Below are 115,343 nucleotides of genomic sequence, written 5' to 3' on the forward strand. Positions count from 1 at the left end.
AAGTTGCTCATAGTTGCTGCCAACTTCTCCATAGCGATCGTCAAAATGGGCAAGCACAACAGCTTGACTACTCTTGTCAATGCCTTGTTGCTTTATTGCGCTTAAACCTTGTTTCATCTCTTCTTCCAGTTTTTGTAAGGCTACTACTGGGTCTTGATCGTAGGTGCGTAAAAAGCCTTTGCGTTGTGCAGGAGTCATAAATCGAATTTCTGACTCAAAGGAGTCCCATTTATCCCCTTTAAATAGTCTCTCAAAAAACCAAGTTCTATTTTCTCGCGTTAAAGCTTCTTTTGTCGTAAAAATCTTAATCAGATCTTCGCGCTTTAATTCATCTATATTATTGATTACCTGATCGTTTCCAGTCTTATTATCTTCTGGCTTTTGATCTTCCACCTTCCCAGTTAATCCACTATTATCTTCAACCTTATTGTCTTGGACATTAGGACTAGTCAAAGGATCAAATATTTTTACATCAGAAGCTATACTTCTTAGGAACATTCGGTCTTTACTATTTAATCCAATCGGTGACATCATATTGTGTCCAGGAATATATCGAATAGCCTTTTGAAACTCACTATTCGGCTTTTTGATTTGCTCAATGTCTTCAGGCGTAGCAGTTTCTTTCCATTTCAAGATATCAGCTAATATTTTTTGTCCACTCAATCCCGTCTTGATCCCAAAGTTTTTAGTGACTCTTTGACGGATCATCGCCGCAAGATAGCGATCTCTTTGGAGAGAAATAGCTTGATTTAGTTTTTGATCTTTTTCGATCTGTTCTTGTGAGGGCTGAGAGTTTTCATCCCTCTTTACCCCTGATTTTTGATCTTCCAATATACTTAGATTTTCTCTTTGCTTTAACCTCTCGTAGGTTCGCTTATATTCACACTTTCTCTTAATATCTGACTCTAGAGTTTGCCATACACTTATCCATTCAGTCGCAGATGCTTTTTCAGAGAGATAAACTAAACGTTCATCATCGGATGGTGAACCATCTACCATTCCCAGAACCAACCAAATTTGCGATTTTAAAGGCACACGCCCATTGTTATCTAAAATACTAATCAAATAATCAGCACTTTTTTCTTGAGGCTTCCCTTTAAAGTGTTCATTGATTAATACTTTTAAGTCATCCCCTGTTGTTTTATTAAACTCTTCTACTAATGTTGGATCTTTACCTTCGATAAAAAGTGCAATTTGTTTAAAGGCATCTTTTTCGCTCATGCCCGTAGTAAACGCTTCGATAATGCGCTGAACGCGATCGCTAGTTCCCATATCTAGCAAATTCTTAGCTTCATCGTAAGACCCTAAGCTTTTCAGCTTTTCTTCTCCCAGCATTTTTTGATCTTTACCTTGAAACCATCTCGTCTTTTTGAGTTTGACATTTAATTTTCTTTGAATGGTTTGATCTGGGCTTTTACTTACTACGCTGCCACTGTTTTGTTGGACAACATGGGTCAACTCATGGGCAATTAACTCCTGACCACCGCGACTGCTTGGGTCATAAGCCCCCTGCCGAAAAAATACATCATTCCCCTTTGTAAAAGCTTTCGCCTGAATAGATTTGTTTAGTTGATCTGACTGCGAATCTGTATGCACTTTTACATCTCTAAAGTCTGCTCCCATCGCTTGCCCCATTTTTGTTTGCAGATTGGGATCTAGAGACTGACCGCTACCTCGCGCACTTTGAATTGATGATTCTAAGTCAGTTGATGCTTCCCCACCGCCAAGATTTTCATGTCTTTGTCCTAAGGACTGCATTTGTAATTCTTCTTCACCTTTTATCGCCTCATTGCGTTGGACAGATTGCTCCTGTGGCGATGAATTTATCTGCTGTACAACCTTAGTCGCTGTCAGATCTGCTTCTTTTTCATACTTATCATTTGGCTCACCGATGTTTAGCTTTGCTTGGATTGCCAATTTCTGGGATCGGATAGCTTTAAGGCGATTCTCTGGCTTTTTCTGAATTGGTGCAGATGAAGTGTCGTCCCCTCTTACATTCATTAACTTTGACAATAAATCTTCTGACGAAATCAACTTGGTCTGAATTACATTGCTATCAAGGATTTCGTGATCTTCCGATATATCTGATTGAGATGGAGCAAAGGGTCTAGTTGACAGATTTACAGTAATTGGATTTAAAAAAGTATCAGATTCTGAATATCTTCTTTTCTTAGTGCGTCTCATATTTTTACCATCTGAACCTGCCTGAAAAAATTTCTAGCTTTTATGTTTACCAGTAACAATAATGCAGATTCTTCCCTTCTCCACTAAGAATTATACCCTTCAACATTTTGCGATAAACGTAAATTTTTAAAATGTTCTGATACTTAGGGCAACCGCACACGTTTCTTAACAAACTAGTAAGCATTTTTAACAAGGAGAAAAAGGTAGAAACGAGAGAATAGAGAATATTTAGAATGAGCAGCCCAAAATGCTAGATACAGTCAACCCCATCGGATTAATCGAAACCCACTTTGGGAACTTGCAAGATCCCAGAGCAGCACACGGTATCCTGCATAAGCTGCTCGACATATTGATAATCACGATTTGTGCAGTGATCTGTGGAGCTGATAATTTCATCGCAATCGCCGAATATGGCAAAGAGAAAGAAGAATGGTTAAAGACATTTTTGGAATTAGCCAACGGCATACCATCAGTAGATACATTCGAGAGATTATTTGCGAGACTAAAGCCAGAAGAATTGCAAAAAAGCTTTATTAGTTGGATGGAAGCAGTCCATAAATCAACCGATGGAGAATTGATTAACATAGATGGCAAAACTCTGAGAGGGGCAAAGGGATCAGGAAATTCACGTAGTCTGATTCATATGGTGAGTGTGTGGTCAGCATCACAACATTTGGTATTGGGACAGAAAAAAGTAGACGAGAAATCCAATGAAATAACAGCGATTCCATCATTGCTAAAAATGTTAGCGATACGAGGTTCAGTGGTGAGCATAGATGCAATGGGATGTCAGACCGAAATCGCGAAAACAATCATCGAAGAGGGAGCAGATTATGTGTTAGCGCTGAAAGGCAATCAAGGTAATCTCCATAAAGATGTGCGTGAACTATTTACCTCTGCACGAGAACAGAACTTCAAAAATATTGAACATCAGTTCTATGAAACGGTTGAGAAAGGACATGGGCGCATTGAAACCCGTCGCTATTGGACAATGGGTAATACCGAATACTTAATTGGTGCGGAGAAATGGATAGGTTTGAAAAGTATTGGTATGGTTGAATCAGATCGAATTATAAATGGAACTATTTCTACTGAACAGCGATACTATCTGCTTAGTCTTGAGAGTGATGTCCACAGATTTTCCCAATCTGTCAGAAATCACTGGAGTATTGAAAATCGACTACATTGGATTCTCGATGTTGGCTTTAATGAGGATGCTTCTCAATCCTGTCGAGGCTATATTGCCGAAAACTTAGCTGTTATACGTCATATCAGTTTAAATTTGTTGTCAAGAGATAAAACTAGTAAGGTCGGGGTCAAGACTAAACGTCTTAAAGCTGGCTGGAACAATAACTATCTTAAGGATGTCCTAAGTGCCTTAAACATAGTCGCTGTCTAAATCTCGTTAATTGTTAAGAAACGTGTGCGGTTGCCCTATTCTGATACTTTGATTTGTAGACAAAATTACACAAATATATTATCTCAAACGTATTTTACGCACCAAAGTTTAATAGGATCGATAATAAGTTAAGTATTTGTAAAGAATTAAAAATAACACCGTATGTTATCAGCCTACCGTGACCATGTTGCCGAACGTGCAGCTCAAGGAATTCCCCCTTTGCCTCTCAATGCTCAGCAAGCCTCAGTCTTGTGTGAGCTATTGCAAAATCCTCCCGCAGGCGAAGAAGAGTTTTTACTAGCGTTACTACGCGATCGCATTCCCCCTGGTGTCGATCAAGCTGCCTATGTCAAAGCAGGATGGCTAACAGCGATCGCTAAGGGTGAATTGCGATCACCCCTAGTATCCCCTAGCTATGCGGTGGAACTGCTCGGCACGATGGTCGGTGGCTATAACGTGCAGACCTTAATTGATTTGCTCACCAATGATGACTTAGGCGACTTAGCGGCAACGGCTCTCAAAAAGACCCTGCTCGTATTTGATGCCTTTAATCAAGTTTTAGAATTATCGCAAACTAATGCCAGAGCCAAAGCCGTCATCGATTCATGGGCTGCTGCCGAATGGTTTACCAGTCGCCCCGCCTTGCCTGACACTGTGACCGTAACCGTATTTAAAGTCACAGGCGAAATCAATACCGATGACTTTTCTCCCGCATCCCAAGCCTTCTCGCGTCCCGACATTCCTCTCCATGCGCTCTGCATGTTGGAGTCGCGCATTCCCGATGGTTTAAAAACCATTGCCGAACTCAAGCAAAAGGGGCATCCCGTCGCTTTTGTTGGTGATGTCGTTGGCACAGGCTCCTCCCGCAAATCCGCGATTAACTCGGTGCTGTGGCACATCGGCAACGACATTCCTTTCATTCCCAATAAGCGATCGGGCGGCGTAATTTTAGGAAGTACGATCGCGCCGATCTTCTTTAACACTGCCGAAGATGCAGGAGCCTTACCCATCCAATGTGATGTCACCAAATTGGAAACTGGCGATGTGATTACCATTCATACTCGTGAAGGTAAAATCACGAACGCCGCAGGGGAAACTCTTTCTACTTTCAGCCTCACCCCCGACACGATCGCCGATGAAGTTCGCGCAGGTGGTAGAATTCCCCTCCTAATCGGTCGTAGCCTCACCGCTAGAACCCGTCAGGCTCTGGGACTTCCCGCCAGCGATGTGTTCATCCTTCCCGCCACTCCCGCCGACACAGGCAAAGGCTACACCCTCGCGCAAAAAATGGTCGGCAAAGCTTGCGGTGTCGCTGGTGTGCGTCCCTACACTTCCTGCGAACCCTTAATGACCACCGTAGGTTCCCAAGACACAACAGGTCCCATGACTCGCGATGAGTTGCAAGAACTCGCTTGCTTAGGATTTAGCGCTGACTTGGTAATGCAGAGCTTCTGCCATACTGCCGCCTATCCCAAACCCACCGACATCAAAACCCATAAGGAACTTCCCGACTTCTTCTCCAATCGTGGCGGCGTAGCGCTACGTCCCAACGATGGCATTATCCATTCTTGGTTAAATAGAATGCTCCTGCCCGATACCGTTGGTACTGGTGGCGATTCCCATACCCGTTTCCCCTTGGGCATCTCCTTCCCCGCAGGTTCTGGACTCGTTGCCTTCGCTGCTGCCCTTGGTATCATGCCCCTTGATATGCCTGAATCGGTCTTAGTTCGCTTTAAAGGCGAATTGCAACCAGGGGTAACATTGCGCGATATCGTGAATGCGATTCCCTACGTTGCCATTCAACGCGGCTTACTCACTGTTGAGAAGAAGAACAAAAAGAATGTCTTCGCAGGTCGGATTATGGAAATCGAAGGATTGCCAAATCTCAAAGTGGAACAAGCCTTTGAACTCACCGATGCCACTGCCGAGCGTTCCTGCTCTGGTAGCACGATCAAACTCAGTACGGAGACCGTTGCCGAATACTTGCGATCGAATATCGCTCTCATGAAGAACATGATCGCTCGCGGCTATAGCGATGCTAAGACCCTCTTGCGCCGTATCGCCAAAATGGAAGAATGGCTTGCCAATCCTGTATTGATGGAAGCTGATCCCGATGCGGAATATGCAGAAATCATCGAGATCGATCTCAATGAAATCAAGGAGCCAATTGTCGCCGCACCTAACGATCCTGACAATGTGAAGTTGCTCTCAGAAGTAGCAGGCGATCGCGTGGATGAAGTGTTTATTGGTTCCTGCATGACCAATATCGGACATTACCGCGCCGCCGCTAAGGTTCTCGAAAAAGAAGCCGCCGTGAAAGCGCGTCTCTGGGTTGCACCACCTACCCGCATGGATGAGTTCCAACTCAAAGAGGAAGGAATCTACAGCACCTTTGGTGTCGCTGGAGCCAGAACCGAAGTCCCTGGATGCTCTCTCTGCATGGGCAATCAAGCCCGTGTTGCTGATGGCGCGACTGTGTTCTCCACTTCCACCCGCAACTTCAATAATCGCATGGGCAAAGATGCTCAAGTCTATCTCGGTTCCGCCGAACTCGCGGCAGTCTGTGCCTTACTAGGTAAGATTCCGACTGTGGAAGAATATCAAGCGATCGTCACTAAGAAAATTGATCCTTTTGCCAGTGACCTCTATCGCTATCTCAACTTCGATCAGATCGCCAATTTTGAAGATCAAGGTCGGGTGATTGCCCTAGAAGATATGCCTCGCATTGAGGATATTTTGGGTATGCCTGTGGCTGCGAAGTAGTTAGTTGATTTGCGTATAATGGGGGTGGATGAATTAGTTCACCCTCATTTTTTAGATTTAGAGCTATGCCAGCCAAAGACATTTATCACGATGCAGTAAAAAATGCCCTCATCAAAGATGGCTGGGTGATCACGGCTGACCCTTATTTGATTCGATATAAGGATGTTGATTTGTTCGCTGACTTAGCTGCCGAAAAGCCAATCGCTGCCGAACGGCAAGGCAAAAAGATTGTGGTTGAGGTTAAAAGTTTTTTAAGTCCGTCACCAATGCGAGATTTTGAATTAGCATTGGGGCAGTACATTCTCTATCGAAATTTAATCCAGTTAACTGCCCCTGAATATGCTCTTTATCTAGCCATCAAGGAAAGCAGTTATCAAAACTTTTTTCTAAGGGATTCAATTCAAGACCTGATACGCATAGATTCAATTAAGTTATTAGTTGTGAATACAATGCAGGAGGAAATCTTACAATGGATAGATTAGACAAGTATCGTGATGTTATCAAAAAGATTTTGACTGAATATCATAGCTGGGCTACTAACTCTGATATTAGAGACAGAGAGAGTTGTCTAGTTTTTGATGAGGTTCACGATCAATATTTTTGGTTTTTAATGGGTTGGCAAGACAAGAGAAAATATAGAAACATTCAGGTACATATCCGTATTAAAAATCAAAAGATTTATATTGAGGATGATTGGACTGAGGAGGGAATTGCAAATGAGTTGCTAACAGAAGGTATCCCTAAGTCTGATATTGTTTTGGCTTTTCATGATCCTGAGACTAGGAAGTTAACTGAGTTTGCTGTAGCTTAGTGATCGCTGGTTAGTTTTATTTTTGAGGTGGCGATCACTGTTTATGGGATGGATAGGCGATCGCCTATTCATTTCACAGATAAAATCGCTTGATTGTTGATAGATTTATGAGTGTAGCGATCACTTATTTATTTCATAGGTTATAAAATCAATAAGTGTATAATAAACGAATATTTCGGCATATTGAATTTTTAGTGCGTATGTCTTTTGTTAATCTTGACGAAATCTGGAAATTTATTAATGGCGACTTTAATAACATTGGAGTTGACAAAAGCGTAGTATTTTGGCAGATAATAAAAACTCGCCAATTCAGCCGTTGTAAGAATCTTTGCCATCTGAGTCACTCTATAGAGGTAAATATTTGCTCTATCAGAGTCTGATCTGACAAGTGATTAATCATGAGAGGTATTCAGCGTAGAGGAAGGAAAAGTCGGACAAATCAGGTTCTGAAAAATCTGACTCTGTTGGCTATCGCAACCGCGTCACACATATTATGAAAAATACAAAGCACCATAATAAATAGAGGAATGAAGCAATGAGCGAAATTTATAGGGGCACATTTCAAGAGTTAAAGCCAAAGTTGCTTGATTCTTTCAGCGATGAGCTACACGAGGACGACAGGTATGATGCCTTAACGTTAATCCGTTCCGAACTCGACGTGACCGAACCTATTCAAGAAGAAGCAGAATACAGGTCGATCAACAGGGATCTCCTTAGCTCAGATTATTATGCCATTCATAATGACGATTTGAAGTTTTTGAAGGAATGTAGTGTTGTTGCGGCAGCAATCTACGCTGGCATGCCTAATCCAGTCGGAATTGCTGGAGGTCTCACAGCCTTTCTTTTTCGCTACCGAAAAAAGCGCGTGAAGCTCACAATGCAGGAAGGCGTTGTCTTGAAAACTCTTGCCAAAGCTCCATCCATCGGCTGGACTATTGATGAGCTGATCGAAAATAAACCGTTACTTAGGCTTGTTCCGATGCCTGATGTAGCAGCTATTTTAGAAAACCTCAAATCCGTCACCAAGGGCGACAACACAACTACCGCACTCGTGGCTCAGAATGGAAACCGATGGAGGGCTATTGATGTCTGAGTCCCAAGTACCTCGCGAAAATGGAAGGCGCATAGCCGTCCTCTGTGGAGTTGACGAAGTACCTAAATCTACATTCCCGAAACTTGGTCGTGTGTCAGAAGAAATAGATGAACTCAAGAAACTGCTAACCACCGAACTCCACCCAAATTTACGGTTTGAGTTACACAAAGGAGAAACCTATTCAGGAGAGGAACTCACAAGGGCTGGGTTGATAAAACTAATCAGAGGTCTAAAAGACTATGACAACACCGAATGCATTTTTTTTTACCTAGCTGGTCATGGTTTTCCAAATCAAGATGTAGCCGACACCGAATTTTTAACCTACGATGCTTGGCCACTTGAAAGCAATCTGGGAGTACATCTCAGGCATCTACGAGGCTTGCTAAATCAACTCCCGGCAAAAAATAATATAGCAGTCCTTGACTTTTGCTATTCTGGTGCCATTTCCACCGAAAATTTGGACACCTTGTCCATCATTGCGTCGAGCCAAAGTGATCAGGTCGCTGATGCTGGGGGAAAGTCGCCGTCCTTCACCAGATGTCTGATTAATGCCATAAAAGAAGCCCAACCAAACCCGAAGGGTTTTGTTACATGGAATCAAATCGCACATTATGCAAGGACTGCGCACAAAGAAAAAAGCAACGTTGCGATAGCAAAGTATGATCCTGGTACTATTGGCGACTACCTGTTCAATTACCGTCCAGGAACTCCAGAATCTTCTATTCAAGAGAGTGAGATTAGAATTCAGGAAGCAAAGAAAAATTACAAAGATAAAGTTCGGAACTGTTATAGCCAAATTCGATTGCTGGGTGGAGGAGAGATAAGCGTTGAACGGCTTTATGTACCTGTGCGGGTAATAAATCAATTATCTCGAGACAATAAAGATTCTAGCTCGATGCAGCGTAAATTTGATTTTAAGAATGATCGCTACGGATTAGGAAAGCGAAAAAATCAATACTTTAAGGAAGGAATTGATATTGCCAAAATCAAACCCAAACTTGCAGTTTTTGGAAAACCTGGATCTGGTAAAACCACGTTTCTGAGAAATTTAGCTGTAGACTGGTGCAAAGATAAGTTCTTCCCAGAACTAGTTGCTGTTTTAATAGAACTACGTAAGATAAAAGTCTCAGATGATAATTGGAATTTAATTCAAGAAATAGATAAGGAGCTACAATTAGAGAACTGGGATGAATTTGATCTGTTAAAAAAAGATATTAGAAACTTAAAAGAAAATATAGACCACCTAGAAGAACAGATTCGGATATGTAATAAAGATATTAAGAATAATAATAAAAAGCTAGAGGAACTGGACTTAAATAAAGACGAAAAAAGAAAAATCGATAAAGAATCACAAAAAATAAACCAGGCTATACAGACGAAACGCAAGATTAAAGAGGCTTCATCAGAAAAAATGGGGGCTTTAAAAATAAAATTGAAAGCACAACCGTTAGAAATATTGTTGCGCGGTAGGCTTCTCCTTCTAATAGATGGATTGGATGAGGTTAGCACGATTGAGCTCAGAAGAAATGTTGTCAATCAGCTTAGAGAATTTCATAATTCTAACAATCGTTTAATTTTTACCTGTCGCACGCAAATTGAAGAAGTGGAAGCGGTTCTTGCTGATTTCACCCTAGTTGAAGTAGTAGATTTTGATTATGAACAGGCCCAAAAATTTGTAATAAATTGGCTTACGGCGAAAGATTATTCTCCTGAAGAGGCAAAAAAGCGATGGGTAAGAATTGATCAAGCTATTCAAAAAAATCCTGACCTGAAGGAAATGACAGTAATTCCTATATTACTGAGCTTGATGTGTTTGTACGTAGACAAATTTGACAACGAAGAAGAAGACATTGAAATCTTTAAAAATCGAGAAATACTCTATGAAAAGGGAATTAACCTACTGTTAGACGACTGGAATAATGAAAAAAAAATTCATGAATGGCAAATTGGCAGTAAGACATATCACAAGCTAAAGCTAAATGAAAAAAGAGAATTATTACAGGAACTTGCAGCTCATAAGTTCGAGAATCCGAATAACTTTGTGCTATTTGAGCAACCAGAAATCACAGACCAGATAGTCCAATGCCTGAATATGAAGGAGGCTGAAGGACTTCAGCCAACTGAACAAGCTCTTCAGGTTTTGAAAGCAATTGAAGCTCATCATGGGTTGTTAATTGAAAGGGCTGAGGAATTATGGTCTTTTTCTCACCTTACCTTTCAGGAACACTTTACTGTTCAATGGCTTATCAATCTCAGACCTGAAAAACTGGCTGAAAAAATTGCGGATCAAAACTGGAGAGATACGATGAAAGGACTTATCAAATCCCAGCAACCTGCAGATCGTCTTGTGAATTTGATTAGGAAGTCTATAGATCTCATTATTTCAAGAGATTCTGACCTAGCCCAGTACTTAAGTTGGGTTTCTAAGAAGGCAAGGGCTATAGAAGGGACGATTCAGGAAAAATATAAACCTGCCGCTATTCGTGCATTCTATTTTTCTCGTGATCTTCACTTCGCAGATTCCCTATTAGAAGCAATCGACTCTGAATTCAAACGTAATTTCAATCGTAACTACTCAAACAATTTTCAATTTGACATCGACGCAGAACTCTATAAAGCCCTTAGGTGGGCAAAGGATATCTGTGAAAATAGTCATCTAGCTCCGATAAATACTCGTCATCTTATAGGCGCATTATCTCTAAATAATGCTCGCACACGTGCCTATGATTCTAACCCTAAGCGAGATTTGTCTCACAGTTTTGATCTTGGCTTTGACTCTAGGCTAGAAAATGATTTGGAGCAACTCCGAAGAGAAATTCCTGATTTTACCTCTGACCCGCAAGAACTTCAAAGTTGGTGGTTAGATCAAGGTAATCAATGGCTTGAACAACTATGGAATACAATGAAAACTCATCGCGATATTCCTTACACCCAAAAACCTCTTAACGATCAGCAAAAGAAAACACTAGAAGACTATTATAATGCTCATCATTTCTTGTTTGATTTAATAAAAATTGATGGATCAGTTAGCGAAAAGTGCTTATGTGAGATTGAATATGCTCTGTTTTTGCCTTGTGAAGAACAAAAACAACAGTAGAGTAGAAAAGATAGCACTGATTTCGTAAGATAATGTAATATCATCTGCCCCTATAGCTAAGCAATTAATTCACTATAGTAGAACGATAGATCCCCCCACGGCACTAATTATGTCACGGAACCAAGTTTCTAGTTAGGGCTTTCTGAAAAAGCAATAAAAGCATACAAGCAATGGTTTTCAAGGAGATCGAAAACTCATAAGATACAAGGAAAAGTAAGGTAAATCAGACATCAAAAAGTTTGAGCAAGTCCAGGAAAAATGTCATCAAGATTTACACACTCATAATTGACGTTTGTGATAATTGCCGTAATAGCTACTATTTAGCCGATATCCTTCGTGCTGTCCATGCAGTTGCAACTGGAAAAAGCTCTCCTGAGAGAACTGAGCAAATTCCAGTCACTCGCCTAAAATCAGCTTAAATAATTAGGACGGTCGCCATATTTTGCTTTTGGTGAATAGGCGATCCCTGTTTAGTTGATTAATTTTTAGAGAGGCGATCACTGTTTATGGTGATGGATAGGCGATCGCTGTTTGATTTATTTTTAGAGTGGTGATCGCTGTTTATGGGATGGATAGGCGATCGCTGGTTGATTTATTTTTTAGAGGGGCGATCGCTGGTTGTGCGAGATTGAATAGGCGATCGCTGATTGATTTTTTGCGAGAAATGCTTTCTAGTTGTGTGAAATTGAGTAATTAGGTAAAATTCAGTATAAAATCTTACTTATAACTGTTTTTATGTCCTATTAACTTATCTATGCAATATCCAGACCCTAAAAATCCTCATCCAATGGCAGGATTTCCACAAGTTTGCTTTATTCAAAACACAGTTAATAACCCAAATATTATCATTGGTGACTACACCTATTACGACGATCCCGAAGACTCAGAAAACTTTGAACGTAATGTTCTGTATCATTTTCCCTTCATTGGTGACAAGCTAATTATCGGTAAATTTTGCGCGATCGCGCGTGGCGTAAAATTCATCATGAACGGTGCAAATCATAGTATGTCGGGCATCTCCACCTATCCATTTCAAATTTTTTGGAACGAATGGAAACCCCAAAATCTAGAATTTCCCTACAAAGGCGATACGGTGATTGGGAATGATGTTTGGATTGGCTATGAAGCGGTGATTATGGCAGGAGTTAAAATTGGTGATGGCGCGATTATTGCCTCCAAATCTGTGGTTACGAAAGATGTGCCTCCCTATGCGATCGTTGGTGGCAATCCTGCGACAGTCATCCGTCAGAGATTTGATGATCAGGCGATCGCCCAGCTACTGGAAATCGCATGGTGGAATTGGGATATGGAGAAGATCACTAGAAATCTGGATCGAATTGTAAGTGCGGATATCGTGGCTTTGCAAAATTGCATTTGAGTTAGGAATTACTAAGAATCTATCTCAATGCCGATTGCGATCGCTTAGAAATCATAGCTCTCAGTAATTGCGATCGCTGATTGTTAATGCGATCAGGTATGACTTCACACAAAATCTGGAGTGATTTTCCCAATGACACATTCTGCGCCAATTAGTCTTTGCCAGCTTTCCGCCAAAGACCTAGCACTTATGGAGGAATTATTGGTTATCTTTGGAGAAGCTTTTGATGAAGTTGATACCTATAGCGCATCTCGTCCGAGTGAGGAATATCTCAAGCGTTTGCTAAGTAGCGATTATTTCATCGCCCTTGCAGCTTTAAAAAATGGAGCAGTAGTTGGAGGTCTCACCGCTTACGAACTACAAAAATTTGAGCAAGAGCGTAGTGAAATTTATATTTACGATCTGGCTGTTGCAGCAGATCATCGACGAGAAGGAATTGCCACAGCATTAATTCAGGAATTAAAGAAGATTGCGGTAGCACGAGCAGCCTACGTTATTTTCGTACAGGCAGACATCGGCGATGATCCTGCGATCGCACTCTATACAAAGCTTGGTATTCGTGAAGATGTACTTCATTTTGACATTGCTGTTGACGATAATAGCGATCACCTTGAGGAGATGGATTGTTAATGCGATCTTGTTTGACTTAATAAAACACCAATAAAAAAGCGCCCCAAGGGGCGCTTTTTTATTGATTACGAAGTAGCTAGTGTGCGACGCTTCGTGACCATCCGATATGCCTCGATGATATCGCCCTCCTTCCATGCTGAGAACTTAGCGAGTGAGACACCGCACTCAAATCCAGAGGCGACTTCCTTCGCATCATCCTTAACCCGTCGGAGTGATTCCAATACGGCTGAATGTACGACCTCATTGCCACGCTTAACGCGGACATTACAGTTACGGAGCAGCTTACCATTCTGGACATAACAACCAGCCACAGCTCCCTTACCGATTGTAAAGATGGCGCGGACTTCAGCTTGACCAAGGTATTCCTCAACCATTTCAGGATCAAGTAAGCCTTCCATTGCATCTTGGATGTCTTCCAAGAGCTTGTAAATGACGTTGTAATCACGGAAGTCAACACCGAGATCGTCAGCCGCTTGTCTTGCACCCGGAGCCATCGTGGTATTAAAGCCTAATACTACCGCCGAGCTAGCTGCCGCCAAACTGATATCGTTTTCAGTGATTTCCCCAGGGGCAGAGAGGAGAATACGGAGTTGGACTTCACGCTGAGGCAATTGGGCAAGTGCGCCAAGAATTGCTTCGAGCGAACCCTGTACGTCTGCCTTGAGAATAATATTGAGTTCCTTGAGATCGCCTTCTTTGACCTTTTCGGACAAAGTACCAAGGGTGACACGACGGGAAGCCATTGCTTGAATCAAGCGAGTTTGGCGCTGATCCATCGTGCGTTGATCGGCGATCGCACGGGCTTGTTTTTCGTCGAGATAGACTTCAAACTCATCACCCGCCGCAGGTACATCACCCAAACCGAGGACTTCCACCGCAAAGGATGGTGAAGCTTTACCAACTCTTGCGCCGCGATCATCAACCATTGCCCGTACCTTACCAAAGGCAGCACCCGCAACGAAGATATCACCAACGCGCAATGTACCGTTTTGAACAAGCAATGTTGCCACGGGTCCTTTTGCCTTGTCGAGGTGAGCTTCGATAACTGTTCCCTTCGCCGTACGGTTGGGGTTAGCTTGGAGATCTTCGACTTCAGCAACTAGCAAGATCATTTCCAGCAAGGTATCGAGGTTCTCGCGACGGATAGCGCTGACGGGAACCATAATCGTATCGCCACCCCATTCCTCGGCAACGAGGGAGTACTCGGTGAGTTCTTGACGAATGCGATCGGGCTGAGCTTCGATCTTGTCAACCTTGTTAATAGCAACGACGATCGGTACTTTTGCAGCACGGGCATGGCTAATCGCTTCGATGGTTTGAGGTTGAACACCATCATCGGCTGCAACCACAAGCACGGCGATGTCTGTAACCTTCGTACCTCGCGCACGCATGGCGGTAAAGGCTTCGTGACCAGGGGTGTCAAGGAAGACAATTTGTTGTTTCTCGCCATTATGCTCAACATCAACGTGGTATGCACCGATATGCTGTGTAATACCGCCTGCTTCCCCTTGAGCCACCTTACTCTTGCGGATGGCATCGAGCAATGTAGTTTTACCGTGGTCAACATGTCCCATGATCGTGACTACGGGAGGACGACGCTCTAGTTTATCAAGGTCGCCAATGTCGATCATTTCCGTCTTCAGCGCTAGCTCAACGACTTCAGGATCATGGACTTCATAGCCCAATTCTGTCGCGACCATCTTCGCAGTCCCAACATCAAGGGTCTGGTTGATATTCGCCATGATCCCCTTCATGAACAGGGTACGAATGACCTCAGTTTCAGAAAGTACTAAGCGCTTGGCAAGTACTGCTACGGTCATGCCCTCTTCGATTTCCACTGATGTGGGTTTTTCGGGAATGACTTCGACTTGTTGATGACGGCGATCGCGACTTGGTGCAGATTTTTTAGACTTTTGCGTAGGCTTGATATCTGCTGCCATGGTTGGCTTGGCTGGTACTGTCGCTGCTTTAGGACGGGCAGTAGGACGAGCCAAAGATAGACTGATCTGGGCTAAATCATTAGCACTATCTAGATCAGAGCCATCATCATCATCATCATCAAAATCGCGTAAATAGCGCTTGGGCTTATTCAAACGATTTTTTTCTTTTAGCTCTAGTAAATCCTTTTCTTCTTCTTCTTTAGATTTACCTTTGCGTTTGTTTGCCTTGTTAGGCAGAGTTGGCTTCTCTAGCAACTCAGGCAATACAGGCGCAAATCCTCCCACCGTATCAGCCTTTTTGCCACTCTTGTCGGCAATGACGGGCTTTTCGGGCGCACGCATCAAGGTGGGCATGGGTGGGCGCAAATTGTGCGGTGGCTCTGTTGGAGCAGTGATCCCTCGTTCGATTAGTACTGAGTCTTTGACTAATTTGGGTACACGGCTTTGGGGTCTACCGCCAGCAGGGGCAGGTGGCTCAACGGGGCGATTGAGTTTGGGTCTTTCAGGTCTATTTGTTTTGACTGCTTCTTGCTTAGGTGCATCTCCTGCATCATTCCCACCCTTGTCAGTCTTGATATGCTCGGATCTGCCCTGATTACCTTTAGCAACCACTCTTGTATCTTCTGAAGGCTTAGCTGCGGGGGGCTTCGGTGCAACGATCGCTTTGGGGGCGATCGCTACAGGGGGCTTGGGACGTTCTGGCGCAACGGGCTTGGTTAATTTAACCTGTGGTGGTGGTGAAACACTCATCAAAGATTGTTTAGGGGTGAGGGGGCGCTCTGCCTTGTCTGCTTGTGGACGCTCTACCCTTGGAGTTTCCTTGCGTGCTGCATGATCCTTGGGAGCATGATCTTTATGGGGTTGCTCTTTAGGTACAGTGACGCGCATCGTTTCATCAACAGGGGCTTTTACAGAATTGGTCACAACAGTTTTGTCGGCTTTGTCAGTTTTGTCAGACTTGTCAGAAGATTTCGGCGGAACTGGTGGCGTGATTAATTCTGGTTTTGACTCTAGTGGCAATGGCGACTGAGTCTCTTTGGTGACTTGGGGACTTTCTGGTGTGGTCAATGCTGTTTCTGATGTCAATTCGATTTTGGATGCAGGTGTGGTTTCGGAAATGGCTAGTTCACTGTCTGAGACAAGAGGACGGCTAGGAGGCTTAATTAATGATGAAGCAGGGGGCATGGGCAACGGAGGGTTAACAGCAGTTTTAGCAGGAGTTGCTGGGCTAGGCTCAGCGATCGCAGGTGGGTTAAGAGGAGGTGTAGCTCCTACATTAGCAGAGACAGGCGGAGAGTTGAGCCGAATTGTGGGTTTGCTGACGACAAGAATTTGTTGCTTGGCAATCCGCGCTTCGGATTCTTTGTGTTTTGCCGTAGCAGCAGCTTTCTTTTCCGCAGCTTTGGGATCGGCAGTTTTGGGATGGGGTTGAGGGGCTTTGGTGCGTACCAACTCCGCCTCTGATTCGGTAATCGTACTGCTATGACTTTTGACAACTATATTTAACTGCTCGCATACGGCGATAACATCTTTAGTGTCAAGGTCTAGCTCTCGTGAGAGTTCATACAGTCGAACTCGATTGCTTATACTCATTGCTTACTCTGCCCTGCGTAACTGTTGTACACGGTGAATTGAATTTACATAGAAGTTGCTTCCTATCTTTTGCTAGGTTGAATTACATTGACTGAATTACATTGACCATAGTTAATCTTAGAAGCGCCTAGCTATCCCTGCTAAGCAGGCTAGCCCTAATAGATTTTAAGTTGTTTCAATTTTGAGTTGAAACTACTATAGCTATTATTACTCATGAAACCTAGTAATATGAGGAAGTTAGAAAACTTCGCCCACAAACTTTGGCAAAATCCCACTTAGTTTACTAGCACTTGTACGTTAACTCTACAGCAATTCTCATGATGAAAATTAGTTTTGATGAAAGTCCTTTTTAGGAAGTACTTTTAGCAAAATTAATTTAGGGATTTGGATCGCTACAGACTAAACCAAACACCAAAATTCCCTGCATATTGTTTACACTACTTTACCTCACTGTGGTTTTGCCACAGTTTGATATAGCAATTCTAAAGGGTTTGTGGAAGCGCACCCCTTAGGGGTGCGCTTCCACAAACCCCAAAATCTGCAAATGATTTAGGACTGCTATATATAGGAGAAAACTAAAAGCTAATCTCAGTCGGTTTTTGCGGTTTTCAATTTCCTATGGCAAATTAAAAACCGCGATAAGATAGGATCGGATAATCTCGCAGTGTTTTGAACCGCAGTGTTTTGATTCTATGACCAACGTACCTGTCTCTCGCATTCGTAATTTTTCAATCATTGCTCATATCGATCATGGTAAGTCTACGCTTGCCGATCGCTTGTTGCAATTTACAGGCACTGTCGCAGATCGAGACATGAAAGCGCAGTTTCTCGACAACATGGACTTGGAGCGTGAGCGGGGGATCACCATTAAATTGCAGGCTGCAAGGATGCGTTATGAGGCTCTTAATGGTGAGGAATATACAATTAATTTGATTGATACCCCTGGACATGTGGACTTTTCCTATGAGGTATCGCGGAGTTTAGCGGCTTGTGAGGGGGCTTTACTGGTAGTGGATGCGTCACAGGGGGTGGAAGCGCAAACTTTGGCGAATGTGTACTTGGCTCTAGAAAATAATCTGGAAATTGTACCTGTTCTTAACAAAATTGATCTGCCGGGGGCAGATCCTGAGCGCATTGCCAATGAAATTGAGGAGTTAATTGGTCTAGATTGCGTGGATGCGATCCATGCTTCGGCGAAACAGGGGATCGGTATTCGTGAGATTTTAGAAGCGATCGTCTCTAAAGTGCCAGCACCAAAAGATACGGTCGATCAACCCTTACGGGCCTTGATTTTTGATAGTTATTACGATGCCTATCGGGGTGTAATTGTTTATTTTCGGGTCATGGATGGCACGGTCAAAAAGGGCGATCGCATTAAATTCATGGCATCAGGTCAGGAATATGTAATCGATGAGTTGGGCGTATTAGCACCGAGCCAGATCCAAGTGGATGAACTGCACGCTGGTGAAGTAGGATATTTGGCAGCGGCGATTAAAACCGTTGCCCATGCGCGGGTTGGTGACACGATTACTTCGGCGATCGATTCTGCTCCTGAGCCTTTCCCCGGCTATGAAGAAGCAAAGCCAATGGTATTTTGCGGCATGTTTCCCACCGATGCTGATCAGTTTGAGGAATTACGGGAAGCCCTCACCAAACTGAAACTCAATGATGCGGCTTTGAATTATGAGCCAGAAACATCTAATGCAATGGGCTTTGGCTTCCGTTGCGGATTTTTGGGGATGCTGCATATGGAAATTGTGCAGGAGCGACTGGAACGGGAATATAACCTTGATCTGATCGTGACTGCGCCATCGGTGGTTTATCGAGTGACGACCAACAACGATGAAATCTTGATGGTGGACAATCCTAGCGAATTACCACCACCTAATTCTCGGAAGTCGATCGAGGAGCCTTATGTCAAGTTAGAGATCATGACTCCGCAAATCTACATTGGTACCTTGATGGATCTTTGTGTAGCCAGACGCGGTGTATTTGTCGATACTAAGTACATCACCACGGAACGAGCCACTTTGATTTATGAGCTACCCTTAGCTGAGATGGTTACGGATTTCTTCGATCAAATGAAGTCGCGCACTAAGGGCTATGCCAGCATGGAATATCAAGTGATTGGCTATCGTCCTAACGATCTGGTGCTAGTTGATATCTTGGTAAATGAAGAACCTGTCGATGCCTTGGCATGTATCGTCCATCGCGACAAAGCCTATAACGTCGGTCGGGCGCTGGTTTCTAAACTGAGAGAGCTGATTCCTAAGCAACAGTTCCAGATTCCGATTCAGGCGGCGATCGGTTCTAAGATTCTTGCCCGTGAAAATATTTCGGCATTGCGTAAAAACGTGTTGAGTAAGTGCTATGGCGGTGATATTTCACGAAAGAAGAAATTGCTAGAGAAGCAAAAGAAAGGTAAAAAGCGGATGAAGTCAATTGGTACTGTGGAAGTTCCCCAAGCCGCATTCATGGCAATTTTACAGTTGAACGGAGATTAATAAGAGCGGCGCTTTGTGCCGCCTTTTATTTAGAGCTTAGATTACAGAGAAATTTTTGAAAGCGCGGCGAAGCCGCGCTTTCAAAAATTTCTCTGGTTTTCAAGTCAGCGCAAAACGCTATAAATTCTGATTAAACAAGGCGGCGCTTTGCGCCGCCTTGTTTGTTTAGAGATTTAGATTAACTTCTGAATGAATTATGGGAATAGTCATAATAGGGGAGACAGAAAAATATCATCTTAAAGGGCTTCTTTAACTAAACATCTATTTAAATGATTGAGACATGGCTATGTTGTACGCATCAAAAGTTGTCACAACGGCGAAAACTGACGATCGCGAAGGTTTTCTCGGTTCACTAGAGCAATCAACCCTACCACTGCAAAATGTCGGCGGTGTGAGCTTACTACTGGTGTTGCTATGGGTGGCGATCGGGGCAACTGCCTATAATTACTGGCAACTACGCAAAACTCGGCAACAACTCAAAATCGAGAAATTAAAAACCGATGAACTTGCCAAAAAGATCAAACTGGCTCTACATACCATTGATGAACATGAGCGCAATCCTGATTTGATTCATTCTCGCGAATTTAATTTGGATTACCTCAGCATGAGGATGGAGGAACCCTACTTTTGTGACATTATTTTGGCGCAGATTAAAGTCAATTTACGCCAAAAGGTTGCTCCTGCCTTGATGCCAACGGAGGAAGATGGGGGACAGGTGCGAAAAATTGATGTGATTTTTGATGTGTCCTACCAACCTGAACATCATGATGATTCACAACTTCGAGTTCTCTTTCGTATCCATGTCAAGCTATCAAAAATCCCTGCCCATGGTTCTCAAAGTATTCTGAAGGAGTTGGCGGCAGGGCTGGAAAATTTTGTATCTGCTTCAGAGGCAAATCGGAATTGGCAGCCTACTATTCAAGGTAGGTTAGCGGTAATTAGTTGGGATCAAACCGCTAAGCCAACTCCCGTATTAGTCATTGAGCAAACTAATGAAGGTACGAATGTATTAATGCGGAATAAGCGTCTTGCCAATTCCAAAATATAGCTGTAGACGTTCCAAGAGAGTTGCGCCGCAACTCTCTTGAGTTTTGTTTTTATTTATGAAGCGATCGCATAGCTACCGAGAATTTTGAGATTTTCAGTCACATTTCGCAGCTCATCTAAGGCTTCATGGAAATTAGGTGTATCTACCGCCGCTTCGACATCGATAAAGAATATATATTCGCCCAGCGATCGCTTAGTGGGACGTGACTCGATGCGGCTTAAGTTAATTTGGCGATCGGCGAATACTAGTAAGGGTTTAACCAATGCTCCGGGCATATTGCGCTTGAGGCTAAATGCTAAAGAAGAATGTGTCCCTTGGGTCGTGGTGGCAGTACGCCCCAGCACCAGAAAGCGCGTGAAATTATCAGGCTGATCGTTAATCGGGAATTCTAGAATTGGTAAGTTGTAAATTTCGGCGGCGCGTTCTGAAGCGATTGCGGCGGCAGTGATATCTTCAGCAACAGTATGTAAACCTTCGGTAGTGGAATCTGTGGCGATCTGCTGCACTGTTGGTAAATATTGATCAAGCCATTGTTGGCACTGTGCTAAGCCTTGGGGATGGGAATAGACGGTTTTAACATCTGTGAGATTTTCTGCACGGGTAATCAAGGCATGGGCGATCGGTAGCACGATCGCCTGCTGGATTTGTAAAGATTCTGACTGCCAGAGACTATCAAGGGTCATGGTTACGCCGCCTTGGATCGAGTTCTCGATTGGTACAACTGCAATATCCACTTCACCATGCTCAGCCGCCTTAATTGCTTGGGAAATGGTGGGATAGGGACACATTCTGGAAGGATCATGTTCTAGGTCAGGATAGTTCAGTTGCAAATACCGCAGGGCTGCCATCTCTGTATATGTGCCTGCGGGACCAAGATAAGCGATCGTTGTCATGATAAATCCAAAAAATATAGAGGAGACACATTGTGTCTCCTCTATATTTTTATAGCTAATCAGTTGTTTTTGCTAGTTAAAACTTTACCGAAGCGGTTTTCTTTTCGGGTAGCTGGGTGTATTCCGCCACAATCTTGCGAAACTCTTCACCGTCAAGGGTTTCCACATCAAGGAGAATATCGACTAGGCGATCGCACAAATCACGATTTTCCTCGATCAGTTTTTTGGCGGTTTCGTAGCAGGTTTGGGCAATTTGGCGAATTTGCCGATCAATGCGATCGCCTAACTTCACCGAATAATCGCTTTGGGGCATAAAGTTACGTCCTAGGAAAACTTCGCCACTTTCAGATTCGAGCGCTCCTAAGCCTAAGTCCGACATCCCAAATTGAGTCACCATCAGTCTTGCGAGTCGAGCAACCTGTTGGAAATCACCCGATGCACCTGTGGTAATTTCGGCATCACCAAAGACCACTTCTTCAGCAGCACGCCCACCGAGCATCATGGTGATCGTGTCAATGATTTGCGATCGCGATTCGAGACCATATTCCTCATCGGGTACACCCTTGGCAAAGCCACCGATACCGCCAGAACGAGGCACGATCGTAATCTTATCGAGCAATGATGCATTCTTGAGTAGAGTCATTACCAAGGCGTGACCAACTTCGTGATAGGCAACCAAACGCTTTTTGGCGCTATCGAGCATTGGTTTCATACTTAAACCGATGGTAATCCGATCAATCGCATCGGCAATTTCCAATTCGCCGATCGCATCTTTATAGCGTCGTGCCGTTAGGATTGCTGCCTCATTCAATAGGTTTGCCAAATCTGCCCCTGCAAATCCGGGAGTTAAACGGGCGATCGATTCGAGGGAAACATTTTCGTCGAGCTTTTTATTACGAGCATGGACTTTAAGGATTTCTTGACGACCTTTATAGTCGGGATAATCCACCGTAATTTGGCGATCGAAACGACCAGGGCGGAGCAATGCGCTATCTAAGACATCAGGACGATTGGTTGCAGCAACGACAATTACGCCTGTGTTGCCTTGGAATCCATCCATTTCCGTGAGCATTTGGTTGAGGGTTTGCTCACGCTCATCATTGCCGCCGCCGATACCAGCCCCACGCTGACGACCGACCGCATCAATTTCATCGATGAAAATAATGCAAGGGGCGTTGTCTTTTGCTTTTTGGAATAAGTCACGGACGCGGGATGCGCCGACACCGACAAACATTTCTACAAACTCAGATCCCGATAGAGAGAAGAATGGTACGCCCGCTTCCCCTGCGATCGCTTTAGCCAAAAGAGTCTTACCAGTTCCGGGTGGGCCAATCAGCAATACACCCTTAGGGATTTTTGCGCCGACAGCCGTAAAGCGATCGGGCTGTTTAAGAAATGTAACAACTTCCTGCAATTCTTCTTTAGCAGTATCAATTCCTGCAACATCTTCAAACAAAATCCCCGTTTTTGCTTCAGGAGAGAATCGCGCCTTCGTTTTCCCAAAACTTAAGGTTTGACCAGGCCCTCCGGGGGCATTGCTAAGGCGGCGCAGTACCATTAGCAAGATGAAAATCAATAGCAACGGCACAAAAAATGTACTCGCCAGTTGCCAGAGTAATGTTGGCTGCTGAGGTGTTCTTACCGCGATATCGACGTTGTTTTCCCGCAATGCCTTCATTAATTCGGTATTGCCATCACGAGCGATCAAGTCAACCCGAACTTTGCGACCATCTTTCAAAACCGCTTCTGCGGCTAAGCCGTTACTTTCGATATCGATCTTTTGGACTCGATTTTCTTTAACATTTGAAAGTAGTTCGGTATAGCTAATGGTTGCAGCAGTTTCCCCCTCTGCGCGAACAGAGTTAGGAACAGCGGCGATCGCCACGCTTTGTAAAATTGCGAAACTTACGACCGTCGTTTTGACACGCCGCCAAAAGGTTGAACCAGAGATTGCCGAAAAGATTTTTTTTCCAGAAGACATCACGCCCTGTTGCTCCTTATAACCCCGTCGATGCGGTAATCGGTTGATTTATTATTTATCTAGTCTAGTGCATTAGCTAAAAACCTGTCATAAAGTCAGAGCGACACTTCGCATTGCCCTCACATATCGGGCTAGTGACATGCAGGAAAGTTAAGATCAGCTACTTTAGATGGTCGCAATTAAATATAAAACCCTAAAAGCTGTGGCGCACGCTGCGCGTGCGCCACAGCTTTTGGTTCTAGTTTTTAATAGGAAAAATAATGAATTGGACTGTCGCCCAAATAAAGTGGATTATGCTCATATCGGGGGTACTGACTTGTACGATGTTTTATGCTGTGATCGCTCCGCAAGCAGCTCTACGTTCTTTCTTTGGCGATGGTTTAGAGGGACAGCTTGCGGAAATTATTGTCCGTAATTGGGGTGCTTTGATTACGCTTGTGGGTGCAATTCAAATTTATGGAGCATTTAAGGAAAACAGTCGCACCTTGATTGTGGTGATCTCCACGATTAGCAAGTTAGTTTTCGTGAGTTTAGTAATGGTTTACGGTAGACAATATCTAGATAAGGCAGGAATTGCTGTTGTGATTGATGTATCCGTAGTCATTTTATTTATTGTTTATCTGATTGGCGATCGCCTCAAAAACAATAAATTGTACAAATTGTAAAGAGAATCAGGAATATTCCTCATAAAAGCGATCGCACTTTTCCAGCAAGCGAGTTACATAGAGCCGTGTCCCCGACAACTCTGGACTGGGATAGCTAAGTGTACAACCCAAGAATTGGATTGGCGGCGCTCCGCGCCGCCAATCCAATTCTTGGGTTGTATGTCCTAAGACAAGTGACTGTAGATATATGTTAAGAAGCGTAGCGATTTTCGCAAAAGATCGATTTACTTCATATTCTCTATAACGCTGTGAGACAATTGCATTAAAATACACGCAAGTAACGCTTTGCATCTTTAGCATATTTATCCCTATCCATGAACGCCACAAAAAATATTCAGCCATTTTCTGCCGATGATTTTGCCAATGCTCTCGCCGAACACAATTACGAATTTGCCGTGGGGCAAACTGTGAGGGGCAAGGTAGTTTCCGTCGAAAGTAGTGGCATTTATGTCGATATTGGCGCTAAATCTTTAGGTTTTCTGCCCATTGAAGAAGCAACTCTGAGTGGTTCTTCGCGCTCTGGTGATGCTTTCCCTATCGGTAACGAGTACGAATTTCTGATTATCAGTAATCAGAATGCTGATGGTGAAGTGAAGCTATCGGTGCGCCGTCTATTATTCAAGCAAGCTTGGCAAACTCTGAAGGATTACCAAACCGAGTCGAAGGTATTCGAGACTAAGGTGATTGGTACTAATAGTGGTGGTGTGATTGTTGATGCCGTTGGTTTGCGTGGTTTTGTACCGCGATCGCACCTTACTGATGCTACGGATCTGGCTAAGCTAGTTGGCAAAAAGATCCCTGTAATGGTGCTAGATGCTGATGAAACTCGTAAAAAGCTAGTACTATCAAACCGTCAAGCTGCTAAACTTGCCGCGATCGGACAACTCGCGAAAGGACAGCTAATTAGTGGCAAGGTAAGCAATATTCGTCCTTTTGGCGCATTTGTGGAGTTTGCTGGTGTATCTGGCTTGCTGCATGTCAAGGAAATGAGCCAAAAGCCTGTGAGTGATCCCACCCGCGTCTTTCAAATCAATGACATCATTAAAGCGGTAATTGTCGATATTGATGAATCTCGCGATCGCATTGCCCTGTCCACCAAGCTCCTCGAACTCCACGCAGGCGAGATGCTTGATAACTCCGCACAGGTATTTGCCGAAGCTGAGGAGCGCCTCGAAAAAAATATCAGCAAGCTCTGGGAAGCGTAGATCTCCGAAAATAGAGATACTACTTCGTGCTATCTCTATTTTCTCCCGTGAACTTCTATAATTGTTTTGGCAACAGTAAGTAATCTTTGAGCCTAATATATTAATAGTCATTAAAATATTTAAAATCAGCCCTCAAACTCAAATTTATGGAAACTAATTTTCTTGGTCTTCTAGCTACTGTCCTAGCAGTATTTGTACCTACCGTCTTCTTGCTGACCCTGTATATCCAAACAGCCAGCCGTGAAGAAGGTCAAGCAAATAAATAAAAAACAGAAAAAACAAAAAGCACAGCCCTAGGGCTGTGCTTTTTGTTTTGGTTAATGCATTATTGCCAATCACTGCATTTACGGTGCGATCGCCCAACATCACCTATAAAATCATCGTATTACTAGGATTTACTCACATTAGGCTATAAATAGATCATCAAAGCTAAATTTTCTAAGATTTGCCTAGCATGAGTAATTGCCTCTGTCTTGCTTGCGATCGCGCTAACCCTTTAACCACAAAATTCTGCACCCAATGCGGCGCTAAGTTACAAATTCAAGAGCGTTACCGCGCTTTGAAAGTAATTGGACAGGGTGGTTTTGGTAAGACTTTCTTGACTCAGGATGAGGGCAAGCCATCGCAGCCCCGTTGTGTGATTAAGCAATTTATTTATGAGGATCCTGCGACTTTGCGAGAGGCGCAAAGATTGTTTGAACAGGAGGCAGTGCGTTTAGATGATTTGGGTAAGCATAATCAAATTCCTGAATTATTAGCCCATTGTGAGCAGGATGGGCGGCAATATTTGGTACAGGAGTTTATCGATGGTGAGAATCTATTACAGGAGTTAAAGCGATCGGGGCGGTTTAGTGAGGCAAAAATTAAGGATTTATTGCTGGATCTGTTGCCTGTGTTGCAGTTTATCCATGCGGGTAATGTGATTCATCGCGATATTAAGCCAGACAATATTATTAGAAGGCGATCGGATGGCAAGTTGGTTTTGGTGGATTTTGGGGCGGCGAAGGTGGCGACACAGACTTCGTTGCAAAGAACAGCGACAATAATCGGTAGTCCAGAATATACGGCTCCTGAACAAGCAAGAAGGAAGCCTGTTTATGCCAGTGATATTTACTCTTTGGGGATGACTTGTCTTTATCTATTAACTCAAATCCCTCCATTTGATTTGTTTAGTGATTCAGAAAATAAGTGGGTATGGCGACAGTTTCTTAATGGAATATTAGTTAGCAATAATTTGGGGCGTGTTTTAGATAAGATGATCGAGCCATTGCCAAGCAGATATCAGACGATTGAAGAAATCTTGCAAGATCTCAATCCTCCCAAAAAACCTCCAGCAATATCTACGCCAATTTCTTCGCCACCAGTTCCATCAGTAGCCACACCCCAAGCACCCAAACCGAGCTTCTTCTCAGGATTATTTTCGCAACCGTCACAGACTCCTGTATCAACTTCGAGTAATTCTTCGATTTTGGATTGTGGAAATGGCGTGAAGTTGGAACTAGTGAAAGTGGCGGGTGGGAGTTTTAAGATGGGAAGTAATCGACATGCTGGTGAAAAACCCGTTCATCGGGTGAATTTACGTGAGTTTCTCATTGGGAAATATGCTGTAACACAGGCGCAATATCAAGCGGTGATGGGAAATAATCCCTCACACTTCAAAGGTGCTCAGAACCCTGTAGAACAAGTCAGTTGGCATGATGCGATCTCGTTCTGTGAGAAACTATCGCAAAAGTCTGGACAGAAAGTCAGATTGCCGACGGAAGCGGAATGGGAATATGCGGCGAGAGGTGGCAATCAAAGCAAAGGCTATAAATATGCGGGGAGTAATAATTTGAGTGATGTCGCATGGTATCGCGAAAACTCTGGTCGTGAAACCCATCCTGTGGGTCAGAAAAAAGCCAATGAGCTTGGTATTTACGATATGAGTGGTAATATTCGGGAATGGTGCTTAGATGACTGGCACAATAGCTATCAATGCAAGCCCGATCGCTTAAAAAATAATGGTAACGAACCTTGGGGTGTAATGGACTTAAAAAGGAATGCTAACGAACCTTGGCTTGGAAGGGTCTCGTGTGTGGGTGCTCTTCATCTTCGCCAGCTTCGCGGCGGTTCTTGGAGCTGTTTTGACTGTCGTGCTGCCCTTCGCTTAAGTTTCGACGCGCGTAATCAGACCTATTTTATTGGTTTTCGTCTACTTCTCGCTTCTTTTTCGTGAGGACTTCAGCTACCCTCTTACCCTCTTTCCCTTTGTATTCCCCCATTTCGCCTTTGGCGATCAAATCTTGAACACAGATTAAACGGATTAAGGGATTTCACGGAAATAGGAATTGAGAAAACAATTGTAGGGGTTTAGCATTTGCGCCACAATTTATAAATTATCACCACAATCTTGATCCGCAAATGCTAAACCCTCTCCGCTTTCACAGATAAATTGTCCCTGCGGTTACAGGTTGAGGGCATAGCATTCCCAAATCAAGGCAACCAGTAAACGTATAAATCTCTGCGGGAATGCTATGCCCCTACGCTTATCGCTTATACTTTTGCTAGAATTGCCACCAAAATAAACTTTTCCCCCTAACCATGATCGATCGCCTCGAATTCCCACTTGCCAAAGCACAATATCTGCTTAGCTATAGCGGTGAACAAGGTAAAGGCGGCGATAAAAGTCGATTTTGGCAAAGCGTAATGGGATATGACAGCGCCGAATCGATCCGTGACACAATTTTGCAAAAAGTTACACCACCAGACCTAGTATTTCAGTGTCAAGATGTTTATGGAGATAGATATACCTTAACAGGGAATAGACTTAACATTTTTAAAAGACTGAAAGCGTAAAGTCAATAAAGAATCCAAAGCTGTTTTATGAGTAGTGTGGGATTGTGAAAGGCAAGAAGAAATAGCGAATTTGAAAGAAGAAAAATCAGGATAATAGACCGAGTAGAGACATTGCTTTTTGACAAATTTCCAAAGGCGCTCAATCAAGTTCAAGTTTGGGGAGTAAGTAGTCAAATATAGAAGTTCGATGTTTAATGACTGAGCCAACTCAAAAACTAAAGCACACTTTTGGTAACGAGCATTGTCCAAGACAAGAGTAATGGGTATAGTCAAGCCCAGAGCCGCAAGTTTATAAAGTAAGTCACAGATGGATTGAGCATTGATATAAGTGTCATTAGTCACGATAACTAGTTCATGAGTAACAGCATTAAGCGCACCCAGGACATTAAACCTTTGCCTTCCTGTCCCAGTTTTGACAAACAAGCGTTCAAAACACCACAAAAAGCCTAAATAAGCACCGAGGACAAAATGTGCCGCATCGACAAAGAAAACGGCTCTTTGACCAGATTTAGCTTCCTCTAAGCGTGGTTCTAGTTTTTTTTTAGAAATTCCTCTTGTGCTGCTGGGTCAGCCTTAGCAGGTATTAGCCCCACTCGACGACAACTCATTCCCATCGATTTCAAAAAATGACGCACCTGTTCTCGACTACGAACAATTCCTGTCAACTCGGCAATTGTTGCTGCTGCATGAGCCAGAGTTTTGGGTGGATGTTCTCGAAAATATATCTCTAAACTTTCCTGATGCTGTTTGAGTTCACTCTGGGGACGATTAAAGGTCAGTTCTTTGAGTTTGGTTATCCCACCTTCTTTATAATCTCGTAAATAACTCAACAATGTCGGTTCAGTGATTCTTAGTAGTTTCGTGATTTCCTTGTGCGCGTATTTCTGGCTTTTTAGGTATAGTGCTTCCATTTTTCGCTGTACTCGCGGATGCGGGTGATGGAATCTTTCGTGATGTAGGGCATCCATTTCTTCTTTGCTAAATGTTATTCGGATCATCTTGGAGAAAAGCTACTGTTTTTTCCATTTTTACCCTTTCAAAAAATAAAGTCTACATCCTGTCTAAGTATATACAGCAATTGTTTCGTTAACCGATCAGCATGAGCAATCAAGGGAAATCCTCACCGCTTGGATTGCGCTGAAAGGCGAAAACATTGCTAGATTTGTAACAGCAGTACCACAACGTAGCAGGAGGCAAAAAAATGAGTAAGTTTCAAATGTTTGATTCCGTTACCTTAAATCAAGACATTCAGCTTCACTCTGGTGGAATTGCCCCACAAGGAACTGATGGTGCGATCGTGGAAATATTTAAAGATGGTGAAGCCTACCTAGTCGAACTATTTGGTGGATGGCTAAAACTAACACCTGAAGGCGATTTAATAGATACATCCCAAGACGATCCCGAAGCATTTCGCGACACCCTAGATGTAGAAACGCTCTATCCTCACCAAATAAATCCAATAAATGCTCATCAACAAAGCAATAAACAGAAAGTAAAGCAACAACTTTTAGCATTACTAGAACTACTTCCAGAAGAATCGATTCTGCAAGTTAAAGACTTCACAGAATTTCTTTGCTACAAACAACAAACTACATCAACTTCAGTAGTTTCCCAAAAATGACAAATATTGCAGTCTGTATCGACTTTGTACCGCATCCTCACACTCCTCAATAAGAAGGCTGTATTTTGGAAGTGTTCAACGCATTAGATGAGTCCATTCATATTGTTGCTATTCCTAAATCTTGGGTTGCTCCTTTGCAATCTAACCAAATTTTTAACGCGCGTAATCTTGCCTTAGCAAGTTAGTTAAAAAGTGGAACATTTACTTCTTGATAAGCTGTCAACTGAATCTCGCTTTGCTGAAAAAGATAATTAACGACAGCAAATAAACTTTTTAACTCAAAAATACTGTAGGGAGCAGGGTGATGGGTAAATTTGTTTCCTTCCAATTTACCAAATTCCCAATTGATACCATTAGAGACAATGCCAAATATAGCGATCGCTGATTTATCGGCTAATTCGCCATTTAATCTTTGCGCCGCCACCATCTCGGCTAAACACTGCCCCCATCCCCAATCAAAATTATCCTGTTTTGCCTCCACGATTAGCAAATAGGGTTTATCAAATACGACTTTACCTAGAGGCGATCGCCTAGCGAGAACATACTCAGGATAACCTGATAGAGGATCGTCGCAGGTTAATAACTGATGACTCCAGAGCGTGAACTTGCTGCTATAGGCTTTCCAAATCTCTTTGAGGATTGGATAAATTAAGTTTTCACAGATCGCAAATTCTGAATTATTCACCACCCCTTCCCGCATTACATATTCTAGGTCTTGCTGAAAGTATTCAGATACAGGAAAAGCGGATTGCGTGATAAAGTTTGCTTCGGTATAGATCACCTGCAATTCTTTGACTGTTGCTCCCAGACTTTTGAAATTGCTAAATGGCATAGGGGTGATTTGGTCAAACAAGATCTATTGTAATGTCATAAAAAAGGAGCGCGTTACGCGCTCCTTTTTTAGTTAGGGGGCTAAGGCATTGCCTCTAAACAAGCTGCCAATTGTCTTTAATGTAATCTTCAACTGGGTGAAAGGATTAGCGGGGACAACGGTTTTGTAGAGATAGCTGTCAAAGGTGAGCTTTTGCACATCCTTATCGGCACACATTTCCACAAAGGCTTCACGGGTGGCGTTGGTGGCATAAAACACATTCTGGAGAATGTCTAGAACCTTATAGGTCAAGCCATACTGCTTGTCCCAACGCTTGATGTAAACCTTGAGATCAGCTTCGGTAGGAATACGCTTACCTGCTTCGGCAAACTCAACGATCGCTTCAGCGCACATCCGACCAGACTTCGCAGCAAAGTAAATACCTTCGCCACTGGACTTGGTGACATAGCCTGCCGCATCACCAACGAGGGCGATCCGACCGACTACACGGCGAGGACGGGGATGCTCAGGAATGGGGTGGGCTTCGACCTTAATTACTTCGCCACCTTCGATGCGAGGTAAAGCACGGGCACGAATACCCGCTTGCAATTGCTTGATCAGGCGTTGGTTTTTGTGCATTGTGCCAGTACCAACTGCCACGTGATCGTATTTGGGGAAGACCCATGCGTAGAAATCAGGCGATACATCATCGCCAACATACATTTCTGCAAGATCTTTGTAATATTCCATCTTGTCTTCGGGGATGCGGATACGCTCTTGGAAAGCGATCGCATAGTTGTAGTCACCAGCATCCATTGCTTTAGCAACTACGGAGTTAGCACCATCAGCGCCAATAATTATATCGATCTCAAGGGTACGCATTACGCCTTCGTTACCACCCTCAGCAAAGTCTGAGTAGGTGATTACATAGGGCTGATTACCATTGTTGTTGATTTTGATATCCAGTACGCGACCATTAATTAGCTTTGCGCCAAGGTCAGCCGCACGATTGCGTAAAAATGCATCTAAAACTTCGCGGCGACACATACCGATATATTCATCGGGATTGTCTAATTTAATGTCTACCTCCACATTGCTGGGGGAGATCATTTTCATATTGCGAACGCGGCGATCGATAATTTCTGGAGGCAATTCAAACTCGGAAACCATACATAAGGGAATTGCTCCGCCGCAGGGTTTGGCGTTGTCCAGCTTCCGTTCAAATAAATAGGTCTCAATACCTGCTTTGGCAAGTGTTTCAGCCGCACAAGAACCCGCAGGTCCGCCGCCTACAACAGCAACTCGTAATGTCAAAATGCGCTCCTAAAGCTCTATTTACTCAAGTTTTAACTATTTTGGATGTTAGCATTGCCATTATAGCGATCGGGGCAAAATTGATGAATATTAACATTTGTATTGTTTTGTATATAGCTAGCTACAACCTTTACATGTCTAGCAATATAAGTTTTGCTTAGGACATAAAACCCAAAAAAGTGGCGGCGCACCGCGCCGCCACTTTTTTGGGTTTTATGTAGATAATTTGAAATGGGCTTTTAGAGAGGGTTTGCTACGCAAACCCTCTCTAAAAGCCCCAAAGTAAAAGCCTTTCTTAGCAAGGCTTTTACTTTGGGGCTTTTAAAATTTGGTTATTTAACTCTAGTCGTACTTCTGAATAACTGCCGATCGCAGATTTCTTGAGTCATTGCAGGTTCTAGGCAAGCAAAGCCCTGACATACCATCGCGATCGCATCGGGATTGGGTAAATGTTGATCGATGCGTAACATCACTGAGGGTAAATATTGCTGATTGAGATAGGCATATTGAGCAGGATTTGTCCGCACAAGGGTATGGTTGCGGAACCAGTCAAAGGCGGCTAACAAACTTGGGCAAGCCACAGGACTATTGGCAATCACTAGACCGAAGCGTTTGAGGGCTAACTCAGCGCGATCTAAATATTCTAATTTTTCGGTAACGCTAGCAAGGCGCACTAAATTAGCGATCGCAATGCCATTGGGGGAAGGAGTGGCATTGTCTTGATAATTACGTTCTCGCAAGAGTAAATGTTGACTAGACTCGCTAGTAGTGTTGAAATAGCCACCCGAAAGGGCATCCCAAAAATCGCGATCAAATTCTGCTTGGATAGCGATCGCCTGTTGTAAATAGAAATCAGCTTCTTCGGGAATAGCTTGGTGCAAATCTAGCATTGCCTTAATCAAGAAAGCATAGTCCTCTGACTGAGCAGGAACTGCGGCTTGACCTTCATAATTAATTCTTTGGAGATGCCCTTCTATCCATTGATGTTCGAGAATGAATTTTGCCGCATTCACTGCTAGTTGTTTATAGATAGGCTTTTGGAAAGCGCGATAAGCAGTCGCTAAACCTGAAATCATTAACGCATTCCAAGCAGTAATCGCCTTGGTGTCGGTAATGGGTGGTACGCGCCCTTCCCAATCAATTTCGCGAATATCGTCCTGACTACGCGCAACAGGAAAAGCATCGGTTGGGCGGGAATATTCGCCATAGCGACGGCAGAATAACTTTAGTAAACAGGCTTCAGTCTCTGGCGAAAGTTCTCCTAGCTTCTTGCGCTGTAAGACATTGGTTTCTTCAAAGTTGCCATTGACCGAAATCGTAAATTCCTTAATTAACAGGTCAAGTTCCGTATTACTAAAAATCTTCTTGAGTTCTGCAAAACTCCATACCCAGAACTTGCCTTCTCTGCCTTCACTATCAGCATCTTGGGAAGCATAGAAGCATCCTTCCTCAGCTAGCATCTCACGCTGGAGCCAAGTGGCAGTTATTGCACAGGCTCTAGCGATCGCAGGTTCTTTTAATCCCGATAGCCAGAGATTTGCTAGATATTCCATGATCAAGCCATTGTCATAGAGCATCTTCTCAAAATGCGGGACTGTCCAAGTATGGTCAACAGTGTAGCGATGCCATCCCCCTGCGACATGATCAAAGATGCCACCTAGAGCTAAATCTATCCCTCGTTGCTGAGCCTTGTCTTGGAGCATGTTTGTGCTAGATTCAGCATTATTTGCTTCAAATCGACTGGCTCTTAATAGCAAATTTGCATAGGGAATCATCGGGAAACAGGTTCCATAATCGCGATTGGTGACGACTTCCGCACATTTCGCAATTCCATTGGCTAAAACCTCATCATTAATAATCGGCACAGGAATTAGCTTATTGACTTGGTGCAGGTTGCGTACAATTTGATCTTTATAATCTTGAATATCTTGATAGCGCTCGTAATAGATTTCGCAAATTGATTGCAGCACGCGCAGGAATCCTGGTCTGCCATAGCGTGGCTCAATGGGGAAGTATGTCCCACCATAAAAGGGAACTAAATCATCGGGGGCAAGAAATAAATTTAGGGGCCAGCCGCCGCTTTCGCCCATGATCTGTACTGCCTGCATATAGATGCTGTCCAGATCGGGACGCTCTTCGCGATCTACTTTGATCGCCACAAAGTGATCGTTCATATAGTCAGCAATCACCGTATCCGAAAAAGCCTCATGCTCCATCACCGTACACCAATGGCAACTGGAGTAGCCAACGGACAAAAAGATCGGTTTATTTTCGGCTTTGGCTTTCTCTAATGCTTCGTTGCCCCAAGGATACCAATCGATCGGGTTGTCAGCGTGTTTGCGGAGGTAGAGACTTTGCGATCGCGCGAGACGGTTGGGCATAGGGCAAAATTTGCGGCAGTAATTTTATGGGATTTAGGTAGAGATAACTACAGAGTTTAACTCTTTGTGAGTAGTGGAACCAAGAGTTATTTGTATTAGGTTTTGTGCAGCAGAGATACAGCCTCGTTTTTAGGCTAAATAGTCCAGCAAACCAGAGCATTGGGTCACTCGCTACGCGAGTGACCCAATGCTCTGGTTTTAGCTACTCAATAGTTTCTGTATAGTTTCAGAAAGATGTTTTAACTTGACGGGTTTAGTCAAGTACTCGTTAGCCCCTACTTGCAAACACCTTTCGCGATCGCCCGACATTGCCAAAGCGGTTAGTGCAATGATCGGTGTAGAAATTAAATCTGGATTAGTACGAATGATTCTAATTGCTTCTAGTCCATCCATCTTTGGCATTTGAATATCCATCAAAATTAGATTGGGCTTTTCACTATTGGCTAAACCTACTGCGGCTTCTCCATCTTTTGCAGCAATCAAGCGATATCCTCGGCTTTTTAGATAGTCCCACATGCTGGAAATATTTGCCTCATTATCATCAACGATCAGGATTAATTGAGAGGTTGGTAGCTCTGTTGGCGTTAATGGTAATGGTGGTGTCAATGTTGCCGATTGTGCTTCTAATAAAGAACTCTGTAATAGATCATTTTGATTCTGATCATAGGGTAAGCGAATCGTAAATTTACTACCCTCATTGATCTTGCTTTCAAGCATGACTTTGCCATGATGTAATTCGGAAATACGCTTGACTAGGGCTAAGCCTAAACCAGTACCCGTATATTTACGGTTTAAATCACTATCAATCTGCACGAAGGTTTGAAATAGTTTGCCCATATCTTTTTGATCAATACCAATACCTGTATCAATCACAGAGAAATCGATAAAATCTTGAGGTGTTTCATCTAGATTCTCTATATGATGAATGGTGGTTACTGCTAAAGTAACACTGCCTCCATCGGGCGTAAATTTAACGGCATTGGTAAGGAGATTAATTAAGGCTTGACGAATGCGAAGTTCATCGACGCAAATAGAAAGAGGGGTAGAGGGAATTTGCGTGATCAACTGGACATTTTTCTTGAGGGCAATTTGTTTGACAAAGGTGAGACTATCATGACAAATGGATTGTACAGAATTATTTTGAGTATGTAGTTCTAGTTTGCCTGCTTCAATTTTGGCAAGATCGAGAATGTCATTAATTAACTCTAAAAGATGATAGCCACTGCGTTCAATGGTGGCGATCGATTTTTTCTGACGATCGTTTAGTTCGCCTAAAATTTCATCTTGCAAACTTTCTGCCATTCCCAAAATTGCATTGAGTGGAGTTCGTAACTCATGGCTCATATTGGCGAGAAATTCATCCTTTAAACGAGTTGCCCGAATTAATTCGGTGTTAGCAAGTAATAACTGCTCCTCTACTTGTTTGCGATCGGTAATATCACGAATGGAAGTCAGATACGACATCTGTTGATCCCATTCGATCTGAGTAACCAGTACTTCTGCTATTTTGATTTTCCCTTTATTAGTTAAGAAGTCCATCTCAAAGGGGCGATCTATTGTAATCGGAATCCCTAGCTCTACATCCTTGAGTTCACCGATATGGAGGTTAAAGATTTTTTCGGCAGCAGGATTCGCAAAGATAATCCGTCCCTGTTGGTTGAGAATTACAATTCCATCAGAGCTTTGGCTGACAATGGTTTGTAAATGTTGTTCGCTCTCTTGTAAGGCGATCGCAGTTTGATAGTGATTAGTCAGATCGACAAAAGTGATAAAGTACGATTCGTCAATGATTGTGCAATATACATTGACATGTTTGATACTGCCATTCTTGGCGGTAATTCTTGATTCTATCGGTTCGGGGTCTCTATGTTCTCTAATCGCTTCAGCTAATTTCTGATTAATAGTTGTCGCTACCCATTCGCGATATTCTGGATCAGGATAGGCAAGGGGCAACCACTTCTCAAACGTCGAGACTTCCGAGAAGGAATAGCCAAACAACTGCTTAAAGTAGGGGTTGTAATAGCGCATTTTTTGCTCAACGCCCTCGGTAATAATTACACCGACGGGCAAATGTTCGAGAATCGTGCGCTGTTGCCTCTCGATCTCTTTAAGTCTTTGTTCAGCTAGTTTTCGCTTAGTAATGTCTTGAGCATTTCCCACGGTTTGCTTAACTCTGCCATCGACATCCCTTGCAAATATGGAAGAGCGATCATAAAGCCATCGCCATTCGCCATTGGCATGTAGCGCCCGATATTCTATTTCAATAATACTGCCATCCTTGGCAGTATCAAATTGCTTTTGGGACTCTATGACTTTGCTCAAATCATCGGGATGGATGAGCCTCTCAAAAAGGTTCGCTCCCATAGACTGAATTTCTTCTGAAGAGTAGCCAAGGACAGAAGTTATCGCACTGTTAACATAAATATTACATTTCTCTAGCAAGTCATAGATATAGACGATATCAGGGGAGATATCAACAATGCGTTGGGTGAAATATTGGCTCTCCTGAAGTTTGACTTGAACTTGCTTGATACTAGTAATATCTAGGGCTGCACAACTAACGCCTATAACTTCTCCCGATTTACTGTGTAATGGCTCTACGGTCATATCGTAGTAGTGCGTCACCTGATCTGTAGGAATAGCCACTTCATGGCGTTCCATGATGCCTGTGTCTAAAACCCTTTGTTTAATTTCCGTGAGTTGGCGGGCTGTTTCGGCAGATGGCATGATGTCGCTATCCAGTTTGCCGATGACCTCATTCGCCTTATAGCCTAATGCAGGGTTATAGATCCATGTGTAACGTAAATCTCGATCTTGATTAAAAACAACTATGGGCGCATTTTGCAGAGCAAAGGAAAACCTTTGTTCTGTTTGACGTAATTCGCGATTTTTTTGGATAATTTTAGAGATGATTTTCTCATGAAGTCTTTGATTTTTTTGTTCCGATAATTGGCGGCGCAGAGATTCTTGAGCGATCGCTTTGAGTAGTTTTTCCGACGTAATTAGCCCAACTGGAAATCCTTTGTTATCTAATACAGGCAAATACTTAAGCTGATGCCGATGAAATAGAGCGATGATTTCATCGGTATGCTGACATTGCGATCGCCCAATTGTAATAGGCGAGCTTTGCATTACCTCAACAACTTTTATTTCCCCTAAATTTCTCCCCGCAGCACAAAGCTGAACAATATCTTGTTCTGTAAGTATTCCCAATAGCGTTTCCCCCTCCATTGCTAAGACACAGCTTGATTGTGTCTGACTCATAAGACCTATGGCTTGGGTTACATATGTATGAGCGGCGATGGTGATGGGACTTTTATCATTTATCCAATCTAAAGTGTTAGACACTGGAATTAAAAACTCATAGTCTTATATCATGGCATGATTGATTAACTATAAGTTAAGTCACAAAAAATTGGTTGACTACTTCATGATTCTTTGAATCAGTTTAGATTACAAGCACCCATTGGGTGCTTGTAATCTACTCACTTCGTTGTCTTCTTCTGTCTGCAAGACGCATTAATATCTCGGTATGGACTTCGCGAGTAATGGGATAGAAGTAGGCTAGTCCTAAACCAATAATTAAGGCGATCGTTGGTAAGGGACCGATCGCTACTCTGATCGCAAACAAAGCAGAATCTGGCTGTACAGGTAAAGGTTGACAAGGAACACTTTCCTTAAACTTTGCCCAAGACAAACCGAGTCCTAGCAAGAACAAACCAAGCGCGAGACCAAATTTTTGTAATAGCACCATGAAGGCATAGAAAATACCTTCACGACGTTGCCCTGTTTCTAGTTCATCCAGATCGGTGACATCGGGAATCATTGACCAAGGGATGAGATAAGCTGTAGAAACTCCAGCACCCGCCATAATTGCTAATATATAGAGCAATACCACTTGTCCTTCTTGCAAGAAGAATAATCCTGCCTGAGCAATAATCCAAATGCCAGACCCCATGAAATAGGCAGCTTTTTTTCCGAATCTTTTACTAATCGCACTCCATACAGACAGCATAATGAGGGCAGTACCTTGAACGGCGATCGTGACAAGGATAAAATCACTCTCCTGCATCTTCATCCAATTGACAACGAAATAGGGAATGATCGAAGCAGTGATTTGCAGAGCTAGCCAAGAACAGAAGTAAATTCCAATTACAAATAGAAATGGACGATTGTTGAAAACTATTTTTAACTGTTCTCCAAAGCTTAATTCTTCGTTATGCGCATCTAGAGATTCGTTATGGAGTCGGTGACGATCGCTAGCGATCGCTCTCCTTTTAATGCCTAAAACACACCAATAAATTGAAATGCTAGAAATAATCGCACAGACTGCACCTAGCACAATATATTGCATTCCACCTGTATTACAACTACCAGTTTGCCGCGCAGGATCTTTGAAAAAGGCAAAGATGATTTGGGCAATAATGAGAGAGAGAATACTGCCGCCAATGGAGAAGGTAAAACGGAAAGTATTCAGACTAGTCCGTTCGTTATAGTCTTGAGTAATCTCAGGGGTGAGTGCGGTATAGGGAAGGTTAACTGCCGTGAAGAAGGTATTAAAGATGATACCGATAATCGCGTAATACCAAAAAAGAACCGTTTTGTCAGTACTAGGCACTAACCATTGCGCTAGGAATGTCAGCCCAAAGGGAATTGCCGAATAAATCATCCAAGGCAGCCGTCTGCCCATTTTGGACTTAGTGCGATCGCTGAGGACCCCGATAATCGGATCATTAATCGCATCAAAGATTTTGCCGATTAATAGGACTAGTCCTGCGAGAGCTGGATCAAGTCCTGCGACATTGGTAAAAAAGAATAAAAGAAAGAATGAGAGCAGGTTGGTGGTGATGGAAGTACCTAGATCACCTGCACCATAGGCAAGTTTTTCACCAAAAGTTAGTTTGGCTTGTGTGAGGTCATAGGGTGAGGCATCAAAGGATTTCTCAGAATTACTCATAGGTTAATTGCGTAATTACAGTTTTTAGATAGTTGCAGCTAGTCTTGTTAGGAATCACCTCTGAAGACGAGTGGCGGCGCAAAGCACTGCTACTCGTCTGCGGGGGGGGGATGCAAGTGATGATAGCTATATCTGTTGTTTTTTAGAATTGCTATAGCATAGTGCAAACCTTGCTCGGCATAATGGAAATAGTCTTTTCCTTACTTTTCCTTAAGTGTTATGAATTCAGAGAATCCAACTAGTCCTACATCTAATCAGTTACGCAATTTATTAGTGGCGATCGCGGCAATTATTCTGACTACGGCTCTATTCTTTGGGTTTCAGGCGCAGCAAAGTAGTACCTCACTGGATGCAGTTGCCGCCGCCGCAATTCCTATTGATGAAGCGATCGCCAATGACAAACCCACCACGATTGAGTTTTATGCGGATTGGTGTAGCAGTTGTCAGTCGATGGCGGCGGATAATTTGTCCCTCGAGAAGGAATATAGCGATCGCATGAATTTTGTGATGCTGAATGTGGACAATACTAAATGGTTGCCAGAGGTGACTAAGTACCGTGTTGATGGGATTCCCAGATTTATTTTTTTAGATCGCGCTAATCAGGCGATCGGTGATACGACGGGAGCCATCCCCCGCGAAATTATGGCAGCGAATATCGAAGCGGCGATCGCCAATCAGCCCTTGCCCCACAATAGTATTAGTAGCGATCGCACCTCGACCATTGCTGAACCTAAAGCTGCCGATATTTCGCAACCTCGAGATCACGGCAAAAAGTTATAAAAAAACGTCAGTTCGACGAAGGCGGAAAATGGTAAAAATCGCCTAGCGATTTTTACCATTTTCCGCCATTTGCGTGGCGCTTTGCGCCGCGCAAATGGCGTTATCGAACTCACGTTAAAAAAAGCCCCGCTTTGCGGGGCTTTTTTTATGGCGTGCTTGGTGAAGCACTAGGAGATGGGGATACGTTGGGATTTGCATTGGGTAGAGGTAATTGAATATTTTCAATTACACTCGTTGCCCCATTGCTAGGGTTTGAGGAATTGGTGGAATTGGTAGAACTATTAGTCGGATTGTTAGAAGTACTAGAGCTATTGGAATTTGCTGCATTGGGTGAATCGGGGGAAATTGCAGGATTGTTATTGTTTGCAGGCAATTTACCACCAGAGAGGAAATAGTCGTAGGTTGCCCGTGAGATTTGACGAATTAACTCATTAGCGCGTTGATCGTTATCAGGACGCTTAACCATGACGGCGATCGCATAGCGTTTACCATTGGGCATATCGACAATCCCTGCATCACCAACGGCTGAGCGAATATCACCAGTTTTATGGATGATTCTTGCCTCTTCGCCAATTCCCTTGGGTAATAGGGTATTAGTAACAGGACGGCGCATGATGTCCATAAAGCGATCGCGGCTGCGTGGCTCAAGTAACTTACCTTTATCCAACATCGCGAGCAATGTCACCATGTCTTGGGTGCTAATGGTATTTGTTCCCTCAAGATCGGGGAGTTTGTTGTTGACAACGACATTATTTAATCCCCAAGATTTGAACCGTTGATTGACCGCCGCATTACCTCCCAATCTCTTGATAATCATGTTGGTGGCAGTATTGTCACTGATCATGATCATTTGAGTTGCTGTTTCTAAAGCTGAGATTTTTGTACCTATTGGTAAAAACTGAAAATCGCCTGCTTCTCCGACCTTGACATCATCGGTCAGATCTAGTTGCTCATCGAGCTTGATTTTGCCAGCATCCACATCTTGGAAAAAAGCAACTAGAAGCGGAGTTTTGATCGTACTTGCCGCAGCAATCACTTGATTTGCACCAATCTGCACATATGCGCCAGAGTCGAGATCTACCACCATCATTTGCATGGATAGATCCTTTTCTTTGGCGGCTAATTCCTTGATCTTGCTCACCAGTGGTGTTGCTTCTGTCTTGAGGCTCAGAGGTACAATCTCTTGGGTAGATTTATTTGCTTCTTCCTTAGTGCTAACTTCAGGAACTGCTGCCTTAGCGCGGCTTAACTGCTGATTTTGCCAAAAGGAGAGGGCTGTACCTGCGATCACACTCAACCCAACACCAGCGATCGCTAAACGAAGGGCTTGCCATCCTAAGGATTTGGCAGGCGATTTGATGGGAATTGGACGATTGGGATTTTTTTTGCGAGTTCTTAAGTCTGTGGTGCGACTATCAGGGCGATTTTCTGGTCTCTGTTCAGGACGTGCTTCAATTCTGCCTTGGCGATTGGGTAATGGTTTGACCTTGCCCTCAGAAACTCTATGATCAAAACTACGATTGTCAAAGCGAGGATCAATGATTGGCTCAGGCGATCGCGCCGCTTCTCTTACCAAGCGTGGTCGGGAGTCACCACCAATGACGGGGCGGGCAGAGGCTTCACTATTGCTTGTCACAGCCTTGGCGCGACGCTCACGCAACTTATTTAGACGCGCTTCTCGGCTTTTTTCGTTAGCGTCAGGCGATGAAAAGTTTCTTGGTTCCACTGCTATTTGTAACTCCGATTCAAGAATGTCTCTGGTTGATTTCAAGAATTTACAGTGTAGATTCCTGAAAAATTTAATCAAGATGAGCCGTGGCCCAATTTATTTGACGTAAAATCCCCCGCAGCATGGCAACCTCTGATGGACTCAGATTAGCGCGATCGAAGATATTCCGAAACTTTCGCAACCGATGAGCGGCGGTATGTGGATAAACATAGCCGATCTTTAGCAGTACTGCTTCAAGTTGCTGGTAGCAAGCTTCTATATCCTCGCGGGGTGCAAGGTCTATGGGTGCTGACTTTAGCAAATCTTGCGCGATTTGGCTAGTCAAATTTTCGTGACTTTTGGGATCGTCTCGCAGTAGTTGCCATTGATAGCAACAAACCCCCACGGCTTGGGCTAAATTTAGCGATGGATAGTCGGGATTGACAGGGATTCGCAGCACCTGTTGACAATGTTGAATTTCGGCATTGCTCAAGCCACGATCCTCTGCACCAAAGACGATCGCACTAGTCGCAACCTGTGATAACCAACTCAAGCCTTGAGGAGGACTAGTTACTTTCATGTCTCCCTTATCGATGCGACCTGCGGTAGCGATCGCTCTCTGGCAACCCATCAGTGCTTCAGGTAAACTCTCTACAATTATGGCGTTTTCTAAAATTTCACGGGCATGGACTGCCATATGGATCGCTTCATCACTGAGGCGATCGCATTGAGGGTTAACTAGCCACAATTCTGACAGTCCAAAGTTTTTCATCACCCTTGCCACTGAGCCAAGGTTCCGCGCCCCCGCCGTCTCTACTAACACAATTCGCATTCTGTCTAGTTACTCCTCTTGGCATGGGTAAAGGTTCCTAATTCTTCAAGTTTGTAACCTTGGGGATAGGTTGGGCGCTTGCGGGCTGTGAGCAAAATCGGTTTACTTGGCTCCTGCAACCATCCTGCGAATTTACCTCTCAATTTCAATAAACCTGTGATGCTCTCCCTGAGAAATTTGGGAGGAGATGGGAGATCGAGCACCTCTAGTAAATGATTGTCAATGGCAGCATAAAGCAATGGTTTACCTAGTGACCAAAATAAACGGGGTAAGTAAAAACTTAAAAATAAATTGACTGTAACTTTAGCAATGACAGGATTTGAAGAGGCGAGTACAAAGTTTTGCTGCTCATAGTTACGGTTAAACTGCTCAAATTCGTCATAACTCTCAGGAATATCGCGAATATGCATTCGATGCCCCATTTCTCTATAGAAGTAAAAACAAGCCAGTTGCTCATTGCGTGTTAGCGATCGCCAGCCATATTTGTCGATCCACCGAATCGGCTCATAAATCAGAGTACTGAGAACATAGAGAAAGTCATCATTACTAATCGGAAATCGTCCATGCATTTGATTCATGCGATTTAAAGCTTGCTTACCGCGATCGCTGTCATAGCCATTTTCGGTAATCTCCGCCAAGATCAGTTGGGTGTCGTCATAGCGTTTACGAGGACGCTTCTGAAATTCTCCAGTCTTGACTATTAGGGAAGAAATAGCAGGGATGGCATAGGTACGGAAAAGTGCGAATTCAAGAGCACGCTCAATATCCCAAGGGAAGACATGGCAGGTCAGCAAAAACATAATTTCTTGACAGTCTTTTTGGGGATCGAGATGGGTGATCCGTTCCGTAATTTGTTTGCTTGCCATGCTTTCAGTCCCTACTATCTTGAAAGGATTGCCTTAGAGAGATTTCGTCTAATTGTCATATTATAGCGCTGTACGCTAACGAGAAATTTTTGAAAGCGCGGCAAAGCCGCGCTTTCAAAAATTGATTTAAGCCGCAACAACAAAGCTACAAACCGATTGTTTGTGTCGCGGCAAAACCGTGTCACAAACAATTTGGTTAATTGCTAAGTAGTGCAATTAAATATAAAACCCCAAAAACTATGGCGCACGCTGCGCGTGCGCCATAGTTTTTGGTTCTGTTTCTAGCTACTTATTCCATTGGCAGGATTGTTTTTGGTTTGTCCAAAGGCAACACGCAGAAATGGTGGGGCTAAGAAGGTGGTGAGAATAACCATAATGATGATCGAGACTTCTAAGGGTTTGTCGAGTACGCCACTGGCGGAACCAATGCCAGCAAATACTAGACCTACCTCACCACGGGGGATCATGCCCACACCGATCGCAACTCGATTGATATTAGGTATTCCAAAGACTGCCCAACCTGTGACCAATTTTCCAGCGATCGCAACTAAGACTAGGAAAATTGCAATCAATAAACCAGCGCGATTTTCGGGGATCGCAGGATTTAGCACGCCCAAATCAGCCCTTGCGCCAACGGTGACAAAGAAAATGGGGACGATCAAATCAGCGATCGGTTTAATTAATTCATCTAGTTCATTACGAGCATCGCTTTCATCTAATACTAGCCCTGCTGCAAATGCACCCAAGATCGCTTCTAGATGAATGGCATTACCAATAAATGCCATGATGAAAGCAAAGATAAAGGCGGGAATAATGATATTGCCGCGAGTTTGCAGTTTCTCAACCAAAGCCACAAAGGTTTTATTGAAAAGCCCGCCCAAGAGAATTGCGCCTAACAAAAAAGTAACAGCGCTAACGATCAGGTAAAACACATTGGTAATGTCTACTTCACCTTTTTTTGCCAAGCTGGCGACTACTGCTAAAACAATGATCCCTAAAACATCATCGATGACAGCTGCCCCGACGATGATTTGTCCTTCCTTCGATTTCAGTTGACCAAGTTCTGCTAAAACCTTGGAAGTGATCCCAATACTCGTAGCAGTCAGGGCAGCTCCAGCAAAAATTGCAGGAATCGCCGCCACATGGAAAAAGTACATCAGTCCGATCGTACCTGCGGCAAAGGGAACCGCGACACCAACACAGGCGACAACAATTGCTTGAATACCCACCTCTTTGAGTTGGCGAAGGTCTGACTCTAAGCCAATCTCAAACAGAAGAATGATCACGCCTAATTCTGCGAGTACCGAAATCACCTCACTTTGAGAATCAAATATGCTCTGAACAGCTTCAGGTGTGAGTTGATTCAGGGCTTGTAGCGCAGTCATGATCAGTGAATCAGATCCTGTGAATCCACCTTCAGGGAAAATAACTAGATGCAAAGCTGATACGCCCACGATCACGCCAGCAACGAGTTCTCCTAAAACAGGAGGGAGATCTAAGCGCTTGGCAACTTCACTACCAACTTTGCTAGCTATATAGATAATTACAAGGGTTAGCAATACCCCAGACAAGATGATTGGTGAATTTTCTGCTGCGGTAGTTGCCAGTAGTGGCGCAGGGAGATGCCAACCTAGCTGAGAGGCGATCGCATGATTCAAAAACATAAGCTGTGATTCTTGATACAGGTTTACTGATTCGGAGGAGTAGCATCTTGCGCCCCACCTACTTACTGATTTTCAATTCATCCATTTTCGCTTAGGATGCGTATGTATATTACAGCTTGCGCTTAGGGACATGCAGAAGAATAAAGAACCGATTTTTTGTGACGCGGCGAAGCCGCGTCACAAAAAATTTGGTTCTTTATTAAATCGCAGAACCCTTACCACCGATATTTCTATGATCCTATGAAAATCTCAGAGCAAACTGATGTGGAAGTATTGCAGGCTTGGCGAGCTGGCAGCAGTCAGGCTTTTGGTATCTTTTACGATCGCTATGGCGAGCTAGTGTATCGCCTATCTCTCAGAATCTTGGGCAATCCGCAAGAAGCGGAGGATCTCACGCAAGAGATCTTTATCCTGCTAAGTCGCGATACTAACTATGACAGTAAGCGCGGATCGATCGCCGCTTTTTTGTCGGTGTTGACGCGATCGCGAGCCATTGACCGTATTCGCAAAACGCGATCGCAACAGCAGCATCTCCAAAAATGGGAACAAAGCATTTCCTCAGACCATGACACCAGCAACTCATCACTCATGGAAAATGCGTCACTTTCAGAACGATCAGAAAAGGTAAAAGCTGCTTTAGCTGACTTACCTGATAAACATCGCCAAGTTTTAGAGATGGCATATTTTGACGGACTCAGCCAAACGGAAATTGCCAAAGCTCTTGATACACCTTTGGGAACGGTTAAATCTTGGGCGCGTAATGGGTTGATTCGATTGAGAGAAAGTTTGAAAGATTCGCTGGAGTGAAAGTAATTATGTCAGTATCCAATTATCCCCATGAATGGGAAGAGTTATTAGCAGGTTATGTCTTAGGGGATTTGACCACAGAAGAAGTTACGGAAATGCAGCAGTTGATCGTTGAGCATCCCGAAATCATTCAAGAAATCGATCGCTTGCAAGAAACATTAGCGCTTTTGCCATTGAGTTTAAATGCTTCCCATCCTTCGCCAAATCTGCGCGATCGCATTGCGGCGGCGGCAATCCCTGTAGCTGAGAATGTCACAAATAATATTGCTGATTCGCTAGATCCGTTAACTGCTCCCCAAGCTCCAGAGGCTAGGCAAGTACCGCGTCGCCGTCAAAAATTTTGGAAATTATTGGGGATTGGTTTAGGTAGTATTAGTGCGATCGCGATCGTTGCTTTAGGATTTGATAATTACCAAATGCGCCAACAAATCGCAACCAATCAAATAGAACTGCAAAAATATAAACAGGCGATCGCTCTCTTGCAAGCCTCTGACAATCGCATGATTTCTCTCAAGGGGATGGGCGCAATTCCTGCGGCAACGGGTAGTGTGATGATCGCGCCTATGGAAAAAACTGCCATGATCAATATTCAAAATCTCATGCCGCTTCCCCAAGAAAATAGCTATCGACTTTGGGCGATCGTTGATGGCAAAAAGATTGATTGTGCTCAGTTCCGACCTGACGCACAGGGGAAAGTATTTTTGAAGGTTCCCTTAGGTAGCGCTCTCAAACAATCTAACACCTTAATTATTACCATTGAGCCAAATAAAGATATGCCTGAACCCACTGGCGAAATGGTGATGAAAGGAGAAGTTTGATCCAAAATTGTAAAAATCGCTATGCGATTTTTACAATTTTGCACTTTGGTCGAGTTTGTCTCATCCAATTTCTTAACTGCTCCGTATATCAAATAAGTGAACCAAACAAAGGTTACTCTCCATTATTTCTTATTGAACGCGAGCTAACAAAAATGAACTACAAATTTCTTGGACTGATTGCTGGTTTGGCTCTGACTACTGGACTTGTGTCCTGTAGTGCTACATCTACTCCCACTGAACAATCCACTCCCGCAGCCCAATCTACTCCTGCAACAAAGCCTACGGATGCGATGAAAAATGATGCAATGAAAGGTGATGCGATGAAGGATAAAACTGGCGATGCGATGAAAAGTGATGCAATGAAGAAGGATAAGCCTGCGGATGCGATGAAAAATGACGCAATGAAGGATAAGTCTGGCGATGCGATGAAAAACGACGCGATGAAGAGTGACAAACCCGCGGATGCGATGAAAAATGATGCAATGAAAAGCGATAAGCCTGCGGATGCCATGAAGAACGATGCGATGAAGAAGGATCAACCTGCGGATGCCATGAAAAAGCCCGCGGATGCGATGAAGCAATAGGTTCGTAAAAATTCGATCAGTAATAATTTTTGAGTGGAAGTCATTCAAAAATTATTACCTTAATCATTCCCATTCAAGAGAATTTGCAATGGATAGAAGCTTGCTGCGTCGTCGTCGATTTTTAACTTATGCAGGATTAGGTGTTTTGGGAATTGGTAGTGCAGCGATCGCTACTCAGATCAGTTCTCCAAAAAACTCTCCTGATATCGTATCTAACCCCAATATCCCTAAGTCTAACAGTTCAGTTAATCCAGTAGCTATTAATACCAGTACCAGTCAACCACTACCAGAATTTCAAGGTATTTCCCAATGGCTAAATTCTGATCCCTTGTCAATTCAGGAATTAAAGGGAAATGTGGTAATGATTCAGTTTTGGACTTTTAGCTGTATCAACTGTCAGCGTACTTTACCCTACGTGACTAAATGGCATGAACAATACGCCGCCAAAGGATTAAAAATTATCGGTGTGCATACTCCCGAATTTGCCTTTGAGCGTGATGCTAACAATATCAAAGATGCGATCCAAAAACATGGCATTCATTACCCAGTTCCAGTTGACAATGAGTTCCAAACTTGGAAAGCCTATGGTAATGAGTACTGGCCCCATCTCTATTTAGCCGATCGCCAAGGTAATCTTGTCTATGACCATATTGGCGAAGGTGCGTATGTCAAGACAGAGCAAACCATTCAAAAGCTATTGGGATAGGAGCTATGGGAATTTCTCCTCTGGCGATCGCCTTATCCATAACTGCTGGTTTGTTAACCGCATTTTCACCCTGTATATTGCCGATTTTGCCGATTTTAATTGGGCGATCGCTACAGACGCATCGCTATGCACCGATCGCTTTGGTACTAGGTACGATCACTGGATTTGCGATCGCAGGTAGTCTTTTAGGAATTGCTAGTATTTGGCTGACGGGCTTCACCAATGTGATGCGAATTTTAGCGATCGCTGTTTTACTAGTCCTTGGTTTGTTATCGATATTTCCCAAATTGAATTATCTGTTGCTAGCCAAGTTACCTATTCCAAAATTCAAAGAACTAACCCGCATCAATTTAGCTAGTGAATTTCTCTTGGGTTCTCAATTAGGATTATTGTGGACTCCCTGTGCAGGCTCAGTATTAGGAAGTATCTTAGTTCTAGCGGCAGTCAATCAGGAAATTCTTAGCGCCTTTATGTTATTGATTTGCTATGGGATTGGTGCAGGTATCCCCATGTTACTACTTGCCTATGCCAGTCGCTATTTTAGTAAATCATTCCTCAGATTCCGCGTCCATAGCCAACTTTTACAAAGAATTGGTGGTGTGATGATTGCCATTACAGCGATCGCAATTATTTTGGGATGGGATGTCAAAATCCAACTTTGGTTAGCACCATTCTTTCCGACCTTAGTTTTATGAAGTTGGACGAGCCTGCGAATCATGCTCACCCAATACCAATTAATTAACCCAGCTAAACCCATGAGTCCAAAATCTCCAAATCCCAAATCGCCGCCCGCTCCTAAGCAAGCAATATTCATTAAGGCATTTCATTCCATTAATCTCATCGCCTTGATCTTGATGACGGCAAGTGGTCTGCAAATTTATAATGCAAATCCTGTCTTTGGTGGACGCTCAGGATGGCGATTCCCCAAAGAGATACTCTTAGGCGGATGGCTTGGCGGCGGTAGGAATTGGCATTTTGCTTCGATGTGGGTGTTTTCCATGAGTTTATTGATTTATGGCATCTATATCTTCCTCACGCGCCGATGGAAGCATCGCTTTGCTTCTGAAAAAGATATTCAAGCCCTACAAGCCAAAAATCCTAAACGTAAAAACTACGCTTGGCATCGAATCGCCTACACAGCCATCATTCCAATTTTGCTCTTAGCGATTCTCTCTGGTTTATGTATGTATAAACCTGTGCAGTTTGCATGGATCTCAGGGCTATTTGGCAGTTGGCAAAATCTCCGCATCGCCCATTTTCTCACCGTGCCGATTGTGCTGATTTTTGCGATCGCGCATATATTCCTCTCCTTCAGAGTTGGTGGTTTCAAAATGATTCGCTCTATGTTTGTTTAGCCTTTAGCTATTAGCTTTTGGAAGATTTACTTATACCAAATAAAGAAATGGCTACGCCATTTCTTTATTTTAAAACCCCTACTGGGTTTGGTTTCCAACTCAAAAAAGTGTAACTACACTTTTTTGAGTTGATATTAAATGATTGATTAGGATTATTCAGCATGAAATTTGACCCATATCCACACCGTCGGTTTTCCCGTCGTCAGTTAATTAAATATGCCAGTTTGTCAGGCATGGGTTTGTTTTTGGGAAGTTGTGCGAATGAGGCTAGTCGCGTGAGTCCCATTTTTAAACCTCTCAACCAACAAACTGGAAATGTCAGAGCTTTATTTGAGCCACTCAATCAAAGCATTGAAGAATTAATCTTTCAGTCAAAAAATCCTGCGCCAGAATATCCTGTGAGTGCAATCGAGCCTAATGCTTTATTAGTTAATTCCTATGACATTACCCCTGTCATTGATCCTAATTCCTTCAAATTAGTAATTGATGGTGCAGTCAATAATCCGATGCAATTGAGCATGAGAGATATTCAGGCATTACCCTTAACTTCGATGGTGATTCGTCATGTCTGTGTGGAAGGCTGGGCAGCGATCGTGCAGTGGGGTGGGATACGTCTCTACGAACTGGCAAAGTTAGTTCAACCGAAAGCGGGAGCGCGTTATGTCTATTTTGAATCCGCCGACAATTACTATGAGAGTTGGGATATTGCTTCAGCTTTACATCCCCAAACTCTACTTGCTTATCAAAAGAATGGTCAAGATCTCCCCGTTGAGAATGGCGCACCTCTGCGGTTAGCTTCTCCGATTAAGCTCGGCTATAAGCAATCAAAATGGATAACTCGCGTCACTTTTACTAATGAGCTTTTCCAGCAACGTCGAGGTTATTGGGTAGATGAAGGTTATGAGTGGTTTGCAGGATTGTAAAATTGCTGGCGTGATCACCTATCGATTTAGTTAGATGCAATCAACAGTTTGAGTGAGATTAAATGATCGTGATCGCGACAACTATCGTTATCGTTAGACTTCAAGCTTTCGTACTAAGTGCTACAAAAGTGACCTGAAGGCGGTGCTTACTATGAATAGAAGTTACTAAAGCCAAGGTTCGCAATGTATAACCATTATTCTGTAATCATCGTTGGTGGTGGTCAGGCTGGACTCGCCATGAGCTATTGCTTAAAGGAAAGAGAAATTGACCATATTGTGTTTGAGAAAAATCGCATCGGGCATTCATGGCGCGATCGCCGATGGGATTCTTTTTGCTTAGTGACTCCCAACTGGCAATGTCAACTCCCCGGTTATCACTACAATGGCAGTGACCCCAATGGATTCATGCAAAAAGATGAAATCGTAAAATATATTGAGGAATATGCCGAGTCCTTTTCACCGCCGATTAAAGAAGGTGTGGAGGTTTTAAAGGTAACTAAAAATGATGCCTTAAATGTATTTGAAATCAATACAACGATTGGGGATTTCACTGCCGATCAGGTGGTGATTGCGGTGGGAGGTTACCATAACCCGAAACTACCACGTATTGCGGAGAGATTTCCCACAAGTATCATGCAGTTGCATTCTTCTCAATACCAAAATCCTGAATCTTTGCCTGACGGTGCGGTGCTGGTGGTTGGGACTGGGCAATCGGGCTGTCAGATTGCGGAAGATTTGCACCTCGCAGGTAAGCAAGTCCATTTATGTGTGGGTAGTGCGCCGCGATCGCCGCGTCGCTATCGGGGTAAGGATGTCGTTGATTGGCTCGCGCAAATGGGCTATTATGACCTAGCGATCGATGAGCATCCTCAAAAGGATAAGGTCAGAGCTAAGGCAAATCATTATGTGACTGGTCGCGATGGTGGTCGGGAGATCAATTTGCGCCAATTTGCGATCGAAGGAATGCAACTGCATGGCAGATTGAAAGCTATTCATCATGATAAATTAGAGTTCTTTGATGATTTAGTCCAAAACCTTGATAATGCTGATGCAGTGGCGGAAAGCATCAAGAAAACTATTGATGGATTTATTGAAAAGAACCACATCGAAGCACCGATTGATCCGCCCTATCAACCAGTATGGCAACCTCAAGAATCGATCTTAGAAATAGATTTTGTAAAAGCGAATATTGGTGTCGTGATTTGGTGTACTGGCTATCATACGGACTTTAGTTGGATTGAGATTCCTGTATTTGATGGCAAGGGCTATCCCGGACATAAGCGTGGTGTTACGGATGTGAATGGTTTCTACTTCTTAGGATTGCCTTGGCTATACACTTGGGGCTCAGGGCGATTCTCAGGAATTGCGAGGGATGCGAACTATTTAGCTGATTGCATGATCTCCAAGAAGAAAGTCTCCTCTTCTAGTGCTTGGAGCATTGTCAACGAATTTCTCATTGGTTCGTAACATCCACTACAACAAATTCAAAAACTAGCGATTTCGCTAGGTGATTTAGATGGATTTTGGTTGATTGCTGACATTGCGATCGCCATCCCTATACATATAAATAGACTTCGCTCTTCCGTATTCAGTGTTACAAAACACCTTGTGAGAGAGCGCTTAATCTGGCTTTCATCAAGCAATACCAATCATCATCAAACTATCAAACTAAGGATACATATCATGCCTCAAGTTACAGCGCCTGCTCATCAAACTGGTGACTTCTTTGTTGATTACGAAGAGAAAGTATTTCCTGATGTCAAAGCCGAAGCTGGGGAGAAAGCGTTAGTAACTTTCCATACCGTTGCTTTTGAAGGTTCGATTGGTTTTGTGAACTTACTCCAAGCAACTCGTTTACAACGTAAGGGTTTTGAGACTTCTATTTTACTCTATGGTCCTGGGGTAACCCTCGGTGTCCAGCGTGGTTTCCCAAAATTGGGAGATACTGCTTTTCCCGGACATCAGAACTTCAACGATCAGATTACTAAATTTATGTCTGAAGGTGGCAAGGTTTATGCCTGTCGCTTTGCATTGCAAGCACTCTATGGTCATGGTGAAACCTCCCTCATCCCTGGAATTCGTCCCATTAGCCCCCTTGATGTATTAGATATCATTCTCCTCCATCGCAAGGATGGCGCTTTCATTTTAGATACTTGGACTCTCTAAGTTTGCCATTCAATAGAACATTAAGAGAGCGTATTAAAAGAGCATCAAGGAATCTTTCATGGACTATTCACGCATAGTTAGAGCTGCTGCCGTTCAAATTAGCCCCGTTTTGTTTAGTCGTGATGGTACGACAGAGAAAGTTCTCGATGCGATCGCTAAAGCATCTAAAGAAGGTGCTCAACTAGTTGTTTTTCCAGAAACATTTATCCCTTACTACCCCTACTTTTCCTTTGTGCAGCCACCTGTCTTGATGGGTAAAGAACATATGCGTCTTTACGAAGAAGCGGTTACAGTACCAAGTCCTGTAACTGAGGCGGTGAGTAATGCGGCAAAATCCTATAGAATTGTCGTGGTGTTAGGGATTAATGAGCGTGATCATGGTTCGCTGTATAACACACAGCTTATCTTTGATGCCGACGGCACATTGGTGCTAAAGCGCCGCAAAATTACGCCGACCTATCACGAACGGATGGTTTGGGGACAGGGCGATGGTGCAGGTCTAACTGTGGTGGATACGGCTGTAGGGAAGGTTGGGGCTTTGGCTTGCTGGGAGCATTACAATCCTCTAGCAAGATATGCGCTGATGGCACAACATGAGCAAATCCATTGCGCTCAGTTCCCTGGTTCCTTGGTTGGGCAGATTTTCACCGATCAGATTGAAGTAACAATTCGTCACCATGCTTTGGAGTCAGGGTGCTTTGTGATTAATTCTACGGGTTGGTTATCTCCTGAACAGGTCGCTCAGATTACAACTGATGAGAAGTTACAGAAGGTGCTGAGTGGTGGTTGCAATACTGCCATTATTGGACCAGAGGGCAATCATCTCTGTCCACCGATTACGGAAGGTGAAGGCATGGCGATCGCCGATCTTGATTTCTCTCTGATCACTAAGCGAAAGCGGATGATGGATTCGGTCGGTCACTATGCACGTCCTGAGTTGTTGCAATTACATCTCAACTCTAGTGCTGCATCGGTGATGGCAGAGCAGTTACCTGAAGTGCTAGGAGATCTAGAAATTCCTGTTGCTTAATCTCTCTAAATATTTGCCTTTCTAAGGGGCTACCATGTACACACAACTAAGGCGATTCTAAAATATCATTCATAACCCCTCCCTAGCCCTCCCCTTGCAAAGGTGAGGGAATGAGATTTCTAGTTTTCCCCCTTTGTAAGGGGCAACTAAAGGGGTTTTTTGAGATTTGTGTGTATAAAAGTTAGTCTTGATAAGGGGCAGTTAGAGGTAAACAATCCCAGTCGTTAATACATATAAAATTCAAATCAATGGAACTAAAGCCACCATTACCTCCTTTTACGCTGGAAACTGCGATCGCTAAGGTGCAAGCTGCCGAAGATGCTTGGAATACTCGCGATCCTGATCGAGTTGCCTTAGCCTATACCGAAGATTCTCAATGGCGAAATCGAGCGGAATTTTTTAGCGGACGGGATGCGATTCGGGAATTTCTCAAACGTAAATGGGCGAAGGAGATGGACTATCGCCTCAAAAAGGAACTTTGGAGTTTCACCGATAACCGCATATCCGTACGCTTTGAATATGAGTGGCACGATGACTCTGGTTATTGGTATCGCGCCTATGGTAACGAGCAGTGGGAATTTGCGGAAAATGGGCTGATGCGACGACGGGAAGCCAGTATTAATGATGTTCTCATTCAAGAATCTGAGCGTAAATTTCGCTGGGAACGTAAGCCCTAACACCAAAATCATGACTTGGGTAAGTAAATGAACAAGCAACAGCTAATTACAGACATTCAAACTCAGGGATTGAGTTGGGTTGAGCCGAATGTGGGTGTGGCAGGTCGTAAAGGTGGCGCTGGCCCTTCTGACCATAAAGCGGTCACAATTGACGGTACGACGGTGATGGTTCCTATTTACACTGGCTCATCGGCGCGATCGCCTTACAAAGCAACACTCAATCCCGATACGGAGCAGTTAGTCCTCCATTTGGACGATCGCGAAGTGCTACCGATCGCCTTTCCCCAAGAACCAAAATTCTATAGCCTGACCACAGCAGATGGTATTCCTTATCGCAAAATCGCCCTATTGCATAGCCGAGATGTCCTTGCGACAACGGTTTTGCAAACCTGTATGCGATACAACAATACAGAAACATCTTGTCAATTTTGTGCGATCGGCGCATCTCTAGAGGCAGGTCGCACGATCGCCAGAAAAACGCCTGCTCAACTTGCGGAAGTGACCGAAGCGGCGGTGCGTCTTGATGGAGTTAAGCATCTGGTTATGACCACAGGTACACCAAATACTAGCGATCGCGGTGCAGCATATTTAACGGAATGTGCGCGGGCAATCAAGGCAAAGGTGGATATTCCGATTCAGGCACAGTGCGAACCGCCCGATGATTTTATCTGGTTCGATCGCATGAAGGAAGCAGGGATTGATACTTTAGGAATGCATTTAGAAGCCGCCGATCCAGAGGTGCGATCGCGCATTATGGCAGGTAAAGCGTCAGTACCCATCGCATATTATTTTGAAGCCTTTGCGGCGGCGGTGAAAGTCTTCGGTTGGGGACAGGTTAGTACCTATCTGCTGGCAGGTTTGGGTGATAGTTTTGAAACTCTCGTGGAAATTAGTGATCGCCTAATTAAGTGTGGTGTCTATCCCTTTGTGGTTCCCTTTGTGCCGATCTCTGGTACGCCCTTAGCTAATCATCCTGCACCGAAGAGTGAGTTTATGTTTGCCCTTTACGAAAAAATTGGTGCAATGCTCAGAGAAGCGGGAATGTCTTCCGCCGATATGAAAGCAGGTTGCGGGAAGTGCGGCGCTTGTTCGGCACTTTCTACCTTTGAAAAGTTATAGAAAACAACAATATGTCCCAATCCTATATATTTAAACTGGCAACCTCTCCTCAAGAAATAAAAGCATACTTCGATTTGAGAAGAGCCATCTTTGTGGAAGAGCAGGATGTATTTGAAGAAGATGATTTTGATGATATTGATAAGAAAGCTTATCCGATCGTCGCCATTGAGCCTACTAGCGATCGCGTTGTGGGCGTAGTCCGAATTTACGAAGCACAGCCTAGACTTTGGTATGGTGGCAGATTGGGAACTCACCCAGAATTTCGCCGTGGTTGGCAGATTGGCAAAGGTTTAATCCATAAGGCAGTCACCACTGCAAATACATGGGGATGCGATCGCTTTTTGGCAACCGTACAATTACAGAACGTGCGCTTTTTTCAACGCTTGCATTGGGCATCTCTAAACGAAATGACGATTTGCGATCGCCCCCATCATTTAATGGAAGCCGATCTCAACTTCTATCCTGCGGCGATGGAATTATGTCCTAGTCTACTGCGTCAAGATCTCAAGGTGTCTTGATGCTGTCAGAATTGGTGACCCGATTAAAGCGATCGCTAAGTTTGCCGCAAAAGCAGGATATTCAAACGGCTGCCAAAGCGTTACATCAAGGATGGCAACCTGAAGCATGGCAAAGCGATCGGGTTCTAATTGGTGATGATTGCGCGGCAATTCCCGATGGTGATGGCTACTTGCTATTTGCGGCGGAGGGAATGTTACCTAAGCTAATTGAAACCGATCCTTGGTTTGCGGGTTGGTGTGCGGTGATGGTCAATGTCAGTGATATCTATGCGATGGGTGGTAAGCCGATCGCTGTAGTCGATAGCATTTGGAGTCAATCTCGCCCACAGACAGATCCTTTATGGGAAGGAATGAAGGCTGCATCTCTTGCCTACCAAGTTCCCATTGTTGGTGGTCATACCAACTGTCACAGTCCCTATGCGGCTCTATCTGTTGCTATCCTAGGACGCGCTCAAAATCTGATTTCTAGTTTCAAGGCGCAGCCTGATGATCTACTGATTATCGCAACGGATTTTCGTGGTAAATCCCATCCTGATTATGCTTTTTGGAATGCTGCAACTACTGCTGATCCTGCGCGATTGCGTCAAAATCTGGCGATCTTACCAAGACTAGCGGCGAGGGGTTGGTGTGATGCAGGCAAAGACATCAGTATGGGTGGAATTGTCGGAACATTATTGATGCTTTTAGAAACCTCTAACTGTGGCGCAGTTCTCGATCTTGATCGCATTCCTTACCCTGAGTCCCTTGATCTCGAAAAATGGCTAACTTCCTTTCCCAGCTATGGCTTTCTCTTGAGTATCCGTCCTGAATATTTAGCCAAGGTGCAAGCTGAATTTGCAGATCAGGATTTAGTCTGTGCCGTGATTGGTGAAGTGCAAGCATCCCATCAGTTAATTTTGCGATCGCAGTCAGAATCCGTTCTATTCTGGGATTTTGATCAGGATGCTTTAACGGGATTTTAAATCAGCCTGATTTCGATGCCTGTGACCTGCTTGGCAAGGCACAAATGGTGGAAAATGCTAAACTAGCATCACTAGCTAACAAGTAAATTTCATGACTGATTTGCCAAGTTTACGCAGTTCCCAAACCCCAGATATTGCTAGCGGTCATGCTGGTCAAAAAAGTTGGACAGAGGTAGTGAACGATTATGCTGGGAAAGATTTAGGCGAAAGGAAGACTTGGTATGGCTCCGTTGCCGATGCTTACAATCGGGTGAGACCACGCTATCCATCGGAAATTATTAATCGCACGCTGCAACTAGCCCAATTGCCACCGCAAGCCAAAATTCTTGAACTCGGCTGTGGACCCGCGATCGCCACAGTGAACTTTGCTAAGTTGGGATTTTGGCTCTTGAGTCTAGAGCCAAATCTCGAAGCCGCAACATTAGCCAAACAAAACTGTGCTGAATATCCTCAAGTGGAAATCCAAAATCTTGCCTTTGAGGAATGGGAATTAGAACGCGATCGCTTTGATGCAGTCCTAGCGGCAACATCTTGGCATTGGCTCGATCCCGCAATTGCCTATGAAAAATCAGCAGTAGCATTGAAAGCAAAAGGTGTTCTCATTCTATTATGGAATACGCCACCGCAACTAGATGAGCAAACCTATCAGTTAGTGGATGAAATCTACCAATCCATAGCACCTTCTATCCCCCTCTATGCCAGACATGAGGGCAGAAAAACTCATCAAGCAGATTTCTTGAAATTTAGTCAAACTATTATGGATTCGGGCTATTTTCACCATCTTAGCTATGATTCCTCTGTTTATAAAGTTACCTACAGCCTTGATGACTATCTATTACTTTTGAGTACGCTATCTCCGTACATCGTTCTGACAGAAGAAACGAGGATTAGCCTCTTTGCAAAGTTACGAGAAGTTCTATATCGCAACCGAGGCGATCACCTCAATCTATCTTTTGTTTCTGCTTTTCATGTTGCCCACAAAATATAATCTATGCTCCAGAATCAAAAGTTACGCATCGCTTTAATGACCTACTCCACAAAGCCTAGAGGGAGTGTTGTTCACACCTTGGAGTTAGCATCAGCTTTGCAAGCTTTAGGACATCAGGTTTGTATTTTTGCTTTAGATAAGGATGGAGCAGGCTTTGAGCAACATTTGCCTTGCGAATATCAACCTATCCCTGCGAAACCTGCTCCTCCAGAGATTGATCTGTTGATTAAGCAACGTATTCAAGAATTTGTGGATTATTTAATCGATTATTCGCAAAATTTGCTCCTCAATTATGATATTTATCATGCTCAGGACTGTATCAGTGCCAATGCTTTAGCGATTTTGCGATCGCAGCAAATCATCCCTCATTTTATCCGTACGATTCACCATATCGAAGACTACAATAGTCCCTATTTACGCAACTGTCAGGATCGCTCCATTCGCGAAGCATCGCTATGTCTATGTGTGAGTGATAGTTGGCAGGCGCAAATTCAAGAACATTATCAAATCCATGCGCTGAGAGTAATTAATGGTATTAATACCAGTCGCTTTTCTAGTCAGAAAAATGGCTCTGAAGCATCTCTAAAACAACGGTTTGGTCTAACAGGTTCACCCATTTATCTGACGGTTGGTGGCATTGAACCTAGAAAAAATTCTATCAATCTTCTAAAAGCATTTTCTCAAGTATTAATTGATTTTCCTAATGCTCAATTAGTGATCGCAGGTGGTTCGACCCTCTTCGATTATCAAGATTATCGCCAGCAATTTTTGGATACTGTCCAAGAGCTAGGAATTGATATTGGTAAATCCCTTGTGATTACAGGTATCCTCACCGATGTGGAATTACAGACAATTTATCGTTGTGCCGATATGTTCGTATTTCCCTCAATCAAAGAAGGTTGGGGACTAGTGATTTTTGAAGCGATCGCTTCAGGTTTACCGATCATTACTGCCAATATGCTGCCATTTACGGAATTCTTAACAACCTCACAGGCTCTATTGGTCGATCCCAATGATATTAAGGCGATCGCCCAAGCTATGCGATCTCTGAATGATTCTGATTTCGCGAGTTCTCTCATCCACGCAAGTCAAAGTATTTTATCTGATTACTCATGGGAGCGATCGGCAAAAATGCACCTCAACGCATATCAAATGGCAATAATGGCAACAATCTGAGTGAGACTATGAACGGATATTGGACGTATTATTCAGAGGCGATTGCTTAAGTCTCAAGCCTAATATAGGCGATCGCATTTTTACGTTAATCTATGGGTAGCAATTTAGGTTACAAAGGGAATTACTATAGTTGTACGGAGTCGGAATTTGGGGATTGGGACTTTGCCAGCACTCATAAATTAGCAATTTTTAATAAGATTATTGCAGTTAATGACTAGATTAGTCGTCAGACATTTGTGCTGTTTTTAGATCCTAAAGGCATAAAAAAACACGCGAAGCGTGTTTTTTTATGCCTTTAGGATCTACTTAGTTGCTGCTGTCTTTTTGGTTGTAGTCTTTTTTGTGGTTTTTGTAGCAGTTTTAGTTGTGGCAGCCTTGGCTGTAGATTTGGTTGCGGTCTTTTTGGTTGTTGTTTTCTTGGTTTCGCTGGAAGCCGCCTTAGTCCGTTTGCTAGTACTTTTGCTTGACTTAGATTTAGTAGCCAACATGGATAGAGCTTCCTCTAGGGTCAAGGTATCTACGGACTGCTCCTTGGTAAGGGATACATTTATCTTGCCATGCTTCACATAAGCGCCATATTTACCATCAAGAATCTCGATCGCTTCATCATCATCGGGGTGCTTACCAAGGGATTTGAGGACTTTGGCGGCGGCAGCTCCACGTAGGACTTTGGGCTGGGCGAGCAGTTCTAAGGCGCGTTCAAAGGTAATTGTGTAGGGATCGTCAGTGGATTTGAGCGATCGGTTATCATCCTTATCGCCATTGCCCTTGACATGGCAAACATAGGGACCAAAGCGCCCTGTATTTACAAACACGCGATTGCCAGTATCAGGATGTGCGCCTAAAGTACGCGGCAAAGCAAGCAACTTCACGGCAACATCGAGAGTCACCTGTTCAGGCTGCATTCCCTTGGGCAAAGAAGCGCGTTTTGGTTTGGGAACTGCGTCCGTAGCTTGTCCTAACTGCACGTAAGGTCCATACTGACCGACCATCATAAAGATTGGCTCATTGGTCTCTGGATGGATACCAACTTGATCGGGTCCCTCTAGTTTCTGCTTGAGTAGCATTTCGATTTTGTCAGGGACGAGATCGGAAGGAGTTAAATTTTGAGGAATGGAGGAATTGACGGTGCGATCGCCTTCTCCAACTTGGATATACGCTCCAAATTTACCAATCTTCACCTTGACATCATCATCTAAACCTTCGAGATGGACTGTCCTTGCGGCTTCACCATCGATGAGACTATCGCGAGACTTGACCTGTCCACTTAGCCCTTGCTCACCTGAATAGAATTTCTTGAGATAGGGCAACCATTCCACACTACCTGTAGAAATATCATCGAGGGTCTGCTCCATTTTGGAGGTGAAGCTGGGATCAACGAGATTGGGGAAATGCTCTTCTAGCAAACTGGTGACAGCAAAGGCGGTAAAGCTGGGAATAAGAGCATTATTGACCAGTTGCACATAACCGCGATCGCAGATCGTGCCGATAATGCTGGCATAGGTGCTAGGACGACCGATGCCTTCACTTTCCAACATTTTCACAAGGGCAGCTTCGGTATATCTCGCTGGTGGTTGAGTTTCATGTCCGACCGTATTTAATTCCCGACAGACGGGATGATCGCCCATTTTGAGCGGTGGCAAGGTAATTTCCTTTTCTTCTAAAGCCGCGTCGGGATCGTCGGAGCCTTCGACATAGGCGCGGAAAAATCCTGCGAAATCAATCCGCTTGCCCGAAGCTCGGAAGATGGCATCCTCAACGGTTAACTGGACGCTGAGCATGGTTAACTGGGCATCTGCCATCTGTGAAGCAACGGTACGCTTCCAGATCAGGTCATAAAGTGCCAACTCACGACCAGACAAACCCGTTTCTTGGGGGGTGCGGAAGGTTTCTCCCGCAGGACGGATCGCTTCGTGGGCTTCCTGTGCGCCCTTAGATTTGGTGACGTACTGGCGAGGTTCTTTGCTGAGGAAGTTGTTGCCATACATCTTGGTTACGCATTGACGCGCCGCCGCGATCGCTTGTTGCGATAAATGCACGGAGTCAGTCCGCATATAGGTAATGTAGCCCTGCTCGTACAAAGCTTGCGCTACTCGCATTGAGTCCCTCGCCGACAGGCGCAGTTTGCGGTTTGCCTCCTGCTGCATAGTCGAGGTGGTGAAGGGTGGTGAGGGCTTGCGGGTGGTAGGACGTTCTTCGAGATTGCTCACCGACCAAACTTTGCCATTAAGTCTCTCCTTGAGTGCGATCGCCGCCGCTTCATCAAGCAATAAAACCTTGCGACCCTTGGCAATTTTGCCTGTCGCCTCATCAAAGTCTTTACCAGTGGCTACATTTGTCCCACCGACGGAGACTAGCTGCACAGGAAATTCTTGCTTAGGTGCATAGAGATTTGCCTTCAAGTCCCAATAGCTACCAGATTTAAAGGCACGGCGCTCCCGTTCACGGTTCACAATGAGACGGACAGCCACCGACTGTACTCGTCCTGCGGATAGCCCCCAAGCAATTTTTTTCCAGAGCAAAGGCGAGAGGGTATAACCAACAAGGCGATCGAGAATGCGGCGGGTTTCTTGGGCATGGACAAGGCGATCGTCGATCTGGCGACAATTTTTCAAGGCTCCTTTAATTGCTTCGGAGGTGATCTCATGGAAAACCATGCGCTTGATCGGTACTTTCGGCTGCAAAATTTGCAACAAGTGCCAAGAAATACTTTCACCCTCGCGATCTTCGTCAGTCGCCAGAATTAATTCCTTAACTCCCTTAAGAGCAGATTTGAGTTCACGGACGATCTTTTTCTTATCGTCTGGCACGATATACAGAGGCTCGAAGTCAGCATCAACATTTACACCTAGTTTTGCCCACTCAGAGGATTTTAACTCCGCAGGGATGTCACTAGCTGACTGTGGCAAATCGCGCACATGACCCATTGATGCCTCAACTCGGTACTCTGAGGGCAAAAAGTTACGAATGGTGCGTGCCTTAGTGGGCGATTCGACAATGACAAGAGTAGACATATTAGCCTGCAAGGTTCGCGGTAATCAAAAAAACAAACGAGTCAAATTAAAGGTTTATGAAATGCCTTCTTAACCTATATACAATGTTTATGCAGAAAATTACTATTTTTAGCTAGACGGTAATTACTTTAATCTAATTATGCAAATTTGTAGTTGACATTTTGCTACATTAGTGATGATTGGCTAGATATCGCCACGATATCTTGATAAATTTGCTAAATTTTCTAGTGTGCGATCGCCTTCATAAAACCTACCATTAATCTCCCATGTGGGAAATCCTCTGATCTTTTTAGCGATACAAAGTTGTCTCTGCGGTTTGAATCCACGACGATCGCATTCAATTATATCCAATTGATTCGTTGCTTCTAGCCCAAAACGCTCCTTCTGGCTATGGCAATGGGGACACCAATAGGCGGTATACACCTTTGCACCAATTTTGCGTAAATGCTTGGCTAAGGCGAGCGCTTGCGGTGTTGATCTGGTGGTGACAGGTTCACCCTTTTCCCCTGTGGTTTGGGCGATCGCAGGAGCAGTTAAGGTTGGCACAAAGGTCAGTGCCGAAAAACTAGTCATGCCTATGATCGTTATGCTAATGCTGGCTAGTCTTGAAGATATATCGTGAAACTTCATAAAGTACACAGTTGCAAAGTTGCTATTGTAACTATATTCCAAAATTTCTCAAGAGGTTTTAGCTATACTTGGCGTACCCTATGGACTTAGGATTTAGAAACTCTGCTCAGTGCTGTATGTCAAAATTAGAAAATTTACGAATTGCGATCGTTCATGAATGGTTTGTTAACTATGCGGGGTCAGAGCGAGTCATTGAGCAGTTTTTAAATATATTTCCCCATGCTGATTTGTTTGCAGTTGTTGACTTTTTAGAGGGTTCGCAAAGGGAATATATCCAGAATAAACAAGTCACGACTACGTTTATTCAAAAGTTACCCTTTGCGAATAATAAATTTCGACAATATCTGCCATTAATGCCTATTGCGATCGAGCAGCTTGATTTATCAGCCTATGATTTGATTATTTCCAGTTCCCATGCCGTTGCCAAAGGAGTTTTAACTTCCCCCCATCAGTTACATATTTCTTATGTGCATTCACCAATTCGCTATGCGTGGGACTTGCAACATCAATATCTACAAGAGTCTAATTTAGAAAGAGGAATTAAAAGCTGGATTGCTAGATGGATCTTGCACTACATCAGAATATGGGATACCCGCACCGCTAATGGAGTCGATCGCTTTATTGCCAATTCCCAATTTATCGCCCGTCGGATTTATAAGGTCTATCGGCGTGATGCACAGGTGATTTATCCGCCTGTGGATTTACAAAATTACGCTCTTTGTGAGCAGAAGCAGGAGTTCTATCTGACCGCTTCAAGATTAGTTCCCTATAAACGGGTTGATCTAATTGTGGAAGCTTTTTCCCGCATGGGCGATCGCCAATTAGTTGTCATTGGTGACGGTGAGCAAATGTCTAAAATCCTTGCCAAGGCAGGTAAAAATGTGCATTTACTTGGTTATCGTGAACCAGCAGAACTAAAAGCATATATGCAGAATGCGAAGGCTTTTGTCTTTGCCTCAGAGGAAGATTTTGGCATTACACCAGTAGAAGCTCAAGCTTGTGGCACGCCTGTCATTGCCTTTGGTCGTGGCGGAGTGACGGAATCGGTGATCGGGTTGGATCGCGATCGCCCTACAGGTGTATTTTTTGGAGCGCAGTCGGTTGATAGTATCTGTGAAGCTGTACTAGAGTTTGAAAGGAATCAACATCTAATCAAGCCCCAAGCCTGCCGTGAGAATGCAATGCGATTTTCTATAGAGAGATTTCAAACCGAGTTTTATAACTTTGTAAAACGGGCTTGGGAAGATTATCGAACGGTCTGAGGATGTTCGTTTTTAGTTAAATGTTTAGCTAGATGGTTGTTTACAGAAATTATTAAACCTAAAAGTGGCTGAGCATAATTCAAAAACCTGTGACGCACGCGCAATATACATCACAGGTTTTTGGAGTATTTTTTGAACTATGTCCAGATAGTTAGCATGATTTTTAAAATCTTCTTTTGGGGAGTATTTTGTTTTTATTGCCCCTTCTATGAGATTCTGGTATCAATATAGACCCTGCATAATCTGCAAAAGTGCTTATGAGTTCGATTCGTGTTGTCCTAATTGAAGACCATGACCTGACCCGCATGGGCATGAAGATCGCTTTACAACAGCAAGGCGAGCTTGTCTTTGTTGGTGAGGCGGCAACAGGTGCGGAAGGCGTGTCGCTGGTAAATAGCCAACAACCTGACGTGGCGATCGTGGATTTAGGCTTGCCTGATATGGATGGCGTAGAGGTAACGCGCCAAATTAAAGCTGCCGCTACAGAAGGTAAATCTACTAAAGTTTTAATCTTGACCCTAACCGATAACCAAGAGACGGTACTCGCTGCCTTTGCCGCAGGAGCAGACTCCTATTGCATCAAAGATATTAGCTCTGAGAACTTGGTACAAGCCCTAAAATTAACGGCTGAGGGCAACTCATGGATCGATCCTGCGATCGCTAGCATTGTGTTGCAGCAGGTACGGCGCAAGGAAGCAACTGTCGAAATAGATGCTGCCGAGGCTGATTACAAACAAGTACTGGAAGCTACTCCCCTGACTGAGCGTGAGTTAGAGGTATTGTCAGAGATTGTCAATGGTAATAGCAATGCCGAAATTGCAGAACGCCTTTACATTACCGTTGGGACTGTCAAAACCCATGTGCGAAATATTTTGAATAAGCTCTGTGCGGATGATCGCACTCAGGCCGCAGTCCGTGCTTTACGAGCAGGATTGGTCAAATAAACAAGTCAAATAAATAAAAACTAGATGGGGCGATTTATGCCACATTAAAAAATAGAACTAAAAGCTATGGCGAACGCGCAGCGTTCGCCATAGCTTTTAGGGTTTTATATTTAATTGTGCTCAGCTACTTACCACATCTAATAGTTTAGAAAAATTCATCTTATTTAAAGCTTTTAGGTTTTATATATGGATGTACAGATTTTTAGGTGCATCCATGATCTTCTCAATTTTGAGCGGTGTCGCCAGAATATTAAATTTCCTCTCGGATAAGCTAGCCAATTTAGCTAATTTAATATCTAAGCCATCGAAGTCGAGCAACTATCCACTACTGCCCCAAAATGATCCCGAAATTTCTCAGCGTCAGGCGTTGCTAATTAAGTCTCGGCAACTGTATCAATACAACTACACCTATATTGATTCGCTACCAATGGTGGAAAAAGTGCCAACCAGCGAGAGATTTTCTCTATCTTGGGGATTGTTGGTTGGGAAGGTAGTGGTCAAGGTATTGCTCAATGATCGCGCTAATCCCGCCGCATTTATTGATAAAGAAAAATCGAAAGCCAAGCAACTGGAATTCTCAAAGAAGTTGCTTGAGGCGAGTATGGCGAAGTCGGATACCGCTTTGGTGGAATTACTGTCCAACTTACCTACAATTCTTGAAGATGATCCTATTGATGTAGAAGGATCGAATATTCAAGAATACAACGAGCTTTTTTGGATTATTCCCCTTCCGACAATTAGTCAAAGCTTGTTTAGTAATACTGAATTTGCAAGATTGCGGGTTGCGGGTTTTAATCCTTTGATGATTCAACGGGTAACTTCTCTGGATGCAAGATTCCCTGTAACTGAAGCCCAGTTCCAATCAGTTTTGGCGGATGATTCTCTCGCTGCCGCAGGTGCGGAAGGACGCTTATATTTAGCGGATTATGCCGAATTAGAAGCGCTGACTGGAGGGACATTTCCGAAGGGTAAGCAGAAATATATTAATGCCCCTTTAGCTCTCTTTGCGGTTCCTAAAGGCAAAAAGAGTCTGACTCCGATCGCGATTCAGTTAGGGCAAGACCCCAATACACATCCGATTTTTGTTAGTCAACATGGGGATGAGCCGAATTGGTTGATTGCGAAAACTGTTGTCCAGATTGCTGATGCTAATTACCATCAACTGATTAGCCATTTAGGACGTACCCATTTATTCATTGAACCCTTTGCGATCGCCACAAATCGTCAGTTGGCTAACAATCACCCTTTGTATATTTTGCTGAAGCCCCATTTCCAAGGTACTTTGGCGATTAATGATGCTGCCCAGTCAGGACTGGTGAGTGCAGGTGGAACTGTTGATAGCTTATTAGCAGGCACTATTGAGACCGCTCGCGCCCTATCGGTACATGGAGTCAAAACCTATAATTTTGATGAGGCAATGCTACCTGTTGCGCTCAAAAAACGTGGCGTTGACGATCCAAAGTTACTGCCTGAATATCCCTATCGCGATGATGCATTATTGGTGTGGGAAGCGATCGCTACTTGGGTAAAGAACTATCTCTTCGTTTACTATGGCAGTGATAATGATGTTGCTAGGGATTCAGAACTACAAGCATGGGTCAAGGAAATAATTGCTAACGATGGCGGTCGGGTAACGAGTTTTGGGCAAAATGGACAGATTCGCACCCTATCCTATTTGGTTGATGCTGTGACCCTGCTCATCTTTACCAGTAGCGCCCAGCACGCAGCAGTGAACTTTCCCCAAGGTGACTTGATGGACTATGCCCCTGCGATTCCTTTAGCTGGCTATACTCCTGCGCCCACTAGTACTACTGGGGCAACCATAGATAATTTCTGGTCGATGATTCCTGCCATTGATCAGGCAAAAAGTCAGTTAACGATGACCTATATTCTCGGCTCGGTCTATTACACGACTTTGGGAGATTATGGCAATGCGTATTTCACTGATGATCGCATTGAGAAGCCTCTGCGCGATTTCCAAGACAATTTGAAGGCGATCGAGTCTACGATTAAGTCTCGTAATGAACAACGAAATGTGGACTATAGTTATCTCAGACCATCGCGCATTCCTCAAAGTATTAATATCTAACCCATTAGAACTGCGTAAAGCGCGGTTCTAATGGAATGGGGCAACTTCAATGATCGAGAAACTTAGCAAAAAACGTTACTCCACAAATCTGTTTGATGTTACGCAGGACATCATTGGTGCTTTGCCCCTGAAGTTAGTAGAGCAATGGCTGAGTAGCGACCAAACCTATGATGATGCTTTAAAACTCCTAGAAAGCCATCAAGTACAGGGTTATAGTGTTTCCTCTGACTCCGTTGGTTTGACTAAGCTTTGTCAGCAAAAGGGACTGCTCGAAATTTTGGCAATGATCAACCAACCGAAAAAGATCGTATATGGTTATGGCAAAGCGATCGCTGGTGAAAGTGTCGGTATTTGGGCGGCGGACAATACGCAAATGTTTTATCCCGATGCCATCGACGCAGCAACGTTAGTTTCTACATTGCTGACGATTCAAGATGAGATTAGCAAAAGTTGTCAAATTAAAATTGGAATGGGCGCTCATTATGGCAACTTCTATCAAATTAGTGGCGGTTTGTATGGTGTAGAAGCGGATGCGATCGAAGAAATTGCGGAGAATCATACCAATGGTGGAGAGATTTTAATCAGTCAAGCGATATGCGATCGCCTTCCTGCAAATCATAACTTTATCCTTGAGCAGCGCCATGATTTACCGTCATACTTAACTGCTGAGGTTGGTAATATTTATCGTGTTTTAGATGGTGAGCGGTTGGAACAACTACAACCAGTCGATCAACGTTATCCCATTCCCTATTCTGAAGATTTCTATGCTGATTTATTGGCATATGAAACTCGACTCGCTGATCAGGATTTTGCTAATTACCTAACCCATAAATATATGCAGCAGAAAGTAGTAGTACTGATCGAGAGTAAAAGTGAGGCGGAAGATATCCATGAAATTGCTATGTTCAATCAGCTCTCTTTTTCTGCATTAATGAAAGATATTGGGCTAAAGTTAATTGATTTTCAAAGGGAAGCAGAAATTAAAGTTATTAGTTCTTTAGGGATTTATGCTTTTGATGAAGTGGCTACTGCGATTAGCTTTGCTAAAATCTTTCGTCAGGAACTCGCTAAGCAAGATGTCACCTGTCGCATTGGCATTGATCAAGGTGAAGTTTTGATTTTTAAACTAGCGATCGGTACTAAAGATATTGCGGGAATGCCTGTCAATATTGCCTCGAAAATGGCTCAAGACAAAGGTGAATTTGGTAAGTTATATTTGAGTGCTGCGCTCAAAGACGTAGCTGATATGAGTGGATTTAAGGAAATCAAATACACTATCTCTGGAGTGGAAATAACAGCGTATGAAGGTTAATTGGATAACAAGGATCTGCTTAATATTCTGCTCAGTATGCTCAATATTTTTATTATGGGTGATGATATTACCTATAGCCCCATTATGGGCAATTCCCATTAGTGATATTCCTAACCCACGCAAGTTAAATGCTACTTGGGTGAGTGATGCGGCAAATATTCTCAGTGCGGAAACCGAATCTCACCTCAATCAGAGGATTTCGCAACTAGAGTCGCGCAATGGTTCCGAGCTAGCAGTAGTAACGGTTCCTGACACCATTCCCCTACCGAGTCCTAAAGCCTATGCCACAGAACTATTTAATACTTGGGGGATTGGAAAACGCGGTATTGATAATGGTGTGTTATTGCTGATTTCTGTAAAGGAACGTCGGATTGAGATAGAAACTGGTCGAGGAATTACTTCGCAGATTAGTAATGAGCAAGTTGCTCAGATCATTGAGACTAAGATTAAGCCTGAGTTTAAGCTTCAGAAATTTGATCAAGGCACAATCAATGGTGTGGAAGAAATTGCTAATCGTCTAGAGCAAGTTCGTCTTCCTAATTTTGATTTTGCGCCGATTTATAACGGTATTGGGATTTTGGGTATAGCGATCGCTTTAGGTGGCATTGCTTGGATGGTCTTGAAGATTAATTCATGGTGTCAATTGTTACCCAGTGCATATAATTTCCAAAGCCCTCTGGTGTTCCAAATTAAAATTCAGAAACTCAAGCAGTTTGCCAATGCGCCAATGAGGTTGATTGCCTTTGGTGTAGGTGCGATCGCTATTAGTGCGAGTGCGTTGCTATGGCAAGATTCGGCAACAGGTTGGGTATTACAACTAGATCGACATTTTTTAGCTCTGCTCACGATCAATGCGGCGATCGCTTTAATCAGTATTCCGATGTGGTTTGGCATCACCTACTATTGGCTTGCTAAATTGACAAAAACCTTGTCTACAAATCTTCCTCATCCAATATGGAAGCTTTTTGGTACGACAATATTCAAAAATTTATGGCTACTTTTATCTATCCAATGTTCGCTTCTATTTGTAGTAGCTATATTGATTTCACCGAGCATTACCTCATGGATTCCGAGTCATCTTTTGTTCATTGCAATTAGTTTGATCTGTGCGATGAGCTATCAGTTCTTTCTAATTTATGTGGTGAATAATGTCTCTGTGGATGACAAAATTGCTCTTGATCAATATTTTTGTGTCACCTGTCGCACAACTACTCAGCGTTTAGACGAAGCTTTGTTTGATACATATCTCTCTAAACCTGAACAACTTGCAGTGCAGTTAGGCAATGCAACTTATTCCCTCTATTCTTGCGATCGCTGTCATCCTGCAACTACTCGCGATCGTCAACATATTTATTGCCATCCTAATATTCTGAAGGAAGAATCTGTATGTGCTAAATGTCACTATCCGACGGTAATTGCTGCTGATCTTAAACAATCGCGAAAGCCCAAAAAATTTCCTAAGCAGGGTTCTAAAAATGCTATTAGCATCATGCAATGTCAAAACTGTTTTCATGAGCAGCCAGTTTATCCCTATGTTCCTCAAACTGTGAGTTCTAGTTATTACAGTGGTAGCAGCACAGACTATAGCTCTAGTTCTTCCAGTTATGATTCCTATGATTATGGAAGTAGCTCTTCTTCTAGTAGCGATTTTGGTGGAGGTAGCAGTGATGGTGGTGGTTCTGGAAGCGATTGGTAATTTATTGTCGTGATAGTGCTGTAACATTCCAACTATAGCTATAGCCATTAATATGAAGCCCAAGAGAGTGGCGGCGTGAAGCGCCGCCACTCTCTTGGGCTTCATACAGCTATACTTTGAGAAATATGCAAATCAATCATCAAATTGCGTACAATATGGTTAATTTTTAAATTATGCAAGATACTGCCGAATATACCTGTGCTTTTTGTGGAGAACCTAATATGACGTTCGTTGACTTCAGTGCGGGAATGCAACAGTCCTATGTGGAAGATTGTCAGGTATGTTGTCAACCAAATGTGCTGTATATCCAGATTGATGAAGATACTCTAGATATTGAAATTAGCAGTGAACCAGAAAGTTAGTTTTTGGCATTCATCCATGACCTATGGACAAAGAGACGAAACATCTTAGAAATGCGACAATGCATTACTTCTAGAGATAGTTAATGATGTTGCGATCGCATTCTTCGATGACTTGTTCAGAAATCAGAACTTTAAATAGCCCAATTTCTGCCATGACGATGACAGCATGACTAGCGCCACTACGCGAACCGCAAGCTGCAATGATAACGCTTGAGTCTAGGAATATTCTACGCACTGATTTTTTGTTGCTCTTGCCAAATTGCTTGACGCTCTTCTTGGAGGCTTTCTAGGAGTTCATCGATGGTGACATTACTTGCATTCATTAAGGATACAAAGCTTTCTGTCAGTGTTGTGACTTGGGGGATTCTGGGGACAATTACAGCAAATTCACCGATTTGGAGCAGGGTGAGGGTTTGTCCTTCTTGGGTTTGCAGGGTGTTTAGCACATCTTGAGGGATGCTAATTTGTCCTTCTTTTTGTACTTGTAGAGAGAAGACTTTCATGGAAGTATTTGCTGATTCGGTTAAGTTCATCAGTCTTCCTGATTTATCTTTACAGTATAGTCTTGGATTTATGTGTTGATATTGCGATCGCCTTAATTGTAAAGTAATTGATTAGCAATTTCATCGGCTGTCGAAGCAGTGAGAATTTCCCATTATATCCTTACAATTCATCAGCTCGTTGTAGCATCTTCAACAGTTTTGTGTGGTTTTGCCAAATTGACACTCTGCTATTTTGATAAACTTTGGCGATTAAACCCACATTCCGCTCGTAATGGAAGGGGAAAAACAATTACGAAACAGTGACAGGGAGGAGATAGTAGCGTTGGCAGGAGGGAGAAAAGAAATTCAAAATGTGAATGCGAAGAGGAGACAAATTTGCAACTTGAGTCAGGTTCTGAAAAGAAACTAAATGAACCGCCATAAAACATTGAAAAATCCAACGCAAAGTTGGCGAATTAGTGGGTTTACCCAATTGATTAGGAATAGTGTCTTGAGCGATAGCTAAGGCAAGTCTGAGTTGACGTTGAGCTAAATTATAAACGAGCAAACACAGCACCATAATCATGCCCAAAGCTTCAATGCGTTTAGCGGACTTGAGAAAGACACTGGAAGTGAAAAACAAAGGATCTTTGAGGAAACGAAAACCACGCTCAGTGCCCTGCTGAGCCTTATATTGCCGTAAAGCGTCATCAGCCGTAAATTGTAAGGAATCAAGAATATTCGTGGCTAAAATAAACCTGCCACAACGCTGACGCTGAGCCAAGATTTCAGAATCTATAGGAATCACGGTCGCCGTAACTCGATAACTAATGCTGATGGGTATCGCATCGGGTTGTGGCTTACCCTGACTTGGTGCATTACCGAATGAAGGCAAAACCAAAGGTAGCCCGTCCCTATAGCGCTAAGCAAAACCAAGAGCAATGCGAGGACTATAAAAAAAACTCTCGGATAACCTAGCCATGGTGGCTTGGTATGTCGTATCAGTGTTGGGATTAACGGGAAAAGTCCGTTTCTTTTGTCAAGACGAAACAAGGATTGGTTTGAAAACCATCAGTGGTCGAAAAATAACGACTCGTGGGGTCAAACCCAAGGCAAAAGTCCAGTGGCAGTTTCAGGCTACATGGTTATACGGTATCGTCGAACCTGCGACGGGAGAAAGCTTTTTCTATGAATTTAGTCATCTCAACACTGACTGTTTTCAAATATTTCTTGACCTTGTATCAGAGAAATTTGCAGACAGCATCATTATCATGCAAGTTGATCAGGCTGGTTGTCATCGGGCTAAGCGTTTACGATTACCTCACAATATCATTTTGATATTTCAGCCTGCTCATTCTCCAGAATTAAACCCAATTGAGCGGGTTTGGCTACATTTGAAGCAAGGGTTGAGATTTTCTTTACCCCAAAATATGGATGAGTTGCGGCTTTTAGTCAAGAATCGTCTCTCCGAAATGTCTAAATCTGTAATTGCTTCCCTTGTCGGTAGAGATTCCATACTGGATGCTCTATCTGTTGCCTCTCTTTTGTGATTTGGTATAAATAGATAGATAGAAACGGAGTGCTAAGGGAGGATGGATGTATTTGCATCCTTTTTTGAAATGCAATAGGTGTTTTAACACCCATCCTTCCTTATTAGCTTAACATTGTCATGGCTAAGGTCTTTTTTGTTAGATTTCAAATCCTGTGGAAGCTTCCTCGATCGCCATTTTGTGCATTACTTTGGCAAGTTCTGCTGCCACTTCAGGACGGGAGAACTCAGGAGGAGGACATTCACCACGACGGAGCATCTCGCGGACTTTTGTACCAGAGAGATGGACTCGCTCTTCGGGTAAACTCGCACTAGTTTTAGTAGTTGCCATGCCACCAGTGCGTTTGCAATAGAAAGCATGTTCAAACATCAAAGGAATAATGCCTAGCTCACCAGTTTCAAATTCATCGAAAATATACTGTGCGTCATAGGTTCCATAATAATCACCGACACCCGCATGATCACGACCAACAATGAAGTGAGTGCAACCATAGTTTTTACGAATCAACGCATGGAAAATCGCTTCACGGGGACCTGCATAGCGCATTGCCGCAGGATTAATTGCTAAGGTGACACGATCTAGGGGGAAATAGTGTTCCAGCATGATTTCATAGCAACGCATCCGCACGTCGGCAGGTACGTCGTCACTTTTAGTTGCACCCACTAGAGGATGTAGAAACAAACCATCAACAATTTCCAGCGCACATTTTTGGATGTATTCATGGGCGCGGTGAATGGGGTTGCGGGTTTGAAAGCCAACTATAGTCTTCCAACCTTTTTGAATAAATAGTTCACGGGATTCCGCAGGATCGATTTGGTAGGTAGGAAAAAGTGGATGGGGACGACGTTCTAGTAGCCATACATCTCCAGCGAGATACACTTCACCTTGGTTATAAACAACCTTTACCCCTGGGTGGCGATCTTCATTGGTGCGGTAAACATGAAGTGCTTCCTTGAGCTTATCGTACTTATATTTTTCGCTTAGTTCAAGCACACCGATAAAAATGCCATCGGGATCGTCGAGACGAACTAGGTTACCAACTGTCAAAGTATCTGCAACTTCAATGCTTACTGGTAAAGTGATCGGAATTGACCAAGGCAAACCATTGGCAAGACGCATATTCATGACTACAGACTCATAGTCAGCTTTGCCCAAGAAACCTGTAAGGGGGCTAAAGCCGCCGATCGCAATTAGTTCTAGATCGGAGAGTGCGCGCTCAGTCAGTTGCACACGGGGCAAGTGGTCAGCTTTGCTATAAAAGACTTCTTTTTGTGCTTCTGAGGCAATGCGATTGATCAGTTGACCACCATGCGGTGCGATGCTTTTGAGTTGTCGAGCCATGACTTTTGAGTTTAAAAGGTTGAAATTACTAGGTTTGATTCAATATAGACAATGCTTTACATCGCCTATACCAAAAACATTTGAGGTTACAAGCTTTGGAAAGATTGCTTGGTAATATAGCAATCCTAAATGGTCTGTGGAAGTGCACCCAGCAGGGGTACGCTTCCACAGATCCCAAAATCTACAAATGATTTAGGACTGCTATATCTATAGAATTATTAAGTTTATGTTAACTTTTTTTGTCAACAAAATTTGATTTACTAGGTATTTTGCCCCAAAACTTTTTAGAGAGCCGAGGCAATCTTGGGTAATTTGCTGAAAATCCAATAGGACTATGCAAACAAGTCAATAAATCAGGGTATTAGCTCAAAGCTAAAGTTAGCTAAGGCAGACTATGAAATCCTAACTAGACCCTTTTGCTATATTTATGGCAACTATGTTTTGATTTTTTAATATATGCAGAAACTATTTGCAGGTATTCTTTTCTCGATTGGCTTTATATTTCTAACCGTTACAGTTGCCTCAATCAGCACGAAAAATCCTACCGAAAAAGATAGAAGTGCTGCATTAGGTGGAATAATTCTTGGTGTGCCAGCGATCGCTGGCGGAGCTTGGATTGTATGGGGATTGAGGAAAAAACAAGAACAGTTAGAAAAGGAACGTTATAGCCAAATTGAGACTACCTTTTTAGAACTATTGCAAGCAAATAACGGAAATATTACGGCAATTAATTTCGCGATCGCCACCAAGCTCTCCTTAGAAGAGTCTAAGCAATATCTAGACCAGAAAGCTATTCAATTAAACGCGAATTTTAATGTAAGCGAAGATGGAGGTGTCAGCTATCAATTTTTTCTCTCATAAAGTATCCCAAAATAGGAGTGATCGCCAATAGCATTGGCAATAAGCGTTTGTTAATTGAGAATTGGCTATTAATTGAGAATAACTCTCCTTAATTGAGAACTAGAGATTATTTGTGATCTGCTCAAGCCTATTAAATAGAGGACTGTATGGCTTAGAACCCTATGCTTGACTATAGTAATAATCAATAGATTCTCAATGTAAATCTAAAGGAAATATACATATAATAGATAGAGAGAGAAATCTCATGTAAGGTTATGGTGTGAGAAGTCAAAACAATAATTATTGACAGGAACAATCGTAATTTTATGGTATCTACTCCTCTCAAATTGTCTGAGCCAGACCTATCGAATAACTCAAGTAATGGGTCGATTAGTAGCTATGGTATTGCTCGTTCCACTGTTACAGGGACTCCTCTTAGTGCTGAAGAACTCCGTAAGATCGATGCCTACTGGCGTGCTTGTAATTATTTAGCGATCGGCATGATCTATCTGCGCGAAAATCCACTTTTGCGTGAACCGTTGAAATCAGAACATGTCAAAAATCGTTTACTAGGACATTGGGGATCAAGTCCTGGTATGAGTTTTGTCTATACCCATCTCAATCGATTGATCAAGAAATATGATCTCAATACGATCTTTCTTGCAGGTCCTGGACATGGCGCTCCCGGAATTTTAGGCCCTGTATATTTAGAGGGAACCTACTCTGAGGTTTATCACGATATTAGCGAAGATGAAGAAGGGCTAAAGCGTTTCTTCAAGCAGTTTTCATTCCCTGGGGGAATTGGTAGCCACTGTACACCTGAAACCCCTGGTTCGATTCATGAAGGAGGCGAACTTGGTTACAGCGTTTCCCATGCCTATGGAACTGTCTTTGATAATCCCGACTTGATCTCTGTGGTGATGGTTGGTGATGGGGAGTCGGAAACTGGCCCCCTAGCTACAGCTTGGCATTCTAACAAGTTTATTAATCCGATTCGTGACGGTGCGGTACTCCCAATTCTGCATTTGAACGGTTACAAGATTAATAACCCTACTGTGTTATCGCGGATTAGCCATGAAGAATTAGAAAGCCTATTTATTGGCTATGGCTATCAGCCCTACTTTGTAGAAGGTTCCGATCCTGAGTCAATGCACCAAGCGATCGCAGCAACCCTAGAGCATTGCATTAACGAAATTAGAAGCATCCAGCAAGAATCGCGGAGTACAGGCATTCCTAAACGCGCCAAATTCCCCATGATCGTATTGCGGACTCCTAAGGGCTGGACGGGACCTGCGGAAGTTGATGGGCATAAGGTTGAGGGATTCTGGAGAGCGCACCAAGTGCCACTATCGGGAATGCATAATAATCCTGAGCATTTACAATTGCTATCGGACTGGATGTTCAGCTATAAACCTAATGAATTGTTTGATGAGTCAGGTAAGTTGCTCCCTGAACTGAAGGAACTTGCACCAAAAGGCGATCGCCGCATGAGTGCCAACCCGATCGCAAATGGTGGGTTACTCCGCCGTGCTTTGAGAATGCCCGATTTCCGCAACTATGGTGTAAATATCGCTAAGGCGGGGACAACTGAGGCAGAAAATACGAAACCCTTGGGTGTATTCCTGCGCGATGTGATGCGTCAAAACATGGATAATTTCCGTGTATTTGGACCCGATGAAAATACATCGAATAAACTGCAAGCCATTTACGAAGTCAGTAAGAAGTTCTGGATTGCAGAATATCTACCTGAAGATACTGATGGCGGCGAACTTGCTACCGATGGGCGGGTGATGGAAATTCTCAGCGAACATACCCTAGAGGGTTGGCTAGAGGGTTATCTATTAACAGGAAGACATGGATTCTTCTCAACCTATGAATCCTTTGTCCATGTTATTGACTCGATGATCAACCAGCATTGTAAATGGTTGGAAATCAGTAAAGATATTCCTTGGCGATCGCCGATCGCTTCTCTAAATTTGTTAATTACTTCCACAGTTTGGCGGCAGGATCACAATGGCTTTACCCATCAAGACCCCGGTTTCTTGGATGTGGTAGTTAATAAGAGTGCTGAAGTGACGCGCATTTATTTACCACCTGATGTAAATACATTGCTATCGGTTGCCGATCATTGCTTGCGTAGTACCGACTATGTGAATGTAATTGTTTCTGATAAGCAATCCCATTTGCAATTCTTGAGCATGGATGAGGCGATTAAGCATTGCACCAAGGGCTTAGGAATTTGGGACTGGGCAAGTAACGATCAAGGTACGGAACCTGATGTGGTGATGGTGGGCTGTGGTGATGTCCTCACTCAAGAGGCTCTAGCCGCTACGATCTTGCTATGGGAGCATTTCCCTGAGTTGAAGATTCGCTTTATTAATGTGGTGGATCTGTTCAAGTTACAGCCTGATACAGAGCATCCTCATGGCTTAAGCGATCGCGATTTTGATTCGCTTTTCACCACAGACAAGCCGATTATTTTCAACTTCCACGGCTATCCTTGGTTGATTCACCGTCTCGCCTATCGCCGCACTAATCACAAAAACCTCCATGTGCGCGGTTACAAAGAGAAGGGCAATATCAACACGCCTTTGGAGTTGGCGATTAATAATCAAGTTGACCGCTTTAGTCTAGCGATTGATGTGATTGATCGCGTGCCTAAATTGCAAAATATTGGCGCTCATGCGAAGCAGAACTTACTCGATCAGCAAATCGAATGTCGTCAATATGCCTACGAGCATGGTATTGATAAGCCTGAAATTGTAAACTGGCGTTATCCTCATTAACTAAATTGCCTTTGGACGGCGCGAAGCGCCGTCCAAAGGCTAAAAAATTATGAGCTTAAAATTATATCTACTCCGTCATGGCGAAACTGTCTATAGTCGCACTGGTGGCTATTGTGGCGATCTTGATCCTGATTTAACTGAAAATGGCGAGAAAATGGCAACAGCCTTTGCCAATGCCCATAAAGCGATCGCATGGGATGCCGTGTTTGTTAGCCCAATGAAACGCACGATCGCGACAGCTACACCTCTATGCCAAGCCGTTAACATAGAAATGCAATTTCGTGATGGCTTAAAAGAATTGCGCTATGGCAAATGGGAAGGATTAACTAATGAGTTTGTGAAAGAGAACTATAGCGAAGATTATCTGCGATGGCTAACGGAACCTGCATGGAATCCTCCTACAGGTGGTGAAACCGCTGTCCAACTTGCTAGCCGAGCTTCATTTGTAATTGCCGAAATCCAAGAGATGTATCCATCGGGAAACGTGTTAGTTGTTTCCCATAAGGCGACTATTCGCGTGATTCTCTGTAGTTTATTGGGAATCGATATGGGTCGATATCGCGATCGCATTGATGTTCCTGCTGCCTCACTCAGCATTGTCCAATTTGGCGCACTTGGTCCCATGCTCAAAGTTTTAGGCGATCGCAGTTTTATGGATGCTAACTTGCGATCGCTAGTTGGAACTTAATCTTAAAGCGGTTTTTATTTTGCTGTAAACAAAATAAAAACCGCTTTAGATATCACTTTTACAAAGTATGTCCCATCCGCTTTGGAATTGCTTCACTGAAGTTTTTCGTAATTTTAGAGAGAGAGACCGAGATCGCTTTTTCTCCTGCAACAACAATCTCTAAATCGCAAGCAGCATCGCTTACATTACCAATATATTGCCAAGCATTACCTAGCTGACTGGTGAGATAAGCTTCCCATATAGAGCGATCGCTTTCTTTGATCGAAACAACAATCCGACTTGCACCTTCACCAAAGAGAAGTTGGGTGAGGTTTAACCCTTCAGGCAGAGATAGTTGAATCTGTGCAGTAAGTTTGCCAGAAATCGAGGATTCAGCGATCGCGATGGCAAGTCCACCTTCGGCACAATCATGGGCAGCTTGGATTAAGCCTTGGGCGATGCCTTGGCGACAGGCAAATTGCACTTTGCGCTCTAGCTCAAAATCCACAGGTTGTGGACGACCTGTGACTTCACCGATAACTGAGGCGAGATATTCTGAACCTGCGAGACTGGCGCGATCGCTACCGAGTAAATAAATGGCATCACCAACATTCTGCCAACCTTGTCCGACGACTTTGGAGACATCTTCCACTAAGCCAACCATGCCGATCACAGGTGTGGGATAAATGGGCTGAGCGTTGCCTTCGGAGTCGATGGTTTCGTTATAAAGGGAGACATTACCGCCAGTCACAGGTGTAGACAATTCGCGGCAAGCATCGGCAATACCGCGACAAGCTTCGTGTAACTGCCAATAACCGATCGCATGTTCGGGACTGCCAAAGTTTAAATTATCGGTAACGGATAAAGGCTCAGAACCAACACAGGAGAGATTCCTAGCTGCCTCCGCAACGGCTAGTTTTGCGCCTTCATAGGGATCAAGATAGACATAACGGGCATTACAATCGACGGTAGCGGCAACACCCGCAAGGGAATCAATTTGGCATTGAGTAGAACTTACTTCTCCAGCACCAAAACCTTGACTGCGTAAACGAATTACCGCCGCATCAGCACCACCGGGGAAGATCACTGTATTGTTTTGAACTTGATGATCGTATTGGCGATAGACCCATGCTTTAGAAGCGATCGCAGGAGTGTCAAGTAATTTCAGTAGAGCATCGTTAGGACTAATTTCTGGGAAAGAGGCGATCGCGGTTTTCTCATCCCACGCCCAAGCTTTCTTGGCATAGTCGGGCGTATCTGCTAGCTGACGATGATAGATCGGTGTATTATCTGCCAAAGCTGTCGCAGGGATCTCCGCCGCAACTTCACCATGCCAGAGAATTCTGACAATCGGTTCCGCGAGAACTTCTCCCGCAACCACCGCATGAAGTCCCCAACGTTCAAAAATCTCAATTAGCTCTGCTTCTCTTCCCTTATGGGCAACAAATAGCATTCGCTCCTGAGATTCCGAAAGTAGATATTCGTAGGGAGTCATGCCCGATTCTCTGGCAGGAATCTTATCCAAATCTAGAACCACACCTACGCCACCTTTAGCTGCCATTTCCGAAGTAGAACAGGTCAAACCTGCTGCGCCCATATCCTGCGCGGCAACCACTGCACCAGTTTTGAAGGCTTCCAAACAAGCTTCCACTAGGGACTTTTCTAAAAAGGGATCGCCCACTTGCACCGCAGGACGGCTTTGCTCGGATTTATCAGAAAGCTCGGCACTGGCGAAACTTGCGCCTTTCATGCCATCACGTCCAGTAGTAGAACCCACGTAAACCACAGGATTGCCGACACCCGCAGCCCCAGATTTGACGATTTCCTTAGTTTCCATAATCCCGATCGCCATCGCATTCACAAGCGGATTACGGTTATAAGCCTTATCAAAATAAACTTCACCGCCAACGGTGGGAACGCCAATACAGTTGCCATAGCCTGCGATACCGTTAACGATGCCATTGACACGACTCCGCACCCAAGGATCTGACAGTTCGCCAAAGCGCAGTGAGTTCAAAATGGCAACAGGACGCGCTCCCATCGTGAAAATATCGCGCAAAATACCACCCACGCCTGTCGCTGCGCCTTGGTATGGTTCGACTGCCGAAGGACGGTTATGGCTTTCAATCTTAAAACTAATCGCAATATCATCGGTAATCTTGACTACGCCCGCATTTTCCCCCGGTCCAACCAAAATGCGATCGCCTGTAGTGGGAAATTGCTTGAGCAAAGGTCGCGAATTTTTGTAGCAGCAATGCTCTGACCACATCACGCCAAACATCCCCAATTCGGCTTTGTTGGGTTCACGACCAAGGCGATCGCAAATCATTTGATATTCGTCTAGGGTCAAACCTTCAGCTTTGATTTCGGCTGGGGAAAATTTGCGTGTTTGCTTGTCGGCGGTCATGGCTATGTGCAAAGAATTATATATCTCCTGCTAATTTTATAGTAATTGGGAGAATCCTATCTCAACTTCTATAGTACATCCGTCCCCATGACTTTTCTTTTCAAGACCAATACACGAGGTCTAGCACCTGTCGCCAAGTTAAATCCTAACCCAGCACGAAAAATTTCTGGCATATAGTATCTTGCATCATCATTTCGAGCCTTATCTTCATATATAACTCCCATGATCTCAAGCATAGTTATAGTTTCAGTATCTAGTTTTAAGTCTTGCGCTTTAAATGGAATGATTTTTTGTTGCTGCGGATAGCTTGCAATAATTTCAACCCATTGTTTGAACGCAGGGTATTCGTCTTGTGCTTCCTCCACTTTATCTTTACTGCAAGGATCTAAAGCTCTTCGTACTGATTGGGGTGGTAATAATCTAGTTGCTGACCATCTTTCAAACTGAACTTCACGAGAGTTTTCTACTGTAATCTTCGCAGCATTAAATAAGAATCTAACAATATCTCTAGCTTGTAATCTACCATTGAAATCAGTTAAAGCTGCAAACACCCAACTTGCAGTTCTAGCCTCTTTGTCACCACCTAACTTTTCACCCCATAGCTTTTCTAGTTCCTGAAGTAACTGATCTCGTCCAAAACTATCTAACTGATCTTCACTAGTATCAAAAACTTCACCCTTAATGCAAATCCAATATACTAATTTTAAAAATGAATTAGCATCCCAAGAAAGATCATAGGAACGATATAAGCTTTCAAATTGACCAGAGTTTTGATTGAGTGCATATCTTAGAAAGTCACGGCGCAATAAAATAATCAAGCCCAGATTAGATTGCCTAACCTCTGACAGTTTATTATTGGGAATATTTATCAAGGCCCTAAGAGCTATTTGCTGCTGGCGATTAAGAGCAATGTCTTGGAATATATCTTCTAGTCCATCTATCAGTAAGATAACCCGTGCATCTTTTTCTTTTAGATGTAAGTTTATCTTCTGTAAGGTAATATTCTGATCTTCTCCTTGTTCAACACCCAAGGCTTTGCTAATTTCAATAATCCAAAAGCGAGTCCATTCTAGTTCATCTAGATCTTCTTTTAATGCAAGTTGAATTCTTTCTTTATACTCAGACTCAAAAAAATCATCTGTTCTTAGGGCGTTCTTAACTTCTCTTCTAGAATCTTCAATAATTATTTTGGCATTATCTTTAAGATTATTAGACTGTAAAAAAGGGAAGATGTATGTATACGATAGGAATGGCAAGTCTTCTTTCAAAACATTATGAAGAAACTCCTCCCAGTATTTAAACCTTGATAGCTGAACATATATAAATGTTTTTCCTGCACCCTTTGCACCAATAGAAACCACTCTGGGTAATTCATCTCTGAAATTGTTTGCTAAATTTTTAAGTGGTTCTGTGACTAGTAAACTATCTCCTGTTCCATTTTCTGCATATTCATATTGTTGACAAACATCTCTAAATCTTACTAAATCTTCAAATCTGCTAGTTCGTGACTCTGTTTTGTATACGGGCGTTGGGGTTAATTGTGTTGCTGCCCATTCTCTAGCAAATTGGGCAATTTTCGAGTTAGATGATAACTTACTTGAAGCATCTTCCCAACTATTGACATATAAAAGTTCCTGTAAAAAATCGGTCTCTTGAATTTCTAGTCTTGTTTCATAAACACTAGCATCTGTAATAGCTGCATCCTGTCTATATGCATTTCTCAATCTCAATAAAATATTATAAAATTCAGGTAACTCCTTCATTTCAGAGGTTAGGAAACTGATAATCACCGTAGGATCATAGTAATTATTATTCTGCATCTCGCTATTTGTTTGAGATAATGCAGTACAACTTAACTGTTTCAATACCAATTCTAACCCCGAAATAGACTGTGATGCAGCCGTAGTAACCAAGAAACGTTGAACTCTTGGATCAAAAATCAGAGGGCTAGATATTTCGCTCAGTCCAGCACGAAGATCAACCATGACATAATCTGCCCCCACAGACTTTCCTAACTCATAAATCGCATCACTAAAAGTCCAAACATTACCCAAACTTTTAGTAAGATTTTCAGGTAGTATAGGCGTATCTAGTAATTGATCATCGCTTAGACAGGCAGGTAAAAAATAACAGATTGACTTGCCGTTATGTTTTGGTGACCTTGATTTTTTTACTTCTTTGGCAATGGTTTCTAGGGTTTCTTGTTTTGCTAAAGGAGAATAGTGATAGGCTTCAAGAAAGTCGAGAAATGAAATAGCTGGCTGCTGTTTCTCAGCACGATTCCAATAGGTCAGCCCAGGAGCTTCTAAGTCAGAATCTATGACTAAAACTGTAATTGGTTTATTAACTTCATCTGCACGTTTTAACAGAGCAAATAGGTAGGCTACTAGATGCGTTGTCCTTCCGACTCCACCTTTGAATGAATAGAAAGCTACTAGCTTAGTCTTTGTCTCGTAGGGCTGTGGTAGAGGGATTTTAGGAGATGACTCAATTGTATCTGTCAAATCTTCACTCACATAGGCAATTTCTTCCCAGAATGGGCGGATCGGTCTTGATTCTTTCTGTTTGTCACCTTCAATCAAAAACTCTACTGGTAACGTGTTGTTTCCTAGATCTAGTTGAATAATCTGCTGATCGACCTGATACCATTCTTCACCAAACCATTTTTGCAATTCTGACTCTACAAACGACTGATCTTCCGCAGATATTAAGCTGATCTCTACGGCATCTGAAAAACAGTCAATACTATTAACGCCTTGAGGCAGAGATTTACCATAGGAGGTTTTTTTTCTGATTAATCTTCTTATATCAAGCCATGTTAAAAATTTTAATGATCTCATTAATTTATATCCTGTTTAATCCATTCTGATATTTTGAGTAAATATCTTTCTAAATCACGATCTGTTGGATCATTAGCGTTGTTGCTACTAATAGCCTCGCCTCCGTAACGCCACATTTGATTGATTTCACCTACAGATACTTCTCTCCTAGAAATTATTTTAATTTTGTTGGGAAGTCTAAGATTTTGTTCTACATGCAAATTGTCTAAGAGCCTATTAATATTGTGACCGCAGTCAATAATTTTTGGACAAGCTAATGTAGAATTTACCCTGTCTCTTTTCATTATTGATGCTTTCAATCCACATTCTATTGCATAAAATAATAACAATCTGTGGGCATTGGTTTTAGTTTGGGCTAGTTCGTAAGCCTGAAAATTGTTTTTCCATGCTCTTTTCATTTCGCGATCACTGAAATGTATTGGCATATGTTTTTAAGCAGCACTTCTGAAATATGACCACATCACGCCAAACATTCCCAATTCGGCTTTGTTGGGTTCACGACCAAGGCGATCGCAAATCATTTGATATTCGTCTAGGGTCAAACCCTCAGCTTTGATTTCGGCTGGGGAAAATTTGGGTGTGGTGATATTTGCGGTCATAGTTAATGCAAAAAATGTTTAGGCTGCTGCTGAGATTGCTTAGTGATTGCTCTTAGCAGCTATTAATCTAACATTTTAGTCGCTTAGTCGCAAAAAGCATAAAGAGACAGGAGCTTAATATGCAGACTCCTTTCTCTTCTCAGAATAATCAACTTCCCCAAATATAAATAGAGCCATTCTCCATCTTAAAAATTCTCGCACTTGTACCATCAGCTTGTTCTTCACCCCTTTGCTGATAGACGATACCACCACGATCATCGGTGTAGACATATGGGCGATCGCGTTTGGGTTGAAAACTATCCCTTACTCCATCTTCCCAAATAATATCAATAAATCCTTGACGTATCGAAAATACACAGGGCATAGATACCTTGGCAAGGCTAGCTCCGTTCGGGAAGTATTGACAATAGGCTTGGATGCTATCAGCTCTTGCGGAAAGGGGAATTGCTAGGGGGATTGCGAATACTGCGATCGTCGAAATTATCCCTTTTAGAATAGTTTTCATAGTCTTCAATAATTTTGAATTTGAGCTTATGGATTCTAGAATATCTAGTTTATTCGTTACCCATGAGTGATTTATATCACCGAATATTTGAGATATTTTCCATGATCTTTGGGTGATATCAATGTAAATCCAGTGCTATAATTCAGGCTAAGTCTTAAGCAATATGATTACCATGCAGACAACAGATCCAGACAAAACATTAGTAACAGTCTTGATGCCTTGTCTGAATGAGGCAGAAACATTGGCAACTTGCATTCAAAAAGCTCAAAAGTATTTCATACAAAACCATCTAAATGGTGAAGTATTAATCGCTGATAATGGTAGTAATGACGGCTCTCAAGAGATTGCAACTCAATTGCAGGCTCGTGTTGTTCATATTAAAGAAAAAGGTTACGGAAGCGCTCTTCAAGGAGGTATCGCTGCCGCAAAAGGAGAATATATCATCATGGGAGATGCCGATGATAGTTATGATTTCTCTAACCTAACTTTATTTATCGATAAACTCCATGAAGGCTATCAATTGGTCATGGGTAATCGATTCAAGGGGGAGATTAAGGACGGAGCCATGCCCCCCTTGCATCGCTATTTAGGTAATCCCGTTCTCACATGGATTGGACGTTTATTTTTTACCAGCTCCTGCGGTGACTTTCACTGTGGTTTGCGGGGATTTAGAAAGGATGCGATCGAGTCACTGGATTTAAGAACTACAGGTATGGAATTTGCCAGTGAAATGGTTGTAAAAGCTAGCCTTTACAAACTGAAAATCACGGAGGTTCCGATCACTCTTTATCCTGATGGACGCAGCCGACCACCCCACTTGCGAAGTTGGCGAGATGGTTGGCGACATTTAAGATTTCTACTACTCTTTAGCCCAAGGTGGTTATTCCTTTATCCTGGGACATTTTTGATGTTTTTGGGCTTGATAGCGACAATCATTTTGCTCAGTGGTGTCAAAGTGCATTCATTAATTTATTCAACTACAGCCATCATTATTGGTTTTCAGATAGTTGCATTTAGTATGTTTACAAAAGCTTTTGCGATCAGTGAAGGATTAATTCCTGAAGATATTCGCTTGATTAGATTGTTGCGCTATTTCAGTTTAGAAAAAGGATTAATCATTGGCATCCTCATTTTACTTATTGGTGTAGTTGGTTCGATTTATGCTTTAAAAATCTGGGAATCTAGTTTCTTTGGGGGCTTAAATCCTGGTGAAACTATGAAAATTGTGATTCCATCAGTTACTTGTCTAGCTCTTGGTTGTCAAGTTATATTTTCTAGTTTCTTTTTAAGTGTAATTGGTTTAAAGAGACGTTAAGTGACGTTCAATATTGCTGAGAATTAGTTATGAATGATCCATGGTTGTCTGTGTTAATACCAACTTACAATGGTCAAGATTATCTCAAGTTCACGATGGAATCAATATTATCTCAAGGTGATGATGCGATCGAATGTATTGCGATCGATGACGGTTCTACCGATGGTACTATAGAAATCCTTAATTCATACTTAGATAAATTACCAATTAAAATCATTCAGGGTGAGCGAAAGGGCAATTGGGTCGCTAGTACTAACTATGCCCTATCTATAGCTACAGCTAAATATGTATGCTTCTTACATCAGGATGATATTTGGCTGGGGGAAAGACTTTGCACAATGAAGCGGTTAATAGCCAAATATCCTGAAGTCAATTTTTTCTTACATCCTTCGCTATTTATTGATCAAGCAGGTCATGTTTTGGGTGAATGGAATTCGCCCTTACCTGCTTATCCAAAATTAATCCCCCCAAGCATGATGACAGAAAGTTTACTAATTCAGAATTTTATTTCTATGCCTGCTCCTATTTTTAAACGAGAGGTAGCAATTAATTTGCAGGGACTTGATGAAAGCCTCTGGTACACAGCAGATTGGGATTTTTGGCTAAAAATTTCTACTTTTGGCTCAACTCTCTATTATCCAAAACCACTTTCCGCATTTCGAGTTCATTCTAATTCCCAGACTGTCATGAGAAGTTCTAGTCTAATGGAATTCCAAGAGCAAATGGAAATTGTAGTGGAGAGATATTGGAGTCAATGGCAAGCAACCCCATCTATCCGAAAAAAGATAAAACGAATTGCAAGTTTCTCAATTCAAGTAAATACAATTTTAGCAGGTATATTTCACGGCTATAAATTGAATTTTCTGAAATTATTAGTCGCATTTTTAGGGCTAGGTTTTAGAGGATGTTATCAATATTTTCAATGCTCTCGGATCTGGGAACGGGTGTCTGCGAGATTAAAAATAAAATTCACTTCATAATCAACAAATTACTTACCTATTAATTCAGTAAATTATTAATGAAACATATTCATTCACGTATTAAATCAAAGGTTTTAGATCGTTCGTTAAGGAATCAATTTCTTAGGTTTTTTACTGTAGGAGGAGTTTGTGCTTTTTTAAACATAATAATATTATATGTATTAACTGATTTGTGTAAATTTCATTATCTGGTATCAATTTTAATACAGAACATCTTTGTTAATAGCATCGGCTTTTATCTCAACAGATCATTCACTTTCAAGAAAGCCAAAAATAATTTTCTGCAAGGGCTAATCAAATATCACATAGTCATGATCTCAAGTTTACTAATAGTCTCATTTCTGATGTATTTATTCGTAGATATTTTCCACATATGGTATATGACTGCTTTTATTATTGTGACTGTTATTATGATTGCTTACAATTTTATTTCTCACAAAAAATGGACTTTTAATAAATAACAAGTACATTTTTATCTACTGAATTTACATATATTACGAACAAAAGTTCTATCTACATTAACAAACTAAAATACAATGAACATAAAAAAAATACAGGAATTATATGCTAGGAATATTGTCAAAGTAGTCTTAATTGCTCTACTAGTAATTACTATAGTCAATAGAGGAACGTTAGGGAGTATTGATACAACAGTAAGATTACAAATGGCTCATGCTTGGTGGACAGGTACTGAGGAAGTAGATCCGAATTATCAAGCAAAGTTTCGAGGTGATCTACAGTCTGGAGTTATAGGGGCTGGCAGTAAAAGATATTTGGCTTATGACCTCGGACAATCTATTTTAATGCTTCCAGGTGATTGGTTAGGAACTCAGTTACATCGATTTTTTCCTAACACATCATCTATGGATTTACGACAGGCGGTAGTCGCTTATTTAGTATTTGTTCCATTAAATATTGCTGCGGTGATGGCTTGTTTCTGGCTACTAAAATTAATGGACTTCAGTGATTCAATTTCTAGTTTAACAACAGTTACTTGGTTGCTATGTACTACTGTTTTAGCCTATGCCCAAGAACCTCAACATAATAACCAAATATTACTATTTGTCACCTTAGCCTATGCCTCTATTATCGCCTATATCAAGTATGGGCAATCGCATTTTATGATGATTAGTGGACTAGCTTCTAGCTTAGCTTTATTAATTAGATTTAGTAGTATTGTTCATATACTAACCATTGGGGTATTTGCTGTAGCCTGTTCAGTTTATTACTATCGCAATATACCCAAATTACTTAAAGCTTTTGGTCTGTGGGTATTAGGTTTTTTACCTTTAGGTATTTTGGGACGAGTTTTTGATTATTTACGTTATGGGAGCTTTTGGACAACTGGACAAGCATTGTCTGCACAGCAATTGACCACTGATCCTAAATGGAAAGGTTTTCCAGATTTTCCTCCTAATTATCCTTTTATCAATGAACCCCATGTTGGTATTCTAGGTGTACTTTTCTCACCAATTAAAAGCATTTTTATTTATGATCCTTTGCTTATTCCTTGCCTAATTATTGGATTTCTTTATTGGAGAAAATTTTCTTATTATATAAAAGCATATTTATTAGTAGGAATATTAAACTTAATTCTGCATATCATTTTAACTAGTAAGCTAGTTTTCTGGGGAGGTGATTTGGCTTGGGGAGCTAGATATCATGTTACTTCTGTACATTTGTTAATCATTCCTCTTTTAGCTGTGTTGGTGCAGGAGACTTTGTTAAGTAAAGGTTGGAGGGAAAAAATACTCAGGGTGCTTTTTGCGATCGCCTTAGTTGTCCAGATTGCATCGGTCACGATTTATCATGGCATCGAAGTTTCGCAATCCCCTGTGACCAAGCAAGATTTTGCTCCAGAAATTTATTCTTCTCAGTTTCGTTTAGGGCAACGTTTTATTAACATTGCCTGTCACTTTAATTCTGCTATATCAACGGCATGTATTAAGGATCTTCCAATATTGCCATTTAGAAAAAATCCACCAGCTTTTATTTGGTTATGGAGATTTTTAGTAGCCTTTGCGATCGCTACAATATCTTTATTTATCTACAAAAGCCAGAAAATTGGTAAAAGAGAAGTATTAGGAATTCTCAACTAGCTAAATTGAGTATAGGTGATATAAGATCTTTTAATCCTCATATTCTAGTTGAAATTGCAGCAATAAGGTGATCGCTATCAATGGAAAATAGAGAAGGACGCTCTTTTGTAGGAAGAGTCATAGCAGTAATGAAGTCAACTTTCCACCTTTGACTATAGGTTGTAGGCAGAGCGACAAGATCATCTTGAGATATCCTTTGAAGGGCTGGTTGCGAATTACTAAGTATACCCACTAGTTTCTCTGCCTGATTGCGGACAATGATCAAAGATGGCTTAGAAGCAACAACAGCACCATTAATTACTAACTGTTGAATATCACTACTCTGGACTTTTGTTTGATGAAACAGCAATTTTCCAAGATCAATGATGGGAATATTGTCACCAGCAAAAGTAACTTTGGGAACATGTTTCTCAAGGGAAATAACACGATAAATAGATTCTATTGGTAAAATAAACCACGCAATACGTAGTCGAAACGTGACATATTGCTGTCCGATATCAGGTCGAAGTTCGAGAAGTCTTTGCGATCGCAGGGAAGAGATAGCTGGCATAGTCTAGGTAATTGGTAATTGGTAATTGGTAATTGGTACAGGACATTGTCTCTACAAATTATTTAGCTACAAGTTGAGATAGTGTTTGGAGAAGCTCATTATCTTTAAAGGGTTTAGAAAAATATGCCGAAGCTCCTAAACGCATTGCTAAATCACGATGTTTTGCCCCACTTCGAGAAGTGAGCATAATTACAGGAAGATCTTTACATTTTTCATCAGCACGGGATTGGACTAAGAAGCCAAACCCATCAAGTCTGGGCATTTCAATATCGCAAATGACTGCCCTGATTCTAGATCCTTGAGATAACATTTGCAGTTTCCGCAATTTTTCCATTGCTTCGTACCCATCTTTGGCTTGCTCGACACGATAGCCAGACTTTTCTAGAGTCATGGCTAAAAATCGCCGCACATTGATCGAATCATCAACTACGAGAACTGTCGTGCGCCGATCGCTTCTTTCTGAGGGTAAAGTAAGATTGGGATTTGGTGGTGCATCCGCATCGTCGATCGCCCAATCAAGAAGATTGTCAATGTCCACCAATGGCACAATTTTGCCACCACCAAGAATTGCGCAACCCATAAATCCATCAGGCATAGGAATTGTACTTTGCACACCACGAATAGTGACTTCCTGTTCACCCCAATAGCGATCGACTTGCAAACCAAAGGGAACATTGTCTTTTGCCACGATTAACATTAATGGCTCATCAACAATGGGTCGAGTTGCTGTCTCAATTTGAAATTGTGGACGTGAGAAGTGGAGATGCTCGCCTAATTTGAGTAAAGGGACAGAATAGCCTTCCCAATCTAATACTTCTTGATTGGCTACGGTATAAATAGCAGTATCACGAATCAGCAAAATTTCCTCAACCGCGCTGGTGAGGATTGCCATCTGCAACCCATTACTTTCAAATAGTAGGACACGAGCAATGGATAGTGATACAGGCACTGTCAGGACAAAAGTTGTACCTTTGCCAGCTTCAGTTTCAATCCGAACATTGCCCCCAATCATACTGAGATTTGATCGCACCACGTCCATACCTACGCCACGCCCTGATAGCTCCGTCACGCGATCGGCGGTACTAAATCCCGCTTCAAAGATTAACTCTAATAAAGCTTCTTCCTCAGAATTATCCAGATCACTTTCGCTTAGTCCCATTTGTAAGGCGCGATCGCGAAGTTTAGCAAAGTTAACGCCATTGCCATCATCGCTAACGGTAATCACAGTTTGGTTGCCACGATAACCTGCGGCAATTTCAATTTTTCCTTTGGGAGATTTACCTGCAGCGACACGAGCTTCAGGAGTTTCAATGCCATGATCAAAGGCATTACGAACTAGATGGAGAAGTGGATCTTCTAAGGCTTCTAAAACTGATCGCTCAACCAAAGTAGAACTGCCACGCACTACCAGTTCCACCTGTTTACCATAGTTGAGGGACAGATCTCTCAATAGGCGTGGAAATCTGCCTAAAATTTCACTGAGCATCCGCATTCTTGCTTGCTCGATCGCCGTTTGCATCTGCCGTGAGGCACGCCCTAGTTCCCGTTCCGTCCCTTCAGTTTCCGTTAAAGCAGTTTCCAAATCGCTGGAAACTTCCTGTAGCTGCACCACACTATCCATAATTTCCCGTGATAGTACATGCAATTCGCTATAGCGATCCATTTCTAGCAAGTCAAAGCGACTAGCATAGGGCAGAAATTCAGCATTATTTTGCGCGTCATTAGGTACATAATTGCTAGCAATATTACCTGTAATAGGAACATTAATCGCAGTACCTAAGGGAAGTAATGATTCCGATGATGTGACAACGCGATCATAGGCTTCTCGGAGTTGAGCATTAGATTGTTCTAATCCATGCATTCTTGTATTTAACAGCTGCACCAAATCTCGCATCCGTTTTAGTTGCAGACGCAAGCCACTACGTTCAGCATTCAACTCCCCAAAGCGATCGCTCAGTGCTTCTAAATGACGGTGAGGTATACGGATTGTGGCATCCAGATTGGTCGGAACATTAGGATTAGCCTCAGTGGGTGGAGAAACAGGAGTTGTTACATCTTGAATGTTTGCTAAATTAAGAGCATGATGATCGAGAACAAATACGTCATCTTCATGTCTTAGATCTGGAGTTGGCAAATTTATTGATAAGTCGGCAATGGGCGATTTAGTAGTGGGTTTAGCACTTTGAGGAAGAGTCGAAATCTCAAAGCTGGCTGGTAACGCATCAAATTGTCCAACTAATACAAGGGCTTGCGATCGCTTCCAAACTTCCAATGCAGATGTGGTGACGGTACGTAGATCGTTATCTTGATTCTCTAAGGCTTTACTGATACCTTCGCAAAGTTTAGTGAATGCTGGGAGTTCCAACATTTCACCAAGACAGCCAAATTCTTGACTTGTGAGTTCAAATTCTTCGCGAAGTACCTGCGATTTAGGATCGGCGAGTACATTGGTCAACCTCTCTAAACAGGCATCTACTTCTGTAGCAAACATGAGGACACGCATATCCTGTCCTGCTTCCTCAGATAGAAGATTAGCTTCATCCTGTGCCGACAAGTCCCCCAATATTTCATGCAAACGGTTGAACGGTGGCAGGATATGCAACTGTATCCATTCATCTCGCGGCGCTTTACGCTGTTTGTGAATAGTAGCAATTTTGCCCATGCCATCAATCACAGCCAGAAATAGACTTTCTACTTCATCAGCTATCTCTGTTTGATTATTTGCCTGTAGGATTTTAAAGAAATCTTCTAGGCGGTGGGCTAGATCACTTAGAGCATGAAAGCCCATCATTCCTGCTCCACCCTTCATTGAGTGAGCTGCTCGCAAAATCTTGTTAGTAGCTGATTTCTGTAAGCCGCGATCGCTTAAGCCCAATATCTCAGATTCAATATCTGCTAAAAAATCTCGAACTTCATCGAGAAATAGTAATCGAACTTCCCACTCGCGATCGCTTAAGGTATTAGTTAACATATCGACCTCTAAATAACTGTTGAATTGTGTTTTGAGTTTGTGCAAAGCACAAACTTAAAACACTAAGTAGCCTCAACCTTAAAGGTTTCGACAGAAGCCTGTAACTTACTAGCAACGTTAGCGGTTTCCTGTAGGGCGATCGAAACTTCCCGCGAAGTTTCAGAAGACTTTTGCGATTGCGTAGAAAGATTTTCCATAACCTGCTTCACTGATTGCGATGTTTGCACCTGCGAAATCGTCGCATTGGAAATACCTTGGAAGAGTTCATTTACCTTACGCGCTACTTCCACAATCTGACTTAAGCTCTTTCTCGCATCTTCAACCTTATTTGTACCTTCAACGACTTGTAAAGTACTAGCTTCCATCGATTCAACTACTTCACTGGTTTCCTGTTGAATACTTTCAACAATGCGTGCAATTTCTTTGGTTGCAGTTGCAGACTGAGCCGCCAATGCACCGACTTCTTCTGCAACTACCGCAAAGCCTCGACCTTCTTCACCTGCACGCGCCGCCTCAATACTAGCGTTAACTGCGAGCATGTTCGTTTTCAGTGCAATTTGGTCGATTAAAACGACTACTTTAGAAATCTGTTGCGATGCTTCACCGAGTCTCTTTACCTTTTTAGCAGTTTCCGCAACAGTTTGGCGTAGTTGCAAGATACTGACAGCGGATTGCTCGATCGCTTGACTACCACTTTCTGCTGTTGTCGCCGCGATGTTGGATGCATCAGCCGCTTGTCTCGCATTACTTGCCACCTGTTGAATTGAACTAGTCATTTGTTCTACAGATTGCAGCGCTGCATCGAGTTGTTCTGCTTGCAGGGTCGCATCTTCGGCTAGGGTGCGAATTGACTCATTGTTCGTATTTACCGATGTATTTACCTGTAAAGTTGCTTGTTTTACCTGTGTAACAACGTCCCGTAAGCTTTCTACAATCGCGTTAAAGAAGTCAGCAACGATCCCAATTTCACCAGCCGAGATTTGAGCACGAACAGTTAAGTCTCCACTTACCGCGCCTTCAACATCACTTAAGAGCGTGATTAACTCACGCTGAATTTCTTCACTTCGTTGACGTTCTTTCTCTGCTAGTTCTTCAGATTTCCGAGTTTGTTCTTCTTGCAGAGCGATGAAATCTTGCAACTGTCCTGCCATTAAGTTGATGTTACTACCCAACTGCGCCATTTCATCCTGACCTTGGACTGTGAGGCGAGTGTCGAGATTTCCTTTCCCTAGCTCAACCACGGCATCAGTTGCTTCGAGAATTGGGCGAGTAGCGCGACGAGATATTAATAGTGCTAATAGCGCTCCCAATATTGCGACAAATATAGTTGCTGTCGCCAAGATTACTAACAATTGCAATACAGGTTTGAGCGCGATATCACTGTCAATCGCAATTACCGCATCCCACTTGAGATCTGGTAGACCCTCTACCTTTGGTAAAGGTGCATATCCCACAAATTGTTCTTTATTAGAAATTAAGTCAATAGAAATTGCAGAACCAAATTCACGTTTACTAACGATCGGAGCCAGCGATGGGAAATCAGCTTTCAGTTCACGTCCAACTTGCTCTTTTTCGGCTGCCACGAAGAACTTACCATCGGATTCAGCTAAGTGATACTGTTCCCCCCCTTCGCCCAAGTCTTTGATCACCTCCTCCAGTGCTGATGCCTGCATTCTTGTCCGAATTACGGCAATAGTTTTTCCCGTGTTCGCATCTTTTACTGGTGCTGCAACAAAAATACTAACCTTCTTCGTGACAACGGAAGGTTCTGGCTGACTGATAAATGGTTTATCGGTTCTCAAAACTGTTTGAAAATATTCACGTTTGGAAATATTGGCTGGTGGTGGTTCAGGACTTGCATCAACCATCAAGCTACCATCTAGTCGATAGACTGCAATACTGTCATAAACGCCATATCCCCTGATATAGCTATCTAGAATAGCCTTCTGCTCAGTTATGGGAATAAGTTCTCGGACTTTAGAATTGGTTAAGAAAGATAGCTGAGCAAGGGCTTGAATGTCACCGTAGCGCTCTTTCATGAAATAGGCTACCCGATAGGCTAGTACGTTAGCATTTTCTGCTTCCTTCCGTTTCGTGGATTCGGTAATATTTTGTCCAACGTATAAGGCTGTAAAACCACTTAACGCGAGCAAAGGAACGGTAATCGCTGTAATTGCAACAAGTGTGGTTTTTGTCCTTAGACCTAGTGATTGCCACCATTTTTTGATAGGATTTTGCTTGATTGCAGGAGCTTTAGGTATCGAAACAGGTACATCACTGAGTAATGTCTCCAGATCTTCAGTTCCATTACTAGATGATTGGGTTACATGTTTAGCCTCAGGGCTATCAACACGAGAACGTGAATCAAGAACCATAGTTTAAAACTCCGTTTTTCAAGGAAAAATTTACAAGGAAAATGGGGACAGCTAGATGCTGAGCTTGTGACTAGCGATCGCTTGTGCATCTAATACATACAAATGCTTGTTACTGTCTTCGGGTTGCGACACCCAACCACGCAGAAATGGCACGGTTTCGATCGGTGTCTTTGTCTTCGGTAATTCCAGAGGTGAGACAATTTCTGTATCGTTAATACGGACTACACGCCCAATGCGATACACCCCTAATCCTAAAAATGCCCCACCAAATTGCAAGATCGCGATGTGAGTCTCGATCGCAGTGCCATCAAGGGGGGTAAAGCCTAGTAACTGAGGTAAGTCTAGTACCCAAAAAACGCTACTACGATGTTCTACCAAACCCATCAAACAAGGATGGACATTGGGCATCTGGGTAAATCGATCTGAGGCTAGCACTAAGGTTTCACGCACAGATTTTAATTGTACTGCCACTACAATCTCTGGACTCAACTGCAAACTGAGATAAGGCAATCCTGCGATCGCCTGCTCCTGTTGGTCATATAATTCGATGGTCAAGGTGTCCATCTCATCCTCCTACAGCCAGCGATCGCACTGCTTGGATAATATCCTCCTTGGTAAATGGTTTTGTAAGGTAGACATCCACACCTTGCTTCATTCCCCAAAGACGATCAAGTTCTTGATTTTTAGAAGTACAGGCAATTACAGGCACTTTTGTGGTAGCTAGCTTCTTGATCGCTCGACATAGCTCCAAACCACTCATGCCTGGCATCACTAAATCGGTAATTACCACATTCGGTTTAGTCTTCTCAAATTTCTCTAAACCTTCTGTCCCATTAGTAGCACTTACTACAGTATATCCCCCCTGTCGTAAGTACTCACAGATCAGCTCACGTTCAGATGTCGTATCTTCTACAACTAATACTGTAACCAAGATTTTTCTCCTTACTATGCTGATATATAAAGCTAATGGGATGAATTTTTGTCTCTAAAAATAATAGCTGTAATTTGCTATTACTACATTTGCTTAAGCCACAGAACGAATAGCTCGAAGAATATCCTCGCGAGAGAAAGGCTTAGTCAAATACACATCAATTCCTTGTTTCATTCCCCATAATTTATCAAGTTCTTGATTTTTAGAGGTGCAAGCAACAATTGGTACATCTTTAGTTTCGCTGTTTTTTTTCAAACTGCGGCATAGCTCTAAACCACTCATCCCTGGCATGACCAAATCTGTAATTACCACGTCAGGCTTTTTTCCCTCAATTTTTTTGAGAGCTTCTTGCCCATTATTAGCACTGATTACACTGTACCCACTTTCAATTAAATAGGTAACAATCAAGTCCTGCTCAGAAGCAGTATCTTCAACTACAAGAACCGTCGTCATAAAAGTCTCCAATTAGCTTTATTTTGGTTTTTATTTGGAATTTTGTTTGAGATTTTATTTTGGACATAAATAGAAATTTGTTAACCAGATTTCAATACAAGATAAAATCCTATTTTTGAATTCCACAATCCCTCCCAAAATACAAACATAGCATATAAGAGATAGGCAGGGCATGATGGAATAAGTTAACTCATGTAAAGATAGGTTTTAGGCTCACAAAAAATACTTGTATACTCACATATTTTTACATCAGATGTCGCATCATCATTTTTAGCAAATCAGCTTGAGCAAAGGGTTTAGTGAGATAGTCAGTAGCTCCTGCTATGCGTGCGCGTGCGCGATCAATTATCCCTTTATTGCCAGTCACCATCACAATTGGAATATCTTTTAAAATTGAAGATTTGCGAATTAAAGAACAAAGTTGATAGCCATCAACATTGGGCATCCCGATATCTAGCAAGATTAAATCAGGGCGAATCGAAGTGATTTTCATTAAGGCTTTCATAGAGTCTTGAATGAGTGTTACTTGAAAATCTTCACTTCCCAAGTAACTGCTAATAATACTCAGCATCGATTCACTATCATCTATACAGACAATTTTCCATGTTTTGACTGATTGACTGGCAAAAACCTGTGAAATACTAGAAATATCATCACTCGCGCCACCTTCGTCGGCAAATGTCTCTGAGAGTCTGTCAATGTTTTCGCGTTCCTCATCTGGAGCTAAATAGTAGGTGCGCGGCAACATATCAAACGGAGGTAATGGCTCTCTCAATAAAATTGAGCCATCGCCTATTAAGGGGCTGAGTTGTTTGGCGATCACCAAAGGATCTTTACCTAGTAATGATCCAAGCTGACAAAAGTTAAACCCACGAAGAATCCGCCCAAGTCTATGGACAGTTTCGGTGGACATTCGTTTTTTAGCCGATGTTTGGCTAACTAGGTATGGGCATTGATAGGGGGAACAAATTGTTGGTCCAAGGCTGTACCATGCTTGTAGTCTTTGCTCAACAACTCCTAAAATGCGATCGACAGCCAAACTGCAAAAGGTATCTTGTAATAGGTGTTCGTAATAGATCTTGTTAAACTGACCATCGGGCAAACAAAGAAAAGCTTCAATTACCTCTTGAATAACCCGAGCTACTAGCTTACTAGCCATAGAGCTAGGCAGATAGCGTTCACTAACCAACCAGAGAATGGCGTTATATTCAGTACAGAGAATTTCGCTAGTAACTTTGTACTTAGCATTGTCGGGGGTTGGATCATCAAACATCAGGCGCAGTTGCGATCGCAGTTTGTCATCTAATGCTGGTACTTCTCGGCTGAGGGCGCGTAAATGTCTTTCTAGCCTTTCAAAACTTTCTAGAGAATGAGAGGCATATACGAGTTTGCCGCCATTTATATAGAATGACCATCGGATGCGATCGCGCACAACATAGACGCATCCGTTCTTACTTAATTCCAGACTTTTTAAAAGTTCTTTAGCAGATTGTGTTTGATCTTTAGTCATATCAGTATCAGCACAAATCATGATTAGCTCCTATTACAAAACCCATCAATGCCATAATCTATCCTCCCCACATTTCGATAATATTCAATTTTGCAAACCACAGATTAGAGCAAATTTCTATAGTCTTTTTAGAATATATCGAATTTTAGTTTTATCTTTAGAATAAGTTACTGCTTTTACGAGATTTTATAAAATCTGGCGATTATCTAAAATTTAGAATTTAATTTCTAAAGTATATGTTCCCTATTAAAGCATTATTACCTTATTTATTAAGTATCCTACTAGATAATTTATCCTAAAAAATAGATATAATTTTCGCAATCAAATATTTTTTCTTAGATATAGTAAGCCTAAATAATTTGTGAAACTATATCCCTAAACCTCGAAATACTTTAGGTTTACTATGGAAAAACTATTTTCTTTCTTGAAAAATATAGATTTTTAAACTGTGTCGCTCTTTTTATCCAAGCTTTTACCCATTTTCTTTTATCCCCTTGGGCTATCTAGTCTCCTAATTGCGATCGCTTTAGTTAATTTGTTATGGAAATCTCGGCTATCCCGCAATGCTAGTCCTGCGAAAACATCATTCACACTCTTCAAAAAAAATCGAATTTCCTCAATTCTTTTAGCAATTGCGCTAATAGTTTTGTTGTTCAGTAGTAATGAGGTTTTTTCTAAGTTTCTAGTGCGATCGCTAGAATGGCGATATCTTCCCAATGGTGAATTGCCTCAAGCTGAGGCAATTGTGGTTTTAGGTGGTGGCACGCGCCCACGTATCTCACCGAGACCTTGGTATGAAGTCAATGAAGCTGGCGATCGCATTTTATATGGGTCATGGCTATATAAACAGGGCAAAGCACCTTTGTTGGTAGTGACGGGCGGTAGGGCTGAGTGGTATGGCGATGGGGGTAATCCTGAATCGGAAGATATGGCAGCGATCGCAGAGGTTATGGGTGTCCCCACTAGTGCAATTATCCAAGAATCGCAATCCTTTAATACCCGTGATAATGCGGTGAATACTAAGCACATCCTTGATCAACGAGACATTAATAAGGTCTTGCTCGTCACATCAGCTTTACATATGCCGCGATCGATGGAAATTTTTCGCAAGGTTGGCTTAGAGGTTATTCCTGCACCAACTGACTTTTTATCGGTAAATAATGAAAACAGTAAGGGTTTTGCAATAGTTTTAGATTTATTGCCTAGTGCTGAGGCTCTAAAAAATACAACTAATGCAATCAAAGAATATATTGGGCTATTTATTTATCAATTAGCAGGTTGGGCATAAAACCAAAAGTAGACGCGCTTTGCGCGGCTACTTTTGGTTTTATGCAAATTCGTGATCCCTAGGTACTTGTTTACATGATGGCTGTCTGATTAAATAAGCGCTAGTAATATTAAGAAATTTATAAATCTTTATGAGCAGGGGCAACGGAAAAAATAGCAGCAGCATGAACGTAATTTGGGTCGTGCTAGCATTGGCTGCCCTCGGTACTGGTATGGGCGCAGCGATCGCTTCACGGTTTGTCACCTATCGTACTTCCTCCAGCAGCGTAGAGACTCCTGACCTAAATCCCAATAATTCCGTTACCCAATCTAGAAATTCCCCATCATTCTGCCAATACAATGCGCTGGACTCGGTAACAGCTTCGCTATATCAGGTTAGAGCCATCAATGCGATCGCCAATGATCCATTACCGACCCTTTCAAATTTAAGTAATGTGATTAATGCGGATCTCGTTGCTAGTTTTAATCCTGCCCCATTTCCCCAAATTAGCGATCGGGCGCGTGCAGCTAAAGTCCCAATCATCATGTATCACGACATTACTGCCACCAAAGATGTGGAGTGGGATGTCACTCCAGATGATCTCGAAAAGCATTTTCAAGCGCTGCAAGATGGTGGATATACACCAATTACGATGGATCGTTTAGTCAGCCATTTGCGGACTGGCGCTCAATTGCCCGAAAAGCCTGTATTGCTGACCTTTGATGATAACTATATTGGTCAATACAAGTACGCTTTCCCCTTGCTCAAAAAATATAACTATCCTGCGGTATGGTCAGTACATACCCGCTTTGTGGGTACGGCTGGTCAAAAGCCCAAGGCAACATGGGATCAACTACGGGAAATGCAAAAAAGTGGTTTGATCACCATTGCTTCCCATACGGTGAATCATCTTAATATGAAGAACCTCAGCAATGCGGAATTGGAGCGTGAGGTACTAGAGTCGAAGAAAACTCTGGAAAAAGAATTGGGAATTACCATCGATTACTTTACCTATCCTGAAGGTGACTTTACGGAACGCGCTAAGGACAAGGTGAAGGATGCAGGTTACAAAGCGGCGCTGTCGATGAGTCTCGATCCGCGTCAAGAGCGCTCGGCTAATGAATCTGATGATTTACTTGCGATTATGCGTTTTGGACAGTCGCGCTTTAGCGATGTGATCGAGCAGGCTTCCAGTGGAACTTCCGCAAGTCAAGTTTCACTTTTGCCCACTGTCAGCAATGGTTCGATTAATTTCACCACCCCTGTAGAGAAGAAGAAGGTGACAGTTGATGGTTTATCGCTCACTTTGGTATATGGTGGTCGCGCCGTTACAGCCCATGCTGATAAACGCGCTCAGGTTGCCGAAATTTTAGCCATGACTCCCAATGCGATCGCGGCTGTTGACGGTGGCTTTTTCTCCTTAGAGCGTATTGATGGCAATACGATGATTGGACCTGTGATGAGTCAATTCTCTAGCAATGCAGGAGTTTTTAATGTCGGCAATAAAGGTGAGAATCCACTCCTCAACGGTCGTCCTCTAGTGTTGATTAGCCCCACCGCAATTAAATTTATTCCCTTTAATGCTGTCAAGCATAATTCTTTAGAAGCAGTCAAGGCGGAGTTACCTGATGTCACTGATGCATTTGTTGCCGCAGGTTGGCTCGTCCGTGATGGTAAACCTCAATCCGCCGAGTCCTTTGGAAAGCTCTATGGTTTTGATGCTAGTCGCGATCGCGCTTTCTGGGGAATTGATCGCTCTGGTAGACCCGTAATTGGTGTAACGATGGAAATGATCGATTCCGTTGGCTTAGGCAAGATCTTAGCAAAGGCTGGTTTGCAAGATGTCGTCATGCTTGATTCGGGAGCTAGTGCTGCCCTTGCCTATCGTGGTAAATCAGTGATGGCGTATGAGCCTCGCCCTGTTCCCCATATTGTCGCACTCCTGCCGCCCGATCCTGCCCCCGTAGAATCTGCTGAAAAGCCCAACTGCCCAGTTAGTCTTAATCGATTTTAGTCATGCATTCAGGCTTATAGCTCTCTATAAGTAAGTAAAAACTGTGGCTTACGCTATGCGTGAGCCACAGTTTTTTGGGTTTTAAATAACCAGTTAGTGTGTTACCAAGCAACGCGCTAACTGGTTATTTATGTGTAAATTACGATAGCTATGCGATACTCATGTAAGGGAAGCCAGAAATTTAGAGCAGTTTTGTGAACTGGCGATCGCTACTAGGGAGATTGCTAGGGATTTTGTATATAGCTACTTATTTTGAGTCTCCAGCACTTGGCGATCAATCAAGCTTTGGGTATTTGGTAAAAAGCCTTTAGGAGTAAAGATTTTCTGCCAAAAATATCATTTTTATTGCAGCAATTCACTCTCTCAGAACACAGAGGTTGAAACGATAGTATGGAAGATGGATTCTTCAAAACCAATCAAGAACTTCAGGCATCTGCTCTCAATATTGATCTTATCGATTGTAAGCGAGTGGAATGTTTGCATAAAGAACAAGAGGCGATATTAAGCAGTTTTTATAACTCATCTCCTTTCATGATGGGAGTAGTGGAACTTTCTGAGTGCGATATTCTGCATATTTCCGATAACATAACCACGGCAACATTTTTTCAGACTACACCAGAGGCAATGTCAGGGAAATGGGCTAGTGAGCTAGGTGTTCCTTCTGAATGTATCCAACTTTGGATGACTCACTACCACTTAGAAAGCATTTAAGAAAGCAAGGGCGCACTAAAAGAGGTATGAATACTGATGAAGTCTAGTATCAGCCAGCGAAAATGCGCCAACCCTATAATACCGATTTATCCAATGAAGAGTGGGAAATAATTGCACCAATGTTGCCAAAACCATCAAAATTGGGGAGACCACCAAAAACAAATTTTCGGGAAGTGCTGAATGGGATTTTCTACATAGCCAAGAATGGTTGTACATGGGAAAATCTGCCCCATGATTTGCCACCATATTCAACGGTCTACTTCTACTTTCAAAGATGGACAAAAACAGGATTTATAGCTGAAATCAATTACCAGATAAGCACACAAGTACGATTAGCTGATGGTCGAGAAGCAACACCGAGTCTAGCCAGTCTCGATAGTCAAAGTATTAAAACAATGGATAGTGCAGGTAGTCGTGGTATTGATGGTGGAAAAAAGGTCAAGGGTCGCAAACGCTTCATCATGGTTGATACCTTGGGGTTAGTCTTTGGCGCTCTCGTATGCCCAGCAAATATTGGCGAGAGAGCAGGAGCGATGAGACTATTAGCAAATCTCAAGTATCCACTGAGACGATTACAAAAGATATTAGTTGACAAGGGATTCTCTGGCGAGGATATCACCCAGTGGGTTAAAGACAACTTTAGTTGCACTTGGGAAGTAAGCAAACGGGCTGAAGCGCAGAAAGGGTTTGTTGTTGAATCAAAGCGTTGGGTAGTGGAGAGAACCTTTGCTTGGATAGGCAAATATCGTAGACTTAGCAAGGACTATGAATTTTATGAGAATATCTCGGAGTCGTTTATTTACATAGCTTTGATCCGAAAAATGCTTAAAAATCTTACTGCTGTCAATTCTTAAATGCTTTCTTAAGCCAAGAACAAAATCTCCCTATTAAGTTTGAATATGATCACCAAAAAGAGAATCTAATTCATTGTTTATCGGTCACGGTTTCATTCATTGGCTTTGCTGTCAGTCAACGTCCGCGATTTTCCTATGTGGCTGAAGATATTAGCGATCGCAAACAATCAGAAGTTGTAATCCAAGAGAGTGAAGCGAGATTTCGCTATTTAGCAGACCATGCCCCTGTGTTAATTTGGCTTTCAGGACTAGATAAGCTTTGTTATCACTTTAACCAGAAGTGGTTAGAATTTACGGGTCGGACAATGGAGCAGGAAATGGGGAATGGCTGGGCTGAGGGTGTGCATCCAGAGGACTTCCAACATTGCTTAGATACCTATGTTAATTCCTTTGATGCGAGACAACCATTTGAGATGGAGTATCGCCTGAAACGGTTTGATGGGGAATATCGTTGGCTTCTTGATACAGGTGTCCCCAGATTTGATGCTAATGGAGAATTTCTCGGTTATATCGGCTCATGTATAGATATCAGCGATCGCAAACAAGCTGAAGCTGCCCTACGCGAAAGTGAAGCCCGTTGGCAATTTGCCCTAGAAGGAGCGGGAGGTGGCGCATGGGACTGGAATCTGCAAACCAATGAAGCTTTCTTATCTCGGCGATGGAAAGCGATGCTCGGTTTTGAGGAGCATGAGATTAGCAATAACTCCAGCGATTGGGATCGGATGCTCCACCCAGATGATAAAGAAGCCGTTTATGCAGAGATTAATAAACACTTGCGTGGTGAAACCGAACAATCTGTTGTCGAATATCGCATCCAATGTAAAGATGGTAGTTATAAATGGATTTTGGGCAGCGGCAAACTGATTAGTCGCACTGCCGATGGAGCGCCTTTACGATTTATTGGTACGAATATTGATATTAGCGATCGCAAGCAAGCGGAATTATCCCTACAACAAAGCGAAAAAAAATATCGACATCTAATTAATAACTTCCATGCTGGAGTTGTTGTTCATGCTCCCGATACAAGCATCCTTTTAAGCAATGCTAATGCCTGTGAGTTATTAGGACTAACCAAAGAGCAGATGCTAGGGAAAAATGCCATTGATCCTGCATGGCATTTTTGTCGTGAGGATGGCACGGTGATGCCCTTAGAGGAATACCCAGTTCAACAAGTCCTCAGTACGGGTTTACCTCTGAGAAATTATATATTGGGAATTAATCAACATAACCAAACAAGGGTTTGGGTGTTAGTGAATGCATTTCCAGAATTTAATGCCAATCAGAAGCTGGAACAGATTGTGATTACCTTTGTTGATATTAGCGATCGCAAACAAGCGGAATTCGATCTTCAATTTGCCAATCAGCAGCTTAGTGATCATATTGCGGAGCTAAACCAACGCCATTGGGAAATGGTGAAGTTGAGTGAAATTAGCGATTTTCTCCAAGCTTGTTTCACTGTAGAGGAGGCTTGTAAGGCGCTTAGTCATTTGATTGAGCCACTATTTCCCAACTGTGCGGGCAGTATTTTTATCACTAATGCTTCCCGCAATCATGTTGAGGTAATGTCATTTTGGGGAGAAGCGCTGCATTCTGAAGTCGCTTTTTTGCCTAATGATTGTTGGGCTTTGCGTCGAGGTCGTGTGCATTTTGTAGATCGGAAGTCAGGGCTATATTGCAATCATATTTTATTAGATGAGGAGATCGATGTTACTCTTTGTATCCCCATGATTGCTCAGGGTGAAACCATTGGTTTATTTCATCTCAGTAACAACAAGGCAAACGCTTTAACCGAATCGAAACAACAACTGGCAAAGACATTAGCCGAACAGATTGGATTAGCGATCGCCAATCTTCGTTTACAAGAAACCCTGAAACAACAAAGCATCCGCGATCCTCTCACAGGTTTATTCAACCGTCGCTATCTCGAAGAAAGCCTTAACCAAGAACTATCCCGCGCCCAACGTCAGCAGCACCAGATTAGTGTAATCATGCTAGATATTGACCATTTCAAACGCTTCAATGACAGCTATGGACATGATGCTGGTGACTATGTGCTGCAAACCGTAGGAAGCTTACTCAAAGCCCATGTACGCGGTTTTGATATTGCTTGTCGCTATGGTGGGGAAGAAATGATCCTCGTTTTGCCAGATTCATCTTTGGAAATCGCTAGTAAACGTGCTGAAGAGATTCGGGAAGCGATCGCCCAAGTCTCCTTAACCTATAATGCCCAACACTTAGGCAATCTGACCGCATCCTTTGGTGTCGCTAGCTTTCCTCAACATGGAGCAACGGGAAGCGCTGTAATGCAAGCCGCCGATTCTGCTCTCTATCGTGCTAAAGCTGCTGGACGCAATCAAGTTTTGACTGCACCATAACGCTATATTGTTATAATGAAGAGCTAAGCCCTTCATATAGCAAGTTGCTGATTCTAAGGCTCGAATAGTTTACGATCGCGATATGCAAGATTTAAATCAAGCTACTTCAGCAGACATACCTCTTAATTGGGGACATCTGATCGCAATGGTCGCTCTAAGAATTCGGCAATCTCTAGACTTGCCAACAATTTTGCAAACAACTGTCAATGAGGTACTTCAACTACTAGGCTGCGATCGCGTTCTACTTTATCAATTTACACCAGACTGGAGTGGACAGGTAGTAGTTGAGTCCGTATCTGAACCTCGTTGGTCATTATTAGATCGAGTGGTGTGTGATACTTGCTTTGAAGATTGCTGGCTCAAACCTTACCATGAGGGAAAATATGCGGCGATCTCCGATGTTAATACTGCAAACTTAAGCTCCTGCTACGCAGATTTTCTGAACAACTTTGAGATCAGAGCTAATCTTGTTGTTCCATTATTGTGTGAATCTCAACTTTGGGGCTTGTTAGTTTCTCATCATTGCAGCGCTCCCCATCAGTGGCAATCAGAAGAAATCTCAGGTTTACAGGAGATAGCTGTGTATGTGGGAATTGCTATTTATCAAGCATCATTACTAGAGCAATTGCAATTAGCAAAATTAAATCTAGAAACTCAAGTAGTGGAGCGTACAGTTGAGCTAGAGCAAGCCAATCAGAATCTTTTGGGAAAGATAAATGAGTACAATTTAAAAGCTAATGAACTTAATCAAAATAAAAGCAAACTAGCGCAACTAGCAGTGATTGTCGAATCCTCTCAAGATGCGATCATGAGCAAAACTCTTGATGGAATTATTACCAGTTGGAATCAAGCTGCAGAGAGACTGTTTGGCTACGCAGCTGAAGAGATAATTGGCAAACATGTTACAGAGTTAATCCCACAGGAACGGCGGTTTGAAGAAGATGTGATTTGTCGAAAAATATACCAAGGCGAACGAGTTGATACCTACGAAACCCAGCGTATGCATCAAGATGGGACGCTACTAGATGTCGCTTTGACAATTTCTCCAATTAAGGATGAAAATGGCACAGTGATTGGAGCGTCTAAAATTGCTAGAGATATTAGTGGTAGAAAAAGGCTCGAATTTGAACGCACACAAGCGGAAAAAGAACTACGTCAAAGCAAAGAACAACTCGAAGATTTTTTTGACAATGTTAGCGATCTGATTCAAAGCGTGTCTTTAAAAGACGGACGATTTTTGTTTGTAAATCGTGCTTGGCGAGAAGTTCTTGGTTATACCTCTGAGGAAATTGCTGAACTTAATGTGTTCGATCTGCTTGCTCCAGAATGTACGCTAGCCTGTCAGGTTTTATTTCAAAAACTGCGAAGGGGAGAAATTCTTGGTGTTGATCGAGCAGAATTCATCTTTCTTGCTAAAGATGGACAAAAAGTGTTTCTAGAAGGAAATATTAACGTTCGTCAGGAAGATGGAATTTCTGTCGCTACCCGCACTATTTTACGCAATGTCACTGCTCTGCGCCAAACTGAACATATTCTCAATGAGCAAACAGCAACATTACAGAGTTTTTATAATTCAGCTCCTCTGATGATGGGAGTAGTGGAGTTATCTGAAAATGACATTCTCCACATTTCTGACAATCTTGCAACCACAAGGTTTTTTAACTTAAACCCCGATGAAATTATTGGCAAATGGTCTAGTGAACTGGGGGTTCCACCAGAACATATCGATTTTTGGTGCAAGCACTACCGCATCAGCCAAGAGATGCAGATGCCCGTACAGTTCGAGTATGAACATGTAACTGAAATGGCAAACTATTGCTTACTGGTTACAGTTTCGTTTATTGACTTTGGTATTAGTCTGCGACCTAGATTTTGTTATGTGGCTCAAGACATTAGCGATCGCAAGCGTGCCGAATTAGAATTACAACAAAGCGAAGCCACTAACCGCGCATTAATTGGGGCAATTCCTGATTTTTTAGTGCGAATGAATCGCGATGGCTTACAAATGGCTGTAATTAATCAAGGATCTATTCATGCCATAAAATGTGACGGAGAGATCCAAGGACATTTGATTACTGAGTTAATGCCAGAAGCGATCGCCCAAGAGCGGATGCGACTAGCGGAAATAGCTTTGCAAACCAGACAGGTTCAGAAGCAAGAGTATGAATTTGTCGATCAAGGGCAAACCTATTTTGAGGAGGCACGGATTGCACCTCTATGGGACGATGAAGTCTTGGTAGTTGTCCGTGATATTAGCGATCGCTTGCGAGCAGAAGCAGATCTCAAGAAGCTCTCAGAACGTTTAGCCTTATCCCTAAAATCTGGAGCGATCGGTTCTTGGGAATGGGATATTAACCAAAACATTATCCTTTGGGATGAGCGGATGTATGAGCTATATGGTGTTACCAAACAGTCTGATTCTGTGATCTACGATATCTGGGCAAATGGGGTACATCCTGATGATCGTACTGATACCGAAACATTACTTCAGCAAGCTGTTCTAGGGCAAGCAGAATATGATACCGAATTTCGAGTCATTCATCCCGATCACAGTATCAAATTTATAAAAGCCTATGGGGTGGTAGTGCGTGATGCTCAGGACAATCCTACTAGCATGATTGGCGTGAATTTTGATATTAGCGCACTCAAACAAGCAGAACTCGATATCAAATCCGCTAAAAATCAGCTAGAACTAGTGCTTCAAGCATCTTCCGAAGGTTTTTGGGACTTAAATCTCGTCACTGGCGAAATCTACTTTTCACCACAATGGAAAGCCATGCTGGGCTATGCCGATCACGAACTGGAAAACACCTTAGATATGTGGGTTTCCATATTCTTTAAAGAAGATCAAGAAGCTGCCCTGAGACTAGTAGAAGACTATAAAAGTGGCGATGTTGATCGATATACCTCCACCCAGAGATGTCGTCATAAAAATGGCTCTACTGTTTATGTACTTTCCCGTGCTATTCACCTCAAAGACGAACAGGGCATTGTGACGCGGATGATTGGTAGTCATTTAGATATGACCCCACTAGTTGAGATCCAAAATGCACTCAAAATCTCAGAAATGCAACTTAGTGGAATTTTGAGTAGCTCTCTAGATGGCATCATGGCATTTCAAGCAGTGCGCGATGAGCAAGGTGTAATTATTGACTTTAAATGTTTATTAATTAATCCAACTGCTGAAAGCATAGTAGGCAGACAAGACAAAGATTTAATCGGCAAGCGATTGCTAGAAGAGATGCCAGGAAATCGGGAAAGTGGACTATTCGATCTCTATGTGAAAGTAGTAGAAACAGGGGAACCAATGCAGCGACAGTTCTATTACAACCATGATGGCATTGATTGTTGGCTTGAAAATATTGCTGTGAAACTAGGTGATGGCTTTACGGTTACTTTCCGTAATATTACTGCTATGAAACAGTCGGAACTTGCCATTCAGCAAGCCAATCAGCAACTGGAAGAGCGTGTTAACGATCTCAACCAGCGCCATGCAGAAATGCTTGCCTTGAGTGAAATCAGCGACTTCCTTCAAGCTAGTCTCACTGTAGAAGAGGCTTGCATAACCCTCAGCCAATTTGTAGAAAAACTCTTCCCTAATTGTGCAGGTGGTATTTTTATTACTAGTGCTTCGCGCAATCGGGTTGAATTGATTTCCTCTTGGGGGGGATTAATTCAGTCTGAAGAGTCCTTTCCTCCTAAAGACTGCTGGGCATTACGGCGAGGTCGAATCCATGCAGTTGAGCCTGATCGAGAGGGGTTACGCTGCAACCATATTCACGCACATGAAGCGATCTCGGCAACTCTCTGCATTCCTATGATTGCTCAAGGGGAAACGTTAGGTATGTTCTATCTGAATACTAATAATCCCAACGCTTTACGAGAAGCAAAGCAACAACTTGCCCGAACCTTATCTGAACAGGTAGCAATGGCGATCGCCAATCTCCGCTTACAGGAAACCCTCCAACAACAAAGTATCCGCGATCCACTCACAGGTTTATTTAATCGTCGCTACCTCGAAGAGAACCTTAATCAAGAGATATCACGCGCCCAGCGTCAAAAACACCAGATTGGCGTGATTATGATCGACATCGATCATTTCAAGCGCTTCAACGATACCTATGGACATGATGCTGGTGACTATGTACTGCAAACCGTAGGAACCTTGCTCAAAAAATATGTGCGTGGCTCCGATGTCGCTTGTCGCTATGGCGGCGAAGAGATGATCCTCGTTTTGCCAGACTCAACCCTTGAATCTGTAAGTATTCGAGCTGAAGAGATTAGGGAGGCGATCACCCAGATCTCTTTGTCTCATAATTCTCAACCATTAGGTAGTCTGACCGCATCCTTCGGTGTTGCTAGCTTTCCTCAACATGGTGCAACTGGTAGTGCAGTGATGCAAGCTGCCGATGCTGCTCTCTATCGCGCCAAAGCCGCAGGACGGAACCAAGTTTTAGTTGCACCATAAAAAAAGAGGCGCTTTGCGCCTCTTTTTTATGGATTGATTGTTGCGATTGTAGTTTGTAACAAGGCAATCACCTGATCTCCAGAAATATGAGCAACGGGCAAACTATCAATTCCCATTGCTACACAAAGTAAAGCCAAATAAAGAATCGAATATTTGAAGACCGATCTCGCAACGGTGCGATCGCTTGGTTCTTTGAGTAACTGAGTTGCCTTGTAAATAAAGGCTATACCTAGTCCAACGGCTGACACTGCATAAACTAGTCCCATCACATTGCAAGGAAAAACTAACAATAGAGACACAGGAATAATTAACAGCGTATAGAGCAAAATCTGCTGAGCCGTTATCTCTGCGCCCTTGACGACAGGCAACATAGGTACACCGACCTTGGCATATTCATCACGAATCATTAGTGCCAAAGCCCAAAAGTGGGGTGGAGTCCACACGAAGATGATCGCGAATAAGACCCATGCTGCCCAGCTCAATTCCCCAGTCACGGCTGCCCAACCAACTAGCGGTGGAATTGCGCCTGCTGCCCCACCGATAACGATATTTTGAGTGCTAGAACGCTTGAGCCAAATTGTATAAACACCAACGTAGGTAGCAATTCCCGACATGGCGAGACAGGCAGCCAAGAGATTGGCATAGACCGCTAGCAACGTAAAGGAAATTGCAGCGAGGGCGATCGCAAAAATCAACGCATTAAGCGGCTGAATCCTGCCCGATGGGATGGGTCGCCAACTAGTGCGCTCCATTTTGGCATCAATATCGCGATCGTATAAACAGTTAATCGCATTTGCCGAAGCGGCGGCGATCGCTCCTCCCAAAACCGTAATAAACATCAAAAATCCGTCAACTTGCCCCTCCGATGCAATCCACATCGCCCCTGCGGTGGTAATGAGCAACAGCACGATAATCCGTGGTTTGGTTAATTCGGTGTAATCTTGGATCACCTCGCGCCAGTTCCGATTCATCGATGGATTGGCGGGTGCAAAGATCTTTTCTTCGGAAATAGTTAATTCTTGAATAGCTGTTTCTTGCATTGCGCTTAACTCCTAAAATATTTCGCAGTTCTGACAGTTAGCGAATTGCAGGTTGCGCTTGATTCTGTTCTGTTTGAGATGGGCTAGTGGCTTTTTGGGTGAGTCTAAAGGCTAACACAGCAAAACAAACAAGGGTTCCTAGAAATGCTGAACCTGTAGCTTGGTGAGCAATCGTGAGTGGTTCGACTTGCAAATGTAGTTTGTAAGTGGCATAGCCGATCGCTACTTGGGCAATTACTAGTAAGCCAGCCAATGAACCGACAAATCGTAGTACGGGAGCGATCGCTTTAGTTAGCAATACTGTTACCACCAACGCAACACTAGCAAGGGTTGCAGGAATTACTCCGATTAAATGTGCATTCAAAACAATACACATATCCTGTGTGGCAAAACATTGGTGGAGCGCCCATTGAGAGGCAACTAAAGCACCGAGAATACTTTGTAAATAAATCAAAACTGCTGCGGTTAGACCTAACCAAGCGATTTTGGGCGAAGTCCGATTCTGTTCAGAAATTGTTTGGTTAGTTAGCGCGGCAAAGATCGCCAATAAGCTAGAGAAAAATAACAACCCCGTTCCCAAGTGGGCTGTGACGATATCAAATCTGAGTAATTGCGTCACTGTCAATCCACCCAAAATGCCTTGAAAAACTACCAGAGACAGTGATCCCGAAGTTGCCCAAGGTAGCCATTTGGGTAAAGACTGCCGAAAATACCAGCTTGCCCCAAATAACACAATCGTGGCAAATCCTACAGTGGAGGCAACGAGACGATGGAACCATTCTAAAAATACTTGGAGATTCATCTGCTCCGCAGGCAACACCGATCCATAACACAGGGGCCAATCTGGACAAGCCAAGCCTGCATTCATCACACGAGTAGCACTACCGATCGCCATCACCATCCAAGTAGCGATCGCAATTCCAATCGCCATGCGACGGATGAGGATAACTGGCTCTATAAATCGGCTTTTAGCTTGAGGATTGCTATTAGCAAAGGTTTCAGATGCTTGTGCTGGTTTGGAAGAAGTTAAAGAGTCAGTCATGCAAGTTCAATAAGTTCAGGATTTCTTCGTGAATCTCTATAAAACTCAACAGAAGTATGAATAAGAGTTACGACCCATCTTAAGAGCAGTTCCAGATTTGGTAAGGGGATTTAACAATTTCTTCGCGTTAGGTATTTACACTGATGCAAAAAGAGCATCGCTAAGTGATGCTCTTTTTCTATAAAGTTGGTGGCGCTTTGCGCCACCAACTTTATAGGGTTGAGCGATCGCGCAGATTATCTAGCCGCTCTCTACGGTTTTCCAAACGATTTTGCATACGGTCTTTCATGCCCTCTCTCATGCGATCGCGATTTTTTTGCATGATGTCCTTAAGTTGAGATCGCTGTTGTGGCGTGAGAATGTCACGCATGGCTAGCATCCGCTCGAAATGTTTATTTTGTAATTCCTGTTTCAACTCCATTACTTGTGTATGCTTGGCTCGAATGACATCGCTGCCTTCAGTACCAGCTAATAAATCTTGTAGTTCCTTATTAGCTTGACGTAATTTTTGTCCCAGTTCACGCATTTGCGTTTGATCGCGATCGCGAACTGCCTTAAGTTTTTGTAATTGCTCAGGAGTGAGATTTAGCTGTTTGAGGACTTTTCCTGAAGGCATATCGGGACTATTGGCAGCAAATTTATCGGCTGAGTCGGGCAACTCGGCAAGATTATTGGGGCTTCCTAACTGGTTCTGGGTTTCGACTGCCTGAGGTTTCGGAGGCTGAGATTGCAAACTCGCAGTACTAGAGACAATCACACCACTGGTGATTGCGGCTGTAGCAGCGATCGCGCAATATTGAAAGAGCTTTGACTTAAACATATATTTATCGTTTTCTTAATTTTTAATGTTCACAGGAATTTCAATAGTCTGGGTCATATGAGAGCTTGTTTGAGAATTTTTACCCCCTCTAACTCCCCCTTACAAGGGGGAGGATTTGAGTTTCCCCCCTTTATAAGGGGGGATTAAGGGGGGTAAAAGCAGAAATTCATGTTAAATAAGATACTTCTCAAACATTCTCTGAATTAGCAATGTTCTACTCGTATTCAAGGGGAGATAACTCCATCAAAAGCTGGGTATCTGTTGAAGTAGTTGTGTTTGAGGTCTGAGCAATACGAACATCCGTGGCATCCCAGCTATTAATTAATGACTGTTCGATCGCTGATTGATCCGCTTCACTGAGGGAATTAGTAGCAATTTGGAACTGAGAGCGATTATTTGTCAAGTTGAAACCAATGCCAGTGGCGATTGCAACAGGGAGCACCAAAGCCCAAGGCAACCAGCGCTTAAGACTTCTATTTTTTGATTTTTGAGGATATTTGCTGATCTCCGCAAATAATTGCTGCTCAAAGTTGGGGGCAGGAGGTGGAGCGATCGGTTTGTTTTGCTTGAGAAAATTCACTAGAGCCATATCAGTTTGATCACGAGGATCTCCATCAAAGTTTTCTTGAGGCTCTGGAAAATTAGGATTTTTCATAGTTCGACTCCTTGCGCTTCTAAAAACTTTCTGATGGCACTACGGGCATGGAATAATCGCGATTTCACCGTGCCGACAGGAATAGACAAAATTTCCGCGATATCTTTTTGGGGTAGCTCTTCGAGATCATGCAGTACCAATACCGCTCGATGATCTTCGCTGAGCTTAGCTAAACCTCGTTGCATGATGTCTTGATAATGCATTTGATTTAACCCTGCTTGCTGATAGCCATCACGGGCGATCGCATCATCGGAGAGGTTTTCGAGTTGCTCATCTTCGACGGAGATATTGCGCGATCGCATTTTTGCTAGCGCTTTGCGGCGATCGCTTGCCACATTAAAGGCAATCCGATAGAGCCATGTCGAGAATTGGGAAGATTGCCGAAATTTACCTAATCCTTTCCAAGCTCTGAGGAAAACATCCTGCACCAGATCATCTAAACCATCGGAGCCACATAGCTGAAAGAGCGTTGACCGCACCTTGTGATGGTGAAGTTGATATAGCTTTTTAAAGCTATGGGCATCACCATGCAAGCTCGCTTGCACCAGATGGAGATCGGGATCAGAAGGATCAGAAGGATTAGGAGTTTCGATATTTGTAGTTATGGTTTTGAACATCGACTATCAACATCCATATCTCGGCTTATTGCGGTTTTCATTATTACCAAAATTAACCTTGTGAGCATCTATACTTATTGAGGCAATATCGATGGCTATCAACTTATAGGTTTTGACCGCCATCACCTCAAAAAGGTTCACCCCAAAAAGGGTTACAAAAACTCATATGTCCGTTGTTAGTTCTGTATTAATTCCTATCATTAAACTGTGGCTGCGATCGCAGGTCGAACATATCGATACTCTCGAAATTGCGATCGCAGGCAAAAGTCGTCAAATTTTAAGCGGTGATATTCCTAAAGCAAATGTGATTGGGGCGGGGGCAAAATATCAAGGCTTAGCAGTAACTAATATCGATCTATGTGCAGAAGCAATTCATCTCAATATTGCCCAAATCCTCAAGGGAGAAGCTTTACGACTGCTTGATCCCATTCGCGTAACGATGGATGTCGAGCTATCTCCCGAAGATCTCCAAAGCTGTCTCAAGTCACCTATTTTCCTTGATGCGATCGCCCCTGATGCACCGCCTACAGCCACAACCGACGATGAGATTCGCGCTTTACTAGAGCATCTAGTCCATAAGCTCGGTGATGAATTTACATTGCATGAACTAGCGATCGCTGATGGTGGTGCGAAATGCCGTGGTGAATTTGCGATCGCCGCCACATAACCCACATAACTTTATATAGCAGACCTAAATCATTTGTAGATTTTTAGTTTGTGGAAGAGCGACTCTAAAAGTTTCTTTTTCGTCAATTATTTAGCATTTTTATATGGTTTCAGGTAAGACAATTTATTGCTTTTGTCAAGCTAATAAGTTACTTAAAAGTTAGCAATAAGTTATACAGACAAAAACTTAAAACCACCTTTGAGCCAAGCTTTTAGCGATATTCAGCTAATGACTATATTTTGTTTCATACAATACACAATATTTTTTTAAGTATATGCTTAGATACTAATCATTACTGTGGTTTATATTTTATACAAATGAAATATAACTATCTAGTATTTCTATATTTTGTTGTTTTAACTTTCTCAACATCAAAATAAGTTCAAGATGAGGATTGAGATAAATGAACTCCAACAATAGCGTAAAGGCTGTTACAGCAAAAGATAGTCTAGTAATAGATATTTTGTATAGTGAGTTTGGTGTTTGTACAGTTAACCAAGCTATGAGCCACATAGATTCTTATAAGAGTTATAAAACAGAAAAAAGAAGTATCATTCAAGAACATTTCAACAAGCTCTCCTATGAATGGCAAATGGGCAATGCTAAAGGTTATCTAGAATCATTAGCCACAGAATTGAAGTACTACATTCTCTGTCATCTCATGGAAGATTATATAAACGATAAAACCAGTCAAGAAGTATAAAGTACATTACTGCTCTAGATATTACCTAACGGCTAAATAAAAATGGGTGTGGCGCAAAGTGTCACACCCATTTTTTTGTCCTCAATAATTTGAGTATTACCAATCAAAGTAAGTAGCTAGGCGTAATTAACAAACAGAACCAAAACCTGAGGCGCACGCTGCGCGTGCGCCTCAGGTTTTGGGGTTTTATATTTAATTGCACCCAGCTACTTAGTCAATTTTTAGCACCTTTCCAAAGAAGGGTTTTAAAATAGATAGAATTGTCTGCAATACAAAAGTTAATTTCCTTAAACTTTTGTCATTCTATATAAATGTCCTTTAAATATCTTATTTTTCAGAAATTGCCAAAGTTCTTTTTAATTGTTATCGCCAACCTAGCTTGCTTAGCGATCGCCATCCAACCTGTATGGGCGCAATTTGGAGCAGTACCAATGCGGGTAAAAGTTTTTGATGGCGATAATATTACCCTTGTGGATCGGGGTATTAAAAATAAAGTCCATCTTGCCTGTATCGATGCGCCTGAGTTACTACAAGCTGAAGGGGAACATGCCCGCAAGGTATTGCAAAATATTCTTGCCGATGAAGAAATCTATGTGAGGGTTTTCAAAAAGGATAAATTTGGGCGCTACTACGGTGAAGTGATTGCAGGTGGACAAAATGCCAATAAATTAATGCTGTCCCTCGGACTTGCCCATTATGATCGCCTGCAAGAAAAGGATTGCCAAGGCTATGCAGAACTGGAAACTAAAGCACAAAGCGATCGCGTTGGTATTTGGGCAAATGGTATAGATGTAATGACACCTAGCCAATTTCGGCGT

93 protein-coding genes and 3 pseudogenes (2 of these 96 only partly in view) are annotated in these 115,343 nt (G+C 42.8%); 58 read left to right on the forward strand and 38 right to left on the reverse strand.

Annotation, left to right across the window (positions count from 1 at the left end):
* Positions 1 to 2,184, reverse strand: partial view of an eCIS core domain-containing protein gene (locus tag NMG48_RS09065; RefSeq protein WP_271254920.1) — the 5' portion only. Its footprint begins 3,252 nt before the window's first position; the window shows 2,184 of its 5,436 coding nt (coding positions 1-2,184); it begins with the start codon at positions 2,182 to 2,184; its stop codon lies beyond the left edge, outside the window.
* Positions 2,185 to 2,431: 247 nt separating this feature from the next.
* On the opposite strand from NMG48_RS09065, the gene NMG48_RS09070 reads away from it, so the two are divergent.
* The 9 genes from NMG48_RS09070 to NMG48_RS09110 all read left to right on the forward strand — a co-directional run bounded on the left by NMG48_RS09070 (position 2,432) and on the right by NMG48_RS09110 (position 13,355).
* Positions 2,432 to 3,583, forward strand: coding sequence for an ISAs1 family transposase (locus NMG48_RS09070; RefSeq protein WP_271252233.1), 1,152 nt, complete (start codon positions 2,432 to 2,434; stop codon positions 3,581 to 3,583).
* 162 nt (positions 3,584 to 3,745) lie between these two features.
* Positions 3,746 to 6,346 carry a bifunctional aconitate hydratase 2/2-methylisocitrate dehydratase gene (gene acnB / locus NMG48_RS09075; RefSeq protein ID WP_271254921.1) on the forward strand — a complete coding sequence of 867 codons (2,601 nt, stop codon included), beginning with the start codon at positions 3,746 to 3,748 and terminating at the stop codon, positions 6,344 to 6,346.
* A gap of 65 nt (positions 6,347 to 6,411) precedes the next feature.
* Positions 6,412 to 6,828, forward strand: coding sequence for a XisH family protein (locus tag NMG48_RS09080; protein ID WP_271254922.1), 417 nt, complete (start codon positions 6,412 to 6,414; stop codon positions 6,826 to 6,828).
* Positions 6,816 to 7,157 carry a XisI protein gene (locus NMG48_RS09085; RefSeq protein ID WP_271254923.1) on the forward strand — a complete coding sequence of 114 codons (342 nt, stop codon included), beginning with the start codon at positions 6,816 to 6,818 and terminating at the stop codon, positions 7,155 to 7,157. The genes NMG48_RS09080 and NMG48_RS09085 overlap by 13 nt, the downstream gene beginning before the upstream one ends.
* A gap of 535 nt (positions 7,158 to 7,692) precedes the next feature.
* Positions 7,693 to 8,250 carry a hypothetical protein gene (locus NMG48_RS09090; protein WP_271254924.1) on the forward strand — a complete coding sequence of 186 codons (558 nt, stop codon included), beginning with the start codon at positions 7,693 to 7,695 and terminating at the stop codon, positions 8,248 to 8,250.
* On the forward strand, positions 8,219 to 11,347 hold the full coding sequence (locus NMG48_RS09095) for an NACHT C-terminal helical domain 2-containing protein (protein WP_271254925.1): 3,129 nt from the start codon (positions 8,219 to 8,221) through the stop codon (positions 11,345 to 11,347). The genes NMG48_RS09090 and NMG48_RS09095 overlap by 32 nt, the downstream gene beginning before the upstream one ends.
* Positions 11,348 to 11,894: 547 nt before the next feature.
* On the forward strand, positions 11,895 to 12,044 hold the full coding sequence (locus NMG48_RS09100) for a hypothetical protein (protein ID WP_271254926.1): 150 nt from the start codon (positions 11,895 to 11,897) through the stop codon (positions 12,042 to 12,044).
* Positions 12,045 to 12,101: 57 nt separating this feature from the next.
* Positions 12,102 to 12,725: a Vat family streptogramin A O-acetyltransferase gene (locus NMG48_RS09105; protein ID WP_345961234.1), complete on the forward strand. Its 624-nt coding sequence runs from the start codon at positions 12,102 to 12,104 to the stop codon at positions 12,723 to 12,725.
* Positions 12,726 to 12,857: 132 nt separating this feature from the next.
* The gene (locus tag NMG48_RS09110; RefSeq protein ID WP_271254927.1) at positions 12,858 to 13,355 is read left to right on the forward strand and encodes an AAC(3)-I family aminoglycoside N-acetyltransferase; all 498 of its coding nucleotides are present in this window, start codon (positions 12,858 to 12,860) and stop codon (positions 13,353 to 13,355) included.
* A gap of 65 nt (positions 13,356 to 13,420) precedes the next feature.
* Here the strand turns inward: NMG48_RS09110 and infB are convergent, their stop codons facing one another.
* The gene (infB, locus tag NMG48_RS09115) at positions 13,421 to 16,888 is read right to left on the reverse strand and encodes a translation initiation factor IF-2 (RefSeq protein ID WP_271254928.1); all 3,468 of its coding nucleotides are present in this window, start codon (positions 16,886 to 16,888) and stop codon (positions 13,421 to 13,423) included.
* 692 nt (positions 16,889 to 17,580) lie between these two features.
* On the opposite strand from infB, the gene lepA reads away from it, so the two are divergent.
* The gene (gene lepA / locus NMG48_RS09120; RefSeq protein WP_271254929.1) at positions 17,581 to 19,392 is read left to right on the forward strand and encodes a translation elongation factor 4; all 1,812 of its coding nucleotides are present in this window, start codon (positions 17,581 to 17,583) and stop codon (positions 19,390 to 19,392) included.
* Positions 19,393 to 19,678: 286 nt separating this feature from the next.
* Positions 19,679 to 20,440, forward strand: coding sequence for a hypothetical protein (locus NMG48_RS09125; protein ID WP_271254930.1), 762 nt, complete (start codon positions 19,679 to 19,681; stop codon positions 20,438 to 20,440).
* A 53-nt stretch (positions 20,441 to 20,493) separates the two neighbouring features.
* On the opposite strand, the gene pheA is transcribed toward NMG48_RS09125, so the two are convergent.
* Positions 20,494 to 21,333, reverse strand: a complete 840-nt coding sequence (gene pheA / locus NMG48_RS09130; protein WP_271254931.1) for a prephenate dehydratase — start codon at positions 21,331 to 21,333, stop codon at positions 20,494 to 20,496.
* Between the two features lie 76 nt (positions 21,334 to 21,409).
* Positions 21,410 to 23,314, reverse strand: a complete 1,905-nt coding sequence (gene ftsH, locus NMG48_RS09135; RefSeq protein ID WP_271255263.1) for an ATP-dependent zinc metalloprotease FtsH — start codon at positions 23,312 to 23,314, stop codon at positions 21,410 to 21,412.
* A 260-nt stretch (positions 23,315 to 23,574) separates the two neighbouring features.
* Here ftsH and NMG48_RS09140 point away from each other — a divergent pair, with 260 nt between their 5' ends.
* On the forward strand, positions 23,575 to 23,979 hold the full coding sequence (locus NMG48_RS09140) for a hypothetical protein (RefSeq protein ID WP_271254932.1): 405 nt from the start codon (positions 23,575 to 23,577) through the stop codon (positions 23,977 to 23,979).
* A 6-nt stretch (positions 23,980 to 23,985) separates the two neighbouring features.
* Here NMG48_RS09140 and NMG48_RS09145 read toward each other — a convergent pair whose 3' ends face one another.
* Positions 23,986 to 24,279 (reverse strand): hypothetical protein, encoded by a 294-nt coding sequence (locus tag NMG48_RS09145; RefSeq protein ID WP_271254933.1) that lies wholly within the window; start codon positions 24,277 to 24,279, stop codon positions 23,986 to 23,988.
* A gap of 14 nt (positions 24,280 to 24,293) precedes the next feature.
* Here NMG48_RS09145 and NMG48_RS09150 point away from each other — a divergent pair, with 14 nt between their 5' ends.
* The 4 genes from NMG48_RS09150 (at position 24,294) to NMG48_RS09165 (ending at position 28,019) form a co-directional block, all read left to right on the forward strand.
* Positions 24,294 to 25,184, forward strand: a complete 891-nt coding sequence (locus tag NMG48_RS09150) for a S1 RNA-binding domain-containing protein (RefSeq protein WP_271254934.1) — start codon at positions 24,294 to 24,296, stop codon at positions 25,182 to 25,184.
* Between the two features lie 146 nt (positions 25,185 to 25,330).
* Positions 25,331 to 25,450, forward strand: coding sequence for a photosystem II reaction center protein PsbM (gene psbM, locus NMG48_RS09155; protein WP_126384789.1), 120 nt, complete (start codon positions 25,331 to 25,333; stop codon positions 25,448 to 25,450).
* 188 nt (positions 25,451 to 25,638) lie between these two features.
* Positions 25,639 to 27,399, forward strand: a complete 1,761-nt coding sequence (locus tag NMG48_RS09160) for a bifunctional serine/threonine-protein kinase/formylglycine-generating enzyme family protein (protein ID WP_271254935.1) — start codon at positions 25,639 to 25,641, stop codon at positions 27,397 to 27,399.
* A gap of 365 nt (positions 27,400 to 27,764) precedes the next feature.
* Entirely contained in the window at positions 27,765 to 28,019 is a 255-nt protein-coding gene (locus NMG48_RS09165; protein ID WP_271254936.1) for a DUF6883 domain-containing protein, read from the forward strand.
* Here NMG48_RS09165 and NMG48_RS09170 read toward each other — a convergent pair.
* Positions 27,975 to 29,017, reverse strand: a pseudogene (locus NMG48_RS09170) (IS630 family transposase). The gene NMG48_RS09165 and the pseudogene NMG48_RS09170 overlap by 45 nt on opposite strands.
* A 203-nt stretch (positions 29,018 to 29,220) precedes the next feature.
* Between NMG48_RS09170 and NMG48_RS09175 the strand changes: the two are divergent.
* Entirely contained in the window at positions 29,221 to 29,640 is a 420-nt protein-coding gene (locus tag NMG48_RS09175; protein ID WP_271254937.1) for a hypothetical protein, read from the forward strand.
* A 181-nt stretch (positions 29,641 to 29,821) separates the two neighbouring features.
* Here NMG48_RS09175 and NMG48_RS09180 read toward each other — a convergent pair whose 3' ends face one another.
* From NMG48_RS09180 to NMG48_RS09200, 5 genes are all read right to left on the reverse strand, one after another.
* Positions 29,822 to 30,472: a hypothetical protein gene (locus tag NMG48_RS09180; protein ID WP_271254938.1), complete on the reverse strand. Its 651-nt coding sequence runs from the start codon at positions 30,470 to 30,472 to the stop codon at positions 29,822 to 29,824.
* A 72-nt stretch (positions 30,473 to 30,544) separates the two neighbouring features.
* Complete coding sequence (chlP, locus tag NMG48_RS09185; RefSeq protein WP_271254939.1) at positions 30,545 to 31,765, reverse strand: geranylgeranyl reductase; 1,221 nt, start codon at positions 31,763 to 31,765, stop codon at positions 30,545 to 30,547.
* A 332-nt stretch (positions 31,766 to 32,097) separates the two neighbouring features.
* On the reverse strand, positions 32,098 to 34,146 hold the full coding sequence (locus NMG48_RS09190; protein WP_271254940.1) for a thioredoxin domain-containing protein: 2,049 nt from the start codon (positions 34,144 to 34,146) through the stop codon (positions 32,098 to 32,100).
* Between the two features lie 198 nt (positions 34,147 to 34,344).
* A complete protein-coding gene (locus NMG48_RS09195; protein ID WP_271254941.1) occupies positions 34,345 to 37,494 on the reverse strand; it encodes a PAS domain S-box protein in 3,150 nt (1,049 codons plus the stop codon).
* A gap of 133 nt (positions 37,495 to 37,627) precedes the next feature.
* On the reverse strand, positions 37,628 to 39,103 hold the full coding sequence (locus NMG48_RS09200) for an MFS transporter (RefSeq protein ID WP_271254942.1): 1,476 nt from the start codon (positions 39,101 to 39,103) through the stop codon (positions 37,628 to 37,630).
* A 219-nt stretch (positions 39,104 to 39,322) separates the two neighbouring features.
* On the opposite strand from NMG48_RS09200, the gene NMG48_RS09205 reads away from it, so the two are divergent.
* Complete coding sequence (locus tag NMG48_RS09205) at positions 39,323 to 39,883, forward strand: thioredoxin domain-containing protein (RefSeq protein ID WP_271254943.1); 561 nt, start codon at positions 39,323 to 39,325, stop codon at positions 39,881 to 39,883.
* 145 nt (positions 39,884 to 40,028) lie between these two features.
* On the opposite strand, the gene NMG48_RS09210 is transcribed toward NMG48_RS09205, so the two are convergent.
* The 4 genes from NMG48_RS09210 to NMG48_RS09225 all read right to left on the reverse strand — a co-directional run bounded on the left by NMG48_RS09210 (position 40,029) and on the right by NMG48_RS09225 (position 44,953).
* Positions 40,029 to 41,654 carry a serine hydrolase gene (locus NMG48_RS09210; RefSeq protein WP_271254944.1) on the reverse strand — a complete coding sequence of 542 codons (1,626 nt, stop codon included), beginning with the start codon at positions 41,652 to 41,654 and terminating at the stop codon, positions 40,029 to 40,031.
* Between the two features lie 28 nt (positions 41,655 to 41,682).
* Positions 41,683 to 42,423, reverse strand: a complete 741-nt coding sequence (locus NMG48_RS09215) for an RNA methyltransferase (protein WP_271254945.1) — start codon at positions 42,421 to 42,423, stop codon at positions 41,683 to 41,685.
* A gap of 5 nt (positions 42,424 to 42,428) precedes the next feature.
* The gene (locus tag NMG48_RS09220; protein ID WP_271254946.1) at positions 42,429 to 43,289 is read right to left on the reverse strand and encodes an oxygenase MpaB family protein; all 861 of its coding nucleotides are present in this window, start codon (positions 43,287 to 43,289) and stop codon (positions 42,429 to 42,431) included.
* 281 nt (positions 43,290 to 43,570) lie between these two features.
* On the reverse strand, positions 43,571 to 44,953 hold the full coding sequence (locus NMG48_RS09225; RefSeq protein ID WP_271254947.1) for a cation:proton antiporter: 1,383 nt from the start codon (positions 44,951 to 44,953) through the stop codon (positions 43,571 to 43,573).
* A gap of 240 nt (positions 44,954 to 45,193) precedes the next feature.
* On the opposite strand from NMG48_RS09225, the gene NMG48_RS09230 reads away from it, so the two are divergent.
* From NMG48_RS09230 to NMG48_RS09310, 17 genes are all read left to right on the forward strand, one after another.
* Complete coding sequence (locus tag NMG48_RS09230; RefSeq protein WP_271254948.1) at positions 45,194 to 45,760, forward strand: sigma-70 family RNA polymerase sigma factor; 567 nt, start codon at positions 45,194 to 45,196, stop codon at positions 45,758 to 45,760.
* An 8-nt stretch (positions 45,761 to 45,768) separates the two neighbouring features.
* A complete protein-coding gene (locus tag NMG48_RS09235; protein WP_271254949.1) occupies positions 45,769 to 46,578 on the forward strand; it encodes an anti-sigma factor in 810 nt (269 codons plus the stop codon).
* Positions 46,579 to 46,730: 152 nt separating this feature from the next.
* Positions 46,731 to 47,162, forward strand: coding sequence for a hypothetical protein (locus tag NMG48_RS09240; RefSeq protein WP_271254950.1), 432 nt, complete (start codon positions 46,731 to 46,733; stop codon positions 47,160 to 47,162).
* Positions 47,163 to 47,250: 88 nt separating this feature from the next.
* Positions 47,251 to 47,868, forward strand: coding sequence for a thioredoxin family protein (locus NMG48_RS09245; RefSeq protein ID WP_271254951.1), 618 nt, complete (start codon positions 47,251 to 47,253; stop codon positions 47,866 to 47,868).
* A gap of 5 nt (positions 47,869 to 47,873) precedes the next feature.
* Complete coding sequence (locus NMG48_RS09250; RefSeq protein WP_271254952.1) at positions 47,874 to 48,563, forward strand: cytochrome c biogenesis CcdA family protein; 690 nt, start codon at positions 47,874 to 47,876, stop codon at positions 48,561 to 48,563.
* Positions 48,564 to 48,623: 60 nt separating this feature from the next.
* Positions 48,624 to 49,223: a cytochrome b/b6 domain-containing protein gene (locus NMG48_RS09255; protein ID WP_271254953.1), complete on the forward strand. Its 600-nt coding sequence runs from the start codon at positions 48,624 to 48,626 to the stop codon at positions 49,221 to 49,223.
* A gap of 161 nt (positions 49,224 to 49,384) precedes the next feature.
* Positions 49,385 to 50,146, forward strand: a complete 762-nt coding sequence (locus NMG48_RS09260) for a molybdopterin-dependent oxidoreductase (protein ID WP_271254954.1) — start codon at positions 49,385 to 49,387, stop codon at positions 50,144 to 50,146.
* Between the two features lie 183 nt (positions 50,147 to 50,329).
* Positions 50,330 to 51,613 carry an MSMEG_0569 family flavin-dependent oxidoreductase gene (locus tag NMG48_RS09265; protein ID WP_271254955.1) on the forward strand — a complete coding sequence of 428 codons (1,284 nt, stop codon included), beginning with the start codon at positions 50,330 to 50,332 and terminating at the stop codon, positions 51,611 to 51,613.
* A 216-nt stretch (positions 51,614 to 51,829) separates the two neighbouring features.
* A complete protein-coding gene (locus tag NMG48_RS09270) occupies positions 51,830 to 52,312 on the forward strand; it encodes an MSMEG_0572/Sll0783 family nitrogen starvation response protein (RefSeq protein ID WP_126384744.1) in 483 nt (160 codons plus the stop codon).
* Between the two features lie 58 nt (positions 52,313 to 52,370).
* Positions 52,371 to 53,342, forward strand: a complete 972-nt coding sequence (locus tag NMG48_RS09275) for a Nit6803 family nitrilase (protein ID WP_271254956.1) — start codon at positions 52,371 to 52,373, stop codon at positions 53,340 to 53,342.
* A 248-nt stretch (positions 53,343 to 53,590) separates the two neighbouring features.
* A complete protein-coding gene (locus NMG48_RS09280) occupies positions 53,591 to 54,019 on the forward strand; it encodes a nuclear transport factor 2 family protein (RefSeq protein ID WP_271254957.1) in 429 nt (142 codons plus the stop codon).
* Positions 54,020 to 54,046: 27 nt separating this feature from the next.
* Positions 54,047 to 55,138 (forward strand): MSMEG_0568 family radical SAM protein, encoded by a 1,092-nt coding sequence (locus NMG48_RS09285; protein ID WP_271254958.1) that lies wholly within the window; start codon positions 54,047 to 54,049, stop codon positions 55,136 to 55,138.
* An 11-nt stretch (positions 55,139 to 55,149) separates the two neighbouring features.
* Entirely contained in the window at positions 55,150 to 55,656 is a 507-nt protein-coding gene (locus NMG48_RS09290) for an MSMEG_0567/Sll0786 family nitrogen starvation N-acetyltransferase (protein WP_271254959.1), read from the forward strand.
* Positions 55,656 to 56,618, forward strand: coding sequence for a sll0787 family AIR synthase-like protein (locus NMG48_RS09295; protein WP_271254960.1), 963 nt, complete (start codon positions 55,656 to 55,658; stop codon positions 56,616 to 56,618). Before NMG48_RS09290 ends, NMG48_RS09295 begins: the two co-directional genes overlap by 1 nt.
* A gap of 91 nt (positions 56,619 to 56,709) precedes the next feature.
* Complete coding sequence (locus NMG48_RS09300) at positions 56,710 to 57,606, forward strand: class I SAM-dependent methyltransferase (RefSeq protein ID WP_271254961.1); 897 nt, start codon at positions 56,710 to 56,712, stop codon at positions 57,604 to 57,606.
* Positions 57,607 to 57,609: 3 nt separating this feature from the next.
* Positions 57,610 to 58,782: an MSMEG_0565 family glycosyltransferase gene (locus tag NMG48_RS09305; protein WP_271254962.1), complete on the forward strand. Its 1,173-nt coding sequence runs from the start codon at positions 57,610 to 57,612 to the stop codon at positions 58,780 to 58,782.
* A 92-nt stretch (positions 58,783 to 58,874) separates the two neighbouring features.
* On the forward strand, positions 58,875 to 59,000 hold the full coding sequence (locus NMG48_RS09310) for a hypothetical protein (protein ID WP_271254963.1): 126 nt from the start codon (positions 58,875 to 58,877) through the stop codon (positions 58,998 to 59,000).
* An 84-nt stretch (positions 59,001 to 59,084) separates the two neighbouring features.
* Here the strand turns inward: NMG48_RS09310 and topA are convergent, their stop codons facing one another.
* Both topA and NMG48_RS09320 read right to left on the reverse strand, forming a co-directional pair.
* Entirely contained in the window at positions 59,085 to 61,796 is a 2,712-nt protein-coding gene (topA, locus tag NMG48_RS09315) for a type I DNA topoisomerase (RefSeq protein ID WP_271254964.1), read from the reverse strand.
* A 183-nt stretch (positions 61,797 to 61,979) separates the two neighbouring features.
* Complete coding sequence (locus tag NMG48_RS09320; protein WP_271254965.1) at positions 61,980 to 62,369, reverse strand: hypothetical protein; 390 nt, start codon at positions 62,367 to 62,369, stop codon at positions 61,980 to 61,982.
* A 173-nt stretch (positions 62,370 to 62,542) separates the two neighbouring features.
* Between NMG48_RS09320 and NMG48_RS09325 the strand changes: the two genes are divergently transcribed.
* The 6 genes from NMG48_RS09325 (at position 62,543) to NMG48_RS09350 (ending at position 70,091) form a co-directional block, all read left to right on the forward strand.
* A complete protein-coding gene (locus NMG48_RS09325; protein WP_271254966.1) occupies positions 62,543 to 63,688 on the forward strand; it encodes a glycosyltransferase family 4 protein in 1,146 nt (381 codons plus the stop codon).
* Positions 63,689 to 63,945: 257 nt separating this feature from the next.
* Entirely contained in the window at positions 63,946 to 64,632 is a 687-nt protein-coding gene (locus NMG48_RS09330; protein ID WP_271254967.1) for a response regulator, read from the forward strand.
* 214 nt (positions 64,633 to 64,846) lie between these two features.
* On the forward strand, positions 64,847 to 66,721 hold the full coding sequence (locus tag NMG48_RS09335) for a lipoxygenase family protein (protein ID WP_271254968.1): 1,875 nt from the start codon (positions 64,847 to 64,849) through the stop codon (positions 66,719 to 66,721).
* Between the two features lie 49 nt (positions 66,722 to 66,770).
* A complete protein-coding gene (locus tag NMG48_RS09340) occupies positions 66,771 to 68,033 on the forward strand; it encodes a hypothetical protein (protein ID WP_271254969.1) in 1,263 nt (420 codons plus the stop codon).
* Between the two features lie 61 nt (positions 68,034 to 68,094).
* Entirely contained in the window at positions 68,095 to 69,729 is a 1,635-nt protein-coding gene (locus NMG48_RS09345; protein WP_271254970.1) for a TPM domain-containing protein, read from the forward strand.
* Between the two features lie 173 nt (positions 69,730 to 69,902).
* The gene (locus tag NMG48_RS09350; protein ID WP_126384579.1) at positions 69,903 to 70,091 is read left to right on the forward strand and encodes a CPXCG motif-containing cysteine-rich protein; all 189 of its coding nucleotides are present in this window, start codon (positions 69,903 to 69,905) and stop codon (positions 70,089 to 70,091) included.
* 70 nt (positions 70,092 to 70,161) lie between these two features.
* Here the strand turns inward: NMG48_RS09350 and NMG48_RS09355 are convergent, their stop codons facing one another.
* The 3 genes and pseudogenes from NMG48_RS09355 to NMG48_RS09365 form a co-directional block, all read right to left on the reverse strand.
* Positions 70,162 to 70,326 carry a hypothetical protein gene (locus NMG48_RS09355; protein ID WP_271254971.1) on the reverse strand — a complete coding sequence of 55 codons (165 nt, stop codon included), beginning with the start codon at positions 70,324 to 70,326 and terminating at the stop codon, positions 70,162 to 70,164.
* The gene (locus tag NMG48_RS09360) at positions 70,319 to 70,624 is read right to left on the reverse strand and encodes a hypothetical protein (protein ID WP_271254972.1); all 306 of its coding nucleotides are present in this window, start codon (positions 70,622 to 70,624) and stop codon (positions 70,319 to 70,321) included. The genes NMG48_RS09355 and NMG48_RS09360 overlap by 8 nt, the downstream gene beginning before the upstream one ends.
* 259 nt (positions 70,625 to 70,883) lie before the next feature.
* Positions 70,884 to 71,438, reverse strand: a pseudogene (locus NMG48_RS09365) (IS1634 family transposase); the annotation flags it as partial.
* A 115-nt stretch (positions 71,439 to 71,553) separates the two neighbouring features.
* Here NMG48_RS09365 and NMG48_RS09370 point away from each other — a divergent pair.
* Entirely contained in the window at positions 71,554 to 72,123 is a 570-nt protein-coding gene (locus NMG48_RS09370) for an IS630 family transposase (RefSeq protein ID WP_271254973.1), read from the forward strand.
* 138 nt (positions 72,124 to 72,261) lie between these two features.
* Here NMG48_RS09370 and sat read toward each other — a convergent pair whose 3' ends face one another.
* Complete coding sequence (gene sat / locus NMG48_RS09375; RefSeq protein WP_271254974.1) at positions 72,262 to 73,464, reverse strand: sulfate adenylyltransferase; 1,203 nt, start codon at positions 73,462 to 73,464, stop codon at positions 72,262 to 72,264.
* A gap of 456 nt (positions 73,465 to 73,920) precedes the next feature.
* Between sat and NMG48_RS09380 the strand changes: the two genes are divergently transcribed.
* From NMG48_RS09380 to NMG48_RS09390, 3 genes are all read left to right on the forward strand, one after another.
* Positions 73,921 to 74,325 carry a hypothetical protein gene (locus NMG48_RS09380; RefSeq protein ID WP_271254975.1) on the forward strand — a complete coding sequence of 135 codons (405 nt, stop codon included), beginning with the start codon at positions 73,921 to 73,923 and terminating at the stop codon, positions 74,323 to 74,325.
* 305 nt (positions 74,326 to 74,630) lie between these two features.
* Positions 74,631 to 77,090 (forward strand): phosphoketolase family protein, encoded by a 2,460-nt coding sequence (locus tag NMG48_RS09385; protein ID WP_271254976.1) that lies wholly within the window; start codon positions 74,631 to 74,633, stop codon positions 77,088 to 77,090.
* Positions 77,091 to 77,139: 49 nt separating this feature from the next.
* Positions 77,140 to 77,778: a histidine phosphatase family protein gene (locus NMG48_RS09390; RefSeq protein WP_271254977.1), complete on the forward strand. Its 639-nt coding sequence runs from the start codon at positions 77,140 to 77,142 to the stop codon at positions 77,776 to 77,778.
* 58 nt (positions 77,779 to 77,836) lie between these two features.
* Here NMG48_RS09390 and purL read toward each other — a convergent pair whose 3' ends face one another.
* From purL to NMG48_RS09415, 5 genes and pseudogenes are all read right to left on the reverse strand, one after another.
* Positions 77,837 to 80,164, reverse strand: a complete 2,328-nt coding sequence (gene purL / locus NMG48_RS09395) for a phosphoribosylformylglycinamidine synthase subunit PurL (RefSeq protein ID WP_271254978.1) — start codon at positions 80,162 to 80,164, stop codon at positions 77,837 to 77,839.
* 68 nt (positions 80,165 to 80,232) lie between these two features.
* Complete coding sequence (locus NMG48_RS09400) at positions 80,233 to 83,004, reverse strand: KGGVGR-motif variant AAA ATPase (protein WP_271254979.1); 2,772 nt, start codon at positions 83,002 to 83,004, stop codon at positions 80,233 to 80,235.
* The gene (locus NMG48_RS09405) at positions 83,004 to 83,429 is read right to left on the reverse strand and encodes a hypothetical protein (protein ID WP_271254980.1); all 426 of its coding nucleotides are present in this window, start codon (positions 83,427 to 83,429) and stop codon (positions 83,004 to 83,006) included. The genes NMG48_RS09400 and NMG48_RS09405 overlap by 1 nt, the downstream gene beginning before the upstream one ends.
* A 27-nt stretch (positions 83,430 to 83,456) precedes the next feature.
* A pseudogene (locus tag NMG48_RS09410) lies at positions 83,457 to 83,603 on the reverse strand (hypothetical protein); the annotation flags it as partial.
* A 148-nt stretch (positions 83,604 to 83,751) separates the two neighbouring features.
* Positions 83,752 to 84,108, reverse strand: coding sequence for a hypothetical protein (locus NMG48_RS09415; RefSeq protein ID WP_271254982.1), 357 nt, complete (start codon positions 84,106 to 84,108; stop codon positions 83,752 to 83,754).
* 172 nt (positions 84,109 to 84,280) lie between these two features.
* Between NMG48_RS09415 and NMG48_RS09420 the strand changes: the two genes are divergently transcribed.
* From NMG48_RS09420 to NMG48_RS09435, 4 genes are all read left to right on the forward strand, one after another.
* On the forward strand, positions 84,281 to 85,423 hold the full coding sequence (locus NMG48_RS09420; protein ID WP_271254983.1) for a glycosyltransferase family 2 protein: 1,143 nt from the start codon (positions 84,281 to 84,283) through the stop codon (positions 85,421 to 85,423).
* Positions 85,424 to 85,452: 29 nt separating this feature from the next.
* Complete coding sequence (locus NMG48_RS09425; RefSeq protein WP_271254984.1) at positions 85,453 to 86,403, forward strand: glycosyltransferase; 951 nt, start codon at positions 85,453 to 85,455, stop codon at positions 86,401 to 86,403.
* Between the two features lie 38 nt (positions 86,404 to 86,441).
* Positions 86,442 to 86,864, forward strand: coding sequence for a GtrA family protein (locus NMG48_RS09430; RefSeq protein WP_271254985.1), 423 nt, complete (start codon positions 86,442 to 86,444; stop codon positions 86,862 to 86,864).
* Between the two features lie 75 nt (positions 86,865 to 86,939).
* Positions 86,940 to 88,502, forward strand: coding sequence for a hypothetical protein (locus NMG48_RS09435; RefSeq protein ID WP_271254986.1), 1,563 nt, complete (start codon positions 86,940 to 86,942; stop codon positions 88,500 to 88,502).
* Between the two features lie 37 nt (positions 88,503 to 88,539).
* Here the strand turns inward: NMG48_RS09435 and NMG48_RS09440 are convergent, their stop codons facing one another.
* From NMG48_RS09440 to NMG48_RS09470, 7 genes are all read right to left on the reverse strand, one after another.
* The gene (locus NMG48_RS09440) at positions 88,540 to 89,052 is read right to left on the reverse strand and encodes a chemotaxis protein CheW (RefSeq protein ID WP_271254987.1); all 513 of its coding nucleotides are present in this window, start codon (positions 89,050 to 89,052) and stop codon (positions 88,540 to 88,542) included.
* A 58-nt stretch (positions 89,053 to 89,110) separates the two neighbouring features.
* Positions 89,111 to 92,023: a hybrid sensor histidine kinase/response regulator gene (locus NMG48_RS09445; protein ID WP_271254988.1), complete on the reverse strand. Its 2,913-nt coding sequence runs from the start codon at positions 92,021 to 92,023 to the stop codon at positions 89,111 to 89,113.
* A 62-nt stretch (positions 92,024 to 92,085) separates the two neighbouring features.
* Positions 92,086 to 94,398 (reverse strand): methyl-accepting chemotaxis protein, encoded by a 2,313-nt coding sequence (locus tag NMG48_RS09450; RefSeq protein ID WP_271254989.1) that lies wholly within the window; start codon positions 94,396 to 94,398, stop codon positions 92,086 to 92,088.
* Positions 94,399 to 94,449: 51 nt separating this feature from the next.
* Positions 94,450 to 94,953 carry a chemotaxis protein CheW gene (locus tag NMG48_RS09455; protein ID WP_271254990.1) on the reverse strand — a complete coding sequence of 168 codons (504 nt, stop codon included), beginning with the start codon at positions 94,951 to 94,953 and terminating at the stop codon, positions 94,450 to 94,452.
* Between the two features lie 10 nt (positions 94,954 to 94,963).
* On the reverse strand, positions 94,964 to 95,329 hold the full coding sequence (locus tag NMG48_RS09460) for a response regulator transcription factor (protein ID WP_271254991.1): 366 nt from the start codon (positions 95,327 to 95,329) through the stop codon (positions 94,964 to 94,966).
* A 93-nt stretch (positions 95,330 to 95,422) separates the two neighbouring features.
* Positions 95,423 to 95,782 (reverse strand): response regulator transcription factor, encoded by a 360-nt coding sequence (locus NMG48_RS09465; RefSeq protein WP_126384675.1) that lies wholly within the window; start codon positions 95,780 to 95,782, stop codon positions 95,423 to 95,425.
* A gap of 244 nt (positions 95,783 to 96,026) precedes the next feature.
* On the reverse strand, positions 96,027 to 97,292 hold the full coding sequence (locus NMG48_RS09470) for a response regulator (protein ID WP_271254992.1): 1,266 nt from the start codon (positions 97,290 to 97,292) through the stop codon (positions 96,027 to 96,029).
* Positions 97,293 to 97,740: 448 nt separating this feature from the next.
* Between NMG48_RS09470 and NMG48_RS09475 the strand changes: the two genes are divergently transcribed.
* The 6 genes from NMG48_RS09475 (at position 97,741) to NMG48_RS09500 (ending at position 108,981) form a co-directional block, all read left to right on the forward strand.
* Positions 97,741 to 98,580: a YdcF family protein gene (locus NMG48_RS09475; protein ID WP_271254993.1), complete on the forward strand. Its 840-nt coding sequence runs from the start codon at positions 97,741 to 97,743 to the stop codon at positions 98,578 to 98,580.
* Between the two features lie 163 nt (positions 98,581 to 98,743).
* Complete coding sequence (locus NMG48_RS09480; protein ID WP_271254994.1) at positions 98,744 to 100,573, forward strand: polysaccharide deacetylase family protein; 1,830 nt, start codon at positions 98,744 to 98,746, stop codon at positions 100,571 to 100,573.
* A 390-nt stretch (positions 100,574 to 100,963) separates the two neighbouring features.
* Positions 100,964 to 101,284, forward strand: a complete 321-nt coding sequence (locus NMG48_RS09485) for a hypothetical protein (RefSeq protein WP_271254995.1) — start codon at positions 100,964 to 100,966, stop codon at positions 101,282 to 101,284.
* A 62-nt stretch (positions 101,285 to 101,346) separates the two neighbouring features.
* Positions 101,347 to 102,138 carry an IS5 family transposase gene (locus NMG48_RS09490; RefSeq protein WP_271254996.1) on the forward strand — a complete coding sequence of 264 codons (792 nt, stop codon included), beginning with the start codon at positions 101,347 to 101,349 and terminating at the stop codon, positions 102,136 to 102,138.
* A 137-nt stretch (positions 102,139 to 102,275) separates the two neighbouring features.
* The gene (locus tag NMG48_RS09495; RefSeq protein WP_271254997.1) at positions 102,276 to 104,513 is read left to right on the forward strand and encodes a sensor domain-containing diguanylate cyclase; all 2,238 of its coding nucleotides are present in this window, start codon (positions 102,276 to 102,278) and stop codon (positions 104,511 to 104,513) included.
* 82 nt (positions 104,514 to 104,595) lie between these two features.
* The gene (locus tag NMG48_RS09500) at positions 104,596 to 108,981 is read left to right on the forward strand and encodes a PAS domain S-box protein (protein WP_271254998.1); all 4,386 of its coding nucleotides are present in this window, start codon (positions 104,596 to 104,598) and stop codon (positions 108,979 to 108,981) included.
* A 26-nt stretch (positions 108,982 to 109,007) separates the two neighbouring features.
* Here the strand turns inward: NMG48_RS09500 and NMG48_RS09505 are convergent, their stop codons facing one another.
* The 5 genes from NMG48_RS09505 to NMG48_RS09525 all read right to left on the reverse strand — a co-directional run bounded on the left by NMG48_RS09505 (position 109,008) and on the right by NMG48_RS09525 (position 113,155).
* A complete protein-coding gene (locus NMG48_RS09505; RefSeq protein ID WP_345961256.1) occupies positions 109,008 to 109,952 on the reverse strand; it encodes a heme o synthase in 945 nt (314 codons plus the stop codon).
* A 106-nt stretch (positions 109,953 to 110,058) separates the two neighbouring features.
* Positions 110,059 to 111,063, reverse strand: coding sequence for a COX15/CtaA family protein (locus tag NMG48_RS09510; protein WP_271255000.1), 1,005 nt, complete (start codon positions 111,061 to 111,063; stop codon positions 110,059 to 110,061).
* Positions 111,064 to 111,274: 211 nt separating this feature from the next.
* Complete coding sequence (locus NMG48_RS09515) at positions 111,275 to 111,883, reverse strand: Spy/CpxP family protein refolding chaperone (protein WP_271255001.1); 609 nt, start codon at positions 111,881 to 111,883, stop codon at positions 111,275 to 111,277.
* 214 nt (positions 111,884 to 112,097) lie between these two features.
* On the reverse strand, positions 112,098 to 112,538 hold the full coding sequence (locus NMG48_RS09520) for a hypothetical protein (RefSeq protein ID WP_271255002.1): 441 nt from the start codon (positions 112,536 to 112,538) through the stop codon (positions 112,098 to 112,100).
* Complete coding sequence (locus NMG48_RS09525; RefSeq protein WP_271255003.1) at positions 112,535 to 113,155, reverse strand: sigma-70 family RNA polymerase sigma factor; 621 nt, start codon at positions 113,153 to 113,155, stop codon at positions 112,535 to 112,537. Before NMG48_RS09525 ends, NMG48_RS09520 begins: the two co-directional genes overlap by 4 nt.
* Positions 113,156 to 113,321: 166 nt before the next feature.
* Between NMG48_RS09525 and NMG48_RS09530 the strand changes: the two genes are divergently transcribed.
* The 3 genes from NMG48_RS09530 to NMG48_RS09540 all read left to right on the forward strand — a co-directional run.
* Positions 113,322 to 113,822, forward strand: a complete 501-nt coding sequence (locus tag NMG48_RS09530; protein ID WP_271255004.1) for an LmeA family phospholipid-binding protein — start codon at positions 113,322 to 113,324, stop codon at positions 113,820 to 113,822.
* A gap of 403 nt (positions 113,823 to 114,225) precedes the next feature.
* Positions 114,226 to 114,525 (forward strand): hypothetical protein, encoded by a 300-nt coding sequence (locus tag NMG48_RS09535; RefSeq protein ID WP_271255005.1) that lies wholly within the window; start codon positions 114,226 to 114,228, stop codon positions 114,523 to 114,525.
* Positions 114,526 to 114,836: 311 nt separating this feature from the next.
* Positions 114,837 to 115,343: the 5' portion of a thermonuclease family protein gene (locus tag NMG48_RS09540; RefSeq protein WP_271255006.1), read on the forward strand. It continues 30 nt past the right edge of the window; only the first 507 of its 537 coding nucleotides appear in the window; it begins with the start codon at positions 114,837 to 114,839; the stop codon falls past the right edge of the window.

This window comes from Pseudanabaena sp. Chao 1811, from assembly GCF_027942295.1.
Lineage (GTDB): Bacteria > Cyanobacteriota > Cyanobacteriia > Pseudanabaenales > Pseudanabaenaceae > Pseudanabaena.

What these genes read in the sequence shown, in the direction of transcription:
- NMG48_RS09320 (WP_271254965.1), bottom strand. Translation starts at nt 62,369, where the DNA reads ATGACTAGTTTTTCGGCACTGACCTTTGTGCCAACCTTAACTGCTCCT.
- NMG48_RS09480 (WP_271254994.1), top strand. Translation starts at nt 98,744, where the DNA reads ATGAACGTAATTTGGGTCGTGCTAGCATTGGCTGCCCTCGGTACTGGT.
- NMG48_RS09165 (WP_271254936.1), top strand. Translation starts at nt 27,765, where the DNA reads ATGATCGATCGCCTCGAATTCCCACTTGCCAAAGCACAATATCTGCTT.
- NMG48_RS09215 (WP_271254945.1), bottom strand. Translation starts at nt 42,423, where the DNA reads ATGCGAATTGTGTTAGTAGAGACGGCGGGGGCGCGGAACCTTGGCTCA.
- NMG48_RS09225 (WP_271254947.1), bottom strand. Translation starts at nt 44,953, where the DNA reads ATGTTTTTGAATCATGCGATCGCCTCTCAGCTAGGTTGGCATCTCCCT.
- NMG48_RS09270 (WP_126384744.1), top strand. Translation starts at nt 51,830, where the DNA reads ATGCCTCAAGTTACAGCGCCTGCTCATCAAACTGGTGACTTCTTTGTT.
- ftsH (WP_271255263.1), bottom strand. Translation starts at nt 23,314, where the DNA reads ATGTCTTCTGGAAAAAAAATCTTTTCGGCAATCTCTGGTTCAACCTTT.
- NMG48_RS09430 (WP_271254985.1), top strand. Translation starts at nt 86,442, where the DNA reads ATGAAACATATTCATTCACGTATTAAATCAAAGGTTTTAGATCGTTCG.
- NMG48_RS09535 (WP_271255005.1), top strand. Translation starts at nt 114,226, where the DNA reads ATGAACTCCAACAATAGCGTAAAGGCTGTTACAGCAAAAGATAGTCTA.
- NMG48_RS09260 (WP_271254954.1), top strand. Translation starts at nt 49,385, where the DNA reads ATGAAATTTGACCCATATCCACACCGTCGGTTTTCCCGTCGTCAGTTA.
- NMG48_RS09235 (WP_271254949.1), top strand. Translation starts at nt 45,769, where the DNA reads ATGTCAGTATCCAATTATCCCCATGAATGGGAAGAGTTATTAGCAGGT.
- NMG48_RS09420 (WP_271254983.1), top strand. Translation starts at nt 84,281, where the DNA reads ATGCAGACAACAGATCCAGACAAAACATTAGTAACAGTCTTGATGCCT.
- NMG48_RS09485 (WP_271254995.1), top strand. Translation starts at nt 100,964, where the DNA reads ATGGAAGATGGATTCTTCAAAACCAATCAAGAACTTCAGGCATCTGCT.
- NMG48_RS09240 (WP_271254950.1), top strand. Translation starts at nt 46,731, where the DNA reads ATGAACTACAAATTTCTTGGACTGATTGCTGGTTTGGCTCTGACTACT.
- NMG48_RS09325 (WP_271254966.1), top strand. Translation starts at nt 62,543, where the DNA reads ATGTCAAAATTAGAAAATTTACGAATTGCGATCGTTCATGAATGGTTT.
- NMG48_RS09180 (WP_271254938.1), bottom strand. Translation starts at nt 30,472, where the DNA reads ATGCCATTTAGCAATTTCAAAAGTCTGGGAGCAACAGTCAAAGAATTG.
- lepA (WP_271254929.1), top strand. Translation starts at nt 17,581, where the DNA reads ATGACCAACGTACCTGTCTCTCGCATTCGTAATTTTTCAATCATTGCT.
- topA (WP_271254964.1), bottom strand. Translation starts at nt 61,796, where the DNA reads ATGTCTACTCTTGTCATTGTCGAATCGCCCACTAAGGCACGCACCATT.
- pheA (WP_271254931.1), bottom strand. Translation starts at nt 21,333, where the DNA reads ATGACAACGATCGCTTATCTTGGTCCCGCAGGCACATATACAGAGATG.
- purL (WP_271254978.1), bottom strand. Translation starts at nt 80,164, where the DNA reads ATGACCGCCGACAAGCAAACACGCAAATTTTCCCCAGCCGAAATCAAA.
- NMG48_RS09095 (WP_271254925.1), top strand. Translation starts at nt 8,219, where the DNA reads ATGGAAACCGATGGAGGGCTATTGATGTCTGAGTCCCAAGTACCTCGC.
- NMG48_RS09190 (WP_271254940.1), bottom strand. Translation starts at nt 34,146, where the DNA reads ATGCCCAACCGTCTCGCGCGATCGCAAAGTCTCTACCTCCGCAAACAC.
- NMG48_RS09335 (WP_271254968.1), top strand. Translation starts at nt 64,847, where the DNA reads ATGATCTTCTCAATTTTGAGCGGTGTCGCCAGAATATTAAATTTCCTC.
- NMG48_RS09345 (WP_271254970.1), top strand. Translation starts at nt 68,095, where the DNA reads ATGATATTACCTATAGCCCCATTATGGGCAATTCCCATTAGTGATATT.
- NMG48_RS09110 (WP_271254927.1), top strand. Translation starts at nt 12,858, where the DNA reads ATGACACATTCTGCGCCAATTAGTCTTTGCCAGCTTTCCGCCAAAGAC.
- NMG48_RS09425 (WP_271254984.1), top strand. Translation starts at nt 85,453, where the DNA reads ATGAATGATCCATGGTTGTCTGTGTTAATACCAACTTACAATGGTCAA.
- NMG48_RS09510 (WP_271255000.1), bottom strand. Translation starts at nt 111,063, where the DNA reads ATGACTGACTCTTTAACTTCTTCCAAACCAGCACAAGCATCTGAAACC.
- NMG48_RS09220 (WP_271254946.1), bottom strand. Translation starts at nt 43,289, where the DNA reads ATGGCAAGCAAACAAATTACGGAACGGATCACCCATCTCGATCCCCAA.
- psbM (WP_126384789.1), top strand. Translation starts at nt 25,331, where the DNA reads ATGGAAACTAATTTTCTTGGTCTTCTAGCTACTGTCCTAGCAGTATTT.
- NMG48_RS09465 (WP_126384675.1), bottom strand. Translation starts at nt 95,782, where the DNA reads ATGACGACGGTTCTTGTAGTTGAAGATACTGCTTCTGAGCAGGACTTG.
- NMG48_RS09255 (WP_271254953.1), top strand. Translation starts at nt 48,624, where the DNA reads ATGAGTCCAAAATCTCCAAATCCCAAATCGCCGCCCGCTCCTAAGCAA.
- NMG48_RS09435 (WP_271254986.1), top strand. Translation starts at nt 86,940, where the DNA reads ATGAACATAAAAAAAATACAGGAATTATATGCTAGGAATATTGTCAAA.
- NMG48_RS09450 (WP_271254989.1), bottom strand. Translation starts at nt 94,398, where the DNA reads ATGGTTCTTGATTCACGTTCTCGTGTTGATAGCCCTGAGGCTAAACAT.
- NMG48_RS09245 (WP_271254951.1), top strand. Translation starts at nt 47,251, where the DNA reads ATGGATAGAAGCTTGCTGCGTCGTCGTCGATTTTTAACTTATGCAGGA.
- NMG48_RS09125 (WP_271254930.1), top strand. Translation starts at nt 19,679, where the DNA reads ATGTTGTACGCATCAAAAGTTGTCACAACGGCGAAAACTGACGATCGC.
- NMG48_RS09310 (WP_271254963.1), top strand. Translation starts at nt 58,875, where the DNA reads ATGGGTAGCAATTTAGGTTACAAAGGGAATTACTATAGTTGTACGGAG.
- NMG48_RS09400 (WP_271254979.1), bottom strand. Translation starts at nt 83,004, where the DNA reads ATGAGATCATTAAAATTTTTAACATGGCTTGATATAAGAAGATTAATC.
- NMG48_RS09145 (WP_271254933.1), bottom strand. Translation starts at nt 24,279, where the DNA reads ATGCTAAAGATGCAAAGCGTTACTTGCGTGTATTTTAATGCAATTGTC.
- NMG48_RS09380 (WP_271254975.1), top strand. Translation starts at nt 73,921, where the DNA reads ATGCAGAAACTATTTGCAGGTATTCTTTTCTCGATTGGCTTTATATTT.
- NMG48_RS09300 (WP_271254961.1), top strand. Translation starts at nt 56,710, where the DNA reads ATGACTGATTTGCCAAGTTTACGCAGTTCCCAAACCCCAGATATTGCT.
- NMG48_RS09150 (WP_271254934.1), top strand. Translation starts at nt 24,294, where the DNA reads ATGAACGCCACAAAAAATATTCAGCCATTTTCTGCCGATGATTTTGCC.
- NMG48_RS09105 (WP_345961234.1), top strand. Translation starts at nt 12,102, where the DNA reads ATGCAATATCCAGACCCTAAAAATCCTCATCCAATGGCAGGATTTCCA.
- NMG48_RS09250 (WP_271254952.1), top strand. Translation starts at nt 47,874, where the DNA reads ATGGGAATTTCTCCTCTGGCGATCGCCTTATCCATAACTGCTGGTTTG.
- NMG48_RS09385 (WP_271254976.1), top strand. Translation starts at nt 74,631, where the DNA reads ATGGTATCTACTCCTCTCAAATTGTCTGAGCCAGACCTATCGAATAAC.
- NMG48_RS09070 (WP_271252233.1), top strand. Translation starts at nt 2,432, where the DNA reads ATGCTAGATACAGTCAACCCCATCGGATTAATCGAAACCCACTTTGGG.
- NMG48_RS09390 (WP_271254977.1), top strand. Translation starts at nt 77,140, where the DNA reads ATGAGCTTAAAATTATATCTACTCCGTCATGGCGAAACTGTCTATAGT.
- infB (WP_271254928.1), bottom strand. Translation starts at nt 16,888, where the DNA reads ATGAGTATAAGCAATCGAGTTCGACTGTATGAACTCTCACGAGAGCTA.
- NMG48_RS09350 (WP_126384579.1), top strand. Translation starts at nt 69,903, where the DNA reads ATGCAAGATACTGCCGAATATACCTGTGCTTTTTGTGGAGAACCTAAT.
- NMG48_RS09265 (WP_271254955.1), top strand. Translation starts at nt 50,330, where the DNA reads ATGTATAACCATTATTCTGTAATCATCGTTGGTGGTGGTCAGGCTGGA.
- NMG48_RS09230 (WP_271254948.1), top strand. Translation starts at nt 45,194, where the DNA reads ATGAAAATCTCAGAGCAAACTGATGTGGAAGTATTGCAGGCTTGGCGA.
- NMG48_RS09340 (WP_271254969.1), top strand. Translation starts at nt 66,771, where the DNA reads ATGATCGAGAAACTTAGCAAAAAACGTTACTCCACAAATCTGTTTGAT.
- NMG48_RS09290 (WP_271254959.1), top strand. Translation starts at nt 55,150, where the DNA reads ATGTCCCAATCCTATATATTTAAACTGGCAACCTCTCCTCAAGAAATA.
- NMG48_RS09140 (WP_271254932.1), top strand. Translation starts at nt 23,575, where the DNA reads ATGAATTGGACTGTCGCCCAAATAAAGTGGATTATGCTCATATCGGGG.
- NMG48_RS09520 (WP_271255002.1), bottom strand. Translation starts at nt 112,538, where the DNA reads ATGAAAAATCCTAATTTTCCAGAGCCTCAAGAAAACTTTGATGGAGAT.
- NMG48_RS09200 (WP_271254942.1), bottom strand. Translation starts at nt 39,103, where the DNA reads ATGAGTAATTCTGAGAAATCCTTTGATGCCTCACCCTATGACCTCACA.
- NMG48_RS09280 (WP_271254957.1), top strand. Translation starts at nt 53,591, where the DNA reads ATGGAACTAAAGCCACCATTACCTCCTTTTACGCTGGAAACTGCGATC.
- NMG48_RS09505 (WP_345961256.1), bottom strand. Translation starts at nt 109,952, where the DNA reads ATGAATCGGAACTGGCGCGAGGTGATCCAAGATTACACCGAATTAACC.
- NMG48_RS09500 (WP_271254998.1), top strand. Translation starts at nt 104,596, where the DNA reads ATGCAAGATTTAAATCAAGCTACTTCAGCAGACATACCTCTTAATTGG.
- NMG48_RS09470 (WP_271254992.1), bottom strand. Translation starts at nt 97,292, where the DNA reads ATGACTAAAGATCAAACACAATCTGCTAAAGAACTTTTAAAAAGTCTG.
- NMG48_RS09305 (WP_271254962.1), top strand. Translation starts at nt 57,610, where the DNA reads ATGCTCCAGAATCAAAAGTTACGCATCGCTTTAATGACCTACTCCACA.
- NMG48_RS09440 (WP_271254987.1), bottom strand. Translation starts at nt 89,052, where the DNA reads ATGCCAGCTATCTCTTCCCTGCGATCGCAAAGACTTCTCGAACTTCGA.
- NMG48_RS09370 (WP_271254973.1), top strand. Translation starts at nt 71,554, where the DNA reads ATGGTGGCTTGGTATGTCGTATCAGTGTTGGGATTAACGGGAAAAGTC.
- NMG48_RS09295 (WP_271254960.1), top strand. Translation starts at nt 55,656, where the DNA reads ATGCTGTCAGAATTGGTGACCCGATTAAAGCGATCGCTAAGTTTGCCG.
- NMG48_RS09275 (WP_271254956.1), top strand. Translation starts at nt 52,371, where the DNA reads ATGGACTATTCACGCATAGTTAGAGCTGCTGCCGTTCAAATTAGCCCC.
- NMG48_RS09085 (WP_271254923.1), top strand. Translation starts at nt 6,816, where the DNA reads ATGGATAGATTAGACAAGTATCGTGATGTTATCAAAAAGATTTTGACT.
- NMG48_RS09405 (WP_271254980.1), bottom strand. Translation starts at nt 83,429, where the DNA reads ATGCCAATACATTTCAGTGATCGCGAAATGAAAAGAGCATGGAAAAAC.
- NMG48_RS09285 (WP_271254958.1), top strand. Translation starts at nt 54,047, where the DNA reads ATGAACAAGCAACAGCTAATTACAGACATTCAAACTCAGGGATTGAGT.
- NMG48_RS09360 (WP_271254972.1), bottom strand. Translation starts at nt 70,624, where the DNA reads ATGAACTTAACCGAATCAGCAAATACTTCCATGAAAGTCTTCTCTCTA.
- NMG48_RS09525 (WP_271255003.1), bottom strand. Translation starts at nt 113,155, where the DNA reads ATGTTCAAAACCATAACTACAAATATCGAAACTCCTAATCCTTCTGAT.
- NMG48_RS09515 (WP_271255001.1), bottom strand. Translation starts at nt 111,883, where the DNA reads ATGTTTAAGTCAAAGCTCTTTCAATATTGCGCGATCGCTGCTACAGCC.
- NMG48_RS09080 (WP_271254922.1), top strand. Translation starts at nt 6,412, where the DNA reads ATGCCAGCCAAAGACATTTATCACGATGCAGTAAAAAATGCCCTCATC.
- NMG48_RS09205 (WP_271254943.1), top strand. Translation starts at nt 39,323, where the DNA reads ATGAATTCAGAGAATCCAACTAGTCCTACATCTAATCAGTTACGCAAT.
- sat (WP_271254974.1), bottom strand. Translation starts at nt 73,464, where the DNA reads ATGGCTCGACAACTCAAAAGCATCGCACCGCATGGTGGTCAACTGATC.
- NMG48_RS09415 (WP_271254982.1), bottom strand. Translation starts at nt 84,108, where the DNA reads ATGAAAACTATTCTAAAAGGGATAATTTCGACGATCGCAGTATTCGCA.
- NMG48_RS09445 (WP_271254988.1), bottom strand. Translation starts at nt 92,023, where the DNA reads ATGTTAACTAATACCTTAAGCGATCGCGAGTGGGAAGTTCGATTACTA.
- NMG48_RS09530 (WP_271255004.1), top strand. Translation starts at nt 113,322, where the DNA reads ATGTCCGTTGTTAGTTCTGTATTAATTCCTATCATTAAACTGTGGCTG.
- NMG48_RS09490 (WP_271254996.1), top strand. Translation starts at nt 101,347, where the DNA reads ATGCGCCAACCCTATAATACCGATTTATCCAATGAAGAGTGGGAAATA.
- acnB (WP_271254921.1), top strand. Translation starts at nt 3,746, where the DNA reads ATGTTATCAGCCTACCGTGACCATGTTGCCGAACGTGCAGCTCAAGGA.
- NMG48_RS09160 (WP_271254935.1), top strand. Translation starts at nt 25,639, where the DNA reads ATGAGTAATTGCCTCTGTCTTGCTTGCGATCGCGCTAACCCTTTAACC.
- NMG48_RS09090 (WP_271254924.1), top strand. Translation starts at nt 7,693, where the DNA reads ATGAGCGAAATTTATAGGGGCACATTTCAAGAGTTAAAGCCAAAGTTG.
- NMG48_RS09175 (WP_271254937.1), top strand. Translation starts at nt 29,221, where the DNA reads ATGAGTAAGTTTCAAATGTTTGATTCCGTTACCTTAAATCAAGACATT.
- NMG48_RS09330 (WP_271254967.1), top strand. Translation starts at nt 63,946, where the DNA reads ATGAGTTCGATTCGTGTTGTCCTAATTGAAGACCATGACCTGACCCGC.